Genomic DNA, 115,343 nt, shown 5'->3' with positions numbered 1-115,343 from the left:
CGGGTTGGAAATCCCGCTGTGAATAGCGGTAGCTGGCCTCGGGATCGCCCATCCACACCTGGCTGCGCGGTATGGGACGGCGCCGCCCGTAGAGCGTCAGCTCGGGGCGCTGCCACTCAAGCTCGCGCTCGAGGCGTGCCAGCAGGGCATCGGCCCGCTCGGCATCCAGGCAGTGGCGATAAAGCAGTAGCGGAGGCCGGGATAGCAAGACTTCCCAGCCTGACGTGGCGATGAACGGCATGCTTTAAGCGTGTCACGCGCATTCGGCGTTGGCTAGCCGAAAGCGGGCCTGTCTACAGAGGCGTCGCCGGCCACAGCCACAGGCTGGTCTCGGCGATCAGGTAGCCGAGCAGGGCGCCGGCCGCGACATCGCTGAGATAGTGCAACCCCAGCACCACCCGCGACATTGCGATCAGCACCGCCAAGGGCGCGATCACCGCGAGTAGCCAGGGCGCGCTATCGGCGGTCAGCGTGGTGAACGCCACCGCGTGCATGGTATGCCCGCTGGGGAAGCTGTATCTATCCATCGGCGGCATGGTGCAGGCGATCTGCTTGAAGGTGATAAACGGTCTTTCGCGACACAGCCGGGTCTTGACCAGCCGATAGATCAGCGCCGCGACGCCGGCGGTCAGCGCGAATTGCAGGGTTAGCCACCAACCGCGGATACCGTGGAGCAGCGCCTGAGAGGCGATCAGCACGGCCCAGATCGGCCAGTCGCCCAGTCGGCTGGCGATGCGCATCGTCAGCAGCAGCGGCCAGTGGCGGCTATAGCCGGCCAGGCGGTGGCAAGTCTGCCATTCGAGCAGATCGAGTCGTTCAAATGCCTGCAGAGTACGGTTTTCCATGTGCCGTCTCCTGAACCTGTAGCAGGGTGGCGAGAAAGTCATCGGCAACCCGTGACCAGGCCTGCCGCTCGACCCGTTGGCGAGCGGCGCGTCCCAGCCACGCGGTCTGGGCGGAATTGCGACACAGCGCCGCGGCATGGGCGACGAAGGCGGCGCTATCGTGGAAGTCGGCCTTGAGGCCATTGCGATCGTGGTCGATCAGCATGGCGGCGGCCGCGTAATCGAAGGCTACGATGCCCAGGCCGCTGGCCATGGCTTCGGCGACCACGTTGCCGTAGGTCTCCGAGCGCGAGGGGAAGACGAACAGATCGGCGCTGGCGTAATGGCGAGCCAGCGACTCGTTGTCGATGAAACCGGTGAAGATTGTGCCGGGCAGGCGCTTCTCAAGTGCTGCCCGCTGAGGCCCATCGCCGACCACCAGCGGTTGAAGATCGGGCTGCACGGCCTGCATCGCCGTGAAGGTCTCGACCAGCAGATCGAGGTTCTTTTCCTGGGCGATCCGGCCGACATGCAACGCCACCGGCTGGTGCGCGCCGACGCCCCAGCGTCGGCGCAACTCAATGTCGCGCTTGTGCGGGCCGAAGTGCTCGGCATCGATGCCGCGGCCCATGACTCGCACGCGCTTGAAGCCGGCCTCGCGGAGCTCCGCGGCGCGTTGTTCGGTCGGCACCAGCGTGGCCTGGCTGCGGTTGTGAAAATAGCGCAGCGTGGCGCGTATCGGCGCTTCGAGCCAGCACAGGCCATAGTCGCCGGCGTAGTGATCGAAGTTGGTGTGAAAGCCGCTGACGGCGGGGATGCCCAGCCGCCTGGCGAGGTTGAGTGCCGCCCAGCCCAGCGGGCCTTCGGTGGCGATATAAATGGCGTCGGGAGGGGCTTCTCGCCACAGCCGGGTCAGCGCCTTGCGCGCCGGCATGCCGAGGCGCACGTCGGGGTAGGTCGGGGCGCGAAATCCGGTGACCTGCAGCTCGTGCTCCATGCCCGCCGCATTGCCGGGTTGGAAGGGGCGGGGGCGGATCAGTTGCAGCGTCACACCGCGCTGGATCAGTGCCTGGCTGAGTTGATGGAGTGTATGAGCGACCCCATTGATGTCGGGGGCCCAGGTTTCGCTGACCATGGCGAGGCGCATGCGGTATCCCTCGTCGTGCTGAACGTCGTCAGCATCGCAAACGGCAATGACAGCCGTGCGACAAGGGCGTTAAGAGTCAGTGACGCGGCTCAGCGCAGCACCTTGCGAGGGTCGATGGGCTTGCCGCCGTAACGCACGTCGAACAGCAGATCGTAGCGGCCGGTGGTGGCGTTGCGGCTGACCGTGCACAGCGGCGTGCCGGCCTTGACCGACTGGCCTTCCTTGACCTTGAGTTCGCCGCACAGGGCGTAGACGCTCTGCAGATTGCCGGGGTGATGTACGATCACCACCCGGCCGAGCTGGCGCATGGAGTTGGCGAAGCTGACCTCGCCATCGGCGACCGCCTGCGCCTGCTTGCCCTGCTGGGTGGCCAGCAGCATGGGCTGAAGGGTGCCGCGCGAATCGGGTCCGAAACCGCGCACCAGGCGATAATCGTCGAGCGGCCAGGGCCAGTTCTTTTGCTGCTTGGGCAACGGGCCGGGGTCGGGCAGGCTGGCGGTGCGGGTCGAGGCGGGTTTCGCGGGCCGGGGGCGACTGGCGGTGCTCCCGGCGGACGGGCCCGACAGGGGAACCTTGATGAGTTGGCCAACCCTGAGCTGGCCAGGGGACAGTCGTGGGTTGGCGGCCTGAATGCGCGCCGCTGTCGTGTCGAAAAGCCGCGCCACTTCGGTATACGTATCGCCGGGCCGTATCTGATAGCGATACGGCCCGCCACCCGGGGCGCGCTCGCGTTGCGTGGGGATCAGGATGCGCTGGCCGACCCGCAACTGGCGGGCCTTGACGCCGGGATTGAAGCGTTGCAGGCGCAACAGCGGGACATCGGCGCGGCGCGCCAGTTCGCCGAGCGTATCGCCGGGGCGAATGCTCACCCAGTTACCGGCGAGCGGCCCGCCGTTGACCGCGGGCCGCGACTGCGAGGCGCAACCGCTCAGCACAAGCAGAAGCAGGATCAGCGCAGCGAGTCGAGTCTGGCGTCCTTTTCCTGCCACAGAGCGTTGAGCCATTGCTGAAAGCGTTCCTTGTAGTGCGGGTCCTGATGGTAATCGCCACCGAGCATCCATGTCGGCAACTCGATATGACGGGCGTAAAGCGTCATCGGTCCTTCGCGACCGCAGAGAAAGTCCCAGAAGTTGGGGCGCTTCCGGGCATAGCTCAGGGTCACGTCGAGGACCCCGTTGAGTCGCGTACCTAGCAGGTTGATGACCTGGGCGCTACCGCCGGCCTTGGGGCGCAGCAGGTGGCGATAGGGGCTATCCTGCGCGCGTTGCTTGGCGGACGTGAAGCGCGTGCCTTCGACGAAGTTGTAGATGGCCACCGGCATCTGCTGGGCGTGTTCGCAGAGCCGCTTGGTAGCCCGCCGGTCTCGTTCGGCCAGAGCCGGGTTGCGGGCCAGCTGGTGGCGCTTGTAGCGGCGCATGAAGGGGAATTCCAGTGCCCAGAAGGCGATGCCGACGATCGGCACCCAGATCAGCTCGCGCTTGATGAAGAAGCGCGGCATGGGAATCCGCCGATGCAGCGCCATCTGCAGCACGAAGATATCGGTCCAGCTGCGGTGATTGGCGATCACCAGCCACCATTGGTGAGGAGACAGCCCCTCGGGAACGTGGATGTCGAGGAGCGGACGAATCCAGCGTCGCATCCACCACAGGTTGGTGCCCAGCCAGGCCAGCGCAACCTGATTGAGCCCGCCGAGCACGTGCAGGCGCAGGCGGCGGGTCGGGGTGATCAGCTTGAGCGTTGTCAGGATTAGCAGTGGAACGCCCCAGAACAGCGTGCAGAAAATCAGCAGTAGCAGGCTGACGAGCCCCTTCAGGGTCGACATGCCATTCTCCATCAGTGACTTGGCGGTCATGCTACTGCAAGCGCGAGAAGCTGCCCAGCCTTGCGCCACTCACGCTGGCCAATGCTTGGCGCCGGCGTGAGTGGCATATTGCCCAGCCAACGGACGTCGCCGTTCAGTGCTGCAGCTCGGGCAAGTCCTTATACAGCGTCAGCGCCTCGGGGTTGGCCAGCGCGTCCTGATTCTTGACCGGTCGACCATGCACGACATTGCGCACCGCAAGCTCGACGATCTTGCCCGACAGCGTGCGGGGAATGTCGGCGACCTGGATGATGCGCGCCGGCACGTGCCGCGGTGTGGTATTGGCGCGGATGGTGCGCTTGATCTCGTCGCGCAGTGCGTCGTCGAGGGTGACGCCTTCCTTCAGCCGCACGAACAGGATCACGCGCACGTCATCCTGCCATTCCTGGCCGATGCACAACGATTCCAGCACGCCCTCGACCTTTTCCACCTGGCGGTAGATCTCGGCGGTGCCGATGCGCACGCCGCCGGGATTGAGTACCGCATCGGAGCGGCCATGGATGATCAGGCCGTCCTCGGCGGTGATCTCGGCGTAGTCGCCGTGCGCCCAGATGCCCGGGAAGGTCGAGAAGTACGCCTCGCGGTAGCGCTCGCCGTCGGGGTCGTTCCAGAAGCCCACCGGCATCGACGGAAAGGGCCGGGTGCACACCAGCTCGCCTTTCTCGCCGCGCAGCGGATTGCCGTCGTCATCGAATACGTCGACCGCCATGCCCAGCCCGCGGCACTGCAACTGGCCGCGGTAGACCGGGCGGATCGGACAGCCCAGCGCGAAGCACGAGACGATGTCGGTGCCGCCGGAGATCGAGGCCAGCAGCAGCTCGCGCTTGATGTCGCGGTAGACGTAGTCGAACGATTCGTGGGCCAGCGCCGAGCCGGTGGAGAGCACCGCGCGCAGCGCCGACAGGTCGTGGTCCTGCCCGGGCGCCAGGCCCTGCTTCTCGCAGGCGGCGATGTACTTGGCGCTGGTGCCGAACACGCTGATGCGCTCGCGCGCGGCGATCTCCCAGAGCACCTGCGGGTTCGGCGCGAACGGGGAGCCGTCGAACAGCACCAGGGTCGCCTCGCAGGCCAGGCCCGAGACCAGCCAGTTCCACATCATCCAGCCGCAGGTGGTGTAGTAGAACAGCACGTCGTCGGCGTCGAGGTCGGTATGCAGGCGTTGCTCCTTGAGATGCTGGAGCAGGCTGCCACCGGCGGAATGGACGATGCACTTGGGCGCGCCGGTGGTGCCGGAGGAGTAGAGGATGTACAGCGGGTGGTCGAAGGGTTGCGCCTCGAAGGCGATCTCGCGGGCCGAATTGTCGAGATAATCGTCCCAGGCGACGGCCTTGTCGATATCCCCGATGTCGGGTTCGTCGTGGAGGAAGGGAAACACCACGACCTGGTTGAGCGAATCGATCGCCTGGCTGATCCGGGCGAGGCGATCGCGGGTATCGATCGACTTGCCGTTCCAGGTGTAGCCATCGGTGGCGATCAGCACCTTGGGCTGGATCTGGCCGAAGCGGTCGAGTACGCCATTGAAGCCGAAATCCGGCGAGCAGGACGACCACACCGCACCGATGCTGGCCGTGGCGAGCATGCCGATGATCGCGTGCTCGCTGTTGGGCACGAAACCGGCGACGCGATCGCCGGGAGTGACGCCGCTGTCACGCAGCGCCTGGCTGAGCCTGGCGACCCGCTCGTAGAGCTGGCCATGGCTCAGCTCGCGGCGGCGGCCGCGCTCGTCGCAGGCGATCAACGCCGGCTTGGCGTCGCGTCGGCGCAGCAGGTTCTCGGCGAAGTTGAGTCGTGCTTCGGGAAACCAGCGCGCACCGGGCATGGCATCGGGGCGCGCCAGCACGCTGTCGCCGCGCTGCTCGGCGATCACCCCGCCCAATTCCCAGACCAGCGGCCAGAAGTGCTCGAGGTTGTCGATGCTCCACGCATGCAGGTCGGCGTAATCGGCGAGGGATTGACCATGCTCGCGGTTGATGCGCTGCATCAGCGCATGCATCTGGGTGGCTTCGAGGCTCGCCTGGGAAGGCTGCCAGAGTGGCGTGGTCATCTTTCCGCTCCTTTTTCTTGTCCGGGATGGTTATGATTGGCGCGCGCCGGGGTTGGTCCTGGGTGCCTGATCGGCCGGTGAGCGATGACGGGCGCTTGTGACGACCCGGAGGCACGGCTTGTGCAGCGCAAGACACCATCATTGAAAAACGGCTGCCGGAGAATTGTCACGATTGCTCGGCGGCTCGACAAGGAGCCTTTCGGATGACAGGGTTGTCGTGGTTGCTGGTCGCGCAGGCAGATGTCATCCAACAAGGTACGCCACTAAAGGCTCGGGGCCGATTGCCCAGCCATTGCCCACACGGTTTATACAGTTGCCGTGCATAACCACCGGCCGATAGAACGGGCTTGGTGGGAGTAATGGTCGCGGGCTACAATCTATCATCGCTAGCGCATTCCAGCCGCCGGACGGGTTTTCACCCGCTCCGGCGGTCTCGTTTTTCGCCATCGCACTGGAGGTGACGCCCTTGCGCGGCTTGCCGTCAACCCTGCCGATTCTTTTCGTCTGCGAAATAAGCTTCCTGCTCGGCCACGGACTGATCATGACCCTGCTCGGGGTGCGCATGTCCCTGGAGGGCTTCCCGTCGCAAATGGCGGGCCTGTTGATGTCGAGCTTCTCGCTGGGCTTCGTGCTGGGTAGCTACTTTCTCGAAAAACGCATCCGTTCGGTGGGGCACATCCGGGTATTCGCCGCCTGTGCGGCGATGCTCGCGGTTACCGCAATGCTGCATGGCATCTGGATCAACCCCTGGGCCTGGTTGGTCTGGCGGGTCGCCGGGGGCGCGGCCACCGCTGGCCTGCTGATGGTGATGGAGTCGTGGGTTTCGGGCGAATCGAACAACGAGAACCGCGGCAAGGTGCTGGGCTGGTACTTGGTGATCTCGACCCTGTCGCTGGCGGGGGGGGCAGTGGATGCTCAACATCGCCGACCCGGCTTCCTACGTGCTGTTCTCGGTGGCCGGCATGCTGTTCGCGCTGTCGCTGGTGCCGTTGTCGATCCATCGTATCCACGGGCCTTCGCAGTCGAGCCATGACGTGGCCCACAAGATCAGGCTCAAGGAGCTGTACAAGCGGGCCCCGGTGGGGCTGGTGGGGGCTTTCACCGCGGGCCTGATGGCTCAGGCATACTTCGCCATGACGCCGTTCTTCGGTCAGGAGATCGGGCTGTCAACGAGCCAGACCGCCCAGTTCATGGCCACCACCACGCTGGTCGCGCTGGTTGCGCAATGGTCATTGGGGCGGATTTCCGATCGTCTCGACCGGCGCAAGGTAATCCTGTGCATGGCCGCGGTGATGGCGGTGACCGGGGCCTTCATCTCGTTGGCCGCCAACTACAGCTATCTGGCGCTGCTGATCGTGGCCTGCCTGCATACGGCGATGCTGCTCACGCTGTACTCGCTGAGCCTGGCGCACACCAACGACTGGCTCGGGCCTTCCGAAATCATCGCCGCCAACGCCAAGCTGATGATCTGGTATGGCATCGGTTCGATCATCGGTCCGTTCAGCGCCTCGCTGGTCATGCAGGTGCTGGGGCCGGAAGGACTGTGGCTGTTCCTCGGCGCCGCCGCGCTGGCGCTGGCGATATTCGTGATGGTGCGCCTGTACAATGCGCCGAGCGTCACCGAAGAGCCGATCGCCCAGGAGCCCTATGCGCCCATGCCGATTCTGGAGACGCCGCACTATCATAGCGAGCTCGATCCCCGCCACGAGCCGCATCAGCTGGAACTCGACTTCAGCCATCATGACTACGAAAACGCCGCTTTCAACGAGGCGCCGACCGGGGGCGAGGCATTGGCCGAGCAGCAGATGGACCCCGCCGAGCGGCGTGGGCGGGCGGCGCTCGGCGCGGCCGGCAGGCATATCTACCCCGATCGGGCCGACTGAGCCGTTTCAGGCGATCGCACAGCGGGTATGTTCGGGCAGCAGCAATTCGGCGGCACGCTCATGGTTGTTGCTCAGGCGCTTCTGGACCATGGCGATGCCGCCCAGCGCGATGCGATGTTCGTCGCCGTCGGCGAAGGCCAGGCGACGGGTGCAGGCGGGATAGAAGCGATAATCGAGCAATGCCGACACCGGGAAGACCCCTGATTGACGATCGCTGGAGCGGATCAGGCCCGCCTGTTGCAATCGCTGGTCGAGCGCCTCGAGGGGATGGCCGAGGCTGTCGCAATCGAAGCCGGCATGGTGCAGCCGTGGGCCCAGCGCCGCCAGCCAGGCGGCCAGCGGGTGGGCCTGGCGCAACTGTTGATACGTCGTCCAGTCGGGCATCGGCCAAGGGCGGCCGCGGCACAGCAGGTTCTGACCGCGGGTATCGCAATGCTGCGCCTGGTTGACCAGTGCTTCCAGTTGCCGACGCGGTTCACGCGTCAGGGTGCCGGGCTGGAGTTCGCCGAGCACCAGCCACGGCCCGGGAGTGGCGGGCGAGAGCAGCGTTATCAGCACGCCACGATCGGCCATCGCGTACTGCCCGGCGCAGCGGTAGCCGAAGTGCCGGAGCGTCGGCAGCAAGGCTTCGGCGCTGAACGGACCGTGGTTGAGGGTGACGATGACCAGATATTCGGCGTTTTTCGGCGATGGCTTGAAATCCAGCGACCCCAGATCGGGGTGCAAGTGAACGTAATCCAGCCATAATTGCTGCAGGAATTCTTCGCATTGCATGCGTTGGCGCTCCATGCCTGTGCCTTGAGTAGCCAGAGTCCGTGGGATTTGGCCGATCGTCGCGAGAAGCGCGGGTTTCGCATCAAATTGATCGATCGAGGCGAACGGCGCCCTATTGGACGCAATGGATCGATGGCGTTGGCCGAAAGTCCGGGCCTTGCAGCAGCTCAGCGCCAAGTCCCACTGATTCCTAGTATAGGGGCTTGACATGGATGAGCTTTCAACTGCTCGCCGGGTTATTCAACGCTGAAGAATTCGTGCATGTTCAGTCGCCGGCAATGGCCAGGCACTCGCTGACCGAGTGGTGGATCTCGGCTTCCTCGTCGGCCGTCACCACGCAGACCCGCGGCCCGCGCCCGGTATCCAGGCGCCGGGCGTGATGGGCGTTGGCGGTATCGTCGAGCGCGATGCCCAGCCAGCCTAGCTCGGCACAGATGGCGCGCCGGACCGCCGCGGCTTTTTCGCCGATGCCTGCCGTGAAGACGAGGGCATCGAGTCCGCCGAGCAGCGCGATCAGCGCCCCCGCTTCACGGACTGCGCGACGCACGAACAGGGCGACCGCCTCCTGGGCCTGTGCATCCGGACTGTCGAGCAGATCGCGCATGTCGTCGGAAATCCCGCCCGAGACGCCGTAGAGGCCGCTATCGTGATAAAGCATCCGCTCGATTTGCTCGGCATTCCATCTCTTGCCCTGTAGCAGGTAGAGCACCACGCCGGGGTCGAGGCTGCCGGCGCGACGTCCCATCATCAGACCCTCGAGCGCCGTGAAACCCATCGAAGTGGCTAGGCTCCGACCATCGCGAATCGCGCACATGCTGCAACCGTGGCCGAGATGGGCGACCAGCACACGACCCTGGGCCCGCTCGCCCAGCAGGTCGGGTAGCTGGCGGGCGACATGCGCATAGGACAGGCCGTGAAAGCCATAGCGCTGGATGCCTTCGTCGGTCAGCTGGCGCGGTAGCGCGTAGCACTGATTGAGCCATGGCTGTGTGCGATGGAAAGCGGTATCGAAGCAGGCGACCTGAGGCAGATCCGGCCAGTGTTCGTGGATCTGCCGGATAATCGCCAGTGCCTGTGGCTGATGCAATGGAGCCAGCGGGACCAGCTCGTCGAGCTCGTCCAGCAGGGCAGCGTCGACGCGCCGGGCCTGGTCATGGGTGCGACCGCCATGTACGACGCGATGGCCGACGGCGGCGAACGACGCCTGGCCGACGTGGCCCTCCAGCCAATCCAGCAGGGCATGCGCGACTGCGGCGTGGCCGGTGCCTTCGACCGTGAATCCCTCGGTTCCGGCAGCCTCCTCGTGAAGGCTGAGGCGTGGCGCCTCGTGAATACGCTCGACGAGCCCGCGAAGCCGCTGCCGTCCCTGGTCGTAGAGCGCGAACTTGAGCGACGACGACCCGGCGTTGATGGTCAGGATCGGGCTGCTCATGGCTGGCTGTCGCTGTGCAGTACCACCAGGCAGGCCAGCGCCGCCGATGCGAGACGGGTGGCGATATCGTCGCTGCGGCTGGTCAGCATGATCGGCACCTGGGCCCCCATCACCAGCCCGGCGGCCTGGGCGCCTGCGAGATGGATCAACAGTTTGGCGATCATGTTGGCCGCTTCCAGATCGGGCGCCACCAGAACGTCGGCGCGGCCGGCGACCGCCGAGTCGAGACCCTTGGCGCGGGCCGCCGCTACCGAAACCGCGTTGTCGATGGCCAGCGGGCCGTCGAGATCGCCGCCGGCGATCTGGCTGCGCTGACTCATCTTGCACAGCGCCGCGGCATCGAGCGTCGAGGGGATGCGTGGGTTGACGGTCTCGACCGCCGAGAGGATCGCCACTCTGGGACGCTCCAGGCCCAGCGCGTGGGCGAGATCGATGGCGTTCTGGACGATGTCGCGCTTGGCGGACAGGTCGGGCTGGATATGCAGGGCGCCATCGGTAATCAGCAGCGGCCGTGGGTAGCTGGCGACATCCAGCGCATAGATATGGCTCATCTGGCGTTCGCTGCGTAGGCCGGCCTCGCGGGCGAGCACCACGCTCATCAGCTCATCGGTATGCAGGGCGCCTTTCATCAGCGCCCGCGCCTCGCCGCTGGCTGCGATCCTGACGGCGGCTTCCGCCGAGGCATGGCTATGCGGGGTATCGACGATCCTCAATTCGTCGAGATCGGCATCGAGCTTCTCGGCGGTCGCCTCGATGCGGGCTCGCGGGCCGACCAGCAGCGGCTCGATCACTCCCTGGCGCCAGGCGGCCAGCGCTCCGCCCAGGGACAGCTCGTCACACGGGTGGACCACGGCGGTGCGGATGGGCGGGTAGCCGCGGGTCGCATCGATCAGTTGCCGGTGGCGATCGCCGACCGGGTGATCGTGGGGCAGGGTGTCTTGAGCCGCCATGCTGAAGTCTCCGTCATGCCGGGCATCGCCCGGGAATGCCACGACTATAGACGGGAATCGTCAGGCTGGCCAGCGAGGGTGTCGCCGGGTTGATCTGCGTCACGTCCGTCGGCACCTCGAAATGAAAACACCGGCCATGAGGCCGGCGTTCGAGGTCAGCGCTGCGTCGCTCAACTGACGCTTTCGGGCATCAACTCGTTTTCACGTACGTACTGGTCGAACTCGGTGAACCCGCCGATGTGCGTCTGATCGACGAAGATCTGCGGCACGGTCTCGACCGGCTTGCCGATGGTCTTTTCCATGTCGGCCTTGGTGATGCCTTCCTCGTGGATGTCGATGTACCGGTACTCGAAGTCATCGCGTGCGGTGCTGAGCCGCTCGGCAAGGTCCTTGGCACGTACACAGAAAGGGCAACCGGAACGTCCGAAGATAACGGTGATCATGGGCTCTCCTGAGCGTTGATGAATCTTGACTAGAACGTTGACGCCGATTGTCAGGCATCGTGGCCGCGTATGCCAATAGGGCGCCACTACCCAGGTCATTGCATGGCGCTATGAAGCTGCGTCATCGCCAGCGTGGCGGGCCTCGTCGGCATCTTTCAGCAGCTTGCGCAGGCTCGAGTAGATATCGGGTGCGGCAACCACGATATTTTCACCGTAGAGATCCTCGGTTATGCCCTCGGGACAGGCGTAGACGTGACCGGTGCGGGCGCCGGCCTCGCGAGCGATCAGTAGGCCGGCGGCGAAGTCCCAGGGCGAGACGCTCTCGTAGTAGGCGTCCAGTCGCCCGCAAGCGACATTGCACAGGTCGAGCGCAGCGGAGCCGCAGCGGCGTATATCCTGGCAATTCTGCATGACCGCCGAGAAACGCCTAAGTAGCGGCGCGCGGCCGTCGCGGCGATAGGGGAAGCCGGTGGCGATCAGGCTGCGCTCGAGTCTGGAGGCGAGACTGGCGCGAATCTGCCGATCGTCGCGCTTGGCGCCCTGGCCGCGAATCGCGGTAAAGGTTTCGCCGAGGATCGGTGCGTGTACCACGCCGACCTGGATCTTGCCGTCGAGCGCCCAGCCGATCGATACCGCCACATGCGGCAGGCCTTGGGCGAAGTTGACCGTGCCGTCGATGGGGTCGACGACCCACAGCGGTCCGCGTTGATCGAGGGTTTCCCGGTCCGGGGTAAGCTCCTCGCTGAGCCGGGGCTCGCCGGGAAAGTGCTGTTCGAGGCGCTGGCTGATCATTCGATCGATGGCGACGTCGACATCGGTGACCAGCTCGCTGCCCTTTTTATAGCGCTTCTCGTAGGAGGGATTCGCGCGGGCTGCGAGAATCTCCCGGCCGGCTTCTTCGGCGATGTCGGTGGCGATGGCGAGCCGCTCGGCAAGCTGCATGATTCCTCCTGGTCGATGTGTGCGCTGGCGTCAGTCTAGCACCGCCCCGGGCGAGGGCCGATACGAGGACCATCGCTTGGCTAGCGCTTGACCGGGCGCTTTTGCAGCTTGCGCTGCAGGGTCCGGCGGTGCATGCCCAGCGCGCGGGCGGTCGCCGAGATGTTGCCGTCGTGCTCCTGGAGGACTTTCTGGATATGTTCCCAGGTGACGCGGTTGATCGATGGCGGGTGGTCGGCGATGTCGATGTCCGGGTCGCCGTCGTCGCGCTCGAAGGCGGCAAGCACTTCGTCGGCATCGACCGGCTTGCACAGGTAGTTGACCGCGCCCAGCTTGATCGCCTCGACGGCGGTGGCGATGCTCGAATAGCCGGTCAATACCACGATGCGGCACTCCGGCACGATTTCCAGCAGCTCGGGCAGCAGCTTGAGCCCCGACGAGTGTTCGAGCTTGAGATCCAGCGTGGCCAGCTGGGGTGGCGCTTGCTGAGCCAGGCTCAGCGCCTGATCGGCGTCCACCGCGGTCATCACCTCGTAACCGCGGCGGCTCAGCGCGCGCTCCATGACGCGGCAGAATATCTCGTCGTCGTCGACGATCAGCAGGCGTTCAGGGGTTGGCATGGCGATATTCCCTACTGCGATGGGTGTGGCGGCCGCTCATTGGCCGGCAAGCAGGCGAGGCAGCTTGACCTCGGTCAGCGTGCCGCCCTCTTCGTGATTGTACAGGCTCACCCCGCCGGCGAAGCGGTTGATGGTGGCGTGGGTGAGAAACAGCCCGATGCCCATGCCCTTGCTCTTGGTCTTGGTCGATACGAAGGTGTCGCCGAGCTGGTCGGCGATCGACATGGCCACTCCGGGGCCGTGATCGCGGATATCGATGATCACCTCGTCGGCGTTCCAGTCGAGACTGATGACGATATCCTCGGGGTTGGCGTCGGCGGCATTGTTGAGCAGGTTCATCAGCGCCTGCTCCAGCGTCGCGTCGATCGCCAGCAGCGGCGTGCCGCGCTTGCCGAGGATCTCGACCCGGTGGGTGACATCCGGGCGCAGCACCAGCCAGCGCTGGATCACCTGCTCGAGCCAGGCGACGGCGGGGCGCGAATCGGGCTCGGCGAGGCGTCGCCGGTCGGCGTTGGCGACCAGTTGCTGAAGGCGCGCCTTGCAGGTATCGACCTGCTGGCGCAACAGGTCGATATCGGCCGTCAGCGTTGGCTGGTCGACGGTGTCGCGGCGCATCTCGGTGAGCAGTACCGCCATGGTCGACAGCGGCGTGCCCAGTTCATGGGCGGTACCCGCGGCCTGGGTGGCCACCGCGAGCACCTGTTCGTTGCGCAGTGCCGCCTCGCGGGTCCGCGACAGCGCCCTGTCGCGACGCCGCAGGGCATGCGCCATCTTGTAGATGAAAAAGGTTACCAGGCTTGCCGACAGGCCGAAATTCAGCCACATGCCAAGCACGTGCAGGCTGATACCGAGGCCGACCACGGCGGGGCTGAGCTGCGGGACCGGCTCGTAGAACAGCATCAGGAAGGTGTAGCCGGTCAGCGCGGCGCTGGCGATGATCCAGGCGTGGCGCCAGGGCAGCGTGGCGGCGGCGATGGTCACCGGCACCAGGTAATAGGAAATGAACGGATTGGTCGCTCCGCCGGTGTAGTAGAACAGCAGCGTCAACCCGGCGATGTCGGCGAGCAGATGCAGCAGATATTCCAGATCGGTAACCGAGCGGGGCCGGCCGAGCCGCCACCAACTGGCGATATTGATCAGCCCCATGGCGCCGATCACGCCGATCACCGGGGTGACGCTCAACTGGAAGTCGAAGATCTCGATGCCGATGATGATCGCCGCGAGAAAGCCGGTCCAGGTGATGCCGCGCACGAAGGTCAGCCGGACCAGGTTGCGGTTGGGGGTCGACAAGGGCAGGGGGGGCGGCTGTTGCATGGGCTCTCCGGTGGGCTGATTCGCGCATGATAACCGAACTCGCCCGGCGTCAGGCTACAACTCGGATCGTGTAGCCCGTAGAATTGATCGCCAGCCCATTCACGTCAGCCGGGCGCGGCGATGTGCGCCGCGACGGATGTACCCAGACCAGCGATCCCACGAATGACAGCCAGCCAGATAGCCCAAGAAGCCGGGCTTAGAAGAACTTTTGCCATTATTTCCCACCCCGACGCGGGCAAGACCACTATCACCGAGAAGATGCTGCTGTTCGGCAACGCCATCCAGCTGGCCGGCTCGGTGAAGAGCAAGCGCAACGACCGGCATGCCACTTCCGACTGGATGAAGATGGAGCAGGAGCGCGGCATCTCGGTGACCACCTCGGTGATGCAGTTCCCGTACAACGGGCGGATCGTCAATCTGCTCGACACGCCCGGGCACGAGGACTTCTCCGAGGACACCTACCGCACCCTGACCGCGGTGGACTCGGCGCTGATGGTGATCGACGGCGCCAAGGGCGTCGAGGCCCGCACCATCAAGCTGATGGAGGTCTGCCGGCTGCGCACCACGCCGATTCTGACCTTCATCAACAAGATGGACCGCGACACCCGCGATCCGGTCGAGGTGATGGACGAGGTCGAGACCGTCCTGAACATCCAGTGCGCGCCGATGACCTGGCCGATCGGCATGGGGCGGCATTTCCGCGGCGTCTACCATCTCTACAACGACGTCATCCATCTCTACAAGCAGGGCCAGGGCAGCCGCATCCCCGATGACGTGCGCATCGAGGGGCTCGCCAACCCCGAGGTCGACGAGGTGCTGGGCGCCGATCAGGCCGAGGAGCTGCGCATGGAGGTCGAGCTGGTGCGCGGGGCATCGCACGAATTCGACCTCGAGGCGTATCGCCGCGGCGAGCTGACGCCGGTCTACTTCGGCACCGCGATGGGCAACTTCGGCGTGCGCGAGATGCTCGACGGCTTCGTCGAGTACGCGCCGATGCCGCAGGCCCGCGAGACCGATACCCGCGACGTCAGCGCCGACGACGAGCGCTTTTCCGGCTTCGTATTCAAGATCCAGGCCAACATGGACCCCAAGCACCGCGACCGGGTGGCCTTCCTGCGGGTCTGCTCGGGCAAGTACGAGAAGAACATGAAGATGCGCCATGTACGGATCGGCAAGGACGTCAAGATTGCCGACGCGCTGACCTTCATGGCCTCCGACCGGGCGCAGGTCGAACAGGCCTGGCCGGGCGACATCATTGGCCTGCACAACCACGGCACCATCCAGATCGGCGACACCTTCACCGTCGGCGAGGAGATGCGCTTCACCGGCATCCCGCACTTCGCCCCGGAGCTCTTCAAGCGCGTGCGGCTACGCGATCCGCTCAAGACCAAGGCGCTGCAGAAGGGGCTTCAGCAGCTCTCCGAGGAGGGCGCGACCCAGGTCTTCATGCCGCTCGACAACAACGACCTGATCCTCGGCGCGGTGGGCTCGCTGCAGTTCGACGTGGTCGCCCACCGGCTCAGGGAGGAGTACAAGGTCGACTGCATCTACGAGGCGGTCAATGTGCAGACCGCGCGCTGGGTGTACTGCGACGACGCCAGGAAACTCGACGAGTTCCGGCGCAAGGCCAGCAGCAACCTGGCCCTGGATGGTGGCGGCTACCTTACCTATATTGCGCCGACCCGCGTCAATCTGCAGATGACCCAGGAGCGCTGGCCCGAGGTGCGCTTCAACGCCACCCGCGAGCACTGAGCGGGCTGCGCCCGGAGCTGTAAGCTATAAGCTGTAAGCTGTAAGCTGTAAGAAAAACCGTTGCCACTGGCTCGACTAGTGGCAACTTCCTGGCTTACGGCTTACGGCTTACGGCTTACGGCTTACGCTTATGCTCATCGACGCTCACTGCCATCTCGATTTCGCGGCATTCGACGCCGATCGCCAGGCGATGTTCGAGCGCGCCCACGCCGCGGGCGTCGGCCATTTCGTGGTGCCTGGGACGACCCGGGACAGTTGGCCGCGGGTCGTCGCGCTGGGCGGGCGCGACGACGTCAGCATTGCGTTGGGCCTGCATCCCGCCTTCATGGATCGCCACGCCGAGGAAAATGACCTCGAGGCGCTGGCGCAGGCGCTGGACGCGCATCCCGAAGTCGTGGCGCTGGGCGAGTGCGGCATCGATACGCGCTTTAAGGACACCCTCGATGCCCAATGGCGACTGCTCGACGGCCAGTTGAAGTTGGCCAAGGCGCGTCGCCTGCCGGTGATCCTGCACTGCGTGCACGCCAACGACAAGCTCGGCAAGCGACTGCGTCAGCTCGAACTGCCGGCCGGCGGCTTGATCCACGCGTTCGCCGGCAGCGCCGACCAGGCGCAGCGCTTCATCGACCTGGGATTCGTGGTGGGCCTGGGCGGGGCGACCACCTATCCGCGTGCCCAGCGGTTGCAGCGCGCCGTGGCGGCGCTGCCCGACGACGGTTACGTGCTGGAAACGGACAGCCCCGACATGCCGCTGTGCGGCTTTCAGGGTCAGCGCAACGAGCCGGCCCGGATCGCGCGGGTGGCCGAGCAGGTCGCCAAGGTGCGCGGTCAGAGCGTCGCCGAGGTGACGGCTCACAGTGCCACCAATACCCGGCGGCTGTTCGGCATCGCCGCTTGACGGGCGTCAGCCTCCGCTGGTGGCCAGCATCTCGGGGTCGAGGCGTTCGAGCGGGTAGGGCAGTTCGAGCCATTCGAGGCGCTGCCCGCCGACCGTCAGCGGCTCGCTGACCTCGCGGGTGGTCATCACCGCGAGGATTTCCACACGCCCGTCGCCATCGCTCGCCGCGGCAACCACATCGCCACGTGACTTGCCGTCGGCGTCGCTGACGGCGCTGCCCGGCTCGGGTAGCGTATCGCCCTCGAATCGCCCGCGTGCCAGGCGCTTCTTGACCTGGCCGCGGAAATGCGCGCGGGCGACCACCTCCTGACCGGTGTAGCAGCCCTTCTTGAAACTGATGCCGCCCAGCGCTTCCCAGTTGAACATCTGCGGCAGGTAGCTGTCCTGCAGGCTCACTTCGAGCCACGCCAGGCCAGCCCGGATATCGTGCAACTGCCATACGCCATTGCCAATCGGCAGCGTCTCGTGGGCCAGGTTCTGCCAGGCGCCGATGGCCTCGTCGTGTGGCAGGCACAATACCAGACGCGGCAGGTCGCCGGGGTGGCGCAGCACCACGCCGCCACCGAGCGCAATCTGTTGCCAGGTGGTCGGCGCCGTCGCATCGAGCCGGCGTTCGACCAGCGGCGGGCCGTCGTGTCCGATCAGCCCGAGTACCGCGAGGTCGTCGCGCGGCGTCAGCTCGACCTTGTAGAACACCGCGAACTTGGCCAGATGGCTGCGCAGCGGCTCGAGCAGGCTGGCATCCAGCAATAGCCAGAAGCGCGCCTCGTCGACACGCATCAATTGGCCGTTGGCGAGCATGCGACCCTTGGCCGTGCAGAAGCTGGTGGGGGCGGCGAAACTGCCGTCGGCGAGCTTCAATTGCGCGCTGGTCTGGCCCTGCAGGAAACGTTCGGCATCCGCCCCGGCGATCTCGAGTACCGCGAAGTGGATCAGCGGCGCGAGTAGACTCTGCTGCCGTGCGCTCGCTGCGGATTCCTGCGCGCCGAACTCGATATGCCGCTCGTCGACGAGGCGGGCACCGTGCTGTTCAAGGTGGGCGGTCCAGTCGCTCATGCAGTCTCCTACGCTTATAGCGCCCCGGGAGGCAAGGCGTTAATTGATATCAAGGTCTGAGTAATGGGGATGTGGCGCGCTGAATGCAAGGTGTTCGTCGACTGGCGTCTGCCACCGTCGAACACGGGACCGCCAGGCGTAAGCTATTATTCTTACAATTCATTGAGGGCCGGCGGGTGTTGGCCACTGGTCCACCGTACACTGCCGGCCGCCAGCGTGCGCTGGCTTGCGAAGGGAGACACCATGGACGATCGCGATGTATCCGGTAGCGACCCTCACGCTCGGGTCAGCCAGGTCGCGCCGGCCGATCCATTGACGCCGGCCGATCGCTACGCCGAATTGTTCATCGCCGTGCAGTGCGGCCGGATCTTCGACGACAGCAAAACATTCGTCGATTGCATCCCGCGTCAGGACCCCGAGGCGATTCTGGCGGCTTACCGGGCACGCAAGGATACGCCGGGCTTCGATCTCGCCAGTTTCGTCGACGAGCACTTCATCCCAGAGCGCGAGCCGTTCAGCAATTACGTCTCGCCACCCGAACAGCCACTGCGGGTGCATATCGACGGTCTGTGGGACGTACTCACGCGCCGTCCCCAGCAACACCCCAGGTACTCGTCGCTGTTGCCGTTACCCTATGCCTACGTGGTGCCGGGAGGGCGCTTTCGCGAACTGTACTATTGGGATTCGCACTTCACGATGCTGGGTCTTGCCGAGAGCGGCCGCCCGCACCTGATGCGCGCCATGGCCGGCAACTTCGCCTATCTGATCGATACCTACGGGCACGTTCCCAACGGCAATCGCACCTATTACCTCAGCCGCTCGCAGCCGCCGGTATTCGCCATGATGGTCGATCTGTTCGCCCGCTACGGGGTCATCAGGCGTTCGCTCGACTACCTGCCGCAGCTGCGCAAGGAGTACGCCTACTGGATGGCCGGCGCCGACACCCTGCGCCCCGGCGAGGCTCACCGCAGTTGCGTCCACCTGGGCGACGGCACCCTGCTCAACCGCTATTGGGACGAGCGCGACACGCCCCGCGAGGAGGCGTATCTCGAGGACGTACTGACGGCTCGGCAATCGACGCGCCCGGCCCGAGAGGTCTATCGCGATCTACGCGCCGGGGCGGCCTCGGGGTGGGATTTCAGCTCGCGATGGCTCGACGATGCGCAGCAGCTGGCAAGCATACGCACCACGGCCCTGCTGCCGGTCGATCTCAACAGCTTCCTGTTCAAACTCGAAACCCAGATCGCACGGCTCAGCGCGATGGGTGGCGATATCGAAACCTCCAGGCACTTTCAACGCAAGGCGGACGAGCGCGCTCAGGCGATCGGGCGTGTCATGTGGGACGAGCGGGCCGGCGCCTTTTTCGATTTCGACTGGCAGCGTGGCCGGCTGTGCACGGCGCTGACTGCGGCGACGGTAACCCCGCTCTACGTTGGTCTGGCCAGTCGCGAGCAGGCGCGGCGCATCGCCAGCACGGTCCGCCAGCGGCTGCTCAGCGCCGGGGGCATCGCCACCACCGAGATCGACAGCGATCAGCAATGGGATCATCCCAACGGCTGGGCCCCGCTGCAATGGCTGGCAAAGCGCGGTTTTGATCAGTATGACGAGACGGCGCTCGCTCAGGACATCTCGGATCGCTGGCTCAAGACGGTCGGCAAACTCTACGAGCGCAAGAACAAGCTGATCGAGAAGTATTCGCTGATTCCCATGCAGGCGGGTGCAGTCGGCGGCGGTGGCGGCGAATATCCGCTGCAGGATGGCTTCGGCTGGACCAATGGCGTGACGCGCAGGCTGCTTCGCGACAGCCCGCGACACTCGGCGAATCAGAGTCGGGCGCAGAAACCGTAACGCCTGCGGACCGCAGCGGCGTTCCAGCGATGCGGCTTGGCATCCCGAGGCTTCAACAAGGCCCGACGTTCAGTAAGGAATAAGGAATCATGGCTTACTCTCAATCTTCACAAGCCCCCACGGCCCCTCCGGCCACGCTGTTCCTGTTCGGCGCCAGCGGCGATCTGGTCAAGCGTCTGCTCGTTCCTTCGCTCTATTCGCTTTTCCGCACGGGCCTGCTCGATCCGGCGCTGCAGATCGTGGGCATCGATCATGTGTCGGGCAATGACGAGAGCTTTCGCCGGCATCTGGCCGACTTCCTCGCCGCCCAGGCGGACGACCCGGATGCCGAGGCCGGTGAGATCGACCTCGAGCAATGGCCGGACTTTGCCCAACGGCTGCGCTATATCCAAGGTGATTTCACCCAGGCCGACACCTATCGACAGATCACTCGGGCCATCCAGGCGAGCCCGACACGCAATGCCCTGTTCTATCTCGCGACTGCGCCGCGTTTCTTTGCCGACATCGCCGAGCGATTGGGTGACGCCGGATTGCTGCAAGAAGCTGCCGAGCAGTATCGGCGCGTCCTGGTCGAGAAGCCGTTCGGCCATGATCTCGCCTCGGCGCGGGCGCTCAATGAGCGCCTGCTCGCGGTCATGGCGGAGCATCAGATCTATCGCATCGACCATTTTCTCGGCAAGGAAACGGTCCAGAATGTTCTGGTGGCGCGTTTTGCCAACGTGCTGTTCGAACCGCTCTGGAACAACCATTACATCGATCATATCCAGATCACCGCCGCCGAAACCGTGGGCGTGGAGCAGCGCGGCAACTTTTACGACAAGAACGGCGCCCTGCGCGACATGCTGCCCAATCATCTGTTTCAGCTGCTGGCGATGGTGGCGATCGAGCCGCCCGCCGCCTTCGACGCCGATGCCCTGCGCAGCGAGAAATCCAAGCTGCTGGGCGCCATCCGTCCCTGGTCGATGGAAGAGGCCCGGTATAACTCCGCGCGTGGGCAGTATCGGGCGGGCACCTTGAAAGGCGAGCCGGTCCCGGGCTATCGCGACGAGCCCGATGTCGACGCCGACAGCAATACCGAAACCTATGTCGCCATCAAACTCGTGATCGACAATTGGCGTTGGGCGGGCGTGCCCTTTTACCTGCGCACCGGCAAGCGCATGGGCGCCCGCGATACCGAAATCGCCATCTGCTTCAAGCCGGCGCCCTATGCTCAGTTCCGCGATACGAGAGTAGACCGACTCGAGCCCAACTATCTGATCATTCAGATCCAGCCGGATGAAGGCATATGGCTGGACTTCGAGGCCAAACGGCCTGGACCCACCCTGGACCTGGAAACCGTCCAGATGGGCTTTGCCTACGAGGATTTCTTCGCGCTTCCCCCCTCGACCGGCTACGAAACCCTGCTCTATGACTGTCTGAGCGGCGACCAGATGCTCTTTCAACGCGCCGACACCATCGAGAACGGTTGGCGGGCCGTACAGCCATTCCTGGAGGCCTGGAAGGATGATCCGCGTACCGATGGGTACGCGGCCGGGGAGGATGGCCCGGCGAGCGCCAGCGAACTGATCGGGCGCGACGGGCGCAACTGGCACCAGGTAGGCAGGCAGCGGCCTGGAACCGATCGAGAGCAGGCGGAGGAATAGCCTTCGCCGGCCTGACGCTGTGGCCGAGTTGGTGGAAAGGTCGGGATACGCAGCAGGTCAATGCCAGGTCCGACAGGCTCCTGGGTGCGTCTGGGCTGTCGTGGCATGCGGCGGCGTCCGCGGTGCGCGGCGCATGCTAGACTTGGGCGCACATAATCAGCAGCGAAACGGGAGCATCCGGCATGGCGCACGTGTCTTTGACCTTCGAGGGCGTCGAGGAGGCCGACCTGGTCAATCGTCTGACCAGCGAACTGATGATGGTCGACGGCGTCGAGAGTGCCGAGGTCGGTCGCCATGGCGCCGATGTCGAGGGCCGCATGAACCGCGCGGCACTGATCAAGGCGGTCGAACGGCTCGGCGTCACCGTCAACTGAGCAAGGCGGCCGCTGAGCGAGGCGCGCTGCAGAGAACAGGAGCATGCATGACGATCACGGTGATCAGCAGCGACGGCCACAGCCTGCGCCAGCGCGTCGAGCTGGAGCATTTCGACGACCTGTTCGTCGATGCGCCGGCCATCGTCGGCGGCGACGAGAGTGCGCCCGATCCGCACGACTACTTCGACCTGGCGCTGGGCGCCTGCAAGGCGATCACCGCGCGCATGTACGCCCGGCGCAAGCAGTGGCCACTGAGCGGAGTCACGGTCACCGTGACTCGCAACGACCGCGAGGAACGCCATGGGCGTTATTATCTTTATGTGTCATTGGCCTTCGCAGGGATCGACGATCCCGATCAGCGCCAACGCCTGCTCGAGATCAGCGACCGCTGCCCGATCCATCGCCTGATCACCGACTCGACCGTCGAGATTCGCAGCCAGTTGGCCTCGGATCTGGGTGCGAGCGCTTGAACTTTCACCGCATCGCTACCATTTCAGGCCCATGAGCAAGCCATTTCGCATCCAATCCAGGTACCGTCCGGCGGGCGATCAGCCCACCGCCATCGAGGGGCTGGTCAAGGGCCTCGAGGCGGGTCTGGCGCACCAGACCCTGCTCGGCGTCACCGGTTCGGGCAAGACCTTCACCATGGCCAACGTGGTCGAACGCCTGCAGCGCCCGACCATCGTGCTGGCGCCCAACAAGACGCTGGCCGCGCAGCTCTACGGCGAGTTCAAGTCGTTTTTGCCCGACAACGCGGTGGAGTATTTCGTGTCCTATTACGATTACTACCAGCCCGAGGCCTATGTGCCCTCGTCGGATACCTTCATCGAGAAGGATGCCTCGATCAACGACCATATCGAGCAGATGCGGTTGTCGGCGACCAAGGCGCTGCTCGAACGCCGCGACTCGCTGATCGTGGCCTCGGTGTCGGCGATCTACGGGCTGGGCGACCCGGACCAGTACCTGAAGATGCGCCTGCACTTCAATCGCGGCGAGCAGATCGACCAGCGCGCCTTCCTGCGTCGGCTCGCCGAGTTGCAGTACACCCGCAACGACATGGATTTCCGGCGCGGCACCTACCGGGTGCGCGGCGACGTGATCGACGTGTTTCCCGCCGATTCCGAGGAGGAGGCGGTGCGCATCGAGCTGTTCGACGACGAGATCGAGACGATCAGCCTGTTCGATCCGCTGACCGGCGAAATGCGCGGCAAGCTGCCGCGCATGACCATCTACCCCAAGAGCCACTACGTCACGCCGCGCGAGACGATCCTCGCCGCCGCCGACCGGATCAAGGCCGAGCTCGCCGAGCGTCTCGAGTGGCTGCGCAATCACGACAAGCTGGTCGAGGCCCAGCGCCTCGAACAGCGCACGCTCTACGACCTGGAAATGATGCACGAGCTGGGCTACTGCAACGGCATCGAGAACTACTCGCGCTATCTCTCGGGACGCCAACCGGGCGAGCCGCCGCCGACCTTCTTCGATTACCTGCCCCCCGAGGCGATCCTGTTCATCGACGAATCCCACGTCAGCGTGCCGCAGGTGGGCGGCATGTACAAAGGCGACCGTTCGCGCAAGGAGACCCTGGTCGAGTATGGCTTTCGCCTGCCGTCGGCGCTCGACAACCGGCCGATGACCTTCGAGGAGTGGGAGCGGATCTGCCCGCAGACGGTGTTCGTCTCGGCCACCCCCGGCCCCTACGAGGCGAAGCACGCCGGCCAGGTGGTCGAGCAGGTGGTGCGCCCGACCGGGCTGGTCGACCCCGAGATCGAGGTGCGCCCGGCCTCGACCCAGGTCGACGACCTGCTCTCGGAGATTCGTCTGCGCACCGAGGTCGGCGAGCGGGTGCTGGTGACTACCCTGACCAAACGCATGGCCGAGGATCTGACCGAGTACCTCGACGAGCATGACATCCGCGTGCGCTACCTGCATTCGGACATCGATACCGTGGAACGGGTCGAGATCCTGCGCGACCTGCGACTCGGCAAGTTCGACGTACTGGTGGGCATCAACCTGCTGCGCGAGGGCCTGGACATTCCCGAAGTGTCGCTGGTGGCGATCCTCGACGCCGACAAGGAGGGCTTCCTGCGTGCCGAGCGCTCTTTGATCCAGACCATCGGCCGCGCCGCGCGCAACGCCAACGGCAAGGCGATCCTCTACGGCGACCGGGTGACCGACTCGATGCGTCGGGCGATCGACGAGACCGAGCGGCGGCGTAACAAGCAGATCGCCCACAACGAGGCGCATGGCATCGTGCCGCGCACCGTGACCAAGTCGGTCGCCGACATCATGGAAGGCGCTCAGACGCCGGGCAAGAAGGGCAGCCGGCGCAAGAGCGAGCGCAAGGTTGCCGAGGGCCCGGGGGAGTATGGCATCGAGGCGCTGCGCAATCTCACGGTCCCCGAGCTGACTCGCGAGATCGGCAAGATCGAAGACGCCATGCACGAGGCGGCGCACAATCTCGAGTTCGAGGAAGCCGCGCGGCTACGTGACCGAGTCCAGACCCTCAACGCCCGCTTGATCGAGCTCAAATAATCGCTTGCGCACCGCGCAGGTCGGGCGAGGGTATCGCCCTTGCCTGATCTTGACGGCAGATGGGCGTTCCCTCGGGTGGCTATTTATACCGTTATCTATGCTTGTCCGATCATACATGATTTCCTATGCCTGCCTGTCTTCAGGCCGTTGCGGTATAATCCCGCCATCCCGAATCCGCCGGGTAGCCTGACCTGCCTGTGGCGGCCGTTTGTCAGCGCGAGCGTGACCCAAGGAGCCCCGACCCCATGACCGTGATTCGCCAGGACGACTTGATCCAGAGCGTCGCCGATGCCCTGCAGTACATCTCCTATTACCACCCCAAGGACTTCATCGAGGCCATGCATGCGGCCTACCAGCGGGAAGAGAACCCGGCGGCACGCGATGCCATCGCCCAGATCCTGATCAATTCGCGGATGTGCGCCACCGGTCATCGGCCGATCTGCCAGGACACCGGCATCGTCACGGTGTTCGTGCACGTCGGCATGAACGTGCGCTGGGAAGCCGACATGAGCCTCGACGACATGATCAACGAAGGCGTACGGCGGGCCTACCTGAACCCCGACAACGTGCTGCGCGCCTCGCTGCTCGCCGACCCGGACGGCAAGCGCGCCAATACCAAGGACAACACGCCGGCGGTGATCCACCACAAGCTGGTTCCGGGCGACAGCGTCGAGGTGCATGTCGCCGCCAAGGGCGGGGGCAGCGAGGCCAAGTCCAAATTCGCGATGCTCAACCCCTCGGACAGCGTGGTCGATTGGGTGCTCGAGCAATTGCCCAGGATGGGGGCTGGCTGGTGCCCGCCGGGAATGCTCGGGATCGGTATCGGCGGCACCGCCGAGAAAGCCATGGAGCTCGCCAAGGAATCGCTGCTCGATCCCATCGATATCCAGGAACTCCAGGCCCGTGGCGCCGAGAATCGCGCCGAGGAGCTGCGCCTCGAACTCTACCACAAGGTCAACAGGACCGGCATCGGCGCCCAGGGCCTGGGCGGACTGACCACGGTGCTCGACATCAAGGTCAGGGACTACCCGACCCACGCCGCCAACAAGCCGGTGGCGATCATTCCCAACTGCGCCGCCACGCGGCATGTGCACTTCAGCCTGGATGGCAGCGGCGCCGCCGAACTGCCGGCGCCCAAGCTGGAGGATTGGCCCGAGATCACCCGCGAAGTCGGCGGCAACGTCAAGCGCGTCGATCTGGACGCCATCACTGCCGACGAGGTGCAGACCTGGCAGCCTGGCGATACCTTGCTGCTCAACGGCAAGCTCCTGACCGGCCGGGATGCGGCCCACAAGCGCATGGTCGACATGCTGGCCAAGGGCGAGGCGCTGCCGGTGGATCTCAAGGGGCGGTTCATCTACTACGTTGGCCCTGTCGACCCGATCCGCGACGAGGTAGTGGGGCCGGCCGGGCCGACCACCGCCACGCGCATGGACAAGTTCACCCGCACCATGCTCGAGCAGACCGGCCTGCTGGGGATGGTCGGCAAGGCCGAGCGCGGCCCGCTGGCGATCGAGGCGATCCGCGACAATCGCGCGGTGTATCTGATGGCCGTGGGCGGCGCTGCCTACCTGGTGGCCCAGGCGATCAAGAAATCCCGGGTGATGGGCTTCGAGGATCTGGGCATGGAGGCGATCTATGAGTTCGAGATCGAGGACATGCCGGTGACCGTCGCCGTCGACTCCCGGGGCGAGTCCGTGCACCAGACGGGACCGGCGAAGTGGAAAGAGATCATTGCCGAGCGCGTTTGAAGCGGCGCTGGCCAGCCGACGACACGACCCTGGCCCAGGCTGTGGAGTCGTGCCTTGAGAGCGGCGCTTGAGGAGGCGCGATGATGACCGTTTGCAGCATGGAGCGCCGATGTTTTCCTGGCTTATAGGGCTCGGCGTCTTCGCGATCTATGTGGCCGGGGCGCTCTCGGCGGTACTGGCGCTGCTTTCCAGCCGTACGTCGCAAGGCGCAGTGGCCTGGATCATTTCGCTGCTCACGTTTCCCTATGCAGCGCTGCCGGCGTACTGGATCTTTGGCCGGCCGCGCTTCTACGGCTACGTTTCTTCGCGGGGCGAGCATGACTCGATCCTGCGGCGGATTCTCGCGCGCTACCGGCCCTTGATAGAGCCGTATCTCAGCGACGCGGCGCAGGTGCACGTCAAGGCCGTGGAAAAGCTGGCGATGATGCCGATGACCAGCGGCAATCGTGCCTCGCTGCTGATCAATGGGCAGGCGACCTTCGACAGCCTGTTTGCCGGTATCGAGAACGCGCAGGATTATGTCCTGGTGCAGTTCTTCATCATCCGACGCGATCGCCTGGGCATCGCCTTCAAGGATCTGCTCGAGCGCAAGGCGGAGCAAGGCGTGCGGGTATTTCTGCTCTACGACGAGATCGGCTGCCATGCACTCGATGACGGCTATCTTGACGACCTGACTCGCGCCGGCGTCGAGGTCAGTGCCTTCAATTCGTCGCGGGGCTTTCGCCACCGCTTCCAGCTCAATTTCCGCAACCATCGCAAGGTCGCCGTCGTCGATGGAGTGATTGGCTGGACGGGCGGTCTCAACGTCGGCATCGAGTATTTGGGTGAGGATACCCGCCACGGGCCGTGGCGAGACACCCATTTGATGCTTACCGGGCCCAGCGTGCTGGGGCTTCAGGAAGCCTTCTGGGAGGATTGGCACTGGGCGACGGGACGGGTCATCGATCTCGAGTGGCAGCCGAAGGTGACCTGCGAGGAGTGCCAGCACGTGGTGATCGTGCCCTCGGGACCGGCCGACGGCCAGGAAACCGCCAGCCTGCTGACGCAGCACAACATTCATACCGCACAGCACCGTCTGTGGATCACCAGCCCCTATTTCGTGCCCGATCAGGGCGTGCAGGATGCCCTGCGGCTGGCGGCACTACGGGGTGTCGATGTTCGGGTGATGATGCCCGAGCGCCCGGATCACCTGCTGGTGTTTCTGTCGGCGTTCTCGTTCTTGCCGGACATGATTCGTGCCGGTGTCAAGATATACCGTTATCAACCTGGTTTCCTGCACCAGAAAGTCATGTTGATCGACGATCACAGCGCCACGGTGGGGACGGTCAATCTCGACAATCGCTCGTTTCGGCTCAATTTCGAGATCACCGCCTTCATTCCCGACCGCGGCTTCGCCGAGGAGGTCGAAGCGATGCTCGAAAGCGACTTCAGCGATTGTCGCGAGGTGACCGTCGAAGAACTGGAAAGCCGGCCTCTGTGGCGCAAGTTGGTATCGCGGGCCGCCTATCTGCTGGCGCCGGTGCAATAGGCCAAGGAGCTGGCGGGTGCCAGCCCCGTTCGGGCGCGATGGTGGCCGGGCACGGGCTTGGATAGACTCAGGCGCTTCAGGGCTGGCCTATCACCTAGCCGTTCAACTTTCCTTCGGATACGGAGCCGCGGTGAACCTCGAAACCAAATGGCTGGAAGATTTCGTGGCGCTGGCCAATACGCGCAGCTTCTCGGCGTCGGCGCGCCAGCGTCACGTCACCCAGCCGGCCTTCAGTCGGCGTATTCGCTCGCTGGAGCAGGCCGTCGGAGCGACCCTGGTCGACCGTTCGACGACTCCGGTGGGGCTGACCCCGGAGGGCCAGTTGTTTCTGATCACTGCGCGCAATCTGGTCGAACAGCTCAGCGAGAGCCTGAGTCATCTGCGCGGTCTGGCGATTGCCAACGAAGCGCTCGACATCGTCGCGGCCCATTCGCTGGCGCTGGCCTTCTACCCGCGCTGGATTTCGCGTCTGCAGAAAGGCGTCGGCGAATTGCCCACGCGACTAGTGGCCATGAACGTCGGTGATGCCATCCATGTGCTGCGCGAAGGCAATTGCGATCTGATGCTCGGCTATCATGATCCCTATGCGACCATGCAGCTCGATGCCGAGGTCTTTCCGTCGTTCTCGATCGGCAAGGCGATGATGGTGCCGGTATGCATGCCCGATGCCGAGGGTCGGCCGCTGTATCCGCTCGGTGGCGACAGCTCGATTCCTTTCCTGGCGTACACTCAGGGCGCTTTCCTGGGCCGTTCGGTGCGCATGTTGCTGAAGAACGATCCGACCCGCATGCGCTTGAAGACAGTCTACGAGACGGCCATGGCCGAAGGGCTCAAGGGCATGGCATTGCAGGGCGTGGGGATGGCCTGGATTCCCGATTTCTGCATTCGCGACGAGTTCGAGAATGGGCGCCTGGTGCGCGCCGGCGATAGCGCCTGGGACATTCCGCTGGAAGTGCGCCTGTATCGCTGCGCACTGGTGCACAAGCCCGGTGTGGAGCAACTGTGGCGGCAAATGATGAAACTGCCCCGCGACTTCCTCCAGGCATGAGGTCGGTAATGTCAGCGTATTCGCCAAGGCGTGGAGCGCAGCGGTCAGGGCACGGCCCAGCCCGCCGGCAGGCCGAGAAAGTTCTGGATGATGAAGAAGTGATCCTCGAACAGCGTGTCCGGTTCGAGATCGGCCAGCGCCACCCAACGTGCCTGCTCACCGCCCTTGGCGGGTTTCAGCTGCGGTAAGCGTTGTTCGGGGCGCAGGGCGAAATAGAAGGCCTCGGCGAGGGTACGGCCCCGCCAGCTGCGATGCGGATTGTCGAACAGCCGCTGGTCGCGTAGCGAGCCCTTGAGTACCGGCTCGGGGACTTTCAGCCGCACCCGTTCGCGGAGTTCACGCAGACAGGCATCCTGCAGGCGTTCATGGGGGTTGATGAACCCGCCCGGCAAGGCCAGCAGGCCCTTGCCGGGGGCGGCATTGCGGCGCACCAGCAATACGTGCCCGGACTGCACCACCACCGCATTGACGGTGACGAAGATCGGCGGGTAGGGCGCCTGGGCCCAGGCGCTGCGGTATTGCTCGAGCAATTGCTGTTCTTCGAGCAACTGCTGGCTGGCTTCGGATTCGTGGAAGGCATTCAAGGCGCGATGCACGTTTGCCGGTAGATCGTGCGCGGCGCCGGTCGATAGATAGTCACTGGCCGAATTGCGGGAATGAAAGAGCCGCTCGCGGATTCGGCTCGCCGAGATACCGTCGACCAGCGGCACGCTGACCGATTCCCACTGCGGAAACAGACTCAGGAAATAGCTCGACTGACCGCGGCTGGCGCCGATCAGCCCGATACGCGGCAGCTTGCCCTGCTTGCCTTGGCTAGGACGCGCAATGTCGCGCACCTTGCGTTGGACGTCACGTACCCAGACATCGTCGTTATACAGTGCATCGAGCAGCGGTTCGATCTCGAGCCGGGCGTTGTCGGCGCCGTTGAAATCGCTGCGCAGCATGTCGCGGCGTTCCTCGAAGCGCCACGGGTTGCGCAGCGAGCGTGCTTGCCAGGCCGAGCCGATCAGCACGATGACCTGGCGTGCTCGCTTGAGCGCTTCACGGATCACCGCCAGGTGACCCAGATGGGGCGGTTGAAAACGCCCGATGAATACCAGGCAATCGAAATCGGGCTGCTGCATCGCGTCGGACATGGGCGCTCCGGTCAGATGGGCGCGGCCATTATGGGCGGCCGCTCACGGCACTACAAGCCTGCTACCGCAGCGCGATACCGGGAGGCAAGACGCTTTTCGCATGCCGGAAGCGGCCCGGTTATGCTGAGTGCATCGTTACGCCCGGGAATTCATCTGTGATCGCCAAGACCATCGCCTACTGGTTTCGCATCGTGCGCGACGCGACCAAACTGTGGCTCGACCACAACGCCTTCAGTTATGCCGGCTCGCTGGCCTTCTACACCCTGTTTTCGCTGGCTCCGACGGTGATCATCGCCGTCACGGTGATCGGCGTGGTGCTGGGCGAGGATGCGGCGCAGGGCGAGATCGTCGCGAACCTCCAGGGGCTGATCGGGCCCGATGCGGCGCAAGCCGTGCAGAACGCCGTCTCGGCCTCGCGCCTCGAAAGCTCGGGGCTGCTGCCCACGCTGCTCGGGGTCGGTACGCTGCTGATAGGGGCGACCACGGTATTCGCCCAGATGCAGTATTCGCTCAACAATCTGTGGGGCGTGACTGCCAACCCCGACCGCAACAGCCTGCTGATCTTTCTGCAGAAGCGTGTGCTGTCGATGGCGATCGTGGTGTCGATCGGCTTCGTGCTGCTGGTGTCGTTGGTCCTGGGGGTGGCGCTGCGGGCGGCGTTTCGCTATGCCGGCGGCTGGCTGCCGGGGACCGAGGTTCTGCTCAGTGTCGGTGAACTGGCGTTATCGCTATTGGTGATCGCGCTATTCTTCGCCACGATCTTCAAGATCCTGCCGGATGTCGTGCTGCGCTGGCGGGATGTGATGGTCGGCGCGCTGGTTACCGCGATATTGTTTGCCATCGGCCGTTACGCGATCGCCGCCTATCTGGCCTATACCGCCACCGCTTCGACCTATGGGGCCGCGGGCTCGCTGGTGCTGATTCTGCTGTGGGTCTATTACTCATCGCTGATTCTGTTGTTCGGGGCAGCGCTCACGCGAACGCATTTCGAGGCGCGCGGCCATGACATCGTTCCGCGCAACATGGCGGTGCGGGTCAGGCATGAGCTGCTGATGAAGGGGCGTTCCGGATCGGACCCGTTTTCATGATTCGCGCACCTGCTTATTCGTTATTAGAAAAACCATCATGGCTCATGTTGCCATTCGCGATAAATAGCTAGAGCCGTATAGGCAAGAATAGGAAATAAATGCTCTGAAAAATAACCACCGAGTTACGTAACGTTCATTCTTGTAAAATTTCGTGAATTAGCTGATTTTAACAGTAATCAGGAGCGATAACCGGCTTCGAAAAGCCACATTGCCGACCATGAAATATAAAGGGCTTATTCTTCAATAACTCATGGTCACTCGAACGAAGAATCGACTATGTTTCGATTCTCTCCGATGTTTTCTTACTTTCGATAATGTGGTGGCCCGCTCGCGCCCTGATGAACGATTTTCTGACTGAAACCGGCTAACACGTTCACGGGATGTTCAAGCATGGTCACCAACAATTTTTCCAAGAGCAGTCTCGACCTCAACGGTATCGTCTCTCTGGCTCAGCCGACGGCGCTGGCGTGGGGGCCGGATGGGCGCCTTTACGTGACGGAAGTCAATGGCAGCGTCAAGGTGCTTACCGTCGCCTTCGGCGATCCGACCCCCGGCGACGCAAGTGACGTGAACTCATTCTATGTCACCGAGGCCGAAACGCTCGGCCTGGTCAAGAACATCCCCAACTTCAACGATGATGGCAGCCCTGCCGTCAGCAGCGGGCGTCAGGTGACCGGTATAGCGGTCGTCCAGCAGTATGACGTTGCCGGTCAAGCCGTAACGATCGGTGGCAAGCCGGCGGTGACCCTCTACGTCACTTCCAGCGACAGCCGTATCGGTGCAGGCGCCGATGGTAACGACACGGGCCTCGACACCAATTCCGGCACGATCACCCGGATCGATCAGATCGAAACCGGCTGGTCGGCCGTCGATATCGTTCGTGGCCTGGCGCGCTCGGAAGAAAATCATGCGCTCAATGGTCTGGAGGTCGTCCAGGAGTTCGATGACGCAGGTAATCTGACCGGTCAGCGCCTGATCGTGGCCAATGGCGGCAATGCCAACAATGGGGCGCCATCCAACAATTTCGGCGGCCAGCAGGAGACCGCCTATAGTGCCGCGATTCTCGAGATCGACCTCGATCAACTCAACGCCATGGAGACGCTCACCGATCCGCTGTCGGGACGCCAGTACATCTATGACGTGCCTACGCTGGATGATCCGACACGCGACGGCAATCCTGACGAAAACGATCCCTTCGGCGGCAACGATGGCCTCAATGGCGGCAAAATCGATCCCGACGGTCCTGTGCAGATCTACTCGGCGGGATATCGCAACTCTTATGATGTCGAGGTGACCGAAGACGGTCGGATCTGGACCTACGACAACGGCAGCAACAACAGTTGGGGCGGCCGACCGATCGGCGAGGCGGGTGACGATGGCGGGACGGTGGATTATGCGCAACTGGCCAATTACATCGCCACGAACCTCAACAATGGCGACGGCAATAGTGGCGACCCCATCAACCTGGAGAACTGGGATCCCAAGAACTACGACCAGTTTCACGAGATCACCCGCTCCGACGACCTGGCCGGGCGCACACTGTCGGCCGGCCAGGGTGGTGCGGCCACCTATGAGTGGCTGGACCCGGACAGCGGCGAGACGCTGACGCTGGTCTATGGCGGCCATCCCAACCCCACCCGCGCGAGTGGGGGGCAATCGGGCATTCTCTTCACCCCTCAGAATGGCGTGCAAAATGCCTTTCTGCTGTTATCGAACGTCGACAAGGAGGGTCCCGACAGCAGCGACTACGATGCGGTGATCGCCTGGCTGGCCGAGGTCGAGAGCAATTACGACACGCTGGCACGGGGTGACCTGACCGGTAGGGTGATCGGCGTCACGCCGGGCGAGTCGTACTACATCACCGACGTGGGCAAGGCCTATCTCACAAGCGACTATCCCGACGGCACGACGAGCATCAACGGTGAAGCGGTGCTTGGGGTGGGTGGCATGCCGGTGGATTTCGACGATGTCGTCGCCACTCTCAATCCCATCGAGAGCGACTACCTCGAGGGTGGATATACCGATGGCTCCGTCGACTCCGGCAAGGGCTCGGTCAACGGCTTGACCGAATACACCTCGACGATACTCGACGATCCCGAGAGCGGCGTGAAGATGTCCGGGGCGATCCTCGCCGCCAGCCTCAACCAGGGCACGCTGACCGTGATGGGGCGTGACGCCGATGGCAGCATGCAGTCCGTGGTCGGCAGCAGCGGGCAGACGCTGGCCCAGGACCGCACCGTCGTCGACGTCAGCGGGGCGCCGCTGGGACTGGCGTCGATCGGCGACGATCTCACCGCCTTCGAGGGCGAGAAGGCCTTTCAAGGCTCGGTATGGACCACGGTCTACAAGCAGAACGGACCGCTGATCGAGATCCTGCAGCCCAATAACGGGGCGGTGCCGCTGGCTGGCAGCGAAATCATCGATCCCACTGATCAAGATGGCGATGGCGTCGACCACTTTAACGATCCCTTCGAGTTCAGCACCGACAACGGCTTCGACCTGGGCGTGGGCGAGCGGGTGCTGCTTGATTTCGACACCACGCAAAGCCCTTATCCTGGGACGATCCTTGATACGGGGCTGATGGGAGCGGCGCTGGATGGCGTCACGCCCAACCGCGATGCCAAGACGGCGGAAGAGGGCTTTGACGCGGACCAGCAGGAAGATGGCCTCTACGACCTGGGGGGTAACATCATTCCCGGTGGCAATGCGCCGATCTTCCAGATCAAGAAGGTAGCCGGGGGCACCGTTGTCGGGACCGAGAACAGTGCGCGCGACGCGATGCACGTCGGCATCAAGCCGGGGCCGGACGTCGAGCGTCTGATGATGAGCTCCAAGATCAAGAACTGGATTCCCGCACAGACCAGCGGGGTCAAGAACGGCCAGCTCACCGGGATCATGCTCAGCGATGGAACTCAGGCCAACTACCTGCGCCTGGTCTTCGGGGCCGTGATGATCGATGGTGTCCTGGCGGCCGGTTTCGAGGTCGGCTATGAGATTGACGACAACTATACCCAGCTGACCAGCGTTGCCGCGCCGGAGCTCGGCAATAGCGATGTGGCGAGGCTGGATCTGTATCTGGAGGTGGATATCGGCGATGGCTTCGCGGTCAAGGCGGGCTATCAACTGGATAATGCCGACGGCATCACGTCACTGGATCTGGGCAACTTCACACTCCCTGCAGGCGTGCTCCAGGATATCCTGACTGGATCGCACACCATTACCGATGGCGATACCACGCTGCCCTCAGGTGCGGCCGTGGGCTTTCTCGCCGAGACATCCGCCGCTGATGCGGCCAGCGAAAGTAGGCTGGCGGCGATCGATTTCTATAATCTGCGCATCGATGCGCTGAGCAACGAAATCGCGGCCGATACCGCGGCCGAAGTCGGAGCCGAGGGGACCGACGGGGTCGATACCATCGTCTACACCGGTACCGATACCGATCTGGCTCCCTTGGACGACAGCGTCGAGAACTTCGACGGCAGCGGCTCCTCCGCCGACTTTACGGTCACCGGCAATAACGGCGACAACATCCTGATCGCTGGTTCGGGAGCCAATACCTTCATCGGTAATGGTGGTGCCGACAGCATCCGTGGGACATTCGCGGATATCGATGGCAGCGTGATCACCGACTTCATGTCGGACGATCGCCTGGTAATTCTCGACTCTGTACTGGAAGCCGGCCATATCGGCTACAGCACGGTGAATGGTGTATTGACGCTGACCCTGACCGATCCGCAGACCGGCGAAACGGCGACGCTGAGCCTGCCCGGCGACCAGTTCGCCGGCTTCGATCCGGCGGACGGGCCCTCGACGTTCGATGTCGAGCAGACCGAGCATGGTACCCAGATCTCCTACAAGATCGAAACGCTGCTCTATCGGGTCAACGCCGGGGCCGGCACAGTAGCCGCCATCGACGGCGGCATGGACTGGCTGGGGGATACCGATTCCGGCTTCCCCTACCTGGCCGGTAATACGGCGGATACCTACAGCAACAACATGACGAACGAGCAGAGCGAGGTCGATCTCACCCATCTCGCGAGTGATCCCGTTCCCTGGCAGCTCTTCGTCAATGAGCGAAGCGACAACGATATCGCCTTACCCAGGCTGGAGTACGCCTTCCCGGTCACGCCCGGTGGAAACTACACGATCACGCTGTATTACACCGAGAACTGGGCCGGCCTCTTCGATTACGGCGGCGACCGCATCTTCGACGTCGAGGTCGAAGGCAGCGTGCCCGCCGTACTTGCCGGGATCAACCCGCTGCAAGAAGCCATTGACATCTACGGTGCCGATGCCAGTCAGCAGGAGCTGCTGGGTGTCGGATTCTCGCGCTCCTATACCGTGAATGTGGAAGACGACGTCTTGAATCTGGCGTTCAATCACGGCGCCCAGAATCCCAAGATCAATGCCATCGAGATCAAGCAACTGGGGCCGGGCACCGTGATACCGGACGACGCGCCACCGGTGGTCCAGTCGATCACGGTCGAGGAGCCGCTCGACAACGACAGCCCGATTCTCGCCACGGTGGTGATCACCGACAACGCGGGGATCGATCCTGACTCCCTCGATGGCAACGAGCTCGTCTTTACGGGAATCGAGCCGGCGACGGTGACGCTGGCGCCGGGGGGCGATGCGATCACGATCAGTGATGATGGCAAGACCGTGACCGTCAACTATGAACTGACGCCGCCGGCCGACACCAATTCATGGAGTGACGGTTTCTACACTGTCGGTGTCGCCGCCGATAGCTATCAGGACAAGGCCGGAAACGGCGTCACCGCCTACGAGACCGACTTCACTATTGGCTCGGTGGCTGATGCGCTTCTCGCGCTGGACTTCGAGACCGCTGGCGAGCCGCTGGACGAGGGCGGTTTCGACGACGTGCTGGGCGGGGTCAGTGACGCCGCGATGATCACCCAGATCATCGGCGGCGAGCTGGTGGTCAATACCTCGAATGGCGATATCATCAAGGGCCAGAGCGCCAACGACTTCATCAAGTACGTCGATCTCAGCGACGGCGTTCTCAATGAAATCCGCATCGCGTCGCGCTTCGACAACCCCTTCCCGGCGGCACTGGCGGCTCAGGGTCTGGCTACCGACACCATTCCCAACTATGCCCAGCAGGGCCTTGTCTTCGGGCTCGGCAGCCAGGGCAACAACGAACTGGTCAAGCTGGTGTTCGGCGGCGCCGGCGGCAACATGGTGCAGATCTGGTCGAACCCCACCGGCAAGAGCGACCCGGAGGGTGTCAACAGCGTCTACGAGCTCGGCGACCTGCTCAACGATGCCAGCCTGGGGCTGAGCGATGTGGCGGCGGTGGAGATGACGCTGGTCATCGACAAGGCCTCAGGCACGGCCACCCCGGAAGTAACCTTCCTCGGCAGCGACGGTGCGATACTTGGCGGGTTGCGCGCCACGCCGAGCGCGGGCTTCGTCACGGCCCAGGCCGAGGCGCTGCCCGGCGCGGTACTGGCGAATCTGACCGACTCGGCGGCGGCGACCGCGGTGGGCGTGACTTCGAACGACTACGGGACGCTGGGTTCGTTTGAGGCGAGTTGGGAGTATCTCAACGTCACCTCGCCGGATGCAACGGGCGACCCCGGCGGCGGCGATCCCGCACTGATTGCTATCAGCGATGCCGCGAATGCCACCGAAAGCGGCGACACGGGCACGACGGCGCTGACCTTCCTGCTCAGTGCCAACGCCGATGTCGACGCTACCTTGGATGTGACCTACTCGACCAACGGCGGGGCGACCTCTCGGACCCAGACGGTGATCTTCACCGACGGGGTCGGCGAGCTCACGATCGATGTGGCCAATGACGACGTCGACGACGGCCCCGATACGGTCACGGTCGCGCTGATCGATATCGCCGGCGAACAGTATGCCGTTGACCCGAATGCCGATACCGCCAGTGGCAGCGTGAACGAAGACGACCAGACGCAGGAACCGCCGGCCGACGGCACGTTCTTTGCGCTGGACTTCGAGACCGTTGGCGAGCCGCTGGACGAGGGCGGTTTCGACGACGTGCTGGGCGGGGTCAGTGACGCCGCGATGATCACCCAGATCATCGACGGCGAGCTGGTGGTCAATACCTCGAATGGCGATATCATCAAGGGCCAGAGCGCCAACGACTTCATCAAGTACGTCGATCTCAGCGACGACGTTCTCAATGAAATCCGTATCGCGTCGCGCTTCGACAACCCCTTCCCGGCGGCGCTGGCGGCTCAGGGTCTGGCTACCGACACCATTCCCGACTATGCCCAGCAGGGCCTTGTCTTCGGGCTCGGCAGCCAGGGCAAGAACGAGCTGGTCAAGCTGGTGTTCGGCGGGCATAAAGGCAACGCGATCCAGATCTGGTCCAATCCCGACAGCAGTGGAGGGATTGAGACGGACTACAAGCTCGACGACCTGCTCAACGATGCCAATCTGGGGCTGAGCGACGTAGCGGCGGTGGAAATGACGCTGGTCATCGACAAGGCCGCAGGCACGGTCACCCCGGAGGTGACCTTCCTCGGCAGCGGCGGTGCGATACTCGGCGGGCTGCGCGCCACGCCGACCGCGGGCTTCGTCACGGCCAGTGCCGAGGCGCTGCCCGGCGGGGTACTGGCGAACCTGATCGACTCGGCGGCGGCGACCGCGGTGGGCGTGACTTCGAACGACTACGGAATGCTGGGTTCGTACGAAGCGAGTTGGGAGTATCTCAACGTCACCTCGCCGGATGCGACGGGCGACCCCGCGCTGATCGACGCCGAGCAGATCTTCGCCGGCGCCAGCGTAGAGACGCCCGACACCTACGAGGCGGGGGCAGTCGGCTCGGCCACCGTGACGGTGACTTTGGGCTCCGATGTTCAGGAATCGAACTACGGTAACAACTCCTTCAAAGTCACTAACACCGGCGACAAGAAGATTGCGGCTGTCTTCTTCGACGTGCGCACCGCGCTTTATGGCGACAGCGTGTTCGATCCCGACGGCAAAGGCGGTGATACCGCCTTCAAGGCATGGGCCGTCGACAGCGGCGGCGGTACGGGTGCGCTCCAGCCGTCGGGCTATGAGCATTACTTCCTGCCCGGGGCCGACCCGGAACCGACCGATCCTGACAACAACGGCGGCTATCGGGGCGCGCTGCTCAAGTTCTCGGCCACGAACGATGGCGGATTCACCCAGGGGGAAGTCGTCGGCTTCAGCGGCGACATGGACCCCAATTCCATCGCCGGCATGGAAAAGGACGGTGCGGCCGGCGTCGATACCGATTCCGTGCCCGATTGGGACGTGGGCGGCGTCTCCGGCGCCGAGATGATCGGCTCGACGGCCTACATCATGTTCACCGACGGCAGCATAGCCAGTGCGCAGTTGATGGGCGACGGCAGCCAGTCCGGCGCCCAGGCGCGGGTCACCGAAGCGCCCCAGAACCAGCAGGCCAGCCTCAGCGTGAACGGCGTGCCCTCCGGCGAGGCGGGTAGTTACGGTGGTGAAGTGCCGGCGGTGCTGATCTCCGGTCCGGCCGGCGCATGGGTCCGGGTAATCATGACCAAGGGGCATCAGCCCGTGGCCAACACCACTGACAGTCTGGCGGATATCGTCGATTGGCGCCTGTCCGGCGATGACTTCCCGGTCAATAACGCGGCGGAATTCCAGTTCGTTGACGTGCAACTGGGCGCCGATGGCACCGCGGATGTTTCCGATCAGTTCACGTACAGCCAGTTTCTCAACGGCACTGCCAGTTTCCCAGGCGACGACACGCTGCCACTGGGTTTCGTCGCTGCGGTGATCGAGGATCCGACGACCTCGCGGGGATTCGCGCTGGGGCCGGTCACCGAGCCGGTCTATCTGGAATCGAACGGGACGCCGGTGAGCGAGTCGGTGACGACGAGTTCGACCGCCACGGCGCCGGAGGTCATCGGGGAAAGTGGCAACGTGTCGCTCTCGCAGGTGGATGGCGAAACCTGGACAAGCGTCACTTTCGGTGAACCGCTTGCCGATCCCGCGGTGGTCATGGGGCCGCTCACGAACAACGACGGCGAGCCGGTTACGGTGCGTGTGAATAACGTGACGGATACCGGTTTCGAGTTCCAGATCGACGAGTGGGATTACCTGGATGGTATCCATGAGCAAGAGTCGCTCAGCTGGCTGGCCATCGAAAGTGGCACCCATACCCTGGACAATGGAATGACCGTTGCCGCCGGCAAGGGTCAGGTCAGTGCCGAGGCCCAGACCTTCGGCTTCGGCATGGACTTCACCCGAACCCCCGTGGTGCTGGCCCAGACCCTGAGCGTCAATGACGCTTCGGCCGTTGTTCACCGAGTCGATGCCGTCAGCGGCAGTGGTTTCGATCTGCGCCTGCAGAGCGAAGAGGCCGCAGCCGTGCCGCACGGTACGGAATCCTTTGGTTGGATCGCCATCGATGAGGGAGCCGCCGAGGGATTATTGGCGGGGCGTACTGGGCAACAGGTGGGTGATGCGCCCTTCGAAATTCCGTTTGGCACCAGTCTCGATGATATCGCCTTCCTGGCCGGGATGCAGACGCTCAATGATGCGGATCCTGCCACCGTGCGCGCCCAGGCGATCGGTGCCGATGGAGCCACGATCTTCATCGAGGAGGAACAGTCCGGCGATAGCGAAATGGAGCATATCAGCGAGGACGTTGGTTTCGTGGGGATCAATGCTGGCCAGATCGTGAACGAAATTGCATAAGCAGCAGCCAGAAAGTACGGCGTAGCGGCTAGCTGTGATAATCGCTAGCCGCTACGTGGACCATGAAGCCGATGACCAACCACGAAGGGCAGCCCGAGCGCCAGGCTGACCCTTCGCTTTTTATTGCCAGTCAGGCATGGAATCGATAGTACTGGCCCTGGTGTGGCGGGTGGAGGTATGAGGAAAATGATCTTTATGCCATCCAGTCTTTTTGCTTTATTCATGGAATCTTTAAGCTGATTAGCGTCGTTCAGCGCCTTTCATTTTTTGTCCTGGCACCCTGACTGGGTGCGAAGCTGATGGATTGTTGTCGCCAGTTTAGATTAGTTTTCTAGTTATATGATTTTAGAATTGCTAATACCTGTTGGATTTTTGGGTGACGCCGGGGTATTGATAAATAGCTATAAAAATTTGCTTAATAGGCTGGTTTTTATCTGCAAAATATTGGCTTCAACCAACCCGGCTAATGCTAAAAGGCATGAGGAAAAACAGTTATGCAGAAGTTCCTTCAGTGAGTAAGCTTATGTAGTCAAATCTTGGTTTTTGTAACGATACTGTTAACCCGCAAGCGGTTTTCAGTGCGTTAGAGGCGGCCTGAAAGTAACGTCGCATGAAAACTCTCGGGCGGTAGCGTGGAAAAAAACGCGTAATGCAAATTCCGGATATGACATATCAATGGAGCCGTTGGTTTAGCCTCTTCCTCAAGGTTCCAACCTCTAGCGCTGAAGATGGAATCAACAATGAAAATAAAGATGCGTAACTGGTGGTCCGTTATCGTCCTTCTTTCCATGACCGTAACGGCGGGATGCGCCTTCGCGCCGGGGGGAGATATCGCTTACGATTCCGAAAAAGACGTTGCCTTGGACGATAAGGTAGATCTCGTACCTATCACGCCCGAACTCATCGCGACATACCGTGAACGGATGAACGGCATCAAGGCGCAAAGCATGACTCCGGAGTTACGTAACAAGATCGACTCCTATCAGTACGATGTGGGCCCCGGAGATGTACTGAGCATCATCGTCTACGATCATCCCGAACTCACCATACCCGCAGGTAGCGAGCGTAGCGCCGCGGAGACCGGCACCGTCGTGCATGCCGACGGCACACTCTACTATCCTTATATTGGCCGGGTGGAAGTCGAGGGCAAGACCGTCAACCAGATCCGCGACATCATTGCCCGGCGCCTATCCACTTACATTACCGACCCCCAGGTTGAGGTCAACGTCGCTGCCTATCGCTCCAAGCGGGTATATGTCAGCGGTGCGGTCGGCAATCCTGGAATGCTGCCAATCACCGACGTGCCGATGACCGTGCTCGATGCCATCAGCCAGGCGGGAGGGCCGAGCGCAACCGCTAACTGGCATGGCGTCACTCTGAACCGCGGTAGCGAGGAGATCGAATTGTCGCTGTTCAAGATGCTGAAACAGGGTGACCTGACCCAGAACCGTCTGCTCTATGCCGGCGATGTGCTGTACGTGCCTTCCGCGGAAAATGAGAATGTCGCAGTGCTGGGTCAAGTGCGCAACGCCGGCAACATCCAGGTGGGCAACGAACGCCTGACGTTGACCTCCGCCCTGGCGCGTGCCGGTGGCGTGATAGAAACCCGTGCCGAGCCTTCGGGTATCTTCGTGATTCGCGGCAATCCGCAAGGTAGCGAGAAACTTGCCACCGTCTATCAGTTGGATATCACGAACGCCGTGGCACTGAACATGGGAACTTACTTCCCGCTGGAGCCGCAGGATGTAGTCTACGTCACGGCAGCACCGCTGGCACGTTGGAACAACGTCATCAGCCTCCTGTTACCGTCGGTGACCCTGCCCGGTTCGGTCGCTAATTCCTCGAACGAAATTGGCGATCTGTAAGCCTTCATGTTCGAAACAATACTCGTGGTGTGCAGAGGCAATATCTGTCGCAGCCCGGTCGGCGCCGCCTTGCTCGAGACGCATCTGCCGGGGCGACGGATAGCCTCGGCGGGGCTCGCCGTGGGTCAGCTCGAAGGTCACGGTGTCGCTCCCTTCGCCAGAGAGTTGGCCGAGGCCGATGGGCTGCTAGTCGATACGCACCGGGCGCGACAGATTCACCGCGAGATGATCGAATCCGCCGACTTGGTGCTGGTCATGAGCGAAGGCCAGCGTCGACATATTGGCGAACTCTCGCCGGCTGCGATCGGCAAGACCATGCTCTTCGGACGCTGGTTACCGGATGGCAGTATTCAGGGATACGAAATTCCCGATCCCTATCGCAAGAGCCGTGAGGCCTTCGTTCACGTTCATCAGTTATTGATCTGTGCCGCCGACACCTGGCGAGCCAAACTCAGGGACTGCCCCCCGCTATGACCAGTCTCATCCCAAGAAATGCCATATCTTCAGAACAACCCTTCCCGGCGGTGGCAAGAAGCACGGCCTCAAGCGATGAAACCATCGACTTGGGGCGCATGTTCGGATTGCTGGTGGACAACAAATGGAAGATCCTCTTCGTCACGTTTCTGTTCGCCCTCGGTGGCATACTCTACGTGCTGCTGGCGACACCCATCTATCAGGGCGATGCGCTGGTCCAGGTCGAGAAGACGGGAGGTCCCGGTAACAGCCAAGAAGAAGTGGCCGCATTGCTTGGCAAAGAGGGACCCAGTTCCGCCGCCCAGATGGAGATATTGCAGTCGCGCTTGATTCTCGGGCGAGCGGTATACCAGGTCAATCTGGATACGGTGGTGAAGCCTGTGACGCCACCGGTACTGGGCGATGCGCTGATTCGCTACGCTATCCCGCGCCCCGCATTCGCCCAGGGTCGGCCGGAAATCTGGGCTAACGAGGAGATCCGGGTCGAGTCGCTGAGTGTAGGGCCTGAGGCCATTGGCCAGCCGCTGACGTTCGAGGTGCTGGATGAAGGCCGTTACCGTCTGTTGAATGAGGAAGGTCAACCTTTGGGGACGGGCATCGTAGGGGAAATGCTGCAGATTCAATCGCCCTGGATCGAGCTCGAAGTCGGTGATATCCAGGCGCCTCCGGGTGCCCAGTTCATTGTGATGAAGCGCAGTCGGCAAGCGGCCATCGGCTCTCTCAAGTCGCGCTTCACAGTGGCTCAGAAGGGTACCGATACGGGAGTTCTGGAGCTGACGTTGACGGGACCAGATCCCGCCGAGATCAACACCACGCTGGATGCGATTACCGAAGTGTATTTGGCGCAGAACATTGCGCGCCAGGCGGCTGAGGCAGAACAGAGCCTGGCGTTTCTCGAAAAGCAAATGCCCAAAGTGCGCGATCAGCTAAAGGAGGCGGAAGATCGCCTGAATCTTTACCGGTCAGAACAGGACAGCGTCAATCTCACCCTCGAAACCCAGAATATGCTGACCGGCATGGTGGATATCGAGGCTCGCCTGAACGAACTGCAGATGCAGGAGTCCGAGCTGTCGCGGCGCTACACGCCCAATCATCCGGTCTACGCCGCGCTTCTGGAGAAAAAGGCGCAACTTCAGCGCGAGCAGGCCAATCTTGAGCAGCGCACCGCCAACCTGCCCGAGACCCAGCAGCAGATCCTGCGTATGACGCGCGATGTGGAAGTCACCCAGCAGATCTACGTTCAACTGCTCAATCGCATGCAGGAGCTCAACATTGCCAAGGCCGGCACCGTGGGCAACGTGCGCATTATCGATTCGGCCGTGGTCGGCACTGGTCCCATCGCGCCCAAGACAATGACGGTCGTGCTTCTGTTTGCTGTACTTGGTGCCATGCTGGCAACGGTAGCAGTAATAATACGTGGCTTGTTCAACCGGGGTATCGAAAGTCCCGAACAGCTGGAAGAGCTGGGCCTGCCGGTCTATGCCACGATCCCGCTCTCCGAAGACCAGTTGAAACTGGTCAAGCGCATCAAACACCGCCACGACAAGACGGGCAAGCCCGTCAACAGTGGTCTGCTGGCCAAGGCCAAACCCACCGACACCGCCGTCGAGGCCCTGCGCGGGTTACGCACCAGCATGCACTTCGCCATGCTGGACGCGACCAACAACTGCCTCATGATCACCGGTCCAAGTCCCGAGATCGGTAAAAGCTTCGTCAGCTCCAACTTGGCGGTGGTATGCGCGCAGTCCGGTCAGCAGGTCCTACTGATCGATGCCGACATGCGCAAGGGGACCATTCATCATGCCTTCAACGATCGTTCGGAAGCGGGGCTCTCCGAGGTCCTGTCCGGCAGGCTGGATCTGCAGCATGCAATTCGGGCCAGCGAACTGGAGGGGCTGTATTACATGTCGCGCGGTATCGCGCCGCCCAATCCGTCAGAACTGCTGATGCAACAGAGCTTTACCGAGTTGCTTCATCAGGTAAGCGCACAGTACGACCTGGTGATCATCGATACGCCGCCCACGCTTGCGGTGACCGATGCCGCCATCGTCGGCAAGCAGGTCGGTACCAGCCTGCTGGTGGCACGTTTCGAGATGAATCCGCCGCGGGAGGTCAGAATCGCCCTGCGGCGCCTGCAAAACGCGGGTGTCGAAGTGAAAGGATGCATTCTCAACGCCATGGAACGTAAGGCTGCCGCGAGCTATGGCTATGGCGATTACAGCTACTCCTACAAGTAATTACCTGGCTGGGACACGATAATATGCTGCGGAATATGAAAGAACTCTACCAACTGCTCACCAAGCAGCAGCGTAGGAAATTGCTTTATCTTCAAGCATTGGTCGTTGTCATGTCTTTTGCCGAAATCGCTAGCGTTATATCCATCGGTCCCTTCATGGCGTTGGTGGGAGATATGAGCCAGCTACGGGGAGATGGCCTGCCGGCGAATCTGTACCAGCTGAGTGGACTCTCTTCACCCCAAGTTTTCCTGTTCTGGATGGGGGTAGGTGTACTCGCCGTTCTGCTATTGGCTGCGTTGTTCTCGATGTACACTGTTTGGCGCTTGGCATTATACAGTACTTATATCGGCGCTGATTTATCTCGACGTTTATTTAAACATTATATGTACCAACCTTGGCTATTTCATGCGAATGGTAGCAGTAGTGAGTTGACTAACCAGATTTCTCAGGAGTCTCTGCGCGTAACCAACTTCATTATCAATCCTCTCATGCAAATAAATGCCAAGCTGGTTATGGTTACTCTGCTGGGGTTAGCGATATTCTTCTATAATCCAGCAGTCGCAATCGTGGGAACTTTTATATTTGGTATGTCGTACATCCTTCTGTATCGTGCGGTTCGTAGACGTTTAACAGAAAATGGAAAAAAGGTATCCGAACAGCAAGCACTGAGATTCAAATTAATGGGAGAAGGATTTGGAGGTGTTAAAGATACACTGTTGCTGGGTAGACAAGAAATATTCATTGAGCGATTCAAGGCTGCGAGCGAGAGTTTTGCCAAGAGCCATGGCACAACGCTCGCGCTTGGCCAGGTGCCTCGCTATGCAATAGAAGCAATCGCTTTTGGCTCGGTCATTTTCCTCGTGATTTACCTTTTGTCTTCCCATGAGGGAAGCTTGGGCAGCATTCTCCCGGTGCTATCCATATATGCCTTGGCGGGCTTCAAGCTATTACCCGCGTTCCAAAAAATTTACGCAGGTATTTCGAGTATTCGCGGTAACTTATCAGCTTTTGAGGCGATTCGAGATGGCTTACAGGCCGGTACGAATAATTATGTGGTCGCATCATCACATAGAGCCGAGACTGATATCATGGGCCAGCTTGTACCGAAGAAAACCATTGAGCTGAGCGATATCACTTTTACCTATCCAGGTAAGGAAGAACCCGCGTTGAATGGCCTATCCTTGACAATCCCTGCCAAAAAAGTTGTGGGCCTTGTGGGGGCTTCAGGGTCAGGAAAAACGACCACGATAGATATTATTTTAGGCTTGATTGCTCCACAACAAGGAAACATACTCATCGACGGAGTCCCACTTCGCGAAGAGGACAAAAGAGCATGGCAGGATGTGCTTGGCTTCGTATCGCAGAGCATTTTTCTCAGCGATGCCAGCATTCGAGAAAATATTGCCTTCGGATTGCCTCCAGAAGAAATCGATGAGGCAGGCATTATGCATGCAGCCAGCATGGCGCATTTGGACAAGCTGCTCGCCGAACTTCCTGAAGGTTTGGATACTTTTGTTGGTGAGCGTGGCGTCCAGCTTTCTGGCGGTCAACGTCAGCGCATCGGAATTGCCCGAGCACTATATGGCAATTCCGAAGTTTTGGTGTTTGACGAGGCGACCAGTGCCTTGGATGGCATTACTGAGAAATTGATCATGGATGCCATTCATGATTTTTCAGGTAGCAAAACCATCATCATGATCGCCCATCGTTTGGCGACAGTTAAGCAATGTGACGTCGTTTACTTGATCAGCCAAGGAAAAGTCGTCGATCAGGGGCGCTACGAAGATTTAATAAAAAGAAATGAAGTTTTCAAGCGCATGGCGGAACATGCATGATTTAATTTGTTTTTTAACGCCGCATAATAAATCAGTAGCATCAACATAACATTCTGCGTGTTCTTGATTTATCAAGAAGCCTGGAAAAGCCTGTGAATCTTTGGTTCTGCACATTCCGAACATGTGCTTGGAGTAACGATGGATAATCTTCGCCTTCCTGTCTCCGTTGTGATCACGACATATAACGATGCCGAATACTTGGAACAAGCATTAAATTCAGTAATAAAACAAACTATATTACCTACTGAAGTGATCATTGTTGACGACGGCTCGGAAACTAATAAGGCTGAGAGGATAGTAGGAGAGAAGTTTTGGGGGACTCCGTTAGATCTGACTTATTATAGAAAGAATAATGGTGGACCATCGAGCGCAAGGAATTATGGTCTGAAGTGTTCCAGACAAAAGTATCTGGCTTTTTTGGATGTCGATGATCGCATGCTGCCAGAGAATTTGGAGTCGAAATTTAAACTAATAGATAGCCTGCCTAATAATTATTTTTCCGTTTACGGCAGCTATATAATTAGCAGGAATAACAAGGAGGCAAACTACAGGGATTATGATGGTGCTCCGCCTACATCTTTGATAGGTAGAAGAGATGGGATTCCCGGCTGTGTATATAGTTATCTTTTTAGAAGAGATCTCTTAGATGAAGTGGGAGGTTTTGATGAGGAGTTGACACATAACGAAGACTTTGACCTATTGATTCGTTTGATTAAAAAAGGTCATTACTGCAGGGGGAGTACAGGACCTGGGCTATATAGAAATTACCGACCAGGTTCGCTGACTCGAAATACTAAATATTATGAAGTTTATAATGCAGTATCACTTTTTCTAAGCAAAGCACAGGATAACGACTATTTTAGTGAGGAAGAGCTCAACAAGCGACGAAAGAGCAATAGCCTATCGTTGGCTAGAAAACTATTTCTTGGCGGGAAACCTAAAGGACATGTAAAATCAGCTCTGCTCGAAGCGTTTTCATATAGCAAACCATCTTCTTATAAAGAATATTTGGCCTACCTGTTTTGCAAGATAATTTAAACGCTAGAGAGACTCGATTGAGAAGAGTGAGCTTGTGAAAATCATACAATTCATTTCTAGCCCTGCGCCAGGTGGCGCCGAGATTTATGTCCGAGACCTTGCTGTGCATATGGCGAATCTGGGTCATGAGATATTAATTATCTTTTTGAGCGACTCGAAAAGCATTGGGCGAGATCAAGATTTCGAAAACGAATTCTTAGCGAAGCTTACAGAGTCTAATGTGAAGTATTCTATTTTAGGATCACGTTCACGATGGGATTTGTTCCTATGTTTCTTTAGGCTACATAAGATAATTAAAGATTTTTGTCCGGACGTGTTGCATGCACACCTACACTACGCTGTAGTGTACCTCTCCGTTTTCAGTAAGAAAATAATTTATACGCATCATAGTATTCAGCCTGGCGTACCTTTGTTTTTATACAGGCTTTATAACATTAGAATATGCAAATATATAGGAATTTCAAAAGCCTGTCAGAAGGCTCTTGCCTCTTACACGGGAAAATCCATAGAGCGCATAGACAATGCAGTGGATAGCTCACGTTTAAATTTTAATATCCCAAGACCTGATGAGAGGCATGAAGATAATCCAATTGTTATTCTAGCTGTTGGTCGAATAACCCCTGTTAAAAACTATGACATGCTGGTAGATGTTGGTGCTGAGCTTCTTAGGACCGATGAAAATTTCAAGATCATCTTAGCGGGTGAAGGGGCGCCTGAGCATGTGGACCGCTTAAAGGGGCGAATAAACGCACTTGGTCTGAGCGAACATTTCCAGTTACTTGGCCAGTGTAACGATATTTCTGAGCAGCTCAGCAAAGCTGATATTTTTGCCATGACATCTAAATTCGAAGGGTTACCCATCTCCTTGCTGGAGGCAAGTCTTGCGGGTCTTCCGGCGATAGTGACTAATGTAGGAAGCTGTGCTGAAGTAATCGAGAGATGTCAGTCTGGATATTTTATTGATTCTGGGAATGCCATTGAGTTTGCTAATAAAGCGAGAATTTTGATTAGAGATAGTGAATTAAGAACAAGGCTTTCAAAGTCTGCTTTGCAGAAATCAAATTATTATAGAATTGAGCGAAGTGTGACCCAGCATCTCGACCTGTATAAAAAAATTTCGGGAGCTAATTGATGGACGCTAAAGAACTGATACTCAATTATACACCAATTGCATTGCAAAATGTAGCAATATCAATTTTCAATACTCGCCAGTACAGGACGAGACATGGCGGCGAGTATGCCAAGAAAAGGCTATACTATAAAAAATATAGTATGGCTTCGCGCGAGGCTATCGAAAGAGAGTCTCAGCGAAAGCTGCACAACTTTCTTGTCCATGCACAAAAAAATTCAACATGGTATTCGTGTATTGCCGCCGAGGACTTAAGCGAGTTTCCGATTTTAGAAAAAAGCGATATCCTTGAAAACTTGGATGTTATTTCCACAATCAAGGAATCCGAGGGCGTGGCAAGGCTTACAGGCGGAACGACGGGCGCCTCAATGAAAGTGATCTATACACATGGTGATGTTCAGGATCGACATGCCGTATTGGATTATTTCCGATCTACTTATGGCTATGAGCTTGGCAAAAAAGTTGCCTGGTTTACTGGTAAAAAATTCGTCCGTGAAAAGGATTTGCTGAATGGGAATGTCTGCAGAGATGATCTGATAAACAAGATACGTTTCTTTTCTACATTCCATATTAACAAGAAAAGGTTTGATAGTTACTGGAGCGAGCTGCAGAAGTTCGAGCCAGAGTTCGTTGTTGGGTTTCCCTCAAGTATCTATGATCTGTGTCACATGGCATTAGAAAGAGGAGTTAGTCTTCAAGGGATAAAAGTCTTTTTTCCTACAGCTGAAACAGTTCTTCCTCATCACAGAGCGGTAATTGAAAGGGTGCTTGGTTGTCAAATTATAGATCAGTATGCATCTTCGGAGGGAGCTCCTTTCATATTGCAATGCCCGCATGGTTCCTTACACATGCACACTCTGACGGGTATTTTCGAGGTTGTTGATGAAAATATGCAGCCAGCCTCGGAAGGTGAGCTCCTTGTCACGGCATTTGCAACGTACGGTACGCCACTTATCCGTTATCGAATTGGCGATCGAGTGAAACTTGCCAGCAGTGACTATGCATGTCCATGCGGCTCGAGTTTTCCGGTAGCCGAGGCCATTTATGGTAGGTCCTCGGATTTTATATTGTCGCCTGAGAATGGTCGGGTTCGAAACCTGAGTGTCTGTACTAAAGGTGTATTAGGCATTATATCTTTTCAGGTTGTTCAATACGATACGAGCAGCATTGAAATCAATATGATTGCCGGCGCTGAATTTTCTCAAGCTCAGAAAAAAAGATTTTTAAACAATATTAGCCAACGCGTGGGCAGCAGTCTGGTAATAAATTTAAAGATGGTCGAGAACATACCCCGCGAGAAGAGCGGAAAATACAGAATAGTTAAGAACATGATTCCTCAGGAGGTTGTCGACAAATGTGGTTATTTGTAAAGAGAGTTTTTTATATTAGTGGTGTAAGGGTTTGCAGGTCTTCGTATTGCTTATTTTATTTTCTGTAATGAATATCTTCCTGGCTGGATGCTAACAATGGCAGCATATCTTTTTTTAATATTGATTGCACTTCTATCTCTCGGTGTGGTTCTGGCCGTAAGGCTAAGGTATAACTTCCTGACCACTCTTGTTCTTGTTGCATTCCTGTTTAGGTTGCTTCTTATTTATGCGGATTTCTATGGCTTTTTTTCCATTCCCGGAGCAGATTCAGACGCCGAGGTGTTCATTAACAAAGCTAGAGCGTGGTCTAGGCTAGATTGGTATGATCTGCTGGCATCTTTCAATCCAGGTAGCGCGTATATTTATAGTTCGATGGGGGCCGTTTTTTTCAAGCTATTTGGATATCACCTACTAATAATGCCTTTTTTGAATCTGCTTGCAGGTACGTTTGGGGTTGCTGTAGCGGGGGTGACTGCATATAAGATCTGGGGCGTTAGAGCCTCAAAGCTAACTTCTTTAATTTTGGCATTGTATCCATTTTCAGCATTCAACTCTGCAGTCGCTTTGCGCGAGGAGTTTTCTATACTGGCATTTATAATAGGGCTTTATTTCTTGGTGAAGTGGCTTCGTGAAGAGTCCCAGCTAGGGGTTTTCATATGCCTGGCTTTTTTTTCCATCGCGACAATGATACATCCAGGTTGGATTGCCGCTATTTTAGGGGTTGGATTTTACTCATTGTTACAATTTTTTAAATCGCTGCCTCACTTTTTTCGGGGCAGTCATGTCACAAGAAGTTATCTTGGCAAGGTTGGTTCATCGGTTTCCGTCATTGCCATATCGATCATGCTTGCAGCAGGCGGCGTTTCATTAGGCAAAGGTATTTCAATTGGTACCGAAGGTGGCGAGAGTATCGATGAGCTAATTGAATCCCGCTTCGATAGTGAACCCCGAGGCGGCTCTGCTTATCCCTCGGCTATTGCGAAAGGTGACCCTTTTTCACAGCCCTGGCTGATTCCGGCCCGGATCGTCTATTTCCTCTTCTCGCCGTTTCCCTGGGACATCAGAAGTCCTAAGCAAGCATTAGGAATGATTTCGTCGGTGCTTTACTTATTTCTGGTTTGGAAAATTTTCAAGAACTGGAAAATCATCAGGCAGCATCAGGAGTGTGTTGCGCTTCTGATCATCCTGGCGCTACTCACCTTCATTTTCGCCATCGGCGTGACCAATATCGGTACGGCCATACGGCATAAAACCAAGTTTCTCGCGCTCTTCATCATTATCGCCGCCGTGTCATTCGATTCAATCCGTTTCAGACTGCTAAGGAGGTGACGATGGACATCTTGTTCGTTGCTGGTAACGCGCGCTCCTTGATCGCCAACCGGGGCGACCTGATACGAGACATGCTGGGTAGAGGGCTGACGGTGGCGGCGGCCGTGCCTACCCGCGATTACCTGCCAGAGGTCGAGAAACTGGGTATTGACGTTTACCCGTTCGAAATGGGGCGTACCGGTATCAATCCGCTGAGCGACCTGCGTACGACGTTCTCGCTGGTTCGCCTGATGCGCCAACTTCGTCCCAAGGTCGTTTTTGGCTACACCGTGAAGCCGGTCATTTATGGTTCGGTGGCGGCAAGGATCGCTCGGGTGCCGCGCGTTTATTCGATGGTTACCGGGCTTGGGCATGTCTTCACTACACATTCGGCACGCACGCATGCCATTCGCTCCATACTCACGCGGCTCTATCGGCTGGGGATTCATTGCAGCGATCGCGTGTTCTTCCAGAACCCCGATGACGAGCGCGATTTTTCCGAGCTCGGCATCGTGCGCGACCGCGGGAAGATCGTACGCATCAACGGCTCGGGAGTGGATATCGAACGTTTCGCCCGCCAACCCCTGCCGGAAGGGGCGCCGATCTTTCTGTTCATCGGTCGACTTCTGACTGAAAAGGGAGTGGCCGAGTTCGTTGAAGCGGCGACTGCGCTCCAGGTGCGCTACCCCGCGGCGCGCTTCGTCGCTGTAGGACCTCACGATCCTTCCTTGCCCCATGCGCTAAGGGCCGCCGTGATCGAGCAGTGGAAGCAGGATGGTGTTGTCGAGCTCATCGGCAATGTCGCGGATGTACGCCCCTGGCTCGCCAAGTGTTCGGTCTTCGTGCTGCCGTCCTATCGCGAGGGGACGCCCCGCTCGGTGCTGGAGGCGATGAGTATTGGCCGAGCCATCGTCACCAGCGATGCCCCGGGCTGTCGCGAGACGGTGGTGGATGGTGTCAACGGCTTTCTCGTTCCTCCACGCGATGCGGCCTCTCTGGCCGAAGTCATGCAGCGCTTTCTGGATCGACCCGCATTGATAAACGACATGGCCGAGGCGTCACGCAGGATGGTCGAGCAGAAGTACGACGTGCGCAAGGTCAACCGCGTCATCATGGAGGCACTGGGGTATGAAAGATAAAGCGAAGCGTTCGTTGGATTGCCTCGTCAGCGCGCTCGCGCTGCTGCTGACGGCACCCATCCTGCTGCTGATCGCTCTTTGGGTGCGTCTGGACAGCAAGGGGCCGGTCCTGTTTACCCAGCCACGTATCGGGCGTGATCGTCGGCCTTTTCGGATCTTGAAGTTCCGCACAATGATCGACCGCACGGCCGAAGCCATCGATCAGCATGCCGAGCAGGTCATCACCAGCAAGAGCGACCCTCGCATAACCCGCCCGGGCCGCTTCCTGCGTGGCATGAGCCTCGATGAGCTCCCCCAGCTCTGGAACATCCTGCGCGGCGACATGAGCATCGTCGGGCCCCGACCGATCGTGCCGGAGCAACTGGAGGTCGTCCCCGAGCGATTCATGAGCCGGTTCGATGTGCTTCCGGGCCTGACCGGTCTTGCCCAGGTGCGTGGCCGTCGTAGCCTGGGCTGGCTGCAGCAGTTGGAAGCGGATGCCGAGTATGTGCGTCGCCATGGGCTGCTCTACGACATCGGCATTATCGCTAGGACGGTCGTCGTGGTATTCGGCGGAAGCGGTGTCTACGGCGAGGCGGGGCAGAACTGGCGTGCCTACCGTGACGCCCTCCGGGCGGAAAACAATGGGCAAGATTACAAGGAGACCCGCCGGTGATGGATGAACTCAAATGGATGCTGATTACTGCGAATCCGTCCGTCGCGCGCTATGCCGAGGCCTGCGGCGTGCACCGCATCTTTGTCGATATGGAGAGCCTGGGCAAGGCGGAGCGCCAGAAGCACCTGTCAGCCCATATGGCTTCGCATACCTTCGAGGATGTTGCCGCCGTTGCCGGTGTGCTGTCCGACGCGGAACTGATGGTTCGGCTCAACCCGCTGCATGCCGGGACGGCGGAGGAGGTCGACGGTGCGATTGAGCATGGGGCCCGGCGCTTGATGCTGCCCATGTTTCGCCGGCCCGAGGAGGTCGAGCGCTTCCTCGGTCTGGTCGGGGGGCGGGTCCCCGTGACGTTACTGGCCGAGACGCCCGAGGCGCTCACTCGGTTATCGACCTACATGGATGGCCTGGGATCACGGGACGAGGTGCATTTCGGCTTGAACGACCTTTCCCTGGCCATGGGATTGAATTACCTGTTCGAGCCCTTGGCCGCACGCCTGTTGGAGTTGGCAGTGGCGTTGCTGCGCGAGCGCGGCATTCCCTTCGGCTTCGGCGGTGTCGCGCGCATCGGCCAGGGTGAATTGCCTGCCGAATGGGTCCTGAGCGAGCATGTTCGGCTGGGGTCGAGCTGGGTGATTCTCTCGCGCGCCTTTCATGGCGGGGCCGACTGTGTCGAGGCGCTGGTCGAAAAGCTGGACCTGCGTGATGAACTGCATCGCCTGCGTTTGACCGAAAATGCGCTGCGTGCCGGAGACGCACACCTACTGGAATCGAATCGGCAACGTCTGGAAAAACAGGTCTTCGCCATCGCCAGAGGGAAGTGGACCCAGGCATGACGGATACCTTCGAGATCCATACATTACTGTTCCTGCAGAAGCCGGAAATACTCGAGCAACAAAGGCAGCAGGTCAGCGACAGGCTCGCCGCAGCACTTCCAGGCCTTCAGATAATGTTCGCCAGCTCTCCCGACGACATCCCGCCCGGCACCTACTTCGACGTGGTGATTACCCCGACACTGCCCTGGTTGCCTCAGTTGCTGAACCAGTTGGCAGGATATCGCTGGATCCATTTTCTTTCCGCGGGCGTGGAAAAAATCTGGGACATGGGGCTCGACAAGCCCGGCCTCTTGCTCAGCAAGAGCAGCGGCGTGAACAGCGTGCCGATGAGTGAATACGCCATCGGCGCGATGCTGCACTTCGCCAAGCAGTTCGGTCGTTTCCAGGAGCAGGGACGGGAGGCCAGATGGGAGCGCGTCTGGCTGGATGAGTTGACGGGCAGACGGGTCGCCGTGTTGGGTCTTGGGCATGTCGGCCAGGCCGTTGCCGCGCGGGCGCGTGCCTTCGACATGAGTGTCGTCGGAACGTTACGCCATCCTCGTCCGATGCAAGGCATCACGCGAGTGGTCGCACCGGAACGAACCCGGGAGCTGTTGGCGGATGCGGATTATCTTGTGGTCTGTCTGCCGCTGACCGCAAACACGCGTGGTTTCGTCGACGATGAACTCCTCACTGCCCTCAAGCCCGGTGCGGTGCTGATCGACATGTCTCGCGGCGGTGTAGTGAGTGCCGATGCGGTGCTTCGGGCGTTGGACGGGGGGCTGCTGCGCGGCGCCGCACTCGACGTCTTCGAGATGCAGCCCTTGCCGGCGGAATCCCCGCTCTGGCGACGTAGCGATGTGCTGGTGACGCCGCATGTATCGGGAACGACTCCCTATTATCTGGATCGTGCGCTAGATATTTTTTTAAAAAATGCTGACTCGCTGAGGAAGAAAAGGTGCCTTACCACCTCCGTGGATAGCGTATCTGGCTACTAAAAAAAGTGACTAAAATTATTTAACTTGGTAAGCGAATCTCTGACTCAAGGACTAGCCGACGCATAATTAATGCTCGCTTTTATTTTTCCTAAAAAGGACATAGAAAATGCCTAAATTCTCTGTGGTTATCCCTACATTTAATCGTTCAGAGGCTCTCCAGCGTGCAATAAACTCGGTACTGAATCAAACCTTTTCCGACCTAGAAGTTATTGTCGTCGACGATGGCTCAACGGACGATACAGAAGAACTTGTTAAGGGCACAAAAGACAGGCGGTTAAAATATTATTGGATGCAAAATTCAGGGGGACCTGCGACCCCAAGGAATAGGGGGATAGAGGAAGCCTCTGGTGAATGGGTTTGCCTGCTTGATTCTGATGATTTTTGGTATCCGGAAAAATTGGAAGAAGTGGCAAAACTTACTGATAGGTGCCCTGAGCTAGACGCTGTTTACCATGGAATAGTTAATAGGAAAAAAGGGAGGCGTCCTCTGAAGATTGCTCGAGGGGTCACACCTGACTTTTATAAAGAGCTCTTGGTAAATGGAAACAGGTGTCCCACATCTTCGATGTCAATTAAGCGAAGCTTTATAATTAATAAGGGGCTCAGGTTCGATGAGTCTTCGGAATTTCGTGTGGTTGAGGATTACGATTTTTGGATGAAATTGGCAAATGCAGGAGCGAACTTTTCCTTCATAGACAAAATTCTCGGGGAATATTTGCTTGGTGATGAAAATATTAGTAGTGATTTTAGTAAGCAAAGGATGAATTCGCTATGTGTGCTGAAGTTTCATGTGTTTGAAGTACAGAGCTTCGAAGAGAACAAGGAGAAATTATGGAGAAATTTGAGAGCTAGGCATTATGCTCGTCTTGCGGCTAATGATCTTAAGAGCGGGAGAGTACTCCTTTCTATAAATAATGCTGCTAGGTCAATAGCGCTGTCGCCAAAACATTTATATTTGCGCTTTTTGCGTACCCTTGAAAATAGATTGTCAACTAGCGGGTGACTTTATGTGGTTGGCAATTGTAAACAAAAGCTTTATAAGGATATGAGCACATGAAGAGAAGGATTTTAGTTACAGGTGGTGCGGGATTTCTTGGTTCACACTTATGCGAGCGTTTGTTAGATAATGGTGACGATGTGCTTTGTGTCGATAACTTCTTTACCGGAAGGAAAGAAAACATCTCGCACTTGTTGCACAATCCTTATTTCGAACTTTTGCGCCATGATATCACGTTCTCTTTGTATGTCGAAGTAGATCAGATCTATAACCTGGCGTGCCCGGCCAGCCCGGTGCACTACCAGCTCGACCCTGTTCAGACCACCAAGACCAGTGTGCATGGCGCGATCAATATGCTGGGACTCGCCAAGCGCACCAAAGCAAGAATCTTTCAGGCCTCGACCAGCGAGGTCTACGGCGATCCGCAGGTGCATCCACAACCCGAATCATACTGGGGCAAGGTGAACCCGATTGGGATACGAAGCTGTTATGACGAGGGCAAGCGCTGCGCGGAAACCCTGTTCTTCGATTATCATCGCCAGCACGCTGTCGACATCAAGGTTGCACGCATTTTTAATACGTATGGCCCACGCATGCATCCCAGTGATGGACGCGTGGTCAGCAATTTCATTGTCCAGGCGCTGCAAGGACGCGACATCACCATCTACGGTGACGGTAGTCAGACCCGCAGTTTCTGCTATGTCGACGATCTAATCGAAGGTATCGTGCGTTTGATGAATACGGAGCAAGGAATTACCGGCCCCATCAACTTAGGGAATTGCGGCGAATTTACCATGCTGGAGCTGGCGGAAAAGGTGATTAGGCTGACCAACAGCAGCAGTAAGCTGGTATTCAAGCCACTGCCACCAGACGATCCCCGGCAACGCTGTCCGGATATCGCGTTGGCCAAAGAGAAACTGACTTGGCAGCCTTCCGTATCGCTGGAGGAGGGTTTGAAGAAAAGCATCGAATACTTTGAAGGGCTCAGCGATAGCCAAGGCGACCTGGACGGGCTGTTGAATTTCCACCGGCGCTCTGCCCAGCTGTCAAGCTAGGACGTCTGGGGTGGTTCTCAAGGTTTTTTGAAAATAATCTTAGAGCGGGGCTTCTATGCTGCCTGGTTAGCATAAATAATCTAGGGGGTGAGGTTTTGCATGTTAAAAAATTGGCTAGACAGCTATTGCCACTTACTGTCAAGCAGTACATTAGTAATAAGCTGCGTAACGCTGGCTATGAGAAGAGGCAGCAAATGCCTCCTCTGGATCTCCGTGGGCTGCTGGACTCGCCTTTCGAAGCGTTGAGTAGAGCGAATTATCAGCCTGTGCTGGTAGATATACCGCTGGATCGTTGTCGTGGACTAGACTTGATGGCTTTTTCATGTTCAAACGACTCTAACCATCCATTTATTACTACTCTATGCGACTATCTTTCTGGCGATGCAAGAAGTTATAGCGAGTCGAAATTAAGAGGATATTATGCGCGTTTTAATCCTAGGAGTAGTGCGCAATATATGGGGTTAGTTGGAGAGTGCGATGACATGTTCGCTGACTCCCCTTTATATGCTTTAGCACCTTGGCTTGGGGTCTTGTCCAAGTCGCAAAGAAATCATATAATAAAATTTATGCGCAGTGATGGTAAAGAACATGGAGCAACTAAATTTAATAAAAATGACTGCATTTTCTTCGGACCTATTTCGCGTTCCAGAGGCGAACTCGAGTTCAATCGACTTATCAAACTAGTTAAGCCGATGGCAGAACAAGGCTATATTAGAAACGATAACCGAGATGGGGATATCACCGGGTCTCTATTGATTAGAGATCAAGAATATTCTATTTTGGTAGGTCGTGGTCAGCACCGTATATGCTCATTAGCCGCAAACGGAAATACAAGGGCTCCGATACGAATATTGCCTGATAAATACAATGTTATTGATCGCAAGGAATCTAAGTCATGGCCTGGTGTGCAACATGGCATGTTTTCCGTGAATCAGGCCGAGGAATTATTTGATCGAGTCTTCGAAGGTCGGCAGCCAGATGCTTATTATAATTGTGGCTTGGTTGAGGCTGACAGCAAAGTTGAGCTTCGATCTTTTATATTTTCATGACCGAAAAATTTCAGCACCTATTTTAGCTAACTCTATAAATAAAAATCAAACAACGAGAAACGCCAAGTAATCATTCGCCAATCCATGATTTGGCTAAGGGGAACTTATGCACCAAGTCTACGCTGTAATCCTGACTTACAATCGCAAGGAATTGCTGAAGCGCTGTCTGGATGCCATCTATTCACAAACGCGGCCCTGTGGCGGTGTCATTGTGGTTGATAATGCCAGTCACGATGGCACTCAGCAGCAATTGCTGGAAGCCAATTACCCCAATCTCAAGGTTTATGTGCTGTCGCGTAATATTGGCGCTTCGGGCGGGTTCAATGCCGGCTTTCGCCTCGCGTATCAGAATGGTGCCGATTTTGTCTGGATGATGGATGATGATGTTATCCCAAAGTCAGATGCATTGCAGCATTTGCTGGCGGCTGATGAGCGGCTGAGCCGCATGGATGCCGATCGAACATTTTTGCTCTCCATGGCTCTCACAGAAAGTGGCTCTGTCACCGATCCTCCCGCTTTGAATTTAAAAACTAATAGTATAGGCTGTCCGAATTGGCCGGAAATGGTCGAATATGGCATGGTGCCGGTACAGCACACCACTTTCGTCTCGATTCTAGTGCCTCGCTCGACCTTGGCGGATCATGGCTTGCCCATTACCTCGATGTTTATTTGGGGCGAGGATACGGAATATACCTTAAGGATTACGCAGGACAAACCCGGTTTCCTCGTTGGGGCGAGTAAGGTGTTGCATTTACGTCATGAAAGTGGGCCACTCAATATTATTACAGAGAATGACCCTTTACGAATTAAATATTACCAGTATTTTGTAAGGAATAGAGTATTTATTACCCGCAAATATTTTGGTAAATATCGCGCACTGATTCATGTTTGCAAATTTTTATTTACGGTGCTTAGACTTTTGCGTAGGGGGCTTTTTCGAAAGGCCGGCATCGTGATTAAGGGAATCATGGAGAGTATCTTTTTCTTTCCCGCTACTGAGCCCGTCGAGGCTCCCATCGAGGCACTGGGAGCCTCGATCCTATTGCTGGAAAAGCCTCACTGCGTCGCCAAAAAAGCTATCGTTTCAGAAGCCGCCTCCGATACTTTGGCGGAGGTGGAACTCTCATCAAGCTTCTCTGAACTTGGAAAACTTCGGTGATGATACCCTGAGAGAGTGTTTCACCCGTAGTGTCGTCGTGTGGCGCTGGAACGCCTTCAATAGAGCGCTGCCGTATGTTCGGCAATCAAGGGCCAGTTCGCATCCTTGTCGGAGAGGACGGTGGCGGGAAGGGGCCATGCGATGCCCAGACGCTCGTCACTGTATCTCAAGCCCCGTTCGGCCTGGGGATGGTAGGATGCACTGACCAGGTAGCTGACCTCTACCTCGTCGTTCAGCGTCTGGAAGGCATGGGCGAAGCCGGGCGGCACATACAGCTGGTGACGATTGTTGCTGGTGAGTTCGAACATCTGATGGTGCAGGTAGGTGGAAGAATCTTCTCGCAAGTCGACGATGACGTCGACGATCGCTCCGCGCAGGCAGCGCACCAGCTTGGCTTCGGCGTAGGGTTGCAATTGATAATGCAGGCCCCGAAGGGTTCCTCGCTGGGCGGAGAACGAGGTGTTCTGCTGCACGAATTCGCCGATCAGACCGTGCCTGGCGAATTCATCCCGGCACATGGTCCTGGCGAAGAAGCCGCGTTCGTCGCCGTGCGGCTCGAGTTCGATCAGCCAGGCATCATTCAGGCTCGTTGGGTGAAAGATCATCTTCTCTCCGAAAGATATCGTTCGATGTCTGCGGTTTCACGCGAACATCCCTTCCTGCTCGGCATATAGCCGATCGACCAGACGTCCGTCCGGTATGCTTACGTCGTCGAACGTGAGCGGGACGTCCTTTTCCACCGGTCGAGTCAGCCGGCAGCCGAGGGCCAATCCGATCGGCAGCAGGTTTTCCCGGCGCACGGCATCCATGTTCTCGGCGACGCCGTAGACCTCGAAGCCGCCAAGGTCATCGATCGTCTCGCCGGCGGATAACGCCTTCTTGGCCATGGCGACCACGCCGACCCGTGGCCCCCCTTGCGGGGTGAGTACGGGATCGTCGAACAGCACGGCGCGAGCGACGGACGTGGGTACCTCGAAATGGCAGAGATGGTAAGGGGTATAGAAGCAGTAATAGGGCCCCTTGCCCATCTTGTAGAGCTCCAGGTAGTGCCGTTGCCGGGGGTGCTCGAGAACGCCGAGGACGAAGACGCCGGGGCCGGGGCGCGCACCCACGACGTAGTCGACCAGTCCTGGCCCCGTCGGGTCCAGGTAGGGTTCGAAGGCCGCTACCGTCTGCTCGACGGGGACTGGTGGGGCGCCGGGATCGCCGCCGGAGAAATCGGGACCGAGCATGCCGCGACGGGCCACCTGCATTCCGGTGGCGTTGGCGACGATGGCCTGTTCGAAGGAAATCTTCGTGCCATCCGCGAAGGATGCCACCATGGCGGGCTTCTGTCCCCAGCGCTTGGCGAAGGCCTCCTGGGTGGCCGGGGTGCGGTAGGGATCGTGCAACCCTTTGATGTTGCCGCAGAGTACCGGTTTCACGCCCAGGCCGGACGCGAATCGCTGAAGGTTCATCTGCACGCCGGGCTGGTCGCCATCGGAAAAGGTGTAGATGACTCCCGCCGCATCGGCTTTCGCCTTGAGGATAGGGCCGATGGTGCCATCGAGCTCGGCATTCATCTGGATGACGTGCTTGCTGCCCTCCAGGGCGGCCAGAACGGCATGCGCGGCGAACTCGATCGAGCCGGTCGCCTCGATGATCGCATCCAGCCCCTCGGCGCGGGCGAGGGCGATGGCGTCCTGGGTGGCGGCCGGTTGGCCTGCGGCGATCGCGGCCTCCAGCTCGCCTTGCGTATCGCAGCCGACCGGCTCTAGCCCAGTCTGGGCATAGACGTCGGCCGCGGCCTCGACGTTGCGGTTGGCGATGGCGCAAAGGCGCATGCCCGGGGTTGCAGTGACGATCTGTAGAGCGATTCCACTTGCCTGGAAACCGGCGCCGATCATGCCCACGCGGATCGGATTGCCCTCGGCCTGACGCTTGGCGAGGGCGGTATCGACGATGATCAATTCAGACATCTCCAATGGGAAAAGCGATCGGCTTCAATCCTTCCAGAGCTTCCAGGGAGCGCCTTCCGTCCAGGCCGCTTCCAGAACCATCCTGTCGCGCAGCGAATCCATGCTTTGCCAGTAGCCGTTGTGATGGAAGTATCCCAACTTGTCGAGCTCGACCATTCGCTCCATAGGCTCGTTCTCCCACGTGGTCTGGCTGCCGTCGATCAGCTCGAAGACCTCCGGCTCGCAGACGAAGAACCCCCCGTTGATCAAACCGCCATCCGTTACGCCTTTCTCGCGGAAGCCTGCGACGTGAGTCGATTTTTCCTTCAGGCGCAGCGCACCGTAACGCCCGGGTTGGGTGACGGCGGTGAGCGTGCACCAGCAATTCGACGCGCGATGGACCTCGACCAACGCCGTGATGTCCACGTCGCTTACCCCGTCGCCATAAGTCAGGCAGAAGGGCGCGTTCTTCAATAGAGGCATGGCCTTCTTGAGCCTGCCGCCGGTCATGGTATCGCTACCGGTATCGAGGACGGTGACCCTCCAATCCTCGCCCACGCTCTGCAGCCACTCGATGTTGCCGGTCTTCAGGTCGATGGTGTAATCGGTCTGGCGGCCGCGATAGTTGAGAAAGTAGTCACGAATGTAGTCGACCTTGTAGCCGCCCAGGACGACGAAGTCGTTGAAGCCGTGGTGAGCGTAGATCTTCATGATATGCCAGAGGATCGGCCGACCGCCGACCTCCACCATCGGCTTGGGGCGAATCGCCGTTTCCTCGCTCAATCGCGTCCCGAAACCACCCGCGAAGATTACCACCTTCATGATCGTTCCCCTTGAACTAGGAATGGACGACAGACACCCGGAATGGGCGAGAGGACGAGGTCCCTGTCGTATCGATGGTTCGCCTGAGTGTTCCGCCAGTGAAGATCTTCCGTCAGGCGGCCCTCGTCGATATGCCGCTGCAGGGCATGTAGACGCATGAATGGCGATGCCCGGAACCGGGTATCGGTGAAGTTCATACGCTTGAGCCCCTTGATCAGGCCGTCGATCGATTGGGAGAGCGTCATTTGCGGTTGGTGTTGGGGTGCCAGCCTGGCGAACAGGCCGAAATCCACCCGGTAGGAGCGACTATCCACGGGAGCGTCGGTATTGATCTCCACGGTCGTTCCCGGCACGGCGTCGGCAACGGCGAAGGCAAGGTCGCGTACTTGGTGGTTGCGTTCGCTCGATCCCGTATTGACGCTCAATACGCGTCCGCCATTCTTGGCCTGGCGTTGTAGTGCCCAGTCGATGGCCCTGGCCATGTCGGTCACGTCGATCAAGGGCCGCCATGGCGTGCCATCGCTGAGTACGCTGATCTCTCCTTGACTGAGCGCGCCGGCGACGAAATCGTTGAGCACCAGATCCAGACGCAGGCGGTCGGACATGCCGCAGGCCGTCGCGAAGCGCAGGCTGGTGATGATCATGTCCCCTTCGAGGGTCGCGAGCGCTTCCTCGGCGTGCACCTTGGACTTGGCGTAATCCGTGATGGGCGCCACCGCATCGGTCTCGCAGCGAGGCGCTCCCAGGGCGACACCGTAGATGCTGCAACTGGAGGCAAAGACGAAATGGCGCACGCCCGCCAGCGCCGCGGCCCGAGCGATGGAAACGCTGGCGTGATGGTTGATCTCCGCCGTGGCCGTGGCAAAGCGACTGCCCATCGGGTCATTGGAAATGGCGGCCAACTGGACCACCGCGGTATAGCCTTCGAGCATCTTGGCCGAAATGGAGCGGCTGTCGCCGAAGAACTGTCGTTCGAGATAGCGTTCGGGGAGCGTATGCGCCCCGGTCAGGCAGTGCGCGAAATACGCGGTGTCGTAGCCATGCAGGATGGCCGAAGGGTGACGTGCGGCCAGTTCCCGAACGACCGCGGGGCCGACGTAGCCCATGTTTCCGATAATTAGAATTTTCATGGTTCTTGGTGCTTTTATTGAAATAAGGATATTGAAATAAGGAATGCAACTTTGCGTATTCGTGCGCTTCACAGCCTCAGGTCGGCCCCACCCCGGGGCAGGGCGTACTTCAGGTCGTAGAGTACGTGCGATGGCTTGCCCCAGGCGCGTAGACGCTGCACGCCTAAATCGCAGAACTCGCGGTGGGCCACGGCCAGAATCACGGCATCGTAGGCGCCGTCCTGTGGCTGATCCACCGGGCGGATGCCGTACTCATGCACTGCGTCGTCCTTGTTGGCGCGTGGGTCGTAGACGTCCACCGCGACGTTGTAGTCGGCCAGCTCCTTGAGAATGTCCACCACCCGTGTGTTGCGCAGGTCCGGGCAGTTCTCCTTGAAGGTTAGCCCCAGCACCAGCACTCGCGCTCCTTGTACATGGATGCGCTGCTTGACCATCTGCTTGACGAGCTGGCTGGCGACATAGGCACCCATACCGTCGTTGATGCGCCGCCCCGAAAGGATGACTTCGGGGTGATAACCGACCTGCTGAGCCTTGTGCGTCAGGTAGTAGGGGTCGACACCGATGCAGTGGCCGCCGACCAGGCCGGGGCGGAAGGGTAGAAAGTTCCACTTGGTGCCGGCGGCCTGCAGCACTTCCTCGGTATCGATACCCAGGCGATTGAAGATCACCGCCAATTCGTTGATCAGAGCGATATTCACGTCGCGCTGGGTGTTCTCGATCACCTTGGCGGCTTCCGCCACGCGGATAGAACTGGCCCTGAAGGTGCCGGCCTCGATCACCAGGGAATAGAGTTCGTCGACGAACGCCGCCACCTGGGGGGTCGAGCCCGAAGTCACCTTCTTGATGGAGGTGACGCGATGCTCCTTGTCGCCCGGGTTGATGCGCTCGGGACTATACCCGGCGAAGAAATCGACGTTGTAGGTCAGACCGGAGATCCGCTCGATCACCGGGATGCAGTCCTCCTCGGTGGCGCCGGGATAGACCGTCGATTCATAGATCACGACATCGCCCTTGGCAATGACCTTGCCCAGCGTCTCGCTGGCCTTGAGTAGTGGCGTAAGATCGGGGCAATGACGGTCGTCAATCGGGGTCGGCACAGTGACGATGTATACGTTGCACTCGCGTAGCCGGTCGAGATCGCTGGAGAAGCTTAGTTGCGATGCCTGAGAGAGCAGTTCCGGCTCGACCTCCAATGTCATGTCGATCCCCGCGTTCAGCTGATCGAGGCGCTGGGTATTGTTGTCGAAGCCCAGGGTGGGGAACTTCTTGCCGAACTCTACCGCCAGGGGCAGACCCACATAGCCTAGGCCGATGATGCCCAGGCGTACCTCTTCCACTCCGAATTTCATATCCATTGGTCTCGAGTCCAGGCAATGTTTCACGGTCGGGGTTGACATTGGCGTGCCCCGGCTAACCATTTCGACGATGATGCGACCGGTCGTAAGAACCCGACCGATTCATCTTTGATTTCCGGTTCTGGCTCTGCCCGGGGCTCTGGCAGCGGAATCACCTGGCTGGGCGCAGAGAAGGCGGCCTCGTGTTCCAGCCACACCAGGTCCGCTATTGGTCCTTCGGGGTGGTAGGCGGCGGGCGCTTCCAGCAGCAGATTGCGGATGAGGTCATGTCGCCCGCTCAAGATGGCGGCATGCAGGCGCTGCAAGTAGCCCTCGAGCTTGGCCCATTCCCAGTAAGTTTCTCGCGCGGCCATGATGCGTGGATGGTCGGTCTCGGTGACGCCATCGCCGATCAGCAACTCTTCATAGAGCTTTTCGCCGGGGCGCAGCCCGGTATAGACGACTTCGATATCGCCCTCCGGGGTCTCCGCGCTCTTCACCTCGAGGCCGGACAGGCGCACCATGTGGACGGCTAGGTCACTGATCCTCACCGGCTCGCCCATGTCGAGGACGAAGACGTCGCCACCACGACCCATGGCGCCGGACTGGATCACCAGTTGGGCGGCTTCGGGAATGGTCATGAAATAGCGGGTGATGTCGGGATGGGTCACGGTAATCGGCCCCCCTTCCTTGATCTGGCGACGGAACAGCGGCACCACGGAGCCGGACGAGCCGAGCACGTTGCCGAAGCGGACCATGCAGAAGCGCGTGGCATCCTGGAGCTCGGCGAGCGCCTGGCATGTCAGTTCGGCCAGACGTTTGGTGGTGCCCATGACGTTGGTGGGACGTACCGCCTTGTCTGAGGACACCAGGACGAAGGTTTCCACCCCGCAATCGATCGCCGCCTGCGCGGTTTCCAAGGTGCCGAAGACATTGTTGCGAATGCCTTCCACCGTGTTGTGCTCGACCATGGGCACGTGCTTGTAGGCTGCGGCATGGTAGATGGTCTGTACGCCAAAGGTGCGTAGAACAACATCGAGGCGCTGGCGCTGCTGTACCGAACCGAGCAGTGCCTTGATCGACACTGACACGCCTGCGCCTTGGGCAAGACACAGCAGTTCATTCTCTATGCGATACAGCGAGTATTCGCAGACTTCGAGCAGGAGCAGCTGGCGCGGTCGCTGCTGCAGAACCTGTCGGCAGAGCTCGGAACCGATCGATCCGCCCGCGCCGGTCACGAGTACGACTTTGTCGCGGATGTTGGCGTCCAGCAGCGTCTGGTTCGGTGGCACCGGGTCGCGTCCCAGCAGATCCTCCACCGTGACATCGCGGATCTCGTTGATGCGCGCGCGTCCGGCAATGACGTCATCCATTGCAGGAACGGTCTGGACCGGTATTGCCAAGGGTTCCAGCCGCTTCAGGATTTCCCGTCGGCGCGTTCGGGGCGCGCTGGGAATGGCCAGCAGGACGCGCTTGACGCCGTAATCCCTGATCAGCCGGGGCAACTCGACGGGTGAGTAGACCCGAAGTCCCTCAACATAGGTGGCGTGCATGCCGCGCCAGTCGTCAATGAAGCCTACCGGCGCGTATTCGCAACCATGGCGCAGGGAGGCGACCAATTGGGAGCCGGCGGCGCCGGCGCCATAAATCACGATGCGGGTCTTGTGTCGCATCAAGCTGCGAAGGTACAGGCTACGCATAAAGACGCGAACGCCGCCTATGGCCAGCAGGGCGAGCATGGCATAGATGACGGGCAGCGAGGCGGGAGTTGGCAGACCCAGCAAATAACCGGAAATACCCAGCGCCACTGCGGAGCTCACCACGCCGACGAAAATCGCCTGCATGGCCTTCTGACTCATGTAGCGAATCACCGCACGATAAAAACCCAGGCGCGCGAAAATGGCCAGGCTCACCGGCACCGTAATCAGTAGCACCAGCCAGGTGCGTAACTCATAAACGAGTAACCAGCTATCCAGGCGCAACAACAGCGCCATGAAAAAGCTTGCTATAAGTAAATTGGTGTCCACCAGGAGTTGTATCAGGCGCTTGTACCTTCGCGGCAGGCGAAATATGCGGTGAAATAGAAGCATCGTGGCATTCCCTTTGAACAAAACGTCTGTTACAGATAAAAAACCAAGACGAAAGATGACGCCTGGCGACTACATGGAACAAAATGAGCACCATCACTTTTGAGACAGCTTACATGAAGTCCAGTCGTTCGGTACCTCGAATTCTTGGCTGAGAAAGACGTTCCTTTACCGATGCTCTGATGCCTGGCATTACTTTTTTCCTTTTTACGAGTATCTTGGTCTAATCCGCTGTGTCAGCAATTTTATTGAGATTTCAGTCTTCTGGTTGTGAGTTTTTTAATGGTCTTGCATAACGCATTCAGGACTTGCTGTTCGCCTCGGTTGCTGTCTTTAAAATAACAATGGGCTGGCGGGAAGTTTTTTTCTATCATGTTTCTTAACGTAGCGTTCTTGCTCAAGAGTAAAAGGTAAAATTGTAATTCCCAAGCTGAAATTTCTCAATTGAAAGAGCGGGTGTTGTATTAGGTTCTTAACATGGCGCTAGTGAGTTGCTAATTGATTTGCCTGGAAGTTTCGACTGCCTGGGGCGGGAGGTTGGGGTGGGAGGCGTAGTTATTTGGGGTGATATAAGTGAACAACATGCAATCAATGGATCAGTGACTATGGCTAATTATGAACGACTCCAGATAGACTTGGTTCAGAATCCGCGCACCTGGCTAATCAGCGGCGTGGCGGGCTTCATTGGTTCCAATCTTTTGGAGACGCTACTCAGGCTCGACCAGACCGTCATAGGCCTGGATAACTTCGCCACCGGCCATCGGCGTAACCTCGACGAGGTCCGTGATCTAGTCAGCGCCGAGCAATGGGCTCGCTTCAAGCTTCACGCAGGGGACATACGCGAACCGGACGATTGCCGGCGGGTGATGGCGGGGGTCGACCATGTGCTGCACCAGGCAGCGCTCGGCTCGGTGCCTCGTTCGCTGAAGGACCCGCTGACCTCCAATGCCGTCAATATAGACGGCTTTCTCAATATGCTGATGGCGGCAAGGGACGCGAAGGTGAAGAGCTTCGTCTATGCCGCGTCGAGCTCCAGCTATGGCGATCATCCTGGTCTGCCCAAGGTGGAAGAGGTGATCGGCAAGCCGCTTTCACCTTACGCGGTGACCAAGTATGTCAACGAGCTGTACGCAGAGGTGTTCGCACGCTGCTATGGCTGCAAGACCGTCGGCCTGCGTTACTTCAATGTCTTCGGGCCGAGGCAGGACCCCAATGGCGCGTATGCGGCCGTCATTCCCAAGTGGACTGCGTCGATGCTCACCGGGGAAACGGTCTACATCAATGGCGACGGCGAAACCAGCCGTGATTTTTGCTTCGTCGCCAATGCCGTTCAGGCCAATCTCCTGGCTTCGCTCTCCGACGATGACATTCGAGGCGAAGTGTTCAATGTCGCAGTCAATGCGCGGACCACGCTCAACGATCTGTTCCTGCATCTGCGCAACGCGCTGTCCGAGCATGGCATTCACTATGAGCGACCACCGGTCTGCCGTGATTTTCGTCCCGCTGACGTGCGCCACTCCCAGGCGGATATCAGCAAGGCATCCGAGATGCTCGGCTACGCGCCGAGCCACGTCATTGCCGAAGGAATCCACGAGGCGATGCCCTGGTATGTCGCGTTCTTTCGCAAGGCACCCCTGAGCACTAATAGCCGCCAGGTTTCCAGCGACTGGCTCCAATAGCAGGGAGTTGGACAATGAAGATTCTGGTGACTGGTGGTGCCGGCTATATTGGTTCCCATGCCGTACTGGCCCTGCTCGAAGCAGGGCACCGAGTGGTAGTGGTCGATAGTCTGGTCAATTCCTCACGGGAGGCGCTTAGACGCGTGGAGCGTCTGAGCGGCTGCAAGCTTGTCTTTGTGCAGGGGGATATCCGCGACCGCGCGCTGCTGGGCGATCTGTTTGCGACGCACGGCATCGAGGCCGTGATGCACTTTGCTGGCCTGAAGGCAGTGGGAGAGAGTGTCTTCAAGCCACTGGACTACTATGCGAGCAATGTCAGCGGGAGTATCACGCTGTGTCGGGCGATGGCGGCGGCCGGCGTGTTTCGGCTGGCCTTCAGTTCCTCGGCGACGGTCTACGGTGAGCCGCATGACACTCCAATACGTGAGGATTTTCCCACCGGCATGCCGGCCAATCCGTATGGCCGTTCCAAATTGATGGTCGAAGAGGTTCTCGAGGATGTCGCGCATAGCGATGCGCGCTGGTCGATCGCCGTGCTGCGCTACTTCAACCCCGTCGGGGCCCACGAGAGTGGCGAGATCGGTGAGGACCCGCGAGACATCCCCAACAACCTTTTGCCCTATATCGCGCAGGTGGCCATTGGCAGACGTGAAAGGCTCACCGTCTTCGGCGACGATTACGCAACGCCGGACGGTACCGGCGTGCGCGATTATATCCATGTCGTCGATCTGGCCGAGGGGCACCTCAAGGCGCTGAATCTATTGCAGCGCCAGAGCGGCATTCATGTCTGGAACTTGGGCGCGGGTCGAGGCTATTCCGTGCTTGAAATGATCAAGGCCTTCGAGAAGGCCAGCGAGCGGTCGGTCGCTTATGCCATCGGGCCGCGCCGCGATGGCGACATTGCCGCTTGCTGGGCCGACCCGGCAAAGGCGCGGGAAGAGCTCGGCTGGCATGCGCAGCGCGGGCTGGACGCGATGATGGCCGATACATGGCGTTGGCAGTCACGCCATCCGGACGGCTATCGTGACGCCTGATTCGGCTCCGTCGATGCCCATCGCTGGATGGGCATCGCGTTTCGTCGCGGGCCGCTAGGTTGCCTGAATGCGGCGCTTGACGAACCGTTCCTCGGCCAGGCGATCGGCGATCGCAACGGGTGGCAGGCCTTCGCGGCCGGCACGCTCGAGTATCGTTTCAAGGGTGCGTTCGATGCCGGCGATATGCGCCATGACCCGTCGACGGTCGTAGTCGGCGCGGCGTTGCCAGGCGACTTCGATGACCCCGCCGGCATTGGCGACATAATCCGGTACGTAGACGATGCCACGCGCATGCAATTGCTCGGCGCAGGCCGGTTCGGCGAGCTGGTCGTTGGCGGCGCCGACGACGATGCACGTCTGCAAGCGCCGGCAGACCTCGGCGTTGAGGACATCGCCCATCGCGCAAGGCGCGAAGATATCCGCGTCGACATCGAAGATCGCCTTGGGCGCGACGACGCGGGCGTCGACGTGCCGGGCCAGGCTGTTGACGGCGTGGCTGTCGACGTCACTGAGCACCAGTCGCGCTCCGGCCTCATGAAGATAGCGGGCGAGCCGGGCGCCGACGTGGCCAACGCCCTGAATCGCCACCTGCACACCGCGCAGCTCCTCCTTCCCCAGCGCATGGCGGACCGCGCCGCGCATGGCGTTGTAGACGCCCCAGGCTGTGAAGGGTGACGGGTCGCCGCCCGCGCCGGCGGGATTTCTGAGCCCCATGACATGGGGGGTGACCCGTGCCAGTGCCTGCATGTCCGCCGCATTGCTGCCGAGATCCTCGGCAGCGATATAGCGGCCGTTAAGCGAATCGATAAGATGGCCCATGGCTTCGAGCAACGCCGGCGTCTTGTCGTAGCGCGGATCGGCGATGATCACCGCCTTGCCGCCGCCGTGAGATAGATCGGCCAGCGCCGACTTGAAGGTCATGGTTCGCGATGATCTCAGGACATTGCCGAGCGCCTGGGCGTCGTTGCGGTAAGGATGTATCTGCAGGCCGCCGAGCGCCGGGCCTAGGTAGCTGTTGTGAATGGCGATAATGGCCTTGAGTCCGCTGAGCGGGTCGTGGGCGAAGACGACCTGCTCATGGTCGCGGAATTCGGCATGGTCAAAGATCGACATTATTGTTGTTCCTCTCTTATGGAGGTTCCGCCCGGGGCCGGCAAAGCAAGGAGTCGACTTTCCACCCGCCCGTTCTCACTCAAGCCTAGGGCAGTGTTGGCCTGTTGTCCCGGTTTGGGGCGACGGTGGCGTTGGTGTTACAACTATCGGCTATTACGTACAGTGCCGATGCCGGACCTCGACAGCAAGCCGAAGCAGGAAGCAACGCCAAGACAAGCCGGACACAGGAGCCTTCAATGGATTCAAAGTGTTGTGTAAAGGCCTTGGTCAATGGCCAGGTACAGGGGGTGAGCTATCGTGCGGCGGTCCAGGAACGCGCGCTCACCTCGAACGTGACGGGCTATGCCCAGAATCTGCCCGACGGTCGGGTCGAAGTGCTGCTGTGTGGCGATCGCGCGGCGGTCAACGCGCTCACCGAATGGCTCTGGCAGGGGCCACCGGCAGCGCGGGTGACCCATGTCGAATTGCAGGGCGTGGAGTGGCGCGATCGCACCAGTTTCGTGACCCGCTAGCGGCGTCTCAACTCAGGGTCTCGACGATCCACTCGACGACTGCCGGGCCGTTGGCATTCAGACACACCTGGACCTGCGGCGTGCGCGACCAATGCTCGGCGATGAACGGGCGATTCGCCGGCGCGAAGATCGTCTGGCCTTCGGCGTCGCCTTCGGTAACGACCGTGAGATGTCCATCGACCGCGGTGAACAGTTCGGGCTTCATCAGCCAGGCCAGTGCGCAGCTGTCGTGCGGGCAGCAGCCGTCGATGCCCAGCGCCTGCTGGTAGAACGCCTTGTAGAACTCGTAGCTGCCGGCGAGGACCTCACCGAGCTTGCCTTGACCGGCGGCGATCCGCGCCATCGCCGCGGGGTCGAGCACGCAGCGATGCGTCGCATCCAGTCCTACCAGCGTCAACGGCCAGCCGGCGGTCAGCACGCGCTGGCCGGCATGAGGATCGTTGAACAGGTTGGCTTCGGCGACCGGCGTGACGTTGCCGCCTTCACGGATCGAGCCGCCCATCACCACTACCCGCCTGACACGTTCGACGATGCTCGGGTCGAGTTGCAGAGCCACGGCCAGGTTGCCCAGTGGGCCCACCGCGACCAGGGTGATCTCGCCGGGGCGCGCATTGACCTGGTCGACGATGAACTGCGCCGCGCTGACGGTTTCGGCGCGGCCCCGGACTTCGGGCAGGTCGATATTGCCCAGGCCGTTGTTGCCGTGGATATGAGTGGGCGGCGGGAAGCGCGTCTTGACCAGGGGGGCGGCCGCGCCCTGGGCTACCGGGATGCGCTGCCCGGCCAGTTCGGCAAGCAGCAAGGCGTTATGGGTCGCCGTGGTGACGTCGACATTGCCGTAGGTGGTGGTCATCCCGAGGAGTTCGATATCCGGATGGGCGAGGGCGATGGCGATCGCCTGGGCGTCGTCGACTCCCGGGTCGGTATCGAAGATGATCGGTGTCGGCATGTGAGAATCCTTTGGTTGAATTGTCGCGGTGCGTGTAGTTGCTACTCAGCCGGCGTCGATCGCCAGCTTTTGCCAGTGGCTGGCCGCTTCCATGACCTCGCTGAGCACGGGAATGCTCGGCGCGGCGCCCTCACGCTGCACGCACAGCGCCGAGGCGGCGCTGGCCAGCCGCAACGCGGCACGAGTGTCGTGAGCGTGCTGAAGAGCGGCCATGTAATAGCCGATGAAGGTGTCACCGGCCGCGGTGGTGTCGCGCGCCGCGACCCTGTGCGCCGCGAGCCTCAGACGCTGGCTGCCGCTCTGATAGCAGACCCCGTCGCCGCCCAGCGTGAGCACTATTTCGCTGCCCGGCAACTTGCGCGAAAGCGCATCGAGCAGCCGCTCGATCTCATCGTGTTCGTCGAGTTCGACCAGTGCTGCCGCTTCGCCGCGATTGAGGAATAAAAGCCGGCAATGCTCGAGGGGCAGGCGCAGCACATTGGCGGCCATGGGGGCGGGGTTGAAGGTGAGTTGCATGCCCTTGTCGGCCGCGCTGGCCATCAGTTTGCCGAGCGCGTTGCACTCGTTCTGCAGCAGCAGCCAGTCGCCTTCGGTGGCCGTGACGAGCAGGGCCGTGTGCTGGGCATCGGTAAAGCCATGATTGGCTCCGGGATGGAGGATGATCGAGTTCTCGCCGTGGTCGTCGACCTGGATCAGCGCATGGCCACTGGGTTCGCCGCTCAATTCGATAGACGCGGTGTCGACGCCGGCCGAAGAGAGCGTTTCCAGGGCCCAGCGGTCGGCCCGGCCGAGCCGCCCCCAGTGGGTGACGTTACCGCCGGCGCGGGCCACGGCGAGCGACTGGTTGGCGCCCTTGCCACCCAGCACCTGGCGATAGCCATGGCTGGCCAGGGTTTCCCCCGGGCGAACCAGATGGGGGACGCGATAGACATGGTCGATATTGATCGAGCCATAGTTGTAGAGCATGGGTCCTCCAGATAAGACCAAGCGTACGGTGACGGTATGGCGGCGACATGCCTGGTAGCTGCACAAAGACCGGAGCCTGGCCTGCCGATGTGACCAAAGTATTGGCATTCGTTTCGGGGGATGCAACCGTAGTATTTATACCGTTATCTTAAATTTACTAAAATACTACATAAGCTTTTCTTCACTTTCTAAACTTTAGTTTTCCAACGCTTCAGATTATCGACCGTGAGCTTGACGACATTGGCTCGAGCCTCGGGACTGATCCAGGCATTGTGCGGAGTGACGATCAGGTTGAGGGGCTCGTCAAGCGCATCGAGCAGGGGATGGCCATCGCGCGGAGGTTCAAAAGGCAGTACATCGACTGCCAGCCCGCCGAGCCGACCGGCCCGCAGCGCCTCGAGGGCGGCATGCTCGTCGATGACACCGCCGCGCGCGCAGTTGATCAGTAGTGTTTCGGGCTTACAACGCGCCAGCATCGGCGCGTCGATCAAGTGCCGGGTGGCCTCGGTCAGCGGACAGTGCAGGCTGATGATGTCGGCGCTGCCGGCCAGCTCGGCGAGCGATGGCCGTGCATCCTCGGCCTCGTTGCCGGGACGGGCGGTGAATATCGCCTCGACGCCGAAGGCTTCGGCGAGCCTGGCCACGGCCTGGCCGAGTTCGCCGCTGCCCACGATCACCAGGCGCTTGCCGGCAAGTTGCAGAGTGGAGTGACCGAGCAGGCAGAAAAACGGGCTGCGCTGCCATTCACCGGCGGCGACATCTCGCTGATAGCGGGGCAGGCGGTTGGCCAGGGCCAGCATCAGCATCAACGTGTGCTGAGCCACGCTGGCGGTGCCGTAGGCGCTGACGTTGCGAACGGTGATACCCTGACGCTCGGCGGCCGCCATGTCGATGTTGTTGGTGCCCGTGGCCAGCACACAGATCAGCCTGAGATCGGGCAGGGCGGCCAGCAACTCGGCATCGAGCACCACCTTGTTGACGAGTGCCACTTCGGCCCCGGCAAGCCGTGACTGGCGCTGTTCGAGGAGCGTGGTCGCGTGGACCTCGAGGCTGTCGACCTCGCGTCGAATCGGTTCCAGGTCGATGTCATCGCCTAATGTGGCGGCATCCAGAATCACGGCTTTCATGGTGGCTCCTTGAACGGGAAAAGAAAGTGACCAGCGCTGGATGCGGAAAGCGACAAGTGTGCCCGGAAGTCGACAACTTGCCCGCGAGGGGCCGCAACACGCTATAATATGCGGCTTTCATGGCAGGCTTGGAAAGCGCGTCGCGTGACCGCATATCGTTATCGCCGCAGATTGCCCGGATGCCTGCGGACGCCGTTTAAGTCACAGAGTGATAAAAACCATGCCCATCTATGAATACGAGTGCAAGGCTTGTGGCCATCGTCTGGAAAAGCTCCAGAAAGTCAGCGCACCACCGCTGTACGAATGCCCGGCGTGCCAGACTGACGCGCTGTCGCGATTGATTTCGGCGGCCGGCTTCCGGCTCGCCGGGGGCGGCTGGTACGAAACGGACTTCAAGGCGAGCGGCACCAAGCGCAATCTGGCCGGAGACGGCAGCAACACGGCGCCCGCCAGTGGCGACAAGCCCGCGTCGGCTTCGGCGCCAGCCCCCGACGCCAAGGCGTCCGCCTGATACCGCTGCCGGCGCGGGCCGGCAGCGTTCACCTTTTAAGCAACGAGACAGGATGTGACATGCGCAGCCATTATTGCGGCCAGTTGAACGAGACCCTGGTGGGTCAGGAGGTCACGCTTTGCGGATGGGTGCATCGTCGCCGTGACCACGGGGGCGTCATTTTCCTCGACATGCGCGATCGCGACGGCATCGCTCAGGTCGTGGTCGACCCCGACACCCAGGACGCGTTCGCCACCGCCGATCGTGCGCGCAGCGAGTTCGTGCTGCGCATTCGCGGTCGCATCCGGTTGCGCCCCGAGGGCACCCAGAATCCCAACATGCCCACCGGCATGATCGAAGTGCTGGCCAAGGACGTCGAGGTCCTGAACAGTGCGGCCACGCCGCCGTTCCAGCTCGACGAGCACGGCAAGGTCGGCGAGGAGGTACGTCTCAAGCATCGCTATATCGACCTGCGTCGCCCCGAGATGATCGACAAGCTGCGGCTGCGCTCGCGGATCACCCATAGCGTGCGCGCCTACCTGGAGAGCCAGGGCTTTTTGGATATCGAGACGCCGATCCTGACCCGCGCCACCCCGGAAGGCGCCCGCGATTACCTGGTGCCCAGCCGTACCCACGAGGGGCATTTCTTCGCCTTGCCGCAGTCGCCGCAACTGTTCAAACAGTTGCTGATGGTGGCCGGACTGGATCGCTACTACCAGATCGCCAAGTGCTTTCGTGACGAGGATCTGCGCGCCGACCGCCAGCCGGAATTCACCCAGATCGATCTCGAGGCCTCGTTCGTCGACGAAGATGCGATCATGGGTATCACCGAGCGAATGATCCGCCAGTTGTTCCAGGAAGTGCTCGAGGTCGAGCTGGCCGAGTTCCCACGCATGCCCTATGCCGAGGCGATTCAGCGTTACGGCTCCGACAAGCCGGACTTGCGCATTCCGCTGGAACTGGTCGACGTCGACGATTTGATGAAGGACGTCGACTTCAAGGTGTTCTCGGGCCCGGCCAACGCCGACGACGGCCGCGTCGCGGCGCTCAAGGTCAGCGGCGGCGCCAGGCTGAGCCGCAAGGAGATCGACGAGTACACGCGTTTCGTCGGCATCTACGGCGCCAAGGGGCTGGCCTGGATCAAGGTCAACGAACGCGCCAAGGGGCTCGAGGGGCTGCAGTCGCCGATCGTCAAGTTCATGGACGGCATCGTCGAGGCGCTGCTGAACCGGCTGGGTGCCGAGGACGGCGACATCATCTTCTTCGGCGCCGACAAGACGCGCATCGTCAACGAGGCGATCGGTGCGCTGCGCGTGCGCCTGGGCGAGGATCTCGATCTGTATACCCGCGCCTGGGCGCCGCTGTGGGTGGTCGACTTTCCGATGTTCGAGGCCGACGATGCCGGGCGACTGTCGGCACTGCACCATCCGTTCACCGCGCCGTCGTGCAGCCCGGAAGCGCTCAAGGATGACCCGGCCAATGCCCTGTCGCGGGCCTATGACATGGTGCTCAACGGCACCGAGCTCGGCGGCGGCTCGATCCGTATTCACGATCAGGGCATGCAGCGCACGGTATTCGAGGTGCTGGGCATCGGTGAGGCCGAAGCCGAGGAAAAGTTCGGCTTCCTGCTCGACGCGCTGCGCTTCGGCGCGCCGCCGCACGGCGGTCTGGCTTTCGGTCTCGACCGCCTGGTGATGCTGATGACCGGGGCGCGGACCATCCGCGAGGTGATCGCCTTCCCCAAGACCCAGAGCGCTGCGGACCTGATGACCGACGCCCCCGGCGAAGTCAGCGCCGAGCAGCTCAAGGATCTCAATATCCGCCTGCGCCAGAAGGCCAGGGTAACGGCCGGCGACGAGTGATCGGCACCTGGCGCCGTTGCCTCAGGTGAACGGAATGATCCGGCTTTCAATGAATCGGCGGCGCTCTCGGCGCCGCCGGTTTTGCTGAACGGGGAAGCTTGCATGACTTTCATCGACGCGTCCCGGCGAATCGGGGAGGCCGCTTGATCATCCTGGGCATCGACCCCGGCTCGCGGATCACCGGCTACGGGGTGCTCGACGTCAGCGCGCTGCGTCCGCGCTACATCGCCAGCGGCTGCATCCGCATCCGCGCCGATGACCTGGCTCAGAAGCTGGCCCAGGTCTACGCCGGGGTCGCCGAACTGATCATCCAGTATCGCCCCGGGGAAGTGGCCATCGAGCAGGTGTTCATGGCGCGCAACCCGGATTCGGCGCTCAAGCTGGGCCAGGCCCGGGGCACGGCGATCGTCTGCGCCGCCAATCATGGCCTGCCGGTACACGAATACGCGGCGCGCCAGATCAAGCAGTCGGTGACCGGCACCGGCGCCGCCGACAAGACCCAGGTGCAGCACATGGTCACCGCGCTGCTGTCGCTCAACGCGCGACCAGCGGCGGATGCCGCCGATGCGCTGGCGATTGCACTCACCCATGCCCACGCTCGCACCGGGTTGCTCGGCCACAAGGAGAGTCGGCGACGACGCTCGCGGGGCGCGGGTTGGCGCGACTTTCGGCCCGAATCCTGACCCCGCGAGGTGGGTGCTGGTCAGTCGAACGGGTGATGAGTATAGTGACTACCCAGTCAGCCCGAGGAACGCAACTGCATGATTGGACGCCTGCGCGGCACCTTGCTGGAAAAACAGCCCCCATGGCTGGTGATCGACGTCGGCGGCGTCGGCTACGAGCTTGAAGCCTCGATGAACACGCTGCTGGCCCTGCCCGGTATCGGCGAAACCGTGCAGCTGTATACTCATCTGAGTATTCGCGACGACGCGCATCTGCTCTATGGCTTCATCCGCGAAGCCGAGCGCGCGCTATTTCGAGCGTTGATTCGGGTCAATGGCGTGGGCCCCAAGCTGGCCCTGGCGATTCTCTCGGGAATGGAACAGGAGCAGTTCATTCGCTGCGTCATGGACAGCGACGTCAAGGCCCTGACGCGGCTGCCGGGGGTGGGGCGCAAGACCGCCGAGCGATTGATCGTCGAAATGCACGATCGTTTTCCGCACTGGGCTGCAGCGCCGGACGCTGGCCAGGCAGTCGCGCCGGCTTCGACGGCGCGCGGCCACGATCCGCTGGTCGATGCCGAAGCGGCGCTGGTGACGCTTGGCTACAAGCCCACCGAGGCCGCACGCATGCTCAGCGGGCATGAGGCAGGACTGTCCACCGAGGCGCTGATCAAGGCCGCACTCACTCGCAAGCTGGCAGGGTAGCGACGCATGATCGAAAGTGACCGACTGATCGCCGCCGAGCCGCAGCAGGCCGAGGTGCACCATGATCATGCGATCCGTCCCAAGACCCTGGCCGATTACATCGGCCAGCCGCGGGTCCGCGAGCAGTTGGATATCTTCATCACCGCGGCGCGGGGGCGCGGCGACAGTCTCGATCATACGCTGGTGTTCGGCCCTCCGGGGCTCGGCAAGACCACGCTCGCCAACATCATCGCCGCCGAGATGGATGTCGACATCAAGTCGACCTCGGGCCCGGTGCTCGAGCGAGCCGGCGATCTGGCGGCGATGCTGACCAATCTGCAGCCGGGCGACGTATTGTTCATCGACGAGATCCACCGTCTGCCGGCCGCGGTGGAGGAAGTGCTGTATCCGGCCATGGAGGATTTTCAGCTCGACATCATGATTGGCGAGGGGCCCGCGGCGCGCTCGATCAAGCTCGACCTGCCGCGCTTCACGCTGGTCGGCGCGACCACTCGTGCAGGGCTGCTGACCTCGCCGTTGCGCGATCGCTTCGGGATCGTCCAGCGCCTCGAGTTCTATGCGGTCGACGAGCTCACCGAGATCGTCACACGCTCGGCGCGGCTGCTGGGTGTCGGGGCCGAGGCTGCGGGGGCCGCCGAAGTGGCGCGCCGGGCCCGCGGCACGCCGCGCATCGCCAATCGCCTGCTGCGCCGGGTCCGCGACTATGCCGAGGTGCGCGCCGATGGCCGGCTGACCAAGGCCATCGCCGACCAGGCGCTCAACATGTTGCACGTCGACAGTCATGGCCTCGACCATATGGATCGCCGATTGCTGCTGGCGATGATCGAGAAGTTCGACGGCGGGCCGGTGGGTGTCGATAGCCTGGCGGCGGCGATCAGCGAGGAACGCGACACCATCGAGGACGTGATCGAGCCCTATCTGATCCAACAGGGTTTCATGCTGCGTACCGCGCGGGGACGCATGGTCACTCGTCAGGCCTACCTGCATTTCGGCTTCGCCGCCGGCGACGCCACGCCCCAAACCAGTGGCGAGGGGCGGCCATGAGCGGTTTCGCGATTCCCGTGCGGGTCTAGAGGTGCACAAAAAGTGAGCGCAGCAAAGGAACCCTTGTGCGAAGCCAGCGTCGATATCGCCTGTGTCGATGCCCAGCGGCTTCGCCCAATACGCTGGCCGGCGGCAATCGCCTCGGCTCTGAACGGATAATCTGAACCACTGACGAGGACACCCGTGAACGAATCCCTGTCCATTCCCTCCCTGGTCATGAACGCGAGCTTGGTGGTGCAACTGGTGATGCTGTTGCTGACCATGGCTTCCATCGCCTCCTGGGTGGTGATCTTCCAGCGCAGTTTCGTGCTGCGCCGGGCGCACAAGGCGCACCGCACGTTCGAGGATCGTTTCTGGTCGGGAGTCGATCTCAACGAACTCTACCGCGAGACGCCGGCCGAGCAGGACGTGTTCGGCGCCGAGCACATCTTTCGTTCGGGCTTTCGCGAGTTCAACCGGCTGTTGCCCAAGACCCGCAGCAACCAGGCGATCCTCGACGGCGTGCAGCGTGCCATGCGCGTGGCCTGGTCCCGCGAGGAAGAGCGTCTCAACCAGCACCTGACCTTCCTTGCCACGGTCGCTTCGTCGAGCCCTTACATCGGCTTGTTCGGCACCGTCTGGGGCATCATGGGCTCGTTCATGAGCCTCTCCATGGCCCAGCAGGCGACCCTGTCGACCGTCGCGCCGTGGATCGCCGAGGCGCTCATAGCCACCGCCATGGGGCTATTCGCGGCTATTCCCGCGGTGATCTTCTATAACCGGCTGTCCGCGCAGTCCAACCGCCTGCTCGGTCAGTACGAGGATTTCGCCGAGGAGTTCCACTCCATCTTGCACCGCAACCTGCAAGGGCGCGGTGATCGGGAAGCAGCCTGAGGAGGCGCCTTTATGATGCATGGCCCCTTCAATCGTGGCCCTCATCGCAAGCCGATGGGCGAGATCAACGTCGTGCCGTTCATCGACGTCATGCTGGTATTGTTGGTGATCTTCATGATCACCGCACCGATGATGACCCAGGGCGTGCAGGTCGAATTGCCCAAGGTCGCCTCCAAGCCCATCGACACGCCCGAGGACAGCGAGCCGTTGATCGCCTCGATCAACAGCGATGGCGACTACTTCCTCTCCATCGGCGATGGCGAGACGCCGCTGAGCCTCGACGAGATCAGCAACAAGGTCATCGCGGTGCTGCAGCGCAAGCCGCAGACGCCGGTGATGGTCAAGGGCGATCGCAATGTGCCCTATGGTCAGGTCGTGACCCTGATGAGCACCCTGCAGGACGCGGGCGTGCCCAATGTCGGCTTGATTTCCGACCCGCCTTCCCGGGAGCAGTGAGGACGCACGATGGCGAAACAGGAAAGGCGGGTCGGCTACGGACTCCCCGTGGTGCTGGCGGTAGGCCTGCACGTCGGGATAGTGCTATTGAGCGTGCTACGCTGGCCGGTCAGCGAGCCCGAACAAACGTCCTCGGCGATCGTCCAAGCGACGCTGGTGAGCGCTGAAACGGCGACCGACCGGGCGCAGCGGGCCAAGGCAGCCCAGGCCCGCGCCGCCGAGCGTCAGGCCGAAGAGCAGCAGGAACCGCAACAGGCCGAGCAGCAGCAACAAGCGCAACAGCAGGACGAACAGCAACGTCAGGCCGAAGCGCAGGCGCGCAAGCGGCGTGAGGCCGAGCAGCAGGCATTGCAGGAAGCCCGAAGACAGGCTGAACAGGAAGCTCAGCGGCGCGCCGATCAAGCCGAACAGCAAGCGGCCGAGCGCAAGGCGCAGGCCGAGGCCGAGGAAGCCCGCAAGCAGGCCGCGGCCGAGGAGGCCCGCAAGCAGGCCGCGGCCGAGAAGCAGCGCAAGGCTGAAGAAGCCCGCAAGCAGGCCGCGGCCGAGAAGCAGCGCAAGACTGAAGAAGCCCGCAAGCAGGCCGCGGCCGAGAAGCAGCGCAAGGCTGAAGAAGCCCGCAAGCAGGCCGCGGCCGAGAAGCAGCGCAAGGCTGAAGAAGCCCGCAAGCAGGCCGCGGCCGAGAAGCAGCGCAAGGCCGAGGAGGCCCGCAAGCAGGCCGAGGCCGCTCAGCGTGCCTCGGAACAGGCCCTGGCGAGTTCGATAGCCGGCGAAGAGCAGGCCATCGCCAATGCCAGACAGGCGGCCCAAGCGGCGAACGGTTTCAAGAACCTGGTCAAGCGGGCGGTCGAGCAGGCCTGGATCATTCCGTCCGGGGCCACCAATCAGATGCGTGCCGTGGTCAGCCTCAAGTTGCTGCCGACCGGTGAGCTGGTCAATGCTTCGATTCGCAGCAGCAGTGGCAACGCCAGCTTTGATCGCTCGGTCCTTCAGGCCGTCGAACGCGCCGCGCCGTTTCGTGAAATGCGCGAGCTGCCAGCCGCCGCGCAGCGGCAATTTCGTGAATTCAACCTGGATTTCAATCCCAAGGATATGCGCCGATGAAACGACTAGCTCCGTTCCTGCTCGGCTGGCTGATGCTGCTGTTCAGCAACCTGGCCAGCGCGGAACTGACCATCGAGATCACCAAGGGCAGCGATGAGGCGATTCCCATCGCCGTCGTGCCCTTCGCTGGGCAGCAGTTGCCCGAAGACATCGCTCAGATCGTCAGCGACGACCTGAAACGCAGCGGTCAGTTCGATCCGCTATCGCGCAGCACGCTGATCGCCTCGCCGACCGCCAGCGATGAAGTTCGCTATCGCGACTGGCGTGCCGTCGACAGTAACTACCTGGTGGTCGGTCAGGTCAGCCAGACCGAGCAGGGCTATCGTATCCAGTTCGAGCTGATGGACATCTACGGCGAGCGGCGCATGCTCGGCGAGGCCGTCAACGTCAGTGCCAACCAGTTGCGTTCCGGCGCACATTACATCAGTGACAAGGTTTACGAGGCGATCACCGGGGTGCGTGGCGCATTCTCGACGCGTATCGCCTACGTTACCGCCCAGGGTGCCATCGACAATCGTCGTTTCGCGCTGAACGTCGCCGATGCAGACGGTCGCAACAGCCAGCAGATTCTGACCTCGCGTGAGCCGATCATGTCGCCGGCCTGGTCGCCGGATGGCAACAAGCTCGCCTACGTATCCTTCGAATCGGGCAACTCGGCGATCTACATCCAAAATCTGGCGACCAGCCAACGCGTCCAGGTCACCGCGTTTTCGGGTATCAACAGCGCGCCGGCGTGGTCGCCGGATGGCCGCAAGTTGGCAATGTCGTTATCGAAGGATGGCCAGCCGGAAATCTATGTCATGGACATCGGCTCGCGCAGTTTCCAGCGTCTGACCCGCAATGAGGCGATCGATACCGAGCCTTCCTGGGCGCCGGACGGCAACAGTCTGGTATTCACATCGGATCGCAGTGGTGGCCCGCAGCTGTATAGCTACTCGCTGGGGAGTGGCGAAAGCCAGCGACTGACCTTTACCGGCAATTACAATTCACGCGGGCGCTACTCGCCGGATGGCGAAACTCTGTTTATGATCCATCGTGGCAACAAGGGCTTCAGCGTTGCCAAGCAGGATCTGAGCAACGATCGACTGACGATACTGAGCGACTCGCAGTGGGCCGAGTCACCCAGTGTTGCGCCGAACGGGAGCATGGTAATCTTCGCCACCCAGCAGGGGAACAGCGGGGTGCTGAGCGTGGTGTCGGCCGATGGCAATGCCTCGTACCGCCTGCCCTCAGCCGAAGGCGATGTGCGGGAGCCCGCGTGGTCGCCGTTCTTGAACTAAGCCCGAACCTACAGTAACAACTGTGACATTCGAATTTTGAGCAAGGAGTTGACAATGAAGTTTAAATCGTACGCCAAGAGCCTGGCCGTCGCTGCGTCCCTCGCTGTCATGGCTGGCTGTGCCAGCACGGGCGGCACTGAGGACGGCAGCATGGATGGCACCACGTCCGGCGGCCAGGGGCAGAGCGGCGTGACCACCGGTCAGGGCGTGACCACCGGCCAGCCCAGCGGTTCACAGGTAGGTGCCGGCCAGCGCGCGGCGATACCCGATGTGCGCACCATCTATTTCGACTACGACAAGGACACCATTCGCCCCGAGTTCGAGTCCGTACTCAATGAACATGCCGAGTATCTGCGCAACAACCCCAATGTCCAAGTCGTCCTGCAGGGCTACGCCGACGAGCGCGGCACCCGTGAGTACAACCTGGGCCTGGGCGAGCGTCGTGCGCAGTCGGTGGAGCGTTACCTGAGCGTTCAAGGCGTATCGTCATCGCAGATTGATGTCGTCAGCTACGGTGAAGAGCGCCCGGCCGTGGAAGGCCACTCCGAACAGGCCTACGCGAAGAATCGTCGCGTGGTCATCGCTTACTAAGCTCCGGCGGAGTCAAGCATGAAACACAGTCTGAAAGGACTGTGCGGCGCGGGGGCCCTGGTGCTCCCGCTGTCCGTATGGGCCGCTCCCGTGGTCGAAGATCTCTCGGCCAACCAGCAGAACAACCTTTACCAGCAGACCCAGGCTCGTCCTGAGGCTAGTGGAAACTTGGTCCTGTTCAACCAGTTGCAAGACAATCAGCGTCAGATTAAAGAATTGCGCGGGCAGATCGAAGAGTTGCGCTACCAGCTCGAGCAGCAGAAGACCCTGGCGCAGGAACGCTATCTGGAGCTGGAACAACGTATCAATGATCTTGCCGCCGCGCCTGGCGCTGGCAATGCCGCCCAGGGCGACGGGGCCGCCAGCTCGGCCGAGCAGGGCGACGATGGCGATCCGGCGGTCATGGCCGCCGGCCAGGAAGATCGCCAGGCGTACCGTGCAGCCTTCCAGAAGGTTCAGGATCGCGATTTCGATGCCGCGCTCACCGCGTTCGAGACCTTCGTCAAGAACTATCCCGATTCGCCACTGCGCGCCAACGGCTATTATTGGCTGGGAGAGCTCTACTCGGCACGTTCCGAGCTGGAGCCGGCAGCCCAGGCGTTCACGACCGTGATCGAGGACTACCCGCAAAGCAACAAGCTCCCCGATGCGCTCTACAAGCTCGGGCTGCTCAAGGCGCGCCAGGGCCAGCCGGATGCCAGCAAGCAACTGCTGAATCGGGTCCAGCAGGAGTATCCGGATAGCAATGCGGCCAGCATGGCCGGCGATTTCCTCAACCAGTCCGGGCTGTGACCGGCAACGAGGAGTCATGATGAGTTGCAAGATCGATTACCAGGCTCCCGCGGAGCTGTTGGCGGGGCGGGTGATCCTGGTAACCGGCGCCGGTGAAGGCATTGGCCGCGCCGCTGCCAAGTGCTATGCCCGCCATGGCGCCACGGTGATATTGCTGGGCCGCACGACCGCCAAGCTCGAGACCGTCTACGATGAGATCGAGGCCGAGGGCGGACCCCAGCCGGCGATTTTCCCGCTCAATTTCGAGGGCGCCACGCTCAAGGATTATCAGGACATGGCGGCCACGCTGGGCAAGGAGTTCGCTTGCCTGGACGGCATTCTGCACAATGCCGGCCTGCTGGGACGGATCACGCCGTTCGAGCAGTACGATCCCGCGCTGTGGGAACAGGTCATGCAGGTCAATATCAACGGACCTGTCTGGATGACCCAGGCGTTGCTGCCGCTGCTCAAGGCATCCGCAGCCGCCTCGGTGATCTTCACGTCGTCCAGCGTAGGCCGCAAGGGGCGAGCGTTCTGGGGCGCCTATGCGGTCTCCAAGTTCGCTACCGAGGGGGTCGTCCAGGTGCTCGCCGACGAGCTGGAGAGCCTTTCTTCGGTGCGCGTCAACAGTCTCAACCCCGGCGCCACGCGGACGCGGATGCGCCAGGCCGCCTTTCCCGGCGAAGACCCGGCGACGCTGCGCAGCGCCGAGGAGATCATGCCGACCTATCTATGGCTGATGGGCGACGACAGTCAGGGCCATACCGGCGAGCGCTTCGACGCCCAGCCGGCACGCAACTAGCTTGTCGGTCGGCAATCGTCGCTGGTTTTAATTGCTGTTCGCTGAGCCGCGCTCAGCGAGGCGAACCGACCAGATCGATCAGTGCGGCGGTAAGCTCCTGAGGGTGCTCGAACCAGCGATCCGCCCGCCAGCTGTGCCGATCCTCGGCTTCGTCGATATAGCCATAGCCGACCGCGATCGCGACCATGCCGGCGGCCTGGGCGGCCTGCATGTCGCGAACATGATCGCCGATGTACCAACACTGCTCGGCACTCAGCCCCAGGCGCTGAGCCGCCGCCCACAGCGGCTCCGGAGCGGGCTTTCTCACCGGCAGGTCATCGACGCACAGCAATGCCCCCGGCGTGAGGCCCAGCGCCTCGATCAGCGGCGCGGCATACGCACGCGGCTTGTTGGTGACGATGCCCCAGGCCCGCGGCGGTTGCGACCAGGTTGCCAACAACGGCTCCAGCCCCGGGAACAGCCGGCTCTCGGCGGCAACGTCGCGGGCGTAGCTGTCGAGCAGGAAAGCGCGTGCCGTGGCGTGTTCGGGGTGCGTGGCCTCGAGCCCCAGCGCCAGCGTCACCAGCGCGCTACCGCCGTTGGAAACCTGGGCGCGGATGACCTCGAAGGGCAGCGCGTCGAGACCGTGGTGCGCGCGCAGGGCATTGGTCGCACGGGCCAGATCCGGCGCGGTGTCGACCAGCGTGCCGTCAAGATCGAACAGCAGGCCAAGCGGCGCATGGCTCACGGCGCCTCCATCGAGCAATGCATCATGTAGTTGACCGAGACATCGCGCGGCGCCAGGCGGTAGGTGCGGGTCAGCGGGTTGTAAGTCAGCCCGCTCTGTTCGCGCACGCGCAGGCCAGTGGCCCGGCACCAGGTGGAAAGCTCCGAGGGGCGAATGAACTTGCGATAATCGTGGGTGCCGCGCGGCAGCAGGCTGAGCACGTATTCCGCGCCGATGATGGCCAAGGCATAGGCCTTGGGGTTGCGGTTGATGGTCGAGAAGAACACATGGCCGCCGGGGCGTACCAGCGTTGCGCAGGCGCGCACCACCGCGGCGGGATCGGGGACGTGTTCGAGCATTTCCAGGCAGGTGACGACGTCGAATTCGCCGGGTTGCTCGTCGGCCATCTCTTCGGCGCTGACCTGGCGATAGTCGAGCGTCACGCCGCTCTCCTGCTGATGCAGGCGGGCGACTTCCAGCGGCGTCGCGCCCAGGTCGATGCCGGTCACCTTGGCGCCGCGGTGGGCCATGGCTTCACTCAGGATGCCGCCGCCGCAGCCTACGTCGAGCACGCGCTTGCCGGCGAGCCCGGCACGGGCGTCGATGAAATCCAGACGCAGCGGGTTGATCTCGTGAAGCGGCTTGAATTCGCTGTCAGGGTCCCACCAGCGACTCGCCAGGGCCTCGAACTTGGCGATCTCGCTGGGGTCGACGTTGCCGCGCTGGGTATCGCGTGCTGCCGGGTTCATTGCGCCTCTCCCTGTCGGCGGGTATGAAACATGGCCCGCTGACGAGCCGCGGCCATGTGCTTGAGTTGCTGTATGATGCTCGCATTCTACTCTTTCTCGACAGGCTGTGGGCAAAGATGCCACCGTAGCACCGGCCAGCCCGGGCCGTGAGGGCCATGTCGAGTGACCCAGGTCGAGAGCGCCGTGCCGGTTGACGATGCGCTCACCGCAGCTACTGCACTTGACCATGGCGGGGCTCGCTTCGGCGCCTCTCTATGGCATACTTATTGTTACATTCATGTAGGAGGGACCCCCATGATTCGTAAGGCCGTACTACCCGTTGCCGGTCTTGGCACCCGTTGTCTGCCGGCTTCCAAGGCCATCCCCAAGGAAATGATCACCATCGTCGACAAGCCGGTGATCCAGTATGTGGTCGAAGAGGCGGTGGCCGCCGGGATCAAGGAGATCGTGCTGGTCACGCACTCCAGCAAGGGCGCCATCGAGAATCACTTCGACAAGCATTTCGAACTCGAGACGATGCTCGAGGCCAAGGGCAAGGACGAGCTGCTCGCCGAGGTGCGCAAGATCATCCCCGACGACGTCAGCATCATTGCAGTGCGCCAGCCCGAAGCGCTGGGTCTCGGCCATGCGGTGCTCTGCGCACGCTCGGTGATCGGCGAGGACGAGCCCTTTGCGGTGCTGCTGCCCGACGTGCTGGTCGATGACGAAGGTCTGCCGCGCAATGATCTGGCGGGAATGATCGACGCCTACCAGCGCACCGGCGATGCTCAGATCATGGTCGAGAACGTGCCCCGGGACATGGTCAACAAGTACGGCATCGTCGCCCTCGAGGGCGATGTCCCCGAGCCCGGCAACAGCGCCTTGATCAGCGACATGGTCGAGAAGCCCAAGGTCGAGGAAGCGCCCTCGACGCTGGCGGTCATCGGGCGTTACCTGCTGCCCGGCGCAATCTTCGAGCTGCTCGCCAGGACCAAGCCCGGTGCCGGCAACGAGATCCAGTTGACCGATGCCATCGACGCGCTGCGCGCACAGCAGGGCGTGGCCGCCTACCGCATGCAGGGCGAGACCTACGATTGCGGTCACCAGTTGGGCTATCTGGAAGCCACGTTGGCCTTCGGCAAGCGCCATCCCAAGTTCGGCGAAGGCTTCAATGCCTTGCTCAAGCGTTACGCCAACGAGGGGTAAGGCCGATGCGAATCATCGTACATGGCAGTGAGCTGTCCGCGGCGACCGCCGCTGCTGCGCTGGCCTCGGTCGGCCACCGAGTCGACTGGTATCCGCATCCCGAAACGAGCTGGACCCAGCTCGCCGCGGCCGATTGGCTAAGCGGCGAACCGTTCGTCGCCGCCGAACTGACGACAAGCCGCGAGTCGGGGGCCTTGCGCATTCACGATATGCCGAGCGCTTTCGATGCTCAGCCGGAGGCGGATATCGTCTGGCTGGCTCTGGCGCCGGACCAGCGCGATGCCGCCGAGCAGTTCGTCGATGCCATCGCCGGCGTGCAGCGTTCGCCTTTGGTGGTGGTCAACAACTCGACGTTCCCGGTGGGCCAGACCGAGGCGCTGGAAGCACTGCTGCGGCATGCCTCGCAGGTGGCCGTGGTGCTGCCGGACATGCTCGAGGAAGGGCGTGCCTGGCAGGTGTTCACACGGCCCGCGCGGTGGCTGTTGGGCTGCGAGGATGACTGGGCGGCCGACCAGGTTCGTGAAACATTGCGCGCCTTCAATCGCCGCGCCGAGGTCTTCCAGCGCATGCCGCGCCGCGCCGCCGAGCTGACCAAACTGGCGATCAACGGCATGCTGGCGACGCGCATCAGCTACATGAACGAAGTCGCCGGACTGGCCGACTCGCTGGGTGTCGACGTCGAGCACGTGCGCCAGGGCATGGGCGCAGACACCCGTATCGGCTACGAGTATCTGTATCCGGGAATCGGCTTCGGCGGACCCAACTTCTCCCGCGACCTGATGCGCCTGGCCGATGTCCAGCACCAGACCGGACGTGAATCGCAGTTGCTCGAGCAGGTGCTCGACATCAACGAGAGCAAGAAGGAGACCCTGTTCCGCAAGTTGTGGAATCATTTTCACGGCAAGCTGGAAGGGCGCACGGTGGCCATCTGGGGCGCCGCCTTCAAGCCCGGCACCACGCGCATCGACCATGCCCCGGTGTTGACGCTGTTGCGCGCGCTATGGGCCCAGGGCGTTCATGTCCGCCTGCATGACCCGGCCGCACTACCGGCGCTGCGCAAGGAACTGGGCGATCATCCACTGCTCAGCCTGCACGAGGATGACCCTTACGCCGCCTGCGAGGGCGCCGACGCCTTGATGCTGGTCACCGAGTGGAAGTGCTACTGGAACCCGGATTGGCGGCGTCTTGCCGAGACGCTCGGCGAGCGACTGATCCTCGACGGTCGCAATATCTACGATCCGGTCTATGTCGCGGCGCGCGGGCTGGTCTACCGGGGTATTGGGCGTCGCGCCGATCCCTGACGCTCCGGTTTCGCGTCGTTAGGGATCAACGCCCCGCTCGAAAGCGGGGCGTTGTCGTTACAGGTCGGCGTGCATTGAGGGGGCGGTTGTCGGTCGGCAAGGTTTCAGTCAGAGAGGCCTGCGCAGTTGTCGCGGTACTGTGGGGAGTCGGTGCCCAGCGTCAGGCTCTGGAGGGCGCTGTTGTAATAGAAGCGATCGGACTCGGCGCTTGGGAGCGTATAGTCGCCGCACACCCCATAGCCCTTGTTGACCCGCGTCAGGTTGGAAATCTCGGCCGGTGCCTGGCTGTCGAGACGTTCAGCTATGGTCGCGGCGATGCGGGCATCACGCTGGGCCTCAGTGTAAGCCTGGCCGCCGAAGATCAGGCCGGCAACGGTGAGAATGGCGACGACGGGAATCCATAGGTTATGCATGGCGGGTCCGTTGGTGATTATAAGGCGCACGAGGCCGACAGCAAAATTGCCGGCCTGAGATACATTGATGAGTTGCCATCTGACGCCTCATGGCGCTGACCACTGATCGCTGATGAATGTCGACACGCAGCCATGCAGCGTTGCATGAAATGGCGCCGGATCAGCCTTGCGTGTTTTTTTCATCGTCGGTCACCTGTGTTTCGTACTCCACACCGTGCTTATGAAGATAATCGCGTATCAGCTGCCTCACGACTTGCGAAGGAGTCAGATCTTGTAACGCGCATAGCTGCTCAAAAGCTTGTTTCTTTCGGGGGTCTATGAGCAGCGTGAGTCGAGCAGTTTTCTTTTCCATTGCTAGTCCCTCATGACATTGACATTAACATTAAATGTTAATGTCATGGCTTCCATAGCGCAATGCTTTGCACGTCCCGTACAGGCATCATGGCCTACAGTTGCTCTCAATTATAATAGCATGTTAATGTAATTAACATGATTTCTGCTCCCTACGCCAAATGCCTCGGTCGATGCTGCCATGGCGAGGGCGCCTTGCAGCGAGGGCATCGTATGTCGCGCCAAGGGTTTTCAGTTAACCTGCCCCGCGTCTCCACGGGTCTGAGCGCCGCGTGGCGGGAGGGGTACGGGCTCACGGATTTACGCAAGGACGTGATGGCTGGCCTCACCATCGGTACCGTGGCCGTGCCACTGTCGATGGCGTTGGCGATCGCGACGGGCGTTCCGCCTCAGCAGGGTCTCTACACGGCGATTGTGGCTGGGGCCATCATCGCGTTGACTGGCGGTGCTCGCTTCAATGTTTCAGGCCCGACAGCCGCTTTTGTCGTTATCCTGTTTCCGATTGTTCAGCAGTACGGTCTGGGTGGCTTGCTTATCGCCTCGATGATGGCCGGCATCATTCTGGTGGCCTTGGGCGTTGCCCGCATGGGGCGCCTGATCGAGTTCGTGCCTTACCCCGTGGTTCTGGGCTTCACGGCGGGGATTGCAGTGGTCATCGCGGTACTACAGATTCCCGATTTTCTGGGGCTGAGCGTCGGGCAACTCGGGGAGCATTTTGTCGAAAACTTGGGCCGTATCGTCACATCACTGCCCACTCTCAATCCTCTCGAATTCGGCATTGGGGCATTTGCTCTGATTGTCATGTTGTTGTGGCCTCGATTGCACATTCCCATTCCCGCCCCCCTTGTCGGGCTAATCGTTGGGGCTATCGCTGCTTACGGTGCCAATCAGTGGCTAGGTAGCACGGGGGCGCCTGCCGTTGAGACGATAGCCTCTCGTTTTACCTGGGAGGCCAATGGCGAAACGGGTACCGGTATTCCCCCTATAGCGCCTTCGTTCATGGCTCCTTGGCTATTACCGGGGCCCAATGGAGAGCCCCTTGAACTGAATTTCGAACTGATTCGCGCTCTGCTGGGGCCTGCCTTCGCCATTGCCATGCTCGGCGCCATCGAGTCACTGCTGTGCGCAGTGGTATCGGATGGCCTGACAAAGACCAAGCATGACCCCAACGCCGAGCTGATTGGTCAAGGGTTGGGCAACATCATTGCGCCACTCTTTGGCGGCATCACGGCCACGGCGGCAATTGCCCGGACAGCAACCAACATCCGCAGCGGCGCTCGATCCCCCATCGCGGCAGTGGTGCACTCCGTGGTGGTGCTGTTGGCGGTTATCGCGCTCGCTGGATTGCTGGGCCTCGTGCCCATGGCTGCCCTCGCGGCGCTGCTGTTCATCATTGCCTGGAACATGAGCGAAGCGCGTCATTTCCTGCATACCTTGCGCTCGGCGCCTCCCGGAGACGTGGCCATTCTTGTCATCTGCTTCGGCCTGACCGTTGTGTTTGACATGGTTCTGGCCGTCGCTGTCGGCATGGGGCTGGCAGCGGCACTGTTCATTCGGCGCATGAGCTTGCTGACTACAACCGATCGCATCGAGATCGAGAATCACCCAACTATCAAAGGGCTGCCTCCAGAAGTGGCGGTTTACGAAATCAACGGCCCCCTGTTCTTCGGGGTGGCCGAGAAAGCCCTCACATCCCTTCATCTGGTCGATCGTCACGTCCAGATCGTCCTGCTAGATATGCGCAAGGTGCCCAGCATGGATGGCACGGCCATCGTGGCACTCCAGTCGCTGATCGACGAAATGCATCGCGAGGGAATAGCGCTAATTCTGATGGGACTGCCTGCGCGAATTATCGTCAAACTGCGTCGTGCAGGCATCCGAAAGGACAGAGGAGCGCTGACTTACTGCAAAGACTTGCAGCGGGCCAAGGCCGTCGCGCTGCGTTGGCATCATGAGCGAAACGAGATGGATCGCAACCAACAATAAGGTAATCCAATGAGCCAGACGATTGCAGTACTTAAAGGCGACGGCATCGGTCCCGAAATCATGGACGCCACACTGCGCGTCCTGAGTGCGCTGGACTGCGGGCTGCATTATGAGTTTCTGGATGCCGGGCTGACTGCGCTGGACAAGCATGGCCAGCCGATGCCTGATGAAACGATCGAAGCGATCCGGAAGCATCGCATAGCCCTGAAAGGTCCACTGACCACCCCTGTCGGGGGCGGGTTTACTTCCCTGAATGTCCAGCTGCGCCGTGAATTCGATCTTTATGCCAATGTCCGCCCTGCGATCAGCTTCCCCGGGACTCGCTCGCGCTATGAAAACATTGACTTGATCACGGTGCGCGAAAATACCGAGGGTGCTTATCTTTCCGATGGGCAGAGCCTCACCGATGATGGGGAGACGGCCCGTGATCAAGTGACGCCTGATATGGGCGGCACCGGAACGACCGATACCTTTGCTGATGCTCTGGTGGCTCACCTGCACGGCTGAGAAGCGGATAACCCGGCTGTCAGGGAAAACCGACCGTTTGAGGTGGTCAAACCATGATCGCCGACGCCGTGATCGAGTCACTCTGAACCCCTCAGCCCCTCGGAACCGAATTGATCAGTGGTTACCTGAGTGCCTGGGAGCGTTTGGCGATCCGGATACTCAATTGAAGTTCTGGGCGACGAAATCCCAGTTGACGACGTTCCACACCGCATCCAGATACTTGGGTCGCGCATTGCGATAGTCGATGTAATAGGCATGTTCCCAGACATCGATCGCCAGCAAGGGCGTCTGGCCGTGGGCGATCGGGGTATCGGCATCGTCGCTATTGACGATGTCGACGCCACCCTCGGCGGTCTTGATCAACCAGGTCCAGCCCGCACCGAAGTTGGTCGCCGCCTTGGCGTTGAATGCATCCTTGAACGTATCGAAGGAGCCGAACTTGGCGTCGATGGCCTCGGCCAGTTCTCCCGCCGGTTGGCCACCGCCGTCGGGCGACAGGCAGTGCCAGTAGAAGGTGTGATTCCATACCTGAGCCGCCTGGTTGAACAGCTCGCCGGACGCCGACGTGATGATCTCCTCGAGCGACCTGCTCGCGTCGCCGGTGCCCTGGGTCAGCTCATTGAGCTTGGCCACATAGGCCTGGTGGTGCTTGCCGTAGTGGTATTCGAGCGTTTCGGCACTGAGGTGCGGCTCAAGCGCATCCTTTTCATAGGGCAGTGCGGGTAATTCGAACGCCATCGATGAGCTCCTGTTTCTTTTCTTTTCAGCCGACAGCCAGCGTGGAATACAGACCGGGTAAAAAAACCTTACAATACCAAGCATCTGCGTCAGCTCAGGTCGCAACATATTATCAGCCTGGGGTATGCTCGCAAATTCCGTAGCTCGAGTTCGGTGCGATCAACAGCGCAGCGAAGCAATGATGGCGAACACGCTACCGCCAGGTATAGACGAGGAGAATCCATGGTGGATCGCGCTGACGAACCACGCCTGACGACCCCGATCGTTCCGGGCCCCGGCGATGAACTGACGACGCATCGGCCGGCGGGTAACGCTCGGGGAACCCGCGTCTGGCCGTTGTGGGTGCTGGCTTGCCTGCTGTTGGCCGGGTTGACGACGTTGGCCTGGTTGTACTGGACGGACCGCCAAGGCTGGCAGGCAACCCAGCGCGAGCTCGAAGGGCAGATTTCCAACATGCATGCCAGGCTGGATGGTTTCGACGATGGCCGCGGCATGTCGCCCGAGCAACTATCGAACAAGCTCGGCGCTCTCGGCGAGGACCAGCAATCATTGGCCCAACAGCTCGGCGAGTTGCGTACGACTGTCGAAGGTCTTGAGCAAAGCGCAGCCGAGAGCACGCGTATCGACGCTCTTGTACAGCGGCTCGACGGCCTGGAAGCCCAGGGCGACACATTGGCTGCCACCCTCGATGCCACCCGCCGTTCGCTGACCGCACTCGAGAAGCAGGGGAACGAAGCCCGCCAGGGGTTGTCCGATCGCTTGTCACGCCTCGCCAGCGATCAGCAGCAGGCGACTCAGCGGCGAGAGACGCTGGCCCAGCGCACCGACGAACTGGCCCGGACTCAGCGCACCATGCAGCAGCAGCTCGCGGCGCTGGGTGACCTTGAAGCACGCATCGCCAAGCTCGGCGAGCGTGTCGACTCGCTGAACGAGACCCGCCAAGCCGGCCAGGATCAACAGCAGCTGCTGCAGGCGCGAATCGACGAAATCCGCGCCGCAATCACGGAATTGCGCCAGAATCAATTGGCGATCAATGCCAGCCTGGAGAGCTTGAGCGTCGGCAATTGATCATCTGATCATCGGAAATGTCATCAGGGAGCTACGGACTAGAATGGAAGCAGGCCTACCGAATCGCTGCGATGACTGCGCTCTCGACGACACCTTCCCGCGGGCCGGCGCGCGCTAACTCATGCAGCGGCGCTATCTCGTTGCCGTGCTGGTCGCCGCCGTGCTGGTCGCGAACGGCAGCCGTGCATGGGCGATCGAGACCCGTGTCGACGGGCTCGAAGGGCCGGAGGCCAACAACGTGGTCAATTACCTGGCCGAGCTGGAAGCGGCGGATTACGGCAGGGCGCGCCTGAAATCGGAAATACAGCGACGCAGCCGCGAAGCGCTCAAGGCCTACGGGTATTACGAACCCACGATCGACGTGAGCCTGAAGACCGGGGATGACGCACAAGCCGTCGAACGTGCCGTGGTCACCATCGATCCGGGGCCACGGGTGATGATCGAAACCCTGGATATCCAACTGACAGGCGATGCCAGCGACGATCGCTATTTCCTCGACGCCATCGATGCCATGCCGCTCGAGGAGGGCGAGCCGCTGCTGCACGCGCCTTACGAGGACCTGCGCAGCCAGCTTTCGACATTGGCGGCCGAGCGCGGCTACTTCGATGCGGCGTTTCCCCGCCACCGTATCGAAGTGCGGCCCTGGCAACAGAGCGCACGAATCTACCTGACGCTGGATAGCGGCGAGCGCTATCGCTTCGGTCGGGTCAGCTATTCCGGCAGCCAGATCGACGTCGCCAAGCTGCGTAACATGTTGCCGTTCGACGCAGGCGACCCCTACCTGGCCGGGCAATTGGCCGAATACAATCAGCGGCTTGGCCAGACCGGCTGGTTTCGTGGTATCAGCGTCAGGCCGCGTATCGAAAGCGGCGCCTCGCTGGCCCAGGCTCAGCTCAACTGGTGGCAAGCTGTCGATCGCCGGCCGCTCGACGCCGCTCCGGCGGGGCCAAGCGGCCAAGCGCAACCCGTATTGCTCAGTGCCTCGGCCCTCGACGCGACGCGCAACGTCGCCACGCCTGGGCCGCCACGAGTGCCGGTCGACGTCAGCCTGATTCCCGCCGACCGCCATCAATTCGAAGTGGGTATCGGCTATGCAACCGACGTCGGGCCGCGCACCCAGTTCTCCTGGGACCAGCCGTGGCTCAACGCGGACGGTGACAGCCTCTACCATGAGCTGTATCTATCCGCCCCCGAGCAGCAATTCAGCGGCACCTACCGCATGCCTCTGGCCGATCCGCTGCGCGACAGCTACGAGTTGCAGTACGGGATCAAAAACCTCGACAACGAAGACACCCAGAGCCTGGAAGCCTCGGTGGAGCTGGCCCGCCAATGGGTCTTCGACAACGGCTGGACCCAGCGGCTCTACGTGCGCTCCACCTACGAGGACTTCAAACAGGCCGATCAGGATGAACAGGTGCTGCTCTACTACCCGGGCATCAGCTGGTCCCGCATCCGTACTCGCAACCCGCGTTTTCCCACCTGGGGGGACAGCCAGCGGCTATCGCTGGCCGTTTCGGATACCCTTTGGGGCTCGGACGCCACCTTCGTGCGGGGCACGCTGGACTCACAGTGGATTCGCATGCTCGGCAGCGATTATCGCTTCATCGGCCGGACCAGCATCGGCGCGATGAGCACCGACGATTTCGACAAGATTCCGCCGTCGTTGCGCTTCTTCACCGGCGGCGATCGCAGCGTCCGCGGGTATGGCTACGAAAGCCTTGCACCGCGCAACGAAGACGGCAAGCTGCTGGGCGGGCAGCAGAAATTCGTCGCCAGCATCGAGGCCCAGCGTCGCTTGAGCGGCAACTGGTGGGGCGCGGCCTTCGTCGATACCGGTAATGCCTTCAATGACTGGTGGCCACAGGACCTGGCGACCGGCGCCGGCCTGGGCGTTCGCTGGGTCTCGCCGGTCGGCCCCATCCGGCTGGACATCGCGCACCCCTTCGACAATGAGGAGGACTCGTGGCGGCTGCATTTCGCCATAGGGCCCGAATTTTGATCATTCCCTTTTTCCGCTTGATGCTCTGGTTGCCGCTGTGGTTGCTTGGGCTGATTGTGCTGCTGGCAGGCCTGGGGTTGTCGCCCTGGGGGACAGCCTGGCTGGCCGGGCAGGGCCAGCAACGTGGCTTGTTCGAGTTCGAGCGCATCAGCGGTTCGCCGCTGGACACGTTCACGCTCGAGGGCTTCGCCATGCAAGCTGGCCCAGCGCGCGTGCGCGTGGGACGCCTGCGTTTGGCCTGGGCCGAGGAGTGTCTGCTGGATGGCCGTCTATGCCTGGATTCTCTCGAACTCGAGAATGTCGATGTCAGGCTCAAACAGTCCGCCCCCGCGCCGGCCACCGAGCAAGCCCCTGGCGAATCGGGCGGTCTGCCATCGATCGCCGTGCCGTTTTCCATCGAGCTGCGAGCGCTGTCGGTCGACGACGTGACGATACGGCTGGCTGACGGCACGCGCCTCGAGTGGCAGCGTTTCACCAGCGGGGCGCGCATCACCGGTAACGAACTCACGCTGTTGCCGACCCGTCTGGCCCAGGCGCGCTTGCAGTTGCCGCAATCGCCCGGCCAGCGACTCGCCGCGGCGGATGCCGAAGCAACCAGCGATGGGCCGCCGATCAGTGCCACGGCGATCGATGCAAGCATCGCGATCACCGCTGTGGATTCTTCCACGCCGGTAGCCGGGGCCGATGGAGCGGGCGCCACCAAACCGGGCAATTCGACACTCCTCGAGACACAGCCGCGACGCTCGCTTCCAGAAATCGAACTGCCGCTGACGGTACGCGCTCCTCGCATCGTGGTCAGCGATTTTCGCCTCGTGGGCTCTTCGCCTCGCCGCATCGATCACCTGGCGCTGAATCTCTCGGGCGAAGGTCACGAGGTGCGCCTGCAAAGCCTGGCCCTGGCCACGCCGGACGCCGATGTACAGCTATCGGCATCGGTCGCCTTGCGCGACGATTATCCGCTGTCGGCCAGCCTCGAAGGCGTCGTCCACCAGCCGCCGCTCGCCGGGCAGCGGCTGAATCTCGAGGTTTCCGGTTCACTGGCCGATTTGACCGCCGACATCGAGGCCAGCGGCCCGGTCAGCGCCTCGCTCAGTGCCAATGCCGACGTCCTGGCGCCGACCGTGCCCTTCGAGCTCAATGTCGATGCCAAGCAGCTGGCCTGGCCGCTGGCCCCGGCGGCGAGCGTCGATGTCGAGGCCGCGCTGGCCGTCAGCGGCGTCACGCTTGAGACGGGCGACACCCCGCTGACATCACGGGTCAGCCCCCCCGAGTATCGCGTGGACGATCTGCAGTTACGCGCCGAAGGCGATCTCACCGGTTACCGCGTGGCGCTGCAGGGCCGGGTCTCCGGCCAGGCGCTGCCCGACAGCGTCGACATAGGCCTGACGGGGAACGGCGATCTCGAGCGTTTCGCCTGGCTGCCGTTGTCGCTCTCCGCCGCCGAGGGCGCGCTGATCAGCCGTGGCGAGGTGCGTTGGGCGCCGACGCTTGCGGTCGAGGCCTCCGTCAATCTCGAGAATTTCGCCCTGGGCGCCGTCACCCAGGCGGTCGACGGCACGCTAAACGGCGATACCCGGGTGCGTTTCACCCAGCAGGAGCAAGGCTGGCGGCTGGCGGTGCCAGAGCTGGCGGTCGACGGCACGTTGCAGGGACGACCGCTGTCGCTGCAAGCCAAGCTCAACGGCAACAGCGACATGCGCTGGCAGATCGACACGCTGGACCTGAGCCAGGGCCGCAATCGCCTGACCGCACAGGGCACGATGGCCGATACCCTCGACCTTGCCGGTCGCCTCGACGCGCCGGCGCTGGATTCGCTGCTGCCTGCGCTCGGCGGCTCGCTCAGTGGTCGTTTCAGCCTGGGCGGGACGCTCAAGACGCCGCAGATCACCGCCGAATTGCAGGGCAGCGACCTGCGTTACGCCGCCAACAGCATCGGCTCGCTGTCGCTGGAAGCCGATGTCGCCGGCCTCGACGACCCGAAACTGGCTATCGAACTGGCCCTCGAGGAGGTCATGGCGGGTGGGCAGCGCCTCAGCCAAGTGGATCTCGCGATCGATGGACGGCTCTCGCAGCACCGTCTGGACCTGTCGATGCGGGCCGGCGAAAACAGGCCGTTGTCACGCGCCTCGCTGCGTATCGATGGTGGGCTGAATGCCGAGCGAAGCGGTTATCGAGGTCGACTGTCGTCGCTCGAGATCGACAGCGAGCAGGCCGAACTGCGCCTTGCCGAAGCGACGCCCTTCGCCGTCGATCTGGCCGCCAGCCGCTTCACCCTGCAGCCATTCTGCCTGGTCCGCCAGCAGGGCGGGCGGCTGTGCGCCACGCAGACGCTGCAGGCGTCGCCCGATCAGGGCCGGGCGGTGATGGCCGTGCAGCAGTTGCCCATGGATCTGCTGGGAATGGTCCTGCCCGAGCAGTGGAACGCCGCCGGTCAGAGCGACGGCCAGTTCGAATTCACCTGGTCGGCCGGGGCCAGCCGTTGGCAAGCCAACGCCGAGCTTCGCAGCCAGCTCGATCTCAAGGGGCTCGATGCCTACGGCAAGTCCTGGAGCCTGCCGACGACGCGGCTTGCGCTGAATCTCGACGCCAATCCCACCCAAGCCAGTGTCGAGGCCCGGGTGAGCGTCGATGAGGCCGGGACTGTTCAGCTGCAAGCGGATATCGACGACCCCACCGGCAAGGCAACGCTGGATGGCCAGCTGAACGTCGACGGGGTGGCCCTTTCCCCCTATCAGGCGCTAGTGGCCGGCGTCGATACACTGCAGGGAACGCTCGACGGGAGTGTCGCCCTGGCCGGCGCGTTGAGCAATCCCGAACTCGACGGCCAGCTCACCCTCGACGGGCTGCGCGCCCAAGGCGGCGAAGTGCCGGTCGAGATACGCGACGGCCGCCTGGCGATCGCCCTGGACGGACGCCAGGCAGATATCCAGGGCTTCGTCGCCGCCGAACGCGGTCGCCTGGAGCTGTCCGGCGACGCTCGCTGGCCCGAGCCCGGCCAGTGGCAGGCCGAATTGGCAATCGAAGGCGTCGAGCAGCCGCTGGAGGTGACGCTGCCCGAATTCGGTCGCCTGCGGGTGGCGCCGGACCTGCAGATCTCGGCCTCGCCGGATCTCTTGCAGCTTCGCGGTCGCGTCGATATCCCCTGGGGACGCCTGGAAATCGGCCAGTTGCCGGCCTCGGCGGTATCGCCGAGCAGCGATGAGGTGATCATCACCCGGCGCGACGAGCAGCGCGCCCGGCGCGAGGCGGCCAAAGCCGCCGATCAGGCGGCCAAGGGCACCGACGAGGCGACCGCCCAGGCGCTGTCGGAGGCCGGCATGCGTCTTGACGTGCGCGTCGACCTGAGTATTGGCCCCGACGTACGCATCGCTGCCTATGGCCTCGCGGCCGAGTTGACCGGCAACCTGCAAGTACGCCAGGGCAGCGGTCCGGTGCAGCTGTTCGGCGACGTCAACCTGATCAATGGCGAATACAGCGCGTTCGGTCAGGATCTGCTGATTCGCAAGGGACAGGTGCTGTTCAGCGGCCCGGCCTCGCAACCGCGCCTGCAGTTCGAGGCGATCCGCAACCCGCAAGCCACCGAGGATGGCGTGATTGCCGGGCTGCGCGTCAGCGGGCCGGCCGAACAGCCCAATCTTGAAGTGTTTTCCGAGCCGGCCATGGCCGAGAGCCGTGCGCTCTCCTACCTGCTGCGCGGTCGCGCCCCGGACGATGCCGGCGGTGACGGCGCTCTGACCTCGGCGCTGATCGGATTGTCGCTGTCGCGCACCGGCAGCGCCGTGGGCCGCCTGGGCCAGGCGTTCGGCGTGGAGGATCTGAGCCTGGACACCGCCGGCAGCGGTGATAAGAGCCAGGTGGTGGTCAGCGGCCAGCTGTTCGAGAACCTCGAGGTCAGTTACGGCGTCGGGGTGTTCTCGCCGATCGCCGAGCTGACGCTGCGCTATAAGCTGATGCAGAATCTCTATCTGGAGGCGGTGACCGGGGCGACCCAGGCCGTGGACCTGATCTACAGTTTCAGCCTCGGGCGCAGCAGCGCTTCGCCTTGAGCCCGTTGCCGCACGACGGGAGCGGATCAATTTTCATCATTGCAGAGAGACAGACGCCATGTGGAGTCGAGACAAGCAGCGCATGCCTACGCCGGACCAGGCCCTGCCGGGGCGCGACCAGGCGATGGCGATCAGTGGCATTCACGCCGTCACGCAGCGCTCGATGCTACCGCCTTTCCCGGCGGGCTGCGAGGAGCTCGTGCTCGGCTTGGGCTGCTTCTGGGGTGCCGAGCAGTTGTTCTGGGAATTGCCCGGAGTCCACGTCACGGCGGTGGGTTATGCCGGCGGCTACACGCCCAACCCGAGCTACAAAGAGACCTGTACCGGCATGACCGGACATGCCGAAGTCGTCCGGGTGATCTTCGAGCCGACCGTGATCGGCCTGCCGGAATTGCTGCAGGTGTTCTGGGAGGCCCACGATCCCACCCAGGGGCTGCGCCAGGGCAACGATATCGGCAGTCAGTACCGTTCGGCGATCTACACCACCGACGCCGATCAGCAGGCGCTCGCCGAGCACAGCCGGGCGCGTTACCAGCGGGCCCTGGACAGCGAAAACATGGGGCCGATCACCACCGAGATCGCGCCGCTCAAGGCGTTCTATTATGCCGAAGAGTATCACCAGCAGTACTTGATGAAGAATCCCGGCGGCTATTGCGGCCTCAAGGGGACCGGGGTGAGTTGTCCGATCGGCTAGGCAGGCAAGCTGCACCACGCCTGTGGGCAAATCGCCGTTGTCAGGAACGGCTGGTGGCGCTCCTGGCGGGGGTCGGAAGGCTCGCCCAATCCCTGAGCTGGCGACCCACGCGGTCGACCAGCCAGGGGTGCAGGCGACCGCCACGGGTTTCGATGAAGCCGGCATGGCCACCCTGGCGGGCCACCTCGATACGCACGGCATCGCTGGCCATCGGCAGCCGCGAGAACAGATCGCTCGGCATGAAGGGATCGTCGTCGGCGTGCAGGATCAGCATCGGCAGCTCGATGTCACCGAGCAATCGGCCGGCCGAGGCGCGATGATAGTAGTCGCTGGCCGAAGTGAAGCCATGCAGCGGGGCGGTCACCTCGTTGTCGTAGGCCCAGAAACTGTCGAGGCGTTCGAGCTGAGAGGCGGCGAGATTGATCGGTAGCGGACCGCTGGCCATCTTGGCGGCGATCTTGGCCCTGAGCGTCTTGAGCAGGTGACGCTGATAGAAGCGCGCAAAGCCGCTGTTCAACGCGTCGGCGCTGGCGGCCAGATCGAGCGGCGCGCTGATGACGATGGCGCCGGCCAGGTCGAGACCATCACCGCCTTGTTCGGCGACCAGCTTGGCCAGCATGTTGCCGCCCAGCGAAACGCCGGCGGCGACCTTGGTGGCGCGCGGATAACGCAGCGCCAACTGGCCGATCAGCCAGTAGGCATCGGCGGTATCGCCGGAATGATAGGCCCGCGGCAGGCGATTGGGCGCCTGACCGCAGCCGCGATAGTGCATGAGCAGCGCCCGCCATCCAAGGCGGCTGGCCATGCCCAGCAGATCGCGGGCGTAGGGCGAATCGAACGAACCCTCGAGGCCGTGAAACAGAACGAACAGCGGCGCGTCGTCGGCGAGCGGCGCGGGGCGAACCCACGCCAGTTCGACGAAATCGCCGTCGGGCAGATCGAGAATCTCGACGTCGCGTTCCAGCGCTGCCAGCGGCCGCAAGCGCGGCAGCAGCGTCTGGACGTGACGATTGCCCAGACCGCGCGCGGCGCAAAAGGTGGCTGGAACGATGCTGCGTGCCATGGTAACCGCTTCCCTATGATCGCTTCTCCAGCATATCCCGACTGCGGCTGCTTACAAGCTATCCGTGGCGTTGTCGCGCGTCAGATTGATCGGCCCACCATGGCCGATGGCGATGTCGTCCTCGATGCGAATGCCGCCATGCGGCGCCAGGCGCGTCACGCCGGGCCAATCGATGTGGCGTCCCGCCGGCTGATCACGCAGCGGTTCGAGTAGCATGGGAATTATATACAATCCGGGTTCCATGGTGATTACCATGCCGGCTTCCAGGGGGCGGGTCAGGCGCAGCGCCGGATCGCGTTCGGGCGCCGGCAGCGGCTCGCCGCGGGCATCGCGACGCCCGGCGACGTCATGCACCTGCAGGCCCAGCGAATGGCCCAGTCCGTGCGGACAGAAAGCCCGGGTGATCCCGCTTTCGACCGCCGCTTCGGGGGAGCATTCGATCAGCGCCTGCTCGCTGAGCAGGCGACCCAACTCGAGATGCATCTGCGCGTGCAGCGCGACGTAGTCCACCCCCGGGCGCAACTCGGCGATCAGCCGTTGCTGAAACCGCTCGACGCCTTCGATCAGCGCCGCGAACTGCGGGTCGGCGTCACGGCCGGCCCAGGTACGGGTGATGTCCGAGGCATAGCCGGCGACGCGCCGCCCGGCATCGAGGAGCAGGCTGTGGCGACGCACGGCGGGCTGGATATCGTAATGCTGGTAGTGCAGCACCCCGGCGTGTTCATTGAGACCGACGATGTTCTGATACGGTACCTGCGACTCGCGCTGACGGCTGGCCTTGAGATAGGCGAGCTGGATGTCGAGCTCGGCGGCACCGGCGTCGAAGGCCCCGCGGGCCGCTTCATGGCCGGCCAGCGCCAGCCGGTTGGCCTCGCGCAGACAGGCGATCTCGTAAGCGCTCTTGCGTACGCGCAATTCATCGAGGGCCTGGCAAAGCGCGAGCGGGTTGAGCGCGGCTCCCAGCCGCTCGGCGGTGCCGGCGTCGACGTCGCCGACAATCGCCAGCCGGCCCTGGGGGAACGGCGGCGGCGCGGTTTCGTCGCTGGCCTCGAGGGTGAAGCGCCGGGTCCAGGCGGCCTGGGGCAACGACGGCGTCAAGTGCCAGAAATCCACCGGGGCATGAAAGCGCAGCAATGGCCGTTGGCCCGGGCGGATCAGCAGCCAGCTGTGCTCGATGCCGGCGAGCGGTACCCAGTGCAGAAAGTGTGCGAAGGTCGCGAAACTGGCCTGCTGGTCGTCGCCGAAGAAGTGCCGGGGCGCGCCGCTGTAAAGCAATACGCCCTCGTAGCCGTGAGCCTCGAGCAGCCGGGCGTAGGCGTGTTCCAGGCCCTCGAGATGGGCAGCGTGCTGGTCGTCGAGACGCGTTTCGCTCATGACGGTGTCTCCTGCAATTGTTGCCATAGCTCATCGAGGCCGGGATGGCGGTGCGCTCGGCGTCGGTAGAGGCGCACCTCGAGCGGTACGTTCCAGCGCGCGGGCCCGGCGCGTACCAGCTCGCCTGAATCCAGTGCACGTTGGGCGACACGCTGGGGCAGCCAGCCGAGCCCGTAGCCTTGAATCACCAGTTCCTTGATGTTGGCGGTCTGCACGTTCTCGTTGAGCGTGCTCAGATAACACGGCTGGGTGAGGCGCATCAGGTGCGCCTCGATCACCTTCTGGATCAGCCCGCGCGGGTGATAGGCGATACACGGCAACGGCTGGCGGCGCTGGCCGGGCAGGGCGAAGCGCGGCTGTCCGCTGTCGTCGGGGGCGCAGACCGGCACCAGTATCTCGGTGTCGATGGGCAGGTATTCGAAGCCGCTGGTGTCGACATCCAGCGATACCCTCTGGCGCGGCCAGTAGCATAGCGCGAGGTCGCATTCGTCGCGATCCAGGGCCTGGAAATAATCGGCGAGCAACCAGCTGGTGGCGCGCAGGTAGGGCTCGACACGCTGCTGCAGGCGGTGCTGGTCAAGCCAGCCCGGCAGAATATAGGACAGTGCGCTCTGGGGCGCGGCGATCACGATCCGCCGGGTCTGATTATCGGCGATCTGGCCGATACGCTCGCGTGTCAGCCGTACCCGCTCGGTGATCTGCTCGCACAGGCGCAGAAACTCCTCGCCGGCCGGGGTCAGCGTCAGCGGCAAGGTCTGGCGATCGACGAGGGTGACGCCCATCTCTTCCTCGAGCAGCTTGATGCGTCGCGAAAAGGTCGGCTGGGTGACGTTCTGTGTTTCGGCGGCCCGCGAGAAATGACGCGTTCTGGCCAACGTGATGAAGTCTTCCAACCAGCGAATCTCCATCGATTACCTCGTTTGCTAACACGCGTGATGGGTCGCCAGGGTGAGCCGGCGGGCCTGCTAACGGCGCTGCCCCGGGCGAGCCGGGGCAGGCGCTGATTGTGCCATGTCGACACGCGTTGCCATAGCGAACGACTTAGGACTTCCTTAGATGCGTCCCTCCTCGACACCATGGCACGCCACCTGGCTGCCCTGGGCCTCGATCAATTGCGGGATCTCGCGCCGGCAACGCTCAAAGGCATGCGGACAGCGGCCGTGGAATACGCAGCCCGAAGGCAGCTTGACCGGAGTGGGCACTTCGCCCGAAAGCTTAATATGCTCGGGCTTTTCGTCCTCGAGACGCGGGATCGCCGAGAGCAGCGCCTGGGTATAGGGGTGGCGCGGGCTGTCGAACAGCGAACGAGTTTCGGCCACCTCGCAGATGCGCCCCAGGTACATCACCACCACGCGGGTACCGAAGTGCTCGACCACTGCCAGGTCATGGGTGATGAACAGATAGGTGAGGTGATGGGTCTGCTGGGCGTCCATCAGCAGGTTGAGCACCTGCGCCTGGATCGACACGTCAAGCGCCGAGATCGGTTCGTCGGCGACAATGAACTCGGGTTCCACGGCCAGCGCCCGGGCGATGGCGATGCGTTGACGCTGGCCCCCCGAGAACTCGTGACCGAAGCGCTTGCCCCATTCCGGGTCGATGCCGACCGAGGCCATCACCTCGGCGATCTTGTCGAGGATCTGCTGAGGGTTCCAGTCGGGATGGTGAAAGCGCAGCGGCTCCTCGAGCGTCTGCTGGATACTCATGCGCGGGTTCAGCGACGCATAGGGATTCTGGAAGATCATCTGCATGCGCCGGCGATAGGGCAGCAACTGGCGCGGGCTGAGATCGTCGATGCGCTGGCCGTCGTAGCGGATCTCGCCGGCGCTGGGATGCAAGAGTCCCATCACCATGCGCGCCACCGTGGACTTGCCGCAGCCGGACTCGCCGACCACGCACAATGTCTCGCCGCGCTTGACGTCGATATCCACGCCGTTGATGGCATGCACGAATTCCTGGCGACGCTTCAGCTTGCCGCCTTCAAAGTGCAGCTGTTCGAGGAAGTCGCCGGAAAGCGGGAAGTGCTTCTCGAGCCCGCGAATCTGCAGCAGTGTTTCGCCGGCCCGGGCGGAATCGCCGCCCGGGCGCTGCGAGGGTTTCATGAGCTCGCTCATGGGGCCTCCCGTTGTTCGTTGCGCTCGGCCGGGCGTTGTTCGACCAGTTCACGCACCATGTGGCAGGCGACGTCGCAATTGCCCGAACGCACGAACGCGGGTATCACCTCGCGACAATCACGCCGGCGTTCGCCGTAGGCATCCACCGAGAAGCTGCAGCGTGGATGAAAGGCGCAGCCGGATGGCGTATTGGACAGGCTGGGCATCGCGCCGGGAATCTGGTTGAGGCGCTGGCCCGGGGTGGCCATCTGCGGCAGCGCATTGATCAGCCCCTGGGTGTAGGGATGCTGCGCGTCATTGATGATCTCGCGGGTCGGCCCCTGCTCGATCACCCGGCCGGCGTACATCACCAGCGTGCGCTGGGTGACCTGGCTGACCACCCCCAGGTCGTGGGTGATCAGGATCAGCGCCACGTTGTGCTTCTCGCACAACTCCAGCAACAGCTCCATGATTTCCGCCTGGATGGTCACGTCGAGCGCGGTGGTCGGCTCGTCGGCGACGATCACGTCGGGATCGAGCAGCAACGCGATGGCGATGATGATGCGCTGACGCATGCCGCCGGACAGCTCGTGCGGATACTGGTCCAGGCGCCGCTCGGGCGAGGGGATGTAGACTTGGCGCAGCTTGTTGAGGGCGATCTCGCGGGCATCGCGACTGCGGATACGGCGGTGCGCCTTGAGACATTCGATCATCTGCTCGCCGATGGTCAACACCGGATTGAGCGTCATCATCGGATCCTGGAAGATCATCGATATCTGATTGCCGCGCACCTGCTGCAATTCGCGGGGCTTCATGGTGGTCAGTTCGCGGCCGTCGAAACGGATGCTGCCGCCGGCGATGTAGCCCGGTTTGGCGATCAGATTGAGAATGGTGAATGCGGCCACCGACTTGCCGGCGCCGGACTCGCCGACGATCCCCAGGCGCTCACCCCGGTCCAGCGTAAAACTGACGCCACGTAGCGCCTTGACTTCGCCCCGGCGCAGGGCGAAGCGCACATCGAGATTGGAAACTTCGAGTAAAGCCATGCGGTCAGCCCTTGTAGAGTCGCGGATTCATGACGTCGCGCAGCCAGTCGCCGAGCAGGTTGATCACCAGCACCAGCACCACCAGCACGGCACCTGGAATCAGCGTGATCCACCAGGAACCCGACTGCAGATAGTCGAAACCGGACTTGATCAGTGAGCCCAGCGACGGCTGGGTCTCGGGCATGCCCAGGCCGAGGAACGACAGCGCCGCCTCCGAGATGATGGCGTTGGCGATCTGCACGGTGGAGATGACGAAGATCGGCGACAGGGTGTTGGGCAGGATGTGCCGGAACATGATGCGCTTGGCGCGAAAACCCATCACCCGCGCGGCATCGACGTACTCCTTGCTGCGCTCGGCGAGCACCGAGGCGCGTACCGTGCGCGCGTATTGCGGCCATTCGGCGAGACCGATGATCAGCACCAGGATGAACACCGCGTATTCGCTGTAGGTGGCGCCGCCGAAGCTGGCCTTGATCACCGCGCCGACGATGATCGCCACCATCAGCGTGGAAAACGACAGCTGGATATCGGCCATGCGCATCAGAAAGGCGTCGACGCGCCCACCCAGGTAGCCCGCGAGCAGGCCGAAGGTCACCCCCAGCAGGGCCTGCAGAATCACCGCGCCGAAGCCGATGATCAGCGAAACGCGGGCCCCGTAGAGGATCGTCGACAGCAAGTCGCGACCCTGAGCATCGGTACCCAGCAGATATTGCGGATCGCTGCCATCGATCCAGAACGGTGGCAGTTCCGAGGCGAGGATATCGATCTGGGCCAGATCGTAGGGATTCATTGGCGACAGCCAGGGCGCCAGGATCGCCGCGGCCACCAGCGCGACGAAGACGGCGAAGCAGAGCTGGGCAATCCAGTCGCGCTTGAAGCTATACAGCACGTAGGAGCTGCGAAAGCGCGCCCAGCGCGAGGAAGGAGCGGAGGTGGAGGATGAAGTCGGGGCGGTAGTCATGCGGGCTTCCCTGTGAGTTTCACGGTGGGATTGACCAGACCGTAGATCAGATCGACCAACGTATTGGTGATCACGAAGATCAGGCCGACGATCATCAGATAGGTGACGATGAGCGGAATGTCGGAGCGCTCGATGGCATCGAGGAACATCAGCCCCACGCCGGGCCACTGGAAGACCGTTTCGGTGAGGATGGTGTAGGCGACCAGGGTGCCGATCTGCACGCCGCCCACGGTAATCACCGGCAGCATGGTGTTCTTCAACGCATGCAGGAAATAGATGCGGCGCATGCTGATGCCCTTGGCCTTGGCAAACTTGACGTACTCGGACTGCAGCACCTCGAGCATTTCGGCGCGAATCAGCCGAATGAACAGCGGCAGCATGATCGAGGCCAGCGATATCGCCGGCAGCACCAGATAGGTGAGGCCTTCCAGCGAGGCGAAGTTGGTACTCCAGGTTCCGAATACCGGGACCACGTCGCCGCGCCCGTAGGCGGGCATGCCGCCGTCGGTGGACAGCAGTCCGTTGAGCCAGCTGCCCCACCCGGTATCGGCGGGAAAGGGCGTGATCTGTACGCCGATGGCATATATCTGGATCAGCACGATCGCGGTGAGGAACACCGGTATCGAAATACCCACGATCGACACGCCCATGAACAGCCGCGACAGCGGCGAGCGTGGCTTGATGGCGCTGTAGACGCCGATCGGCACCGACAGCAGGATGATCAGCAGCGTCGTTGCGAACACCAGCTCCAGCGTCGCCGGCAGGTAACGCAGGACGACGTCGATGGTCGGCTCGCCATAAAAATAGGAATAGCCGAAATCGAAATGCATGGCATTCTTGGCGAAGCGCAGATACTGCACCATGAACGGGTCATTGAGGCCCAATTCTTCACGCAATATGGCGCGCTCGCTCTCGGGAACCGACTGACCGACCATTTGCTGGATGGGGTCGCCGAGGTTGTCCTGGATGGCGAAGCTGATCACGCTGATGATGAACATCACCAGGAAGGCGTGAAACAGGCGCTTGATCAGAAAGGCAATCATGGATTGCGGGCCCTGTTGGCAGACGAAAGGCACCTGGGCGACTGTCGGCCGCCAGGGCGCTTCCTTGACGTGAGTTTCGACGACTGGCCACCCACCGGCTGGATGCCGGCGAGTGGCGGATGGGTAGCGCCTATTCCGGTTTGATGACGACGTCGCCCAGGTAGGGGAAGTTCATGACATTGAGTACCGGCTCGATCTGGACGTTGGTGTCGGCGGCCCAGGCCAGGTCCTGCCAGTGCAGCGGAATGAAGGCGGCATCGTCGTAGATGGCCTTCTCCGCGGCCTGCAACATCTCGGCACGCTTGGCGCGATCGGTCTCGAGATTGGCGTCGCGCACCAGCTGATCGACTTCCGGATTGCAGTACATGCCAGCGTTGTACTGACCGGCGCCGGTGTCGGCATCGGGACAGAACGTCAGGTACTCGAAGAAGTTCGCCGAGTCCTGGGTGTCGGATTGCCAGCCGATCATCATCATGTCGGCAGCGCGAGCGTCGAATTCCGACCAGTACTGGGCCTTGGGCAGCGTCTTCAGATCCACCGTGACGTTGATCCGCGCCAGCATGGCCGCGACCGCCTGGGCGATCTGCGCGTCGTTCACGTAGCGGTTGTTGGGCGCCATCATGGTGATGCTGAAACCGTCCTCGTAACCGGCTTCCTTCATCAGCTGCTTGGCTTTTTCCAGGTCGTAGCGCGGCTCAAGGTCCGGGTTATACCCAACGTAGCCTTTCGGCGAAAGTTGCGCCGCCGGCGTGGCGAAGCCCTTCATCAGGCGCTCGGCGATGGCTTGCTGATTGACGGCATAGACGAAGGCCTTGCGGACCTTGGGATCCTTGAAGGCCTCGACGCGCTCCTGATTCATCTGCAGCATGATGATCCGGGTGCCGGACATGGTCACCAGCTTGACGCCCTCGGCCGCGCGCACGCGCTCCAGATCGTTGGGCGGCACCGGCGAGATGAAATCGACGTCGCCGGAGAGCAGGGCGGCTACACGGGTGGCATTCTCGCTGATCGGAGTCAGCACGATATGATCGGCGTTGCCCGGTGACTGCTTGTCCCAGTAACCCTCGAAGCGCTCGAACTCGACCTTCACGCCCTGCTGACGCTGGGTGACGGTATAGGGTCCGGTTCCCGAGACGTTGCGCGACGCGAAGGAGTTGCCGTTCTTGACGATCGCGCTCTTGTCCTTGCCGTTCTCGGTCTTGCCGCTGTAGAACTCGCTGTCCATCGGGAAGATATAGGTGGCCAGGTTCAACAGCAGCGGATAGGGCTTCTTGGTATTGAGATTGATGGTGTAATCGTCGACCACTTCGACGCTCTCGACCGGCTCGAAGATCGCCTTGAAATCGGCGCTGCGCTTGAGGCGCTCGACGGTCCAGGCGACGTCCTTGGCGGTGAAAGGGTTGCCGCTGTGAAACTTGACGCCTTTGCGCAGGTTCATCTGCAGCGTGGTGTCGTCGAGCTGTTTCCAGCCGGTGGCCAGGCGCGGCTCGAACTGCAGGTCCTGATTCCAGCGCACCAGGGGGTCGAAGGTCAGGTGAGATAGCTGGAGTATTCCACCGGACAGCTGTTCCTGAATGTCCAGCGAGACAGGGTCGGCGTCGTAGGCGACGCGCAAGGTAAGGTCTTTGCCATCACCCGTGACGTCCTTGGCGGCTGCGGCCATGGGCAGGCATAGCGAGGCACCCACCAGGGTGGCAAGCAGTGTTTTCTTATGAATCATGTCAAAGCCCGAAATGGTTGATTGTTCGTTGTATGACCCTTGGGTCCCTGTATCACCATAGAGAGCGGGGCGGAGCGGGACAATCGAAAAACCGACAGGCGTCATGCGTGTCGCGTATGGCACTTACATTTCACGCCACTCGCCACCCCGTTCGATGATGCCTTGCCGTCAGCCCGAGCACGGCATGCTCAGTCCGTCGGTGTCGTCGGTTCGATGCGGTCGACGCGGTAGAGTTGCGAGACCTGATTGAGGCCTTCGATGGTGCAATCGAGATCGCTGACGCGTCCGTCGCTGAGCCCATAGACCCAGCCATGCACGGCGAGCGATTGGCCGCGCAGCCAGGCGCGCTGGATGATCTTGGTCTGGCACAGGTTCGCGACCTGAGCGCGAACGTTGTGCTCGCACATGCGGTCGACCTGGGTGTCGAGCGGCAAGTCCTTGAGGCTGTCTCGATGACGGCTGTAGAGCTCGCGTATCGAGTGCAGCCAATAGTCGACCATGCCGAATTCGCCGCCGGTAATCGCTGCCTTGACACCGCCGCAACCATAGTGGCCGACCACCATGATATGCCTGACCTCGAGCACGTCGACGGCGAACTGGACCACCGACAGGGCGTTCATGTCGTTGTGCTGGAGAAGGTTGGCGACGTTGCGATGGACGAAGACCTCGCCGGGGGGAAGATCGATGATCTGGTTGGCGGGAACCCGGCTATCCGAGCAGCCAATCCATAGATAGTCCGGATTCTGCTGTTGCGACAGACGCGCGAAGAAGTCCGGGTCCTGGCGACGCACGTTTTCTGCCCAGTCGCGGTTGCGCTCCAGCAGACGCTTCATTTCGGTTTTCATATAGGGGACTCCTTATGGTCAGGCCGCTCGACGGCTAGCATTCTTTATCAACGCCATAGAGAGGGTCAATGGCAAGGAGGCCTCCCGGCAAGCCGACACGGCTGTTATCATCGCCGCCAATAAGTAGACAGGAGAGGAAGCAAGTGGCTGAGTACGATTACGATCTGTTCGTCATCGGCGCCGGCTCGGGGGGCGTGCGTGCCGCACGTACCGCCGCCGCGACCGGGGCCCGAGTTGCCATCGCCGAGGACCGCTATCTCGGGGGCACCTGCGTCAACGTGGGTTGCGTACCCAAGAAACTCTATTCCTACGCTGCGCACTTCCATGAAGCCTTCGATGACAGCGCCGGCTTCGGTTGGCAATTGCCCGAAGCGCCGCGCTTCGACTGGGCCACCCTGCGCGACAACAAGATCGCCGAGATCAAGCGTCTCAACGGTATCTACAACCGGCTGCTCGATAACGCGGGGGTGACCCTGATCAACGCCCGCGCCAAGGTCGTCGATGACCATCGCGTCGAGGTCAATGGCGAGATGCTGAGTGCCGAGAAGATCCTGGTGGCGGTCGGCGGCTGGCCGTGGATTCCGGATTTTCCCGGCAACGAGCATGTGATCGATTCCAATCGGGTATTCGATCTCGCCGAATTTCCCAGGCGTTTCCTGGTGCTGGGCGGTGGTTATATCGCCGTCGAGTTCGCCAGCATCTTCAACGGCCTGGGCAGCGAATCGCATCTGGTCTACCGCGGCGCACTGTTCCTGCGCGGCTTCGATCATGAAGTCCGTGAGTTCACCCGCGACGAAATGTGCAAGAAAGGCGTCAACCTGCACTTCGAAACGACCATCGAGGCCATCGAAAAACAGGGCGATGTCCTTCAGGTGACGCTGACCAACGGCGAGACCCTCGAAGTCGACGCCGTGCTCGCGGCGACCGGCCGACGCCCGCAGCTGGCCGGGCTGGGGCTGGATCAGCTCGATGTCGCGCTCAACTCCGACGGCACGCTCAAGGTCAACGAGCGCTACGAGACGTCGATTCCCTCGATACTCGCGCTCGGCGACGTCACCGGCGGCCCCGAGCTGACCCCCGTGGCGCTGGCCGAGGCCATGCACATGGTGCAGCACCATTTCACCTCGAATCCACCGGGGCCGCTGGATTATCAGAACATTGCCACCGCGGTGTTCTGCCACCCCAATATCGGCACGGTGGGGCTCAGCGAGGAGGAGGCGCGTGCCGACTTCGGCGAGGTGCGCATCTATACCGCCGATTTCCGGCCGATGAAGCACACCCTCTCGGGCAGCGACGAGCGCTGCCTGATGAAGCTGGTCGTCGACGATACCAGCGACCGTGTCGTCGGCGCGCACATGGTCGGCGAAGAGGCGGGCGAGGTCATCCAGGCCATCGCCATCGCCGTACGCGCGGGGCTGCGCAAGACCGACTTCGACGCCACGATCGGTATACACCCGACCGGCGCCGAAGAGTTCGTCACCATGCGCACGCCCAGCCGACGCTGAAGCGACACTTGACTGCGGCCTTTGGCTACAAGAGCCAACAAGGCTGCCGTGTTCTAAGACGGGCCATCCAAGGGTGGCCCGTGCTTTTTGCGATACGTCAACTGACCGAGAGGCGTTCGAACCCTTCCGGGATCATGCCCGATAAGCATGCCTGATTGGGCTAGACTTGCTGTAGATAATTATTTGACCGATTGATAATCATGCGTTATGGAGTGTATCGAGACTGATAACCCGTTCTTTGATTAATCGCTAAGTGCCTGTTAAAATTCTTCCTAAATTCGCAACGGCGAACCGAACTCATGAACATGACAACCCAGCCTTTCATCCCCTCGGCCGATTTGGCGAAGCCCAGCGTCGCCGATGCCATCGTGGGTCATGATCACAACCCCTTGTTCATTCGCAAGCCCACCACCGACGATGGCTGGGCCATCTACGAGCTCGTCAAGTCTTGCCCGCCGCTCGACGTCAACTCCGCCTATGCCTACCTGCTGTTGGCGACCCAGTTTCGTGACAGCTGTGCCGTCGCCACCGACGAGGAGGGCGAGGTGGTCGGCTTCGTCTCGGGTTACCCCAAGCGCAACGCGCCGGACACGTATTTCCTGTGGCAGGTCGCCGTCGGCGAGAAGGCGCGTGGCACGGGGCTTGCCCGGCGGTTGGTCGAGGCCGTGATGCGCCGCCCGCAAATGGCTCAGGTGCGGCATATGGAAACCACCATCACGCCGGACAACCAGGCGTCGTGGGGCTTGTTCAAGCGCCTCGCCGATCGCTGGCAGGCACCGCTGAACAGCCGCGAGTACTTTTCCACCGACCAGCTCGGTGGCGAGCACGACCCGGAAAATCTGGTGCGCATCGGGCCATTCGATCCCGAGCGCATCTGATCGATTGTGCTGAGATCGGCTCTGTCTCTTTATGACGTCCAGCGTCTGGACGTCACGTCATCACACGTCACTTTTTTCTATTCTCTATCGACCCGGAGGTCGTAATGCACACACAGATTCTCGAACGCATGGAATCCGAAGTCAGAACCTATTCGCGCTCCTTTCCTGTCGTCTTCACCAAGGCGCAGAATGCCCGCCTGACCGACGAGAGCGGCCGAGAGTACATCGACTTTCTGGCCGGCGCGGGCACGCTCAACTACGGGCATAACAATCCGCATATCAAGCAGGCGTTGGTCGATTACCTGGCGTCGGACGGCATCGTTCACGGCCTGGACTTCTGGACCGCCGCCAAGCGCGACTATCTCGAGGCTCTCGAGGAAGTGATTCTCAAGCCCCGCGGGCTCGACTACAAGGTGCATCTGCCCGGGCCGACCGGTACCAACGCCGTCGAGGCGGCAATCCGTCTGGCGCGGGTGGCCAAGGGACGCCACAACATCGTCACCTTCACCAATGGCTTTCATGGCGTGACCATGGGCGCGCTGGCCACTACCGGCAATCGCAAGTTCCGCGAGGCGACCGGCGGCATTCCCACCCAGGGCGCTGCCTTCCTGCCCTATGACGGCTACATGGGCGAGGCGATCGATACGCTGGACTACTTCGAGAAGCTGCTGGGCGACAAGTCCGGCGGTCTCGATACGCCGGCCGGGGTAATCGTCGAGACGGTGCAGGGCGAGGGCGGCATCAACGTGGCCGGCCTCGAATGGCTCAAGCGTCTGGAAGGCATCTGCCGGGCCAATGACATCCTGTTGATCGTCGACGACATCCAGGCAGGCTGCGGGCGTACCGGCAAGTTCTTCAGCTTCGAACACGCCGGCGTCACGCCCGACATCGTCACCAACTCCAAATCGCTGTCCGGCTATGGCTTGCCGTTCGCGCATGTGCTGATGCGTCCCGAGCTCGACAAGTGGAAGCCCGGTCAGTACAACGGCACGTTCCGCGGCTTCAATCTGGCCTTCACGACCGCCGCCGCCGCGATGCGCAAGTACTGGAGCGACGATGTCTTCGAACGTGACGTGCAGCGCAAGAGCCGGATCGTCGAGGAACGCTTCCAGAAGATCGCCGCCTGGCTGGGCGAGCAGGGCATCGAAGCCAGCGAGCGTGGCCGCGGGCTGATGCGCGGTATCGATGTGGGCAGCGGCGAGATCGCCGACAAGATCACCCACAAGGCGTTCGAGAATGGCCTGATCATCGAAACCAGCGGCCAGGATGGCGAAGTGGTCAAGTGCCTGTGCCCGCTGACGATTACCGACGAGGACCTGCTCGAAGGTCTCGATATCCTGGAATCCAGTACCCGCCAGGCCTTCAGCTGATACTCTGGCGTCACCATCGCGCCGCTCGCAGCGAGTCGGCGAATGGTGACTCAGTCACCCGTCGACACCCCGTCGGCTTGTCATACCAAGGAGATCACCATGATCGTTCGCAATCTCGAGGAAGCGCGCCAGACCGACCGGCTGGTTACCGCAGCGAATGGCAACTGGGACAGTACGCGGCTGTCTCTTGCCGACGATGGCGGCAAATGCTCGTTCCACATCACGCGGATCTTCGGCGGTACCGAGACCCATATCCATTACAAGCATCACTTCGAAGCGGTCTATTGCATCGAAGGCAAGGGGGAAGTCGAGACGCTGGCCGACGGCAAGCTCTGGCCGATCGGTCCGGGCGATATCTACATCCTCGACCAGCACGACGATCACATGCTGCGCGCCTCAGAGACGTTGGTGCTGGCCTGTGTGTTCACCCCCGGGCTGACCGGCAACGAAGATCACCGTGACGATGGCTCCTACGCACCCTCCGGAGAGCTCTGAGCCAATCGCCAGCTCGGCAAGAAGCCTTGACCAGGACAGGACGGCTCCGCATCCGGCGGGGCCGTCTTGTCCTGGCATCAAGGAAAGCGGTGCCGGGATCGGGTCGAGTCGGTTGCGCGAGTCATGATGTATGAAGAGCGTGATCCGCGGCCCCAGCAACCAGGCACTTGATTTCGCATAATATATATTATGTTAAAAATCATGGGAATCGCATCTGATCCGCCCGTTCCCATGCTCCTCGCCGTGCGGCAATTTCCCCCTTGCCTGCCAGGCCGCGTCGATTCATTGCGATTTTCAACTACTGGCTTTTGTTGTGCGTTGCTCGCATGATACGCGGTTAGCGTTCATCTTGGCTCCGCTGGCAGATTAAGAGAATTCGGGAAAACCGCGCATGAAAACCGCCACACGCATGATCGTCGTCCTGGTATTGCTGGCCGTGATTCTCGGAGGGATCTTCGGCTGGAAGTTTCTGCAAATGCAGAAAAGGGGCGAACAGATGTCGCAGGCCCAGCCACCGACGCTGGTCGACAGCGCCGCCCTGGACACCGAAGCCTGGCGACCACAGATCAAGTCGGTCGGCTCGCTGCGGGCAATCAATGGCGTGGCGGTTTCCAACGAAGTCGCCGGTGTGGTCAGCGAAATCGCCTTCGAATCCGGCCAGCGCGTCGCGCGTGGCGATATCCTCATCAAGCTCGAGGACAGCGTCGACCAGGCTGCGTTGGCCGCCCTGAAAGCCCAGGCTCGACTCACCAACGATACGTTCCGGCGTTATTCCGATCTGTTGCCGCGCAACGCCATCTCGCAATCGCAATATGACGAAGCCCAGGCCAACTATCAGGCCGCACGGGCCGATGTTGCACAGCAGCAGGCGCAGCTTGACAAGAAGACCATCCGCGCCCCGTTCGATGGCGTGGTCGGGCTGCGTCAGGTCGATCTCGGTGAATACATTGCCGTCGGCACGCCGATCGTCGAGCTGAACATGCTCGATCCGATCTACGTCGACTACAGTGTGGCCGAGAAGCAACTCGACCGGGTCCAGGCCGGTCGCCAGGTCGAGGTTCGCGTGGCGGCCTTCCCCGAGCGGGCTTTCGACGGCGTGATCGAGGCCGTGGCACCGACCGTGGATGAAAGCAGCCGGACGCTGGATGTACGGGCCAAGCTCACCAACTCGGAGCGGCTGC

Annotated in this window: 96 protein-coding genes and 1 pseudogene (2 of these 97 cut by a window edge); 58 read left to right on the top strand and 39 right to left on the bottom strand. The window is 61.4% G+C overall.

Annotated elements, in window-relative coordinates:
• The 6 genes from K7I12_RS01415 to K7I12_RS01390 form a co-directional block, all read right to left on the bottom strand.
• Nucleotides 1–241 carry the 5' end (the start) of an alpha-ketoglutarate-dependent dioxygenase AlkB family protein gene (locus K7I12_RS01415; protein WP_031383435.1) on the bottom strand. 395 nt of this gene lie to the left of the window's left edge, so 241 of the gene's 636 nt are visible here — the first part of the coding sequence; its start codon is at nt 239–241; its stop codon lies off the left edge, out of view.
• A gap of 52 nt (nt 242–293) precedes the next feature.
• A complete protein-coding gene (locus tag K7I12_RS01410; RefSeq protein WP_031383436.1) occupies nt 294–845 on the bottom strand; it encodes a phosphatase PAP2 family protein in 552 nt (183 codons plus the stop codon).
• On the bottom strand, nt 817–1,971 hold the full coding sequence (locus K7I12_RS01405; protein ID WP_231662764.1) for a glycosyltransferase family 4 protein: 1,155 nt from the start codon (nt 1,969–1,971) through the stop codon (nt 817–819). The genes K7I12_RS01410 and K7I12_RS01405 overlap by 29 nt, the downstream gene beginning before the upstream one ends.
• 89 nt (nt 1,972–2,060) lie before the next feature.
• The gene (locus K7I12_RS01400; protein WP_231662762.1) at nt 2,061–2,975 is read right to left on the bottom strand and encodes a LysM peptidoglycan-binding domain-containing protein; all 915 of its coding nucleotides are present in this window, start codon (nt 2,973–2,975) and stop codon (nt 2,061–2,063) included.
• The gene (locus K7I12_RS01395) at nt 2,921–3,793 is read right to left on the bottom strand and encodes an acetyltransferase (protein ID WP_031383438.1); all 873 of its coding nucleotides are present in this window, start codon (nt 3,791–3,793) and stop codon (nt 2,921–2,923) included. The genes K7I12_RS01400 and K7I12_RS01395 overlap by 55 nt, the downstream gene beginning before the upstream one ends.
• A gap of 133 nt (nt 3,794–3,926) precedes the next feature.
• On the bottom strand, nt 3,927–5,876 hold the full coding sequence (locus K7I12_RS01390) for an acetoacetate--CoA ligase (RefSeq protein ID WP_231662761.1): 1,950 nt from the start codon (nt 5,874–5,876) through the stop codon (nt 3,927–3,929).
• A gap of 466 nt (nt 5,877–6,342) precedes the next feature.
• On the opposite strand from K7I12_RS01390, the gene K7I12_RS01385 reads away from it, so the two are divergent.
• Together K7I12_RS01385 and K7I12_RS01380 are read left to right on the top strand one after the other, a co-directional pair.
• Nucleotides 6,343–6,909: an MFS transporter gene (locus tag K7I12_RS01385; protein ID WP_231662760.1), complete on the top strand. Its 567-nt coding sequence runs from the start codon at nt 6,343–6,345 to the stop codon at nt 6,907–6,909.
• Complete coding sequence (locus K7I12_RS01380; protein WP_231662818.1) at nt 6,797–7,759, top strand: MFS transporter; 963 nt, start codon at nt 6,797–6,799, stop codon at nt 7,757–7,759. The genes K7I12_RS01385 and K7I12_RS01380 overlap by 113 nt, the downstream gene beginning before the upstream one ends.
• 6 nt (nt 7,760–7,765) lie before the next feature.
• Here K7I12_RS01380 and K7I12_RS01375 read toward each other — a convergent pair whose 3' ends face one another.
• The 7 genes from K7I12_RS01375 to K7I12_RS01345 form a co-directional block, all read right to left on the bottom strand.
• Nucleotides 7,766–8,533 (bottom strand): DUF1338 family protein, encoded by a 768-nt coding sequence (locus tag K7I12_RS01375; RefSeq protein ID WP_031383441.1) that lies wholly within the window; start codon nt 8,531–8,533, stop codon nt 7,766–7,768.
• Nucleotides 8,534–8,798: 265 nt separating this feature from the next.
• Entirely contained in the window at nt 8,799–9,965 is a 1,167-nt protein-coding gene (locus K7I12_RS01370; RefSeq protein ID WP_031383442.1) for an acetate/propionate family kinase, read from the bottom strand.
• On the bottom strand, nt 9,962–10,915 hold the full coding sequence (locus tag K7I12_RS01365; RefSeq protein ID WP_035575198.1) for a bifunctional enoyl-CoA hydratase/phosphate acetyltransferase: 954 nt from the start codon (nt 10,913–10,915) through the stop codon (nt 9,962–9,964). Before K7I12_RS01365 ends, K7I12_RS01370 begins: the two co-directional genes overlap by 4 nt.
• Before the next feature lie 170 nt (nt 10,916–11,085).
• Nucleotides 11,086–11,358 (bottom strand): GrxA family glutaredoxin, encoded by a 273-nt coding sequence (locus tag K7I12_RS01360; protein ID WP_031383444.1) that lies wholly within the window; start codon nt 11,356–11,358, stop codon nt 11,086–11,088.
• 108 nt (nt 11,359–11,466) lie between these two features.
• The gene (locus tag K7I12_RS01355; RefSeq protein ID WP_031383445.1) at nt 11,467–12,300 is read right to left on the bottom strand and encodes an inositol monophosphatase family protein; all 834 of its coding nucleotides are present in this window, start codon (nt 12,298–12,300) and stop codon (nt 11,467–11,469) included.
• Nucleotides 12,301–12,380: 80 nt separating this feature from the next.
• Nucleotides 12,381–12,917, bottom strand: coding sequence for a response regulator transcription factor (locus tag K7I12_RS01350; protein ID WP_031383446.1), 537 nt, complete (start codon nt 12,915–12,917; stop codon nt 12,381–12,383).
• A 36-nt stretch (nt 12,918–12,953) separates the two neighbouring features.
• Nucleotides 12,954–14,231 (bottom strand): ATP-binding protein, encoded by a 1,278-nt coding sequence (locus K7I12_RS01345; protein WP_231662759.1) that lies wholly within the window; start codon nt 14,229–14,231, stop codon nt 12,954–12,956.
• Nucleotides 14,232–14,393: 162 nt separating this feature from the next.
• On the opposite strand from K7I12_RS01345, the gene K7I12_RS01340 reads away from it, so the two are divergent.
• Both K7I12_RS01340 and K7I12_RS01335 read left to right on the top strand, forming a co-directional pair.
• A complete protein-coding gene (locus K7I12_RS01340) occupies nt 14,394–15,983 on the top strand; it encodes a peptide chain release factor 3 (protein WP_231662758.1) in 1,590 nt (529 codons plus the stop codon).
• Between the two features lie 130 nt (nt 15,984–16,113).
• A complete protein-coding gene (locus K7I12_RS01335; RefSeq protein WP_231662756.1) occupies nt 16,114–16,881 on the top strand; it encodes a TatD family hydrolase in 768 nt (255 codons plus the stop codon).
• Between the two features lie 6 nt (nt 16,882–16,887).
• On the opposite strand, the gene ygfZ is transcribed toward K7I12_RS01335, so the two are convergent.
• Nucleotides 16,888–17,937, bottom strand: a complete 1,050-nt coding sequence (ygfZ, locus tag K7I12_RS01330) for a CAF17-like 4Fe-4S cluster assembly/insertion protein YgfZ (protein ID WP_231662754.1) — start codon at nt 17,935–17,937, stop codon at nt 16,888–16,890.
• A gap of 243 nt (nt 17,938–18,180) precedes the next feature.
• Between ygfZ and treF the strand changes: the two genes are divergently transcribed.
• The 8 genes from treF (at nt 18,181) to K7I12_RS01290 (ending at nt 28,661) form a co-directional block, all read left to right on the top strand.
• The gene (treF, locus tag K7I12_RS01325) at nt 18,181–19,785 is read left to right on the top strand and encodes an alpha,alpha-trehalase TreF (protein ID WP_231662753.1); all 1,605 of its coding nucleotides are present in this window, start codon (nt 18,181–18,183) and stop codon (nt 19,783–19,785) included.
• Nucleotides 19,786–19,874: 89 nt separating this feature from the next.
• Entirely contained in the window at nt 19,875–21,428 is a 1,554-nt protein-coding gene (zwf, locus tag K7I12_RS01320; RefSeq protein WP_231662752.1) for a glucose-6-phosphate dehydrogenase, read from the top strand.
• 182 nt (nt 21,429–21,610) lie between these two features.
• The gene (locus tag K7I12_RS01315) at nt 21,611–21,802 is read left to right on the top strand and encodes a hypothetical protein (protein ID WP_231662751.1); all 192 of its coding nucleotides are present in this window, start codon (nt 21,611–21,613) and stop codon (nt 21,800–21,802) included.
• Nucleotides 21,803–21,849: 47 nt separating this feature from the next.
• Entirely contained in the window at nt 21,850–22,272 is a 423-nt protein-coding gene (locus tag K7I12_RS01310) for an OsmC family protein (RefSeq protein ID WP_231662750.1), read from the top strand.
• Between the two features lie 31 nt (nt 22,273–22,303).
• Nucleotides 22,304–24,334 (top strand): excinuclease ABC subunit UvrB, encoded by a 2,031-nt coding sequence (uvrB, locus tag K7I12_RS01305; protein ID WP_231662748.1) that lies wholly within the window; start codon nt 22,304–22,306, stop codon nt 24,332–24,334.
• Between the two features lie 245 nt (nt 24,335–24,579).
• A complete protein-coding gene (locus K7I12_RS01300; protein WP_031383456.1) occupies nt 24,580–26,085 on the top strand; it encodes a fumarate hydratase in 1,506 nt (501 codons plus the stop codon).
• Between the two features lie 109 nt (nt 26,086–26,194).
• Nucleotides 26,195–27,613 (top strand): cardiolipin synthase, encoded by a 1,419-nt coding sequence (cls, locus tag K7I12_RS01295; protein ID WP_231662746.1) that lies wholly within the window; start codon nt 26,195–26,197, stop codon nt 27,611–27,613.
• 130 nt (nt 27,614–27,743) lie between these two features.
• Nucleotides 27,744–28,661: a LysR substrate-binding domain-containing protein gene (locus K7I12_RS01290; RefSeq protein ID WP_231662744.1), complete on the top strand. Its 918-nt coding sequence runs from the start codon at nt 27,744–27,746 to the stop codon at nt 28,659–28,661.
• Between the two features lie 44 nt (nt 28,662–28,705).
• Here K7I12_RS01290 and K7I12_RS01285 read toward each other — a convergent pair whose 3' ends face one another.
• Nucleotides 28,706–29,797, bottom strand: coding sequence for a bifunctional nicotinamide-nucleotide adenylyltransferase/Nudix hydroxylase (locus K7I12_RS01285; RefSeq protein WP_231662743.1), 1,092 nt, complete (start codon nt 29,795–29,797; stop codon nt 28,706–28,708).
• A 155-nt stretch (nt 29,798–29,952) separates the two neighbouring features.
• Here K7I12_RS01285 and K7I12_RS01280 point away from each other — a divergent pair, with 155 nt between their 5' ends.
• The 18 genes from K7I12_RS01280 (at nt 29,953) to K7I12_RS01195 (ending at nt 58,702) form a co-directional block, all read left to right on the top strand.
• Nucleotides 29,953–30,885 carry a YihY/virulence factor BrkB family protein gene (locus K7I12_RS01280; protein WP_031383460.1) on the top strand — a complete coding sequence of 311 codons (933 nt, stop codon included), beginning with the start codon at nt 29,953–29,955 and terminating at the stop codon, nt 30,883–30,885.
• Between the two features lie 390 nt (nt 30,886–31,275).
• The gene (locus K7I12_RS01275) at nt 31,276–39,579 is read left to right on the top strand and encodes a malectin domain-containing carbohydrate-binding protein (RefSeq protein ID WP_231662741.1); all 8,304 of its coding nucleotides are present in this window, start codon (nt 31,276–31,278) and stop codon (nt 39,577–39,579) included.
• A gap of 740 nt (nt 39,580–40,319) precedes the next feature.
• Nucleotides 40,320–41,444 (top strand): polysaccharide export protein, encoded by a 1,125-nt coding sequence (locus tag K7I12_RS01270; protein WP_231662740.1) that lies wholly within the window; start codon nt 40,320–40,322, stop codon nt 41,442–41,444.
• A gap of 6 nt (nt 41,445–41,450) precedes the next feature.
• Nucleotides 41,451–41,918: a low molecular weight protein-tyrosine-phosphatase gene (locus tag K7I12_RS01265; RefSeq protein WP_231662739.1), complete on the top strand. Its 468-nt coding sequence runs from the start codon at nt 41,451–41,453 to the stop codon at nt 41,916–41,918.
• Nucleotides 41,915–44,155, top strand: coding sequence for a polysaccharide biosynthesis tyrosine autokinase (locus K7I12_RS01260; RefSeq protein WP_231662737.1), 2,241 nt, complete (start codon nt 41,915–41,917; stop codon nt 44,153–44,155). The genes K7I12_RS01265 and K7I12_RS01260 overlap by 4 nt, the downstream gene beginning before the upstream one ends.
• Nucleotides 44,156–44,190: 35 nt before the next feature.
• Complete coding sequence (locus K7I12_RS01255; RefSeq protein ID WP_231662736.1) at nt 44,191–45,990, top strand: ABC transporter ATP-binding protein; 1,800 nt, start codon at nt 44,191–44,193, stop codon at nt 45,988–45,990.
• Nucleotides 45,991–46,128: 138 nt separating this feature from the next.
• A complete protein-coding gene (locus K7I12_RS01250; protein ID WP_231662735.1) occupies nt 46,129–47,028 on the top strand; it encodes a glycosyltransferase family 2 protein in 900 nt (299 codons plus the stop codon).
• Nucleotides 47,029–47,062: 34 nt separating this feature from the next.
• The gene (locus K7I12_RS01245; RefSeq protein ID WP_231662734.1) at nt 47,063–48,160 is read left to right on the top strand and encodes a glycosyltransferase; all 1,098 of its coding nucleotides are present in this window, start codon (nt 47,063–47,065) and stop codon (nt 48,158–48,160) included.
• Nucleotides 48,160–49,527 (top strand): phenylacetate--CoA ligase family protein, encoded by a 1,368-nt coding sequence (locus K7I12_RS01240; RefSeq protein WP_231662733.1) that lies wholly within the window; start codon nt 48,160–48,162, stop codon nt 49,525–49,527. Before K7I12_RS01245 ends, K7I12_RS01240 begins: the two co-directional genes overlap by 1 nt.
• A gap of 96 nt (nt 49,528–49,623) precedes the next feature.
• Entirely contained in the window at nt 49,624–50,856 is a 1,233-nt protein-coding gene (locus K7I12_RS01235; protein ID WP_231662732.1) for a hypothetical protein, read from the top strand.
• Nucleotides 50,857–50,858: 2 nt separating this feature from the next.
• The gene (locus tag K7I12_RS01230; RefSeq protein WP_231662731.1) at nt 50,859–51,974 is read left to right on the top strand and encodes a glycosyltransferase family 4 protein; all 1,116 of its coding nucleotides are present in this window, start codon (nt 50,859–50,861) and stop codon (nt 51,972–51,974) included.
• Nucleotides 51,964–52,629: a sugar transferase gene (locus tag K7I12_RS01225; RefSeq protein ID WP_231662730.1), complete on the top strand. Its 666-nt coding sequence runs from the start codon at nt 51,964–51,966 to the stop codon at nt 52,627–52,629. Before K7I12_RS01230 ends, K7I12_RS01225 begins: the two co-directional genes overlap by 11 nt.
• The gene (locus tag K7I12_RS01220; protein WP_231662729.1) at nt 52,629–53,465 is read left to right on the top strand and encodes an aldolase/citrate lyase family protein; all 837 of its coding nucleotides are present in this window, start codon (nt 52,629–52,631) and stop codon (nt 53,463–53,465) included. The genes K7I12_RS01225 and K7I12_RS01220 overlap by 1 nt, the downstream gene beginning before the upstream one ends.
• Nucleotides 53,462–54,442, top strand: a complete 981-nt coding sequence (locus K7I12_RS01215; RefSeq protein ID WP_231662727.1) for a D-2-hydroxyacid dehydrogenase — start codon at nt 53,462–53,464, stop codon at nt 54,440–54,442. The genes K7I12_RS01220 and K7I12_RS01215 overlap by 4 nt, the downstream gene beginning before the upstream one ends.
• A gap of 106 nt (nt 54,443–54,548) precedes the next feature.
• Complete coding sequence (locus tag K7I12_RS01210; RefSeq protein WP_231662726.1) at nt 54,549–55,445, top strand: glycosyltransferase; 897 nt, start codon at nt 54,549–54,551, stop codon at nt 55,443–55,445.
• A gap of 50 nt (nt 55,446–55,495) precedes the next feature.
• Entirely contained in the window at nt 55,496–56,494 is a 999-nt protein-coding gene (locus K7I12_RS01205) for a UDP-glucuronic acid decarboxylase family protein (RefSeq protein ID WP_231662724.1), read from the top strand.
• Nucleotides 56,495–56,688: 194 nt separating this feature from the next.
• The gene (locus K7I12_RS01200) at nt 56,689–57,543 is read left to right on the top strand and encodes a hypothetical protein (protein ID WP_231662723.1); all 855 of its coding nucleotides are present in this window, start codon (nt 56,689–56,691) and stop codon (nt 57,541–57,543) included.
• A 106-nt stretch (nt 57,544–57,649) separates the two neighbouring features.
• Nucleotides 57,650–58,702: a glycosyltransferase family 2 protein gene (locus K7I12_RS01195; RefSeq protein WP_231662722.1), complete on the top strand. Its 1,053-nt coding sequence runs from the start codon at nt 57,650–57,652 to the stop codon at nt 58,700–58,702.
• 56 nt (nt 58,703–58,758) lie between these two features.
• On the opposite strand, the gene rfbC is transcribed toward K7I12_RS01195, so the two are convergent.
• From rfbC to K7I12_RS01165, 6 genes are read right to left on the bottom strand one after another with little or no spacing between them, the layout of a single operon-like run.
• Nucleotides 58,759–59,307: a dTDP-4-dehydrorhamnose 3,5-epimerase gene (gene rfbC, locus K7I12_RS01190; RefSeq protein ID WP_231662721.1), complete on the bottom strand. Its 549-nt coding sequence runs from the start codon at nt 59,305–59,307 to the stop codon at nt 58,759–58,761.
• 36 nt (nt 59,308–59,343) lie between these two features.
• Nucleotides 59,344–60,660, bottom strand: coding sequence for an NAD(P)H-dependent oxidoreductase (locus tag K7I12_RS01185; RefSeq protein ID WP_231662720.1), 1,317 nt, complete (start codon nt 60,658–60,660; stop codon nt 59,344–59,346).
• A 24-nt stretch (nt 60,661–60,684) separates the two neighbouring features.
• A complete protein-coding gene (gene rfbF / locus K7I12_RS01180; protein ID WP_231662719.1) occupies nt 60,685–61,461 on the bottom strand; it encodes a glucose-1-phosphate cytidylyltransferase in 777 nt (258 codons plus the stop codon).
• Nucleotides 61,458–62,663: an NAD-dependent epimerase/dehydratase family protein gene (locus K7I12_RS01175; RefSeq protein WP_231662717.1), complete on the bottom strand. Its 1,206-nt coding sequence runs from the start codon at nt 62,661–62,663 to the stop codon at nt 61,458–61,460. The genes rfbF and K7I12_RS01175 overlap by 4 nt, the downstream gene beginning before the upstream one ends.
• Nucleotides 62,660–63,946 carry a Vi polysaccharide biosynthesis UDP-N-acetylglucosamine C-6 dehydrogenase TviB gene (gene tviB / locus K7I12_RS01170; protein ID WP_442908009.1) on the bottom strand — a complete coding sequence of 429 codons (1,287 nt, stop codon included), beginning with the start codon at nt 63,944–63,946 and terminating at the stop codon, nt 62,660–62,662. Before tviB ends, K7I12_RS01175 begins: the two co-directional genes overlap by 4 nt.
• A 23-nt stretch (nt 63,947–63,969) precedes the next feature.
• On the bottom strand, nt 63,970–66,015 hold the full coding sequence (locus K7I12_RS01165) for a polysaccharide biosynthesis protein (RefSeq protein ID WP_231662714.1): 2,046 nt from the start codon (nt 66,013–66,015) through the stop codon (nt 63,970–63,972).
• A 539-nt stretch (nt 66,016–66,554) separates the two neighbouring features.
• On the opposite strand from K7I12_RS01165, the gene K7I12_RS01160 reads away from it, so the two are divergent.
• Nucleotides 66,555–67,691 carry an SDR family oxidoreductase gene (locus K7I12_RS01160; RefSeq protein WP_331460567.1) on the top strand — a complete coding sequence of 379 codons (1,137 nt, stop codon included), beginning with the start codon at nt 66,555–66,557 and terminating at the stop codon, nt 67,689–67,691.
• Between the two features lie 14 nt (nt 67,692–67,705).
• Nucleotides 67,706–68,725, top strand: a complete 1,020-nt coding sequence (gene galE / locus K7I12_RS01155) for a UDP-glucose 4-epimerase GalE (protein ID WP_231662713.1) — start codon at nt 67,706–67,708, stop codon at nt 68,723–68,725.
• A 54-nt stretch (nt 68,726–68,779) separates the two neighbouring features.
• Here the strand turns inward: galE and K7I12_RS01150 are convergent, their stop codons facing one another.
• Entirely contained in the window at nt 68,780–69,838 is a 1,059-nt protein-coding gene (locus K7I12_RS01150; RefSeq protein WP_231662712.1) for a Leu/Phe/Val dehydrogenase, read from the bottom strand.
• A gap of 236 nt (nt 69,839–70,074) precedes the next feature.
• On the opposite strand from K7I12_RS01150, the gene K7I12_RS01145 reads away from it, so the two are divergent.
• A complete protein-coding gene (locus K7I12_RS01145; protein WP_231662711.1) occupies nt 70,075–70,350 on the top strand; it encodes an acylphosphatase in 276 nt (91 codons plus the stop codon).
• A gap of 7 nt (nt 70,351–70,357) precedes the next feature.
• Here K7I12_RS01145 and K7I12_RS01140 read toward each other — a convergent pair whose 3' ends face one another.
• The 3 genes from K7I12_RS01140 to K7I12_RS01130 form a co-directional block, all read right to left on the bottom strand.
• Nucleotides 70,358–71,299: a nucleoside hydrolase gene (locus K7I12_RS01140; protein ID WP_231662710.1), complete on the bottom strand. Its 942-nt coding sequence runs from the start codon at nt 71,297–71,299 to the stop codon at nt 70,358–70,360.
• 45 nt (nt 71,300–71,344) lie between these two features.
• On the bottom strand, nt 71,345–72,265 hold the full coding sequence (locus tag K7I12_RS01135; RefSeq protein ID WP_231662709.1) for a ribokinase: 921 nt from the start codon (nt 72,263–72,265) through the stop codon (nt 71,345–71,347).
• Nucleotides 72,266–72,453: 188 nt separating this feature from the next.
• Entirely contained in the window at nt 72,454–73,392 is a 939-nt protein-coding gene (locus K7I12_RS01130; protein ID WP_231662708.1) for a D-2-hydroxyacid dehydrogenase, read from the bottom strand.
• Between the two features lie 220 nt (nt 73,393–73,612).
• Between K7I12_RS01130 and K7I12_RS01125 the strand changes: the two genes are divergently transcribed.
• The 12 genes from K7I12_RS01125 (at nt 73,613) to K7I12_RS01070 (ending at nt 84,029) form a co-directional block, all read left to right on the top strand.
• The gene (locus K7I12_RS01125; protein ID WP_031383490.1) at nt 73,613–73,903 is read left to right on the top strand and encodes an FmdB family zinc ribbon protein; all 291 of its coding nucleotides are present in this window, start codon (nt 73,613–73,615) and stop codon (nt 73,901–73,903) included.
• A gap of 59 nt (nt 73,904–73,962) precedes the next feature.
• A complete protein-coding gene (gene aspS, locus K7I12_RS01120; protein ID WP_031383491.1) occupies nt 73,963–75,744 on the top strand; it encodes an aspartate--tRNA ligase in 1,782 nt (593 codons plus the stop codon).
• A gap of 143 nt (nt 75,745–75,887) precedes the next feature.
• Nucleotides 75,888–76,427: a crossover junction endodeoxyribonuclease RuvC gene (gene ruvC / locus K7I12_RS01115; protein ID WP_231662707.1), complete on the top strand. Its 540-nt coding sequence runs from the start codon at nt 75,888–75,890 to the stop codon at nt 76,425–76,427.
• Between the two features lie 78 nt (nt 76,428–76,505).
• On the top strand, nt 76,506–77,111 hold the full coding sequence (gene ruvA, locus K7I12_RS01110; protein WP_231662705.1) for a Holliday junction branch migration protein RuvA: 606 nt from the start codon (nt 76,506–76,508) through the stop codon (nt 77,109–77,111).
• A 6-nt stretch (nt 77,112–77,117) separates the two neighbouring features.
• A complete protein-coding gene (gene ruvB / locus K7I12_RS01105; RefSeq protein ID WP_035575211.1) occupies nt 77,118–78,155 on the top strand; it encodes a Holliday junction branch migration DNA helicase RuvB in 1,038 nt (345 codons plus the stop codon).
• 183 nt (nt 78,156–78,338) lie between these two features.
• Nucleotides 78,339–79,028 carry a protein TolQ gene (gene tolQ / locus K7I12_RS01100; protein ID WP_231662703.1) on the top strand — a complete coding sequence of 230 codons (690 nt, stop codon included), beginning with the start codon at nt 78,339–78,341 and terminating at the stop codon, nt 79,026–79,028.
• Between the two features lie 15 nt (nt 79,029–79,043).
• Nucleotides 79,044–79,484 carry a protein TolR gene (tolR, locus tag K7I12_RS01095; protein ID WP_231662812.1) on the top strand — a complete coding sequence of 147 codons (441 nt, stop codon included), beginning with the start codon at nt 79,044–79,046 and terminating at the stop codon, nt 79,482–79,484.
• Nucleotides 79,485–79,493: 9 nt separating this feature from the next.
• The gene (tolA, locus tag K7I12_RS01090) at nt 79,494–80,585 is read left to right on the top strand and encodes a cell envelope integrity protein TolA (RefSeq protein ID WP_231662701.1); all 1,092 of its coding nucleotides are present in this window, start codon (nt 79,494–79,496) and stop codon (nt 80,583–80,585) included.
• A complete protein-coding gene (gene tolB, locus K7I12_RS01085) occupies nt 80,582–81,865 on the top strand; it encodes a Tol-Pal system beta propeller repeat protein TolB (protein ID WP_231662699.1) in 1,284 nt (427 codons plus the stop codon). The genes tolA and tolB overlap by 4 nt, the downstream gene beginning before the upstream one ends.
• 54 nt (nt 81,866–81,919) lie before the next feature.
• Complete coding sequence (gene pal, locus K7I12_RS01080) at nt 81,920–82,456, top strand: peptidoglycan-associated lipoprotein Pal (protein WP_231662697.1); 537 nt, start codon at nt 81,920–81,922, stop codon at nt 82,454–82,456.
• Between the two features lie 18 nt (nt 82,457–82,474).
• A complete protein-coding gene (gene ybgF / locus K7I12_RS01075) occupies nt 82,475–83,248 on the top strand; it encodes a tol-pal system protein YbgF (protein WP_231662696.1) in 774 nt (257 codons plus the stop codon).
• A gap of 19 nt (nt 83,249–83,267) precedes the next feature.
• The gene (locus tag K7I12_RS01070; RefSeq protein ID WP_231662695.1) at nt 83,268–84,029 is read left to right on the top strand and encodes a YciK family oxidoreductase; all 762 of its coding nucleotides are present in this window, start codon (nt 83,268–83,270) and stop codon (nt 84,027–84,029) included.
• A 52-nt stretch (nt 84,030–84,081) separates the two neighbouring features.
• Here the strand turns inward: K7I12_RS01070 and K7I12_RS01065 are convergent, their stop codons facing one another.
• Both K7I12_RS01065 and ubiG read right to left on the bottom strand, forming a co-directional pair.
• Nucleotides 84,082–84,756: an HAD-IA family hydrolase gene (locus tag K7I12_RS01065; protein WP_031383502.1), complete on the bottom strand. Its 675-nt coding sequence runs from the start codon at nt 84,754–84,756 to the stop codon at nt 84,082–84,084.
• A complete protein-coding gene (ubiG, locus tag K7I12_RS01060) occupies nt 84,753–85,484 on the bottom strand; it encodes a bifunctional 2-polyprenyl-6-hydroxyphenol methylase/3-demethylubiquinol 3-O-methyltransferase UbiG (protein WP_031383503.1) in 732 nt (243 codons plus the stop codon). Before ubiG ends, K7I12_RS01065 begins: the two co-directional genes overlap by 4 nt.
• Nucleotides 85,485–85,778: 294 nt before the next feature.
• Between ubiG and galU the strand changes: the two genes are divergently transcribed.
• Together galU and K7I12_RS01050 are read left to right on the top strand one after the other, a co-directional pair.
• On the top strand, nt 85,779–86,669 hold the full coding sequence (galU, locus tag K7I12_RS01055) for a UTP--glucose-1-phosphate uridylyltransferase GalU (RefSeq protein WP_031383504.1): 891 nt from the start codon (nt 85,779–85,781) through the stop codon (nt 86,667–86,669).
• 5 nt (nt 86,670–86,674) lie between these two features.
• The gene (locus K7I12_RS01050) at nt 86,675–87,970 is read left to right on the top strand and encodes a nucleotide sugar dehydrogenase (RefSeq protein WP_231662694.1); all 1,296 of its coding nucleotides are present in this window, start codon (nt 86,675–86,677) and stop codon (nt 87,968–87,970) included.
• A gap of 104 nt (nt 87,971–88,074) precedes the next feature.
• Here the strand turns inward: K7I12_RS01050 and K7I12_RS01045 are convergent, their stop codons facing one another.
• Together K7I12_RS01045 and K7I12_RS01040 are read right to left on the bottom strand one after the other, a co-directional pair.
• Nucleotides 88,075–88,383, bottom strand: a complete 309-nt coding sequence (locus tag K7I12_RS01045; RefSeq protein WP_031383506.1) for a hypothetical protein — start codon at nt 88,381–88,383, stop codon at nt 88,075–88,077.
• Nucleotides 88,384–88,543: 160 nt separating this feature from the next.
• A complete protein-coding gene (locus K7I12_RS01040) occupies nt 88,544–88,735 on the bottom strand; it encodes a hypothetical protein (RefSeq protein WP_031383507.1) in 192 nt (63 codons plus the stop codon).
• 212 nt (nt 88,736–88,947) lie between these two features.
• On the opposite strand from K7I12_RS01040, the gene dauA reads away from it, so the two are divergent.
• The gene (gene dauA / locus K7I12_RS01035) at nt 88,948–90,720 is read left to right on the top strand and encodes a C4-dicarboxylic acid transporter DauA (protein WP_031383508.1); all 1,773 of its coding nucleotides are present in this window, start codon (nt 88,948–88,950) and stop codon (nt 90,718–90,720) included.
• A gap of 9 nt (nt 90,721–90,729) precedes the next feature.
• Nucleotides 90,730–91,140 (top strand): annotated as a pseudogene (locus K7I12_RS01030) (isocitrate/isopropylmalate family dehydrogenase); the annotation flags it as partial.
• A 246-nt stretch (nt 91,141–91,386) separates the two neighbouring features.
• On the opposite strand, the gene K7I12_RS01025 reads toward K7I12_RS01030, so the two are convergent.
• Nucleotides 91,387–91,965 carry a superoxide dismutase gene (locus K7I12_RS01025; RefSeq protein WP_231662693.1) on the bottom strand — a complete coding sequence of 193 codons (579 nt, stop codon included), beginning with the start codon at nt 91,963–91,965 and terminating at the stop codon, nt 91,387–91,389.
• A gap of 222 nt (nt 91,966–92,187) precedes the next feature.
• On the opposite strand from K7I12_RS01025, the gene K7I12_RS01020 reads away from it, so the two are divergent.
• The 4 genes from K7I12_RS01020 (at nt 92,188) to msrA (ending at nt 99,772) form a co-directional block, all read left to right on the top strand.
• Nucleotides 92,188–93,033 (top strand): hypothetical protein, encoded by an 846-nt coding sequence (locus K7I12_RS01020; RefSeq protein ID WP_031383511.1) that lies wholly within the window; start codon nt 92,188–92,190, stop codon nt 93,031–93,033.
• A 121-nt stretch (nt 93,034–93,154) separates the two neighbouring features.
• Complete coding sequence (gene tamA / locus K7I12_RS01015) at nt 93,155–95,032, top strand: autotransporter assembly complex protein TamA (protein ID WP_031383512.1); 1,878 nt, start codon at nt 93,155–93,157, stop codon at nt 95,030–95,032.
• Nucleotides 95,029–99,078, top strand: a complete 4,050-nt coding sequence (tamB, locus tag K7I12_RS01010; RefSeq protein WP_231662692.1) for an autotransporter assembly complex protein TamB — start codon at nt 95,029–95,031, stop codon at nt 99,076–99,078. Before tamA ends, tamB begins: the two co-directional genes overlap by 4 nt.
• Before the next feature lie 58 nt (nt 99,079–99,136).
• Nucleotides 99,137–99,772, top strand: a complete 636-nt coding sequence (msrA, locus tag K7I12_RS01005) for a peptide-methionine (S)-S-oxide reductase MsrA (protein WP_035575215.1) — start codon at nt 99,137–99,139, stop codon at nt 99,770–99,772.
• Nucleotides 99,773–99,812: 40 nt separating this feature from the next.
• On the opposite strand, the gene K7I12_RS01000 is transcribed toward msrA, so the two are convergent.
• From K7I12_RS01000 to can, 9 genes are all read right to left on the bottom strand, one after another.
• Nucleotides 99,813–100,835 (bottom strand): hydrolase, encoded by a 1,023-nt coding sequence (locus K7I12_RS01000; protein WP_031383515.1) that lies wholly within the window; start codon nt 100,833–100,835, stop codon nt 99,813–99,815.
• 51 nt (nt 100,836–100,886) lie between these two features.
• The gene (gene pepQ, locus K7I12_RS00995; RefSeq protein WP_031383516.1) at nt 100,887–102,209 is read right to left on the bottom strand and encodes a Xaa-Pro dipeptidase; all 1,323 of its coding nucleotides are present in this window, start codon (nt 102,207–102,209) and stop codon (nt 100,887–100,889) included.
• Nucleotides 102,206–103,117 (bottom strand): LysR family transcriptional regulator, encoded by a 912-nt coding sequence (locus K7I12_RS00990; RefSeq protein WP_031383517.1) that lies wholly within the window; start codon nt 103,115–103,117, stop codon nt 102,206–102,208. Before K7I12_RS00990 ends, pepQ begins: the two co-directional genes overlap by 4 nt.
• Before the next feature lie 144 nt (nt 103,118–103,261).
• A complete protein-coding gene (locus tag K7I12_RS00985) occupies nt 103,262–104,320 on the bottom strand; it encodes an ABC transporter ATP-binding protein (RefSeq protein ID WP_231662691.1) in 1,059 nt (352 codons plus the stop codon).
• Nucleotides 104,317–105,345 carry an ABC transporter ATP-binding protein gene (locus K7I12_RS00980; protein ID WP_231662690.1) on the bottom strand — a complete coding sequence of 343 codons (1,029 nt, stop codon included), beginning with the start codon at nt 105,343–105,345 and terminating at the stop codon, nt 104,317–104,319. The genes K7I12_RS00985 and K7I12_RS00980 overlap by 4 nt, the downstream gene beginning before the upstream one ends.
• A 4-nt stretch (nt 105,346–105,349) precedes the next feature.
• Nucleotides 105,350–106,306, bottom strand: coding sequence for an ABC transporter permease (locus K7I12_RS00975; protein ID WP_031383520.1), 957 nt, complete (start codon nt 106,304–106,306; stop codon nt 105,350–105,352).
• Nucleotides 106,303–107,349, bottom strand: a complete 1,047-nt coding sequence (locus tag K7I12_RS00970) for an ABC transporter permease (RefSeq protein ID WP_031383521.1) — start codon at nt 107,347–107,349, stop codon at nt 106,303–106,305. The genes K7I12_RS00975 and K7I12_RS00970 overlap by 4 nt, the downstream gene beginning before the upstream one ends.
• Nucleotides 107,350–107,479: 130 nt before the next feature.
• Nucleotides 107,480–109,069, bottom strand: a complete 1,590-nt coding sequence (locus K7I12_RS00965) for an ABC transporter substrate-binding protein (RefSeq protein ID WP_031383522.1) — start codon at nt 109,067–109,069, stop codon at nt 107,480–107,482.
• A gap of 188 nt (nt 109,070–109,257) precedes the next feature.
• Nucleotides 109,258–109,914 (bottom strand): carbonate dehydratase, encoded by a 657-nt coding sequence (gene can, locus K7I12_RS00960; protein WP_031383523.1) that lies wholly within the window; start codon nt 109,912–109,914, stop codon nt 109,258–109,260.
• Between the two features lie 143 nt (nt 109,915–110,057).
• Here can and gorA point away from each other — a divergent pair, with 143 nt between their 5' ends.
• The 5 genes from gorA to K7I12_RS00935 all read left to right on the top strand — a co-directional run.
• Nucleotides 110,058–111,419: a glutathione-disulfide reductase gene (gene gorA / locus K7I12_RS00955; protein WP_031383524.1), complete on the top strand. Its 1,362-nt coding sequence runs from the start codon at nt 110,058–110,060 to the stop codon at nt 111,417–111,419.
• 299 nt (nt 111,420–111,718) lie between these two features.
• Entirely contained in the window at nt 111,719–112,297 is a 579-nt protein-coding gene (gene ectA, locus K7I12_RS00950) for a diaminobutyrate acetyltransferase (RefSeq protein ID WP_231662689.1), read from the top strand.
• Nucleotides 112,298–112,401: 104 nt separating this feature from the next.
• Nucleotides 112,402–113,667 carry a diaminobutyrate--2-oxoglutarate transaminase gene (gene ectB / locus K7I12_RS00945; RefSeq protein WP_031383526.1) on the top strand — a complete coding sequence of 422 codons (1,266 nt, stop codon included), beginning with the start codon at nt 112,402–112,404 and terminating at the stop codon, nt 113,665–113,667.
• Between the two features lie 99 nt (nt 113,668–113,766).
• On the top strand, nt 113,767–114,162 hold the full coding sequence (locus K7I12_RS00940) for an ectoine synthase (RefSeq protein WP_031383527.1): 396 nt from the start codon (nt 113,767–113,769) through the stop codon (nt 114,160–114,162).
• A gap of 391 nt (nt 114,163–114,553) precedes the next feature.
• Nucleotides 114,554–115,343, top strand: the 5' portion of a protein-coding gene (locus tag K7I12_RS00935) for an efflux RND transporter periplasmic adaptor subunit (RefSeq protein WP_231662687.1). 377 nt of this gene lie beyond the right edge of the window; the window shows 790 of its 1,167 coding nt (coding positions 1–790); the start codon lies at nt 114,554–114,556; its stop codon lies beyond the right edge, outside the window.

This window comes from Halomonas sp. IOP_31 (assembly GCF_021151495.1).
Taxonomy (GTDB): domain Bacteria; phylum Pseudomonadota; class Gammaproteobacteria; order Pseudomonadales; family Halomonadaceae; genus Modicisalibacter; species Modicisalibacter zincidurans.
This window is presented reverse-complemented; position numbering and strand designations above follow the sequence as displayed.

What these genes read in the sequence shown, in the direction of transcription:
- K7I12_RS01410 (WP_031383436.1), bottom strand. Translation starts at nt 845, where the DNA reads ATGGAAAACCGTACTCTGCAGGCATTTGAACGACTCGATCTGCTCGAA.
- K7I12_RS01405 (WP_231662764.1), bottom strand. Translation starts at nt 1,971, where the DNA reads ATGCGCCTCGCCATGGTCAGCGAAACCTGGGCCCCCGACATCAATGGG.
- K7I12_RS01400 (WP_231662762.1), bottom strand. Translation starts at nt 2,975, where the DNA reads ATGGCTCAACGCTCTGTGGCAGGAAAAGGACGCCAGACTCGACTCGCT.
- K7I12_RS01395 (WP_031383438.1), bottom strand. Translation starts at nt 3,793, where the DNA reads ATGTCGACCCTGAAGGGGCTCGTCAGCCTGCTACTGCTGATTTTCTGC.
- K7I12_RS01390 (WP_231662761.1), bottom strand. Translation starts at nt 5,876, where the DNA reads ATGACCACGCCACTCTGGCAGCCTTCCCAGGCGAGCCTCGAAGCCACC.
- K7I12_RS01375 (WP_031383441.1), bottom strand. Translation starts at nt 8,533, where the DNA reads ATGCAATGCGAAGAATTCCTGCAGCAATTATGGCTGGATTACGTTCAC.
- K7I12_RS01370 (WP_031383442.1), bottom strand. Translation starts at nt 9,965, where the DNA reads ATGAGCAGCCCGATCCTGACCATCAACGCCGGGTCGTCGTCGCTCAAG.
- K7I12_RS01365 (WP_035575198.1), bottom strand. Translation starts at nt 10,915, where the DNA reads ATGGCGGCTCAAGACACCCTGCCCCACGATCACCCGGTCGGCGATCGC.
- K7I12_RS01360 (WP_031383444.1), bottom strand. Translation starts at nt 11,358, where the DNA reads ATGATCACCGTTATCTTCGGACGTTCCGGTTGCCCTTTCTGTGTACGT.
- K7I12_RS01355 (WP_031383445.1), bottom strand. Translation starts at nt 12,300, where the DNA reads ATGCAGCTTGCCGAGCGGCTCGCCATCGCCACCGACATCGCCGAAGAA.
- K7I12_RS01350 (WP_031383446.1), bottom strand. Translation starts at nt 12,917, where the DNA reads ATGCCAACCCCTGAACGCCTGCTGATCGTCGACGACGACGAGATATTC.
- K7I12_RS01345 (WP_231662759.1), bottom strand. Translation starts at nt 14,231, where the DNA reads ATGCAACAGCCGCCCCCCCTGCCCTTGTCGACCCCCAACCGCAACCTG.
- K7I12_RS01340 (WP_231662758.1), top strand. Translation starts at nt 14,394, where the DNA reads ATGACAGCCAGCCAGATAGCCCAAGAAGCCGGGCTTAGAAGAACTTTT.
- K7I12_RS01335 (WP_231662756.1), top strand. Translation starts at nt 16,114, where the DNA reads ATGCTCATCGACGCTCACTGCCATCTCGATTTCGCGGCATTCGACGCC.
- ygfZ (WP_231662754.1), bottom strand. Translation starts at nt 17,937, where the DNA reads ATGAGCGACTGGACCGCCCACCTTGAACAGCACGGTGCCCGCCTCGTC.
- treF (WP_231662753.1), top strand. Translation starts at nt 18,181, where the DNA reads ATGGACGATCGCGATGTATCCGGTAGCGACCCTCACGCTCGGGTCAGC.
- zwf (WP_231662752.1), top strand. Translation starts at nt 19,875, where the DNA reads ATGGCTTACTCTCAATCTTCACAAGCCCCCACGGCCCCTCCGGCCACG.
- K7I12_RS01315 (WP_231662751.1), top strand. Translation starts at nt 21,611, where the DNA reads ATGGCGCACGTGTCTTTGACCTTCGAGGGCGTCGAGGAGGCCGACCTG.
- K7I12_RS01310 (WP_231662750.1), top strand. Translation starts at nt 21,850, where the DNA reads ATGACGATCACGGTGATCAGCAGCGACGGCCACAGCCTGCGCCAGCGC.
- uvrB (WP_231662748.1), top strand. Translation starts at nt 22,304, where the DNA reads ATGAGCAAGCCATTTCGCATCCAATCCAGGTACCGTCCGGCGGGCGAT.
- K7I12_RS01300 (WP_031383456.1), top strand. Translation starts at nt 24,580, where the DNA reads ATGACCGTGATTCGCCAGGACGACTTGATCCAGAGCGTCGCCGATGCC.
- cls (WP_231662746.1), top strand. Translation starts at nt 26,195, where the DNA reads ATGTTTTCCTGGCTTATAGGGCTCGGCGTCTTCGCGATCTATGTGGCC.
- K7I12_RS01285 (WP_231662743.1), bottom strand. Translation starts at nt 29,797, where the DNA reads ATGTCCGACGCGATGCAGCAGCCCGATTTCGATTGCCTGGTATTCATC.
- K7I12_RS01275 (WP_231662741.1), top strand. Translation starts at nt 31,276, where the DNA reads ATGGTCACCAACAATTTTTCCAAGAGCAGTCTCGACCTCAACGGTATC.
- K7I12_RS01270 (WP_231662740.1), top strand. Translation starts at nt 40,320, where the DNA reads ATGAAAATAAAGATGCGTAACTGGTGGTCCGTTATCGTCCTTCTTTCC.
- K7I12_RS01265 (WP_231662739.1), top strand. Translation starts at nt 41,451, where the DNA reads ATGTTCGAAACAATACTCGTGGTGTGCAGAGGCAATATCTGTCGCAGC.
- K7I12_RS01260 (WP_231662737.1), top strand. Translation starts at nt 41,915, where the DNA reads ATGACCAGTCTCATCCCAAGAAATGCCATATCTTCAGAACAACCCTTC.
- K7I12_RS01255 (WP_231662736.1), top strand. Translation starts at nt 44,191, where the DNA reads ATGAAAGAACTCTACCAACTGCTCACCAAGCAGCAGCGTAGGAAATTG.
- K7I12_RS01250 (WP_231662735.1), top strand. Translation starts at nt 46,129, where the DNA reads ATGGATAATCTTCGCCTTCCTGTCTCCGTTGTGATCACGACATATAAC.
- K7I12_RS01240 (WP_231662733.1), top strand. Translation starts at nt 48,160, where the DNA reads ATGGACGCTAAAGAACTGATACTCAATTATACACCAATTGCATTGCAA.
- K7I12_RS01235 (WP_231662732.1), top strand. Translation starts at nt 49,624, where the DNA reads ATGGCAGCATATCTTTTTTTAATATTGATTGCACTTCTATCTCTCGGT.
- K7I12_RS01230 (WP_231662731.1), top strand. Translation starts at nt 50,859, where the DNA reads ATGGACATCTTGTTCGTTGCTGGTAACGCGCGCTCCTTGATCGCCAAC.
- K7I12_RS01225 (WP_231662730.1), top strand. Translation starts at nt 51,964, where the DNA reads ATGAAAGATAAAGCGAAGCGTTCGTTGGATTGCCTCGTCAGCGCGCTC.
- K7I12_RS01220 (WP_231662729.1), top strand. Translation starts at nt 52,629, where the DNA reads ATGGATGAACTCAAATGGATGCTGATTACTGCGAATCCGTCCGTCGCG.
- K7I12_RS01215 (WP_231662727.1), top strand. Translation starts at nt 53,462, where the DNA reads ATGACGGATACCTTCGAGATCCATACATTACTGTTCCTGCAGAAGCCG.
- K7I12_RS01210 (WP_231662726.1), top strand. Translation starts at nt 54,549, where the DNA reads ATGCCTAAATTCTCTGTGGTTATCCCTACATTTAATCGTTCAGAGGCT.
- K7I12_RS01205 (WP_231662724.1), top strand. Translation starts at nt 55,496, where the DNA reads ATGAAGAGAAGGATTTTAGTTACAGGTGGTGCGGGATTTCTTGGTTCA.
- K7I12_RS01200 (WP_231662723.1), top strand. Translation starts at nt 56,689, where the DNA reads ATGCCTCCTCTGGATCTCCGTGGGCTGCTGGACTCGCCTTTCGAAGCG.
- K7I12_RS01195 (WP_231662722.1), top strand. Translation starts at nt 57,650, where the DNA reads ATGCACCAAGTCTACGCTGTAATCCTGACTTACAATCGCAAGGAATTG.
- rfbC (WP_231662721.1), bottom strand. Translation starts at nt 59,307, where the DNA reads ATGATCTTTCACCCAACGAGCCTGAATGATGCCTGGCTGATCGAACTC.
- K7I12_RS01185 (WP_231662720.1), bottom strand. Translation starts at nt 60,660, where the DNA reads ATGTCTGAATTGATCATCGTCGATACCGCCCTCGCCAAGCGTCAGGCC.
- rfbF (WP_231662719.1), bottom strand. Translation starts at nt 61,461, where the DNA reads ATGAAGGTGGTAATCTTCGCGGGTGGTTTCGGGACGCGATTGAGCGAG.
- tviB (WP_442908009.1), bottom strand. Translation starts at nt 63,946, where the DNA reads ATGGATATGAAATTCGGAGTGGAAGAGGTACGCCTGGGCATCATCGGC.
- K7I12_RS01165 (WP_231662714.1), bottom strand. Translation starts at nt 66,015, where the DNA reads ATGCTTCTATTTCACCGCATATTTCGCCTGCCGCGAAGGTACAAGCGC.
- galE (WP_231662713.1), top strand. Translation starts at nt 67,706, where the DNA reads ATGAAGATTCTGGTGACTGGTGGTGCCGGCTATATTGGTTCCCATGCC.
- K7I12_RS01150 (WP_231662712.1), bottom strand. Translation starts at nt 69,838, where the DNA reads ATGTCGATCTTTGACCATGCCGAATTCCGCGACCATGAGCAGGTCGTC.
- K7I12_RS01145 (WP_231662711.1), top strand. Translation starts at nt 70,075, where the DNA reads ATGGATTCAAAGTGTTGTGTAAAGGCCTTGGTCAATGGCCAGGTACAG.
- K7I12_RS01140 (WP_231662710.1), bottom strand. Translation starts at nt 71,299, where the DNA reads ATGCCGACACCGATCATCTTCGATACCGACCCGGGAGTCGACGACGCC.
- K7I12_RS01135 (WP_231662709.1), bottom strand. Translation starts at nt 72,265, where the DNA reads ATGCTCTACAACTATGGCTCGATCAATATCGACCATGTCTATCGCGTC.
- K7I12_RS01130 (WP_231662708.1), bottom strand. Translation starts at nt 73,392, where the DNA reads ATGAAAGCCGTGATTCTGGATGCCGCCACATTAGGCGATGACATCGAC.
- K7I12_RS01125 (WP_031383490.1), top strand. Translation starts at nt 73,613, where the DNA reads ATGCCCATCTATGAATACGAGTGCAAGGCTTGTGGCCATCGTCTGGAA.
- aspS (WP_031383491.1), top strand. Translation starts at nt 73,963, where the DNA reads ATGCGCAGCCATTATTGCGGCCAGTTGAACGAGACCCTGGTGGGTCAG.
- ruvA (WP_231662705.1), top strand. Translation starts at nt 76,506, where the DNA reads ATGATTGGACGCCTGCGCGGCACCTTGCTGGAAAAACAGCCCCCATGG.
- ruvB (WP_035575211.1), top strand. Translation starts at nt 77,118, where the DNA reads ATGATCGAAAGTGACCGACTGATCGCCGCCGAGCCGCAGCAGGCCGAG.
- tolR (WP_231662812.1), top strand. Translation starts at nt 79,044, where the DNA reads ATGCATGGCCCCTTCAATCGTGGCCCTCATCGCAAGCCGATGGGCGAG.
- tolA (WP_231662701.1), top strand. Translation starts at nt 79,494, where the DNA reads ATGGCGAAACAGGAAAGGCGGGTCGGCTACGGACTCCCCGTGGTGCTG.
- tolB (WP_231662699.1), top strand. Translation starts at nt 80,582, where the DNA reads ATGAAACGACTAGCTCCGTTCCTGCTCGGCTGGCTGATGCTGCTGTTC.
- pal (WP_231662697.1), top strand. Translation starts at nt 81,920, where the DNA reads ATGAAGTTTAAATCGTACGCCAAGAGCCTGGCCGTCGCTGCGTCCCTC.
- ybgF (WP_231662696.1), top strand. Translation starts at nt 82,475, where the DNA reads ATGAAACACAGTCTGAAAGGACTGTGCGGCGCGGGGGCCCTGGTGCTC.
- K7I12_RS01070 (WP_231662695.1), top strand. Translation starts at nt 83,268, where the DNA reads ATGAGTTGCAAGATCGATTACCAGGCTCCCGCGGAGCTGTTGGCGGGG.
- ubiG (WP_031383503.1), bottom strand. Translation starts at nt 85,484, where the DNA reads ATGAACCCGGCAGCACGCGATACCCAGCGCGGCAACGTCGACCCCAGC.
- galU (WP_031383504.1), top strand. Translation starts at nt 85,779, where the DNA reads ATGATTCGTAAGGCCGTACTACCCGTTGCCGGTCTTGGCACCCGTTGT.
- K7I12_RS01050 (WP_231662694.1), top strand. Translation starts at nt 86,675, where the DNA reads ATGCGAATCATCGTACATGGCAGTGAGCTGTCCGCGGCGACCGCCGCT.
- K7I12_RS01045 (WP_031383506.1), bottom strand. Translation starts at nt 88,383, where the DNA reads ATGCATAACCTATGGATTCCCGTCGTCGCCATTCTCACCGTTGCCGGC.
- K7I12_RS01040 (WP_031383507.1), bottom strand. Translation starts at nt 88,735, where the DNA reads ATGGAAAAGAAAACTGCTCGACTCACGCTGCTCATAGACCCCCGAAAG.
- dauA (WP_031383508.1), top strand. Translation starts at nt 88,948, where the DNA reads ATGTCGCGCCAAGGGTTTTCAGTTAACCTGCCCCGCGTCTCCACGGGT.
- K7I12_RS01025 (WP_231662693.1), bottom strand. Translation starts at nt 91,965, where the DNA reads ATGGCGTTCGAATTACCCGCACTGCCCTATGAAAAGGATGCGCTTGAG.
- K7I12_RS01020 (WP_031383511.1), top strand. Translation starts at nt 92,188, where the DNA reads ATGGTGGATCGCGCTGACGAACCACGCCTGACGACCCCGATCGTTCCG.
- tamA (WP_031383512.1), top strand. Translation starts at nt 93,155, where the DNA reads ATGCAGCGGCGCTATCTCGTTGCCGTGCTGGTCGCCGCCGTGCTGGTC.
- msrA (WP_035575215.1), top strand. Translation starts at nt 99,137, where the DNA reads ATGTGGAGTCGAGACAAGCAGCGCATGCCTACGCCGGACCAGGCCCTG.
- K7I12_RS01000 (WP_031383515.1), bottom strand. Translation starts at nt 100,835, where the DNA reads ATGGCACGCAGCATCGTTCCAGCCACCTTTTGCGCCGCGCGCGGTCTG.
- pepQ (WP_031383516.1), bottom strand. Translation starts at nt 102,209, where the DNA reads ATGAGCGAAACGCGTCTCGACGACCAGCACGCTGCCCATCTCGAGGGC.
- K7I12_RS00990 (WP_031383517.1), bottom strand. Translation starts at nt 103,117, where the DNA reads ATGGAGATTCGCTGGTTGGAAGACTTCATCACGTTGGCCAGAACGCGT.
- K7I12_RS00985 (WP_231662691.1), bottom strand. Translation starts at nt 104,320, where the DNA reads ATGAGCGAGCTCATGAAACCCTCGCAGCGCCCGGGCGGCGATTCCGCC.
- K7I12_RS00980 (WP_231662690.1), bottom strand. Translation starts at nt 105,345, where the DNA reads ATGGCTTTACTCGAAGTTTCCAATCTCGATGTGCGCTTCGCCCTGCGC.
- K7I12_RS00975 (WP_031383520.1), bottom strand. Translation starts at nt 106,306, where the DNA reads ATGACTACCGCCCCGACTTCATCCTCCACCTCCGCTCCTTCCTCGCGC.
- K7I12_RS00970 (WP_031383521.1), bottom strand. Translation starts at nt 107,349, where the DNA reads ATGATTGCCTTTCTGATCAAGCGCCTGTTTCACGCCTTCCTGGTGATG.
- K7I12_RS00965 (WP_031383522.1), bottom strand. Translation starts at nt 109,069, where the DNA reads ATGATTCATAAGAAAACACTGCTTGCCACCCTGGTGGGTGCCTCGCTA.
- can (WP_031383523.1), bottom strand. Translation starts at nt 109,914, where the DNA reads ATGAAAACCGAAATGAAGCGTCTGCTGGAGCGCAACCGCGACTGGGCA.
- ectA (WP_231662689.1), top strand. Translation starts at nt 111,719, where the DNA reads ATGAACATGACAACCCAGCCTTTCATCCCCTCGGCCGATTTGGCGAAG.
- ectB (WP_031383526.1), top strand. Translation starts at nt 112,402, where the DNA reads ATGCACACACAGATTCTCGAACGCATGGAATCCGAAGTCAGAACCTAT.
- K7I12_RS00940 (WP_031383527.1), top strand. Translation starts at nt 113,767, where the DNA reads ATGATCGTTCGCAATCTCGAGGAAGCGCGCCAGACCGACCGGCTGGTT.